The sequence below is a fragment of the Symbiobacterium turbinis genome (assembly GCF_055383075.1).
On record NZ_AP042433.1, the window covers coordinates 1254958 to 1367613 of the forward strand.

The 112656-nt window shown below is 69.4% G+C and carries 109 protein-coding genes, 3 tRNA genes, 1 other RNA gene and 2 riboswitches (1 of these 115 only partly in view); of the genes, 32 read left to right on the forward strand and 81 right to left on the reverse strand.

Going from position 1 to position 112656, the window contains the following annotated elements:
* Positions 1–64: 64 nt before the first annotated feature.
* The 29 genes from ACZ45O_RS06075 to ACZ45O_RS06215 all read right to left on the reverse strand — a co-directional run bounded on the left by ACZ45O_RS06075 (position 65) and on the right by ACZ45O_RS06215 (position 28798).
* A complete protein-coding gene (locus tag ACZ45O_RS06075; RefSeq protein ID WP_464856551.1) occupies positions 65–1417 on the reverse strand; it encodes a hypothetical protein in 1353 nt (450 codons plus the stop codon).
* Between the two features lie 461 nt (positions 1418–1878).
* Positions 1879–3015 (reverse strand): amidohydrolase, encoded by a 1137-nt coding sequence (locus ACZ45O_RS06080; protein WP_464856553.1) that lies wholly within the window; start codon positions 3013–3015, stop codon positions 1879–1881.
* A complete protein-coding gene (locus ACZ45O_RS06085; RefSeq protein ID WP_464856555.1) occupies positions 3015–4208 on the reverse strand; it encodes an amidohydrolase in 1194 nt (397 codons plus the stop codon). The genes ACZ45O_RS06080 and ACZ45O_RS06085 overlap by 1 nt, the downstream gene beginning before the upstream one ends.
* 177 nt (positions 4209–4385) lie before the next feature.
* On the reverse strand, positions 4386–5621 hold the full coding sequence (locus tag ACZ45O_RS06090; RefSeq protein ID WP_464856557.1) for a serine hydroxymethyltransferase: 1236 nt from the start codon (positions 5619–5621) through the stop codon (positions 4386–4388).
* Between the two features lie 19 nt (positions 5622–5640).
* On the reverse strand, positions 5641–6474 hold the full coding sequence (locus ACZ45O_RS06095; RefSeq protein WP_464856559.1) for a lipoate--protein ligase family protein: 834 nt from the start codon (positions 6472–6474) through the stop codon (positions 5641–5643).
* Positions 6475–6558: 84 nt separating this feature from the next.
* Positions 6559–8019, reverse strand: a complete 1461-nt coding sequence (gene gcvPB, locus ACZ45O_RS06100) for an aminomethyl-transferring glycine dehydrogenase subunit GcvPB (protein WP_464856561.1) — start codon at positions 8017–8019, stop codon at positions 6559–6561.
* Between the two features lies 1 nt (position 8020).
* Positions 8021–9376 carry an aminomethyl-transferring glycine dehydrogenase subunit GcvPA gene (gene gcvPA / locus ACZ45O_RS06105; RefSeq protein WP_464856563.1) on the reverse strand — a complete coding sequence of 452 codons (1356 nt, stop codon included), beginning with the start codon at positions 9374–9376 and terminating at the stop codon, positions 8021–8023.
* The gene (gcvH, locus tag ACZ45O_RS06110; RefSeq protein WP_464856565.1) at positions 9377–9763 is read right to left on the reverse strand and encodes a glycine cleavage system protein GcvH; all 387 of its coding nucleotides are present in this window, start codon (positions 9761–9763) and stop codon (positions 9377–9379) included.
* 40 nt (positions 9764–9803) lie between these two features.
* Positions 9804–10931, reverse strand: coding sequence for a glycine cleavage system aminomethyltransferase GcvT (gene gcvT, locus ACZ45O_RS06115; protein ID WP_464856567.1), 1128 nt, complete (start codon positions 10929–10931; stop codon positions 9804–9806).
* Positions 10932–11130: 199 nt separating this feature from the next.
* Positions 11131–11469 (reverse strand): DUF192 domain-containing protein, encoded by a 339-nt coding sequence (locus tag ACZ45O_RS06120; protein WP_464856569.1) that lies wholly within the window; start codon positions 11467–11469, stop codon positions 11131–11133.
* 391 nt (positions 11470–11860) lie between these two features.
* Entirely contained in the window at positions 11861–12445 is a 585-nt protein-coding gene (locus ACZ45O_RS06125; protein ID WP_464856570.1) for a histidine phosphatase family protein, read from the reverse strand.
* Complete coding sequence (cobD, locus tag ACZ45O_RS06130) at positions 12442–13491, reverse strand: threonine-phosphate decarboxylase CobD (RefSeq protein WP_464856572.1); 1050 nt, start codon at positions 13489–13491, stop codon at positions 12442–12444. The genes ACZ45O_RS06125 and cobD overlap by 4 nt, the downstream gene beginning before the upstream one ends.
* On the reverse strand, positions 13488–14300 hold the full coding sequence (gene cobS / locus ACZ45O_RS06135; protein ID WP_464856574.1) for an adenosylcobinamide-GDP ribazoletransferase: 813 nt from the start codon (positions 14298–14300) through the stop codon (positions 13488–13490). The genes cobD and cobS overlap by 4 nt, the downstream gene beginning before the upstream one ends.
* 12 nt (positions 14301–14312) lie before the next feature.
* Positions 14313–15266 (reverse strand): adenosylcobinamide-phosphate synthase CbiB, encoded by a 954-nt coding sequence (gene cbiB / locus ACZ45O_RS06140; RefSeq protein ID WP_464856576.1) that lies wholly within the window; start codon positions 15264–15266, stop codon positions 14313–14315.
* Complete coding sequence (gene cobU / locus ACZ45O_RS06145) at positions 15263–15814, reverse strand: bifunctional adenosylcobinamide kinase/adenosylcobinamide-phosphate guanylyltransferase (RefSeq protein ID WP_011196055.1); 552 nt, start codon at positions 15812–15814, stop codon at positions 15263–15265. The genes cbiB and cobU overlap by 4 nt, the downstream gene beginning before the upstream one ends.
* A gap of 44 nt (positions 15815–15858) precedes the next feature.
* Entirely contained in the window at positions 15859–16875 is a 1017-nt protein-coding gene (locus ACZ45O_RS06150; RefSeq protein ID WP_464856578.1) for an ABC transporter substrate-binding protein, read from the reverse strand.
* An 82-nt stretch (positions 16876–16957) separates the two neighbouring features.
* Positions 16958–17689: an AIR synthase related protein gene (locus ACZ45O_RS06155; protein WP_464856580.1), complete on the reverse strand. Its 732-nt coding sequence runs from the start codon at positions 17687–17689 to the stop codon at positions 16958–16960.
* Positions 17686–18171 carry an ECF transporter S component gene (locus ACZ45O_RS06160; protein WP_464856582.1) on the reverse strand — a complete coding sequence of 162 codons (486 nt, stop codon included), beginning with the start codon at positions 18169–18171 and terminating at the stop codon, positions 17686–17688. Before ACZ45O_RS06160 ends, ACZ45O_RS06155 begins: the two co-directional genes overlap by 4 nt.
* Before the next feature lie 315 nt (positions 18172–18486).
* Positions 18487–18679: riboswitch (cobalamin riboswitch) on the reverse strand.
* A gap of 94 nt (positions 18680–18773) precedes the next feature.
* Positions 18774–19622, reverse strand: coding sequence for a cobyric acid synthase (locus tag ACZ45O_RS06165; RefSeq protein ID WP_464856584.1), 849 nt, complete (start codon positions 19620–19622; stop codon positions 18774–18776).
* A gap of 34 nt (positions 19623–19656) precedes the next feature.
* The gene (locus tag ACZ45O_RS06170) at positions 19657–20481 is read right to left on the reverse strand and encodes a heme ABC transporter ATP-binding protein (RefSeq protein ID WP_464856586.1); all 825 of its coding nucleotides are present in this window, start codon (positions 20479–20481) and stop codon (positions 19657–19659) included.
* 14 nt (positions 20482–20495) lie between these two features.
* Complete coding sequence (locus tag ACZ45O_RS06175; protein ID WP_464856588.1) at positions 20496–21545, reverse strand: FecCD family ABC transporter permease; 1050 nt, start codon at positions 21543–21545, stop codon at positions 20496–20498.
* Positions 21542–22558 carry an ABC transporter substrate-binding protein gene (locus tag ACZ45O_RS06180; protein ID WP_464856590.1) on the reverse strand — a complete coding sequence of 339 codons (1017 nt, stop codon included), beginning with the start codon at positions 22556–22558 and terminating at the stop codon, positions 21542–21544. Before ACZ45O_RS06180 ends, ACZ45O_RS06175 begins: the two co-directional genes overlap by 4 nt.
* Before the next feature lie 144 nt (positions 22559–22702).
* Positions 22703–22896, reverse strand: a riboswitch (cobalamin riboswitch).
* Between the two features lie 73 nt (positions 22897–22969).
* Entirely contained in the window at positions 22970–23713 is a 744-nt protein-coding gene (locus ACZ45O_RS06185; protein ID WP_464856592.1) for a sugar isomerase domain-containing protein, read from the reverse strand.
* 15 nt (positions 23714–23728) lie between these two features.
* The gene (gene nagA, locus ACZ45O_RS06190; RefSeq protein WP_464856594.1) at positions 23729–24934 is read right to left on the reverse strand and encodes an N-acetylglucosamine-6-phosphate deacetylase; all 1206 of its coding nucleotides are present in this window, start codon (positions 24932–24934) and stop codon (positions 23729–23731) included.
* Positions 24934–26208 (reverse strand): neutral/alkaline non-lysosomal ceramidase N-terminal domain-containing protein, encoded by a 1275-nt coding sequence (locus ACZ45O_RS06195; protein WP_464856596.1) that lies wholly within the window; start codon positions 26206–26208, stop codon positions 24934–24936. The genes nagA and ACZ45O_RS06195 overlap by 1 nt, the downstream gene beginning before the upstream one ends.
* Before the next feature lie 13 nt (positions 26209–26221).
* Entirely contained in the window at positions 26222–26713 is a 492-nt protein-coding gene (locus ACZ45O_RS06200; RefSeq protein ID WP_464856598.1) for a PTS sugar transporter subunit IIB, read from the reverse strand.
* A 31-nt stretch (positions 26714–26744) separates the two neighbouring features.
* The gene (locus tag ACZ45O_RS06205; protein WP_464856600.1) at positions 26745–27143 is read right to left on the reverse strand and encodes a PTS sugar transporter subunit IIA; all 399 of its coding nucleotides are present in this window, start codon (positions 27141–27143) and stop codon (positions 26745–26747) included.
* A gap of 64 nt (positions 27144–27207) precedes the next feature.
* Positions 27208–28062 (reverse strand): PTS system mannose/fructose/sorbose family transporter subunit IID, encoded by an 855-nt coding sequence (locus tag ACZ45O_RS06210; protein WP_464856602.1) that lies wholly within the window; start codon positions 28060–28062, stop codon positions 27208–27210.
* Positions 28055–28798: a PTS mannose/fructose/sorbose/N-acetylgalactosamine transporter subunit IIC gene (locus tag ACZ45O_RS06215; RefSeq protein WP_464856604.1), complete on the reverse strand. Its 744-nt coding sequence runs from the start codon at positions 28796–28798 to the stop codon at positions 28055–28057. The genes ACZ45O_RS06210 and ACZ45O_RS06215 overlap by 8 nt, the downstream gene beginning before the upstream one ends.
* A gap of 412 nt (positions 28799–29210) precedes the next feature.
* Between ACZ45O_RS06215 and ACZ45O_RS06220 the strand changes: the two genes are divergently transcribed.
* Positions 29211–29807 carry a DUF3794 domain-containing protein gene (locus ACZ45O_RS06220; protein WP_464856606.1) on the forward strand — a complete coding sequence of 199 codons (597 nt, stop codon included), beginning with the start codon at positions 29211–29213 and terminating at the stop codon, positions 29805–29807.
* Between the two features lie 44 nt (positions 29808–29851).
* Here ACZ45O_RS06220 and ACZ45O_RS06225 read toward each other — a convergent pair whose 3' ends face one another.
* From ACZ45O_RS06225 to ACZ45O_RS06270, 10 genes are all read right to left on the reverse strand, one after another.
* A complete protein-coding gene (locus ACZ45O_RS06225; protein ID WP_464856608.1) occupies positions 29852–30619 on the reverse strand; it encodes a stalk domain-containing protein in 768 nt (255 codons plus the stop codon).
* Positions 30620–30700: 81 nt separating this feature from the next.
* Positions 30701–31162, reverse strand: coding sequence for a hypothetical protein (locus ACZ45O_RS06230; protein ID WP_464856610.1), 462 nt, complete (start codon positions 31160–31162; stop codon positions 30701–30703).
* Between the two features lie 57 nt (positions 31163–31219).
* Positions 31220–32293, reverse strand: a complete 1074-nt coding sequence (locus tag ACZ45O_RS06235; RefSeq protein WP_464856612.1) for an isocitrate/isopropylmalate family dehydrogenase — start codon at positions 32291–32293, stop codon at positions 31220–31222.
* A gap of 174 nt (positions 32294–32467) precedes the next feature.
* Positions 32468–33388, reverse strand: coding sequence for a pseudouridine-5'-phosphate glycosidase (locus tag ACZ45O_RS06240; protein WP_464856613.1), 921 nt, complete (start codon positions 33386–33388; stop codon positions 32468–32470).
* Between the two features lie 7 nt (positions 33389–33395).
* Positions 33396–34487 carry a 3-dehydroquinate synthase gene (gene aroB / locus ACZ45O_RS06245; protein ID WP_464856615.1) on the reverse strand — a complete coding sequence of 364 codons (1092 nt, stop codon included), beginning with the start codon at positions 34485–34487 and terminating at the stop codon, positions 33396–33398.
* Entirely contained in the window at positions 34487–35008 is a 522-nt protein-coding gene (locus tag ACZ45O_RS06250; protein WP_464856617.1) for a shikimate kinase, read from the reverse strand. Before ACZ45O_RS06250 ends, aroB begins: the two co-directional genes overlap by 1 nt.
* A gap of 27 nt (positions 35009–35035) precedes the next feature.
* Complete coding sequence (aroC, locus tag ACZ45O_RS06255; protein ID WP_464856619.1) at positions 35036–36214, reverse strand: chorismate synthase; 1179 nt, start codon at positions 36212–36214, stop codon at positions 35036–35038.
* A gap of 26 nt (positions 36215–36240) precedes the next feature.
* A complete protein-coding gene (locus tag ACZ45O_RS06260; RefSeq protein ID WP_464856621.1) occupies positions 36241–36885 on the reverse strand; it encodes a prepilin peptidase in 645 nt (214 codons plus the stop codon).
* Positions 36882–37766: a shikimate dehydrogenase gene (locus ACZ45O_RS06265; protein ID WP_464856623.1), complete on the reverse strand. Its 885-nt coding sequence runs from the start codon at positions 37764–37766 to the stop codon at positions 36882–36884. The genes ACZ45O_RS06260 and ACZ45O_RS06265 overlap by 4 nt, the downstream gene beginning before the upstream one ends.
* A gap of 117 nt (positions 37767–37883) precedes the next feature.
* Positions 37884–38393, reverse strand: coding sequence for a YqeG family HAD IIIA-type phosphatase (locus tag ACZ45O_RS06270; RefSeq protein WP_464856624.1), 510 nt, complete (start codon positions 38391–38393; stop codon positions 37884–37886).
* 120 nt (positions 38394–38513) lie between these two features.
* Here ACZ45O_RS06270 and ACZ45O_RS06275 point away from each other — a divergent pair, with 120 nt between their 5' ends.
* From ACZ45O_RS06275 to ACZ45O_RS06285, 3 genes are read left to right on the forward strand one after another with little or no spacing between them, the layout of a single operon-like run.
* On the forward strand, positions 38514–38849 hold the full coding sequence (locus ACZ45O_RS06275) for a hypothetical protein (RefSeq protein WP_464856625.1): 336 nt from the start codon (positions 38514–38516) through the stop codon (positions 38847–38849).
* Positions 38783–39826, forward strand: a complete 1044-nt coding sequence (locus ACZ45O_RS06280; RefSeq protein ID WP_464856627.1) for a choice-of-anchor Q domain-containing protein — start codon at positions 38783–38785, stop codon at positions 39824–39826. Before ACZ45O_RS06275 ends, ACZ45O_RS06280 begins: the two co-directional genes overlap by 67 nt.
* A 54-nt stretch (positions 39827–39880) precedes the next feature.
* Positions 39881–40132 (forward strand): hypothetical protein, encoded by a 252-nt coding sequence (locus tag ACZ45O_RS06285; RefSeq protein WP_464856629.1) that lies wholly within the window; start codon positions 39881–39883, stop codon positions 40130–40132.
* 60 nt (positions 40133–40192) lie between these two features.
* Here ACZ45O_RS06285 and sigK read toward each other — a convergent pair whose 3' ends face one another.
* The 3 genes from sigK to ACZ45O_RS06300 all read right to left on the reverse strand — a co-directional run bounded on the left by sigK (position 40193) and on the right by ACZ45O_RS06300 (position 42783).
* A complete protein-coding gene (sigK, locus tag ACZ45O_RS06290; protein ID WP_464857682.1) occupies positions 40193–40900 on the reverse strand; it encodes an RNA polymerase sporulation sigma factor SigK in 708 nt (235 codons plus the stop codon).
* Positions 40901–40966: 66 nt separating this feature from the next.
* Complete coding sequence (locus ACZ45O_RS06295; RefSeq protein ID WP_464856631.1) at positions 40967–41869, reverse strand: hypothetical protein; 903 nt, start codon at positions 41867–41869, stop codon at positions 40967–40969.
* Positions 41866–42783 (reverse strand): ABC transporter ATP-binding protein, encoded by a 918-nt coding sequence (locus tag ACZ45O_RS06300; protein WP_464856632.1) that lies wholly within the window; start codon positions 42781–42783, stop codon positions 41866–41868. Before ACZ45O_RS06300 ends, ACZ45O_RS06295 begins: the two co-directional genes overlap by 4 nt.
* Positions 42784–43073: 290 nt before the next feature.
* Here ACZ45O_RS06300 and ACZ45O_RS06305 point away from each other — a divergent pair, with 290 nt between their 5' ends.
* Complete coding sequence (locus tag ACZ45O_RS06305) at positions 43074–43526, forward strand: GNAT family N-acetyltransferase (RefSeq protein ID WP_464856634.1); 453 nt, start codon at positions 43074–43076, stop codon at positions 43524–43526.
* Positions 43527–43900: 374 nt separating this feature from the next.
* Here ACZ45O_RS06305 and ACZ45O_RS06310 read toward each other — a convergent pair whose 3' ends face one another.
* From ACZ45O_RS06310 to ACZ45O_RS06320, 3 genes are all read right to left on the reverse strand, one after another.
* Positions 43901–44617: a CBS domain-containing protein gene (locus tag ACZ45O_RS06310; protein ID WP_464856636.1), complete on the reverse strand. Its 717-nt coding sequence runs from the start codon at positions 44615–44617 to the stop codon at positions 43901–43903.
* A 676-nt stretch (positions 44618–45293) separates the two neighbouring features.
* The gene (arcC, locus tag ACZ45O_RS06315) at positions 45294–46232 is read right to left on the reverse strand and encodes a carbamate kinase (RefSeq protein ID WP_464856638.1); all 939 of its coding nucleotides are present in this window, start codon (positions 46230–46232) and stop codon (positions 45294–45296) included.
* Between the two features lie 416 nt (positions 46233–46648).
* Complete coding sequence (locus ACZ45O_RS06320; RefSeq protein WP_464856640.1) at positions 46649–47137, reverse strand: PTS sugar transporter subunit IIA; 489 nt, start codon at positions 47135–47137, stop codon at positions 46649–46651.
* Between the two features lie 231 nt (positions 47138–47368).
* Between ACZ45O_RS06320 and ACZ45O_RS06325 the strand changes: the two genes are divergently transcribed.
* From ACZ45O_RS06325 to ACZ45O_RS06345, 5 genes are all read left to right on the forward strand, one after another.
* The gene (locus ACZ45O_RS06325; protein WP_464856642.1) at positions 47369–48400 is read left to right on the forward strand and encodes an ABC transporter substrate-binding protein; all 1032 of its coding nucleotides are present in this window, start codon (positions 47369–47371) and stop codon (positions 48398–48400) included.
* Between the two features lie 16 nt (positions 48401–48416).
* Positions 48417–49211, forward strand: coding sequence for an ABC transporter ATP-binding protein (locus ACZ45O_RS06330; protein WP_464856644.1), 795 nt, complete (start codon positions 48417–48419; stop codon positions 49209–49211).
* Positions 49201–50010, forward strand: coding sequence for an ABC transporter permease (locus ACZ45O_RS06335; protein WP_464856646.1), 810 nt, complete (start codon positions 49201–49203; stop codon positions 50008–50010). The genes ACZ45O_RS06330 and ACZ45O_RS06335 overlap by 11 nt, the downstream gene beginning before the upstream one ends.
* Positions 50011–50139: 129 nt before the next feature.
* Positions 50140–52668 carry a DNA translocase FtsK gene (locus tag ACZ45O_RS06340; protein ID WP_464856648.1) on the forward strand — a complete coding sequence of 843 codons (2529 nt, stop codon included), beginning with the start codon at positions 50140–50142 and terminating at the stop codon, positions 52666–52668.
* Positions 52669–52674: 6 nt separating this feature from the next.
* A complete protein-coding gene (locus tag ACZ45O_RS06345; protein ID WP_464856650.1) occupies positions 52675–53118 on the forward strand; it encodes a GNAT family N-acetyltransferase in 444 nt (147 codons plus the stop codon).
* A gap of 590 nt (positions 53119–53708) precedes the next feature.
* Here ACZ45O_RS06345 and hflC read toward each other — a convergent pair.
* Together hflC and hflK are read right to left on the reverse strand one after the other, a co-directional pair.
* Positions 53709–54623, reverse strand: coding sequence for a protease modulator HflC (hflC, locus tag ACZ45O_RS06350; RefSeq protein ID WP_464856652.1), 915 nt, complete (start codon positions 54621–54623; stop codon positions 53709–53711).
* The gene (gene hflK, locus ACZ45O_RS06355; RefSeq protein ID WP_464856654.1) at positions 54620–55540 is read right to left on the reverse strand and encodes an FtsH protease activity modulator HflK; all 921 of its coding nucleotides are present in this window, start codon (positions 55538–55540) and stop codon (positions 54620–54622) included. The genes hflC and hflK overlap by 4 nt, the downstream gene beginning before the upstream one ends.
* Before the next feature lie 148 nt (positions 55541–55688).
* Here hflK and ACZ45O_RS06360 point away from each other — a divergent pair, with 148 nt between their 5' ends.
* Positions 55689–56219 carry a hypothetical protein gene (locus tag ACZ45O_RS06360; protein WP_464856656.1) on the forward strand — a complete coding sequence of 177 codons (531 nt, stop codon included), beginning with the start codon at positions 55689–55691 and terminating at the stop codon, positions 56217–56219.
* Between the two features lie 7 nt (positions 56220–56226).
* Here ACZ45O_RS06360 and yhfZ read toward each other — a convergent pair whose 3' ends face one another.
* Positions 56227–57129: a GntR family transcriptional regulator YhfZ gene (gene yhfZ, locus ACZ45O_RS06365; RefSeq protein WP_464856658.1), complete on the reverse strand. Its 903-nt coding sequence runs from the start codon at positions 57127–57129 to the stop codon at positions 56227–56229.
* 196 nt (positions 57130–57325) lie between these two features.
* Here yhfZ and ACZ45O_RS06370 point away from each other — a divergent pair, with 196 nt between their 5' ends.
* The 3 genes from ACZ45O_RS06370 (at position 57326) to ACZ45O_RS06380 (ending at position 61208) form a co-directional block, all read left to right on the forward strand.
* On the forward strand, positions 57326–58744 hold the full coding sequence (locus ACZ45O_RS06370; RefSeq protein ID WP_464856660.1) for an FAD-binding oxidoreductase: 1419 nt from the start codon (positions 57326–57328) through the stop codon (positions 58742–58744).
* Positions 58745–58762: 18 nt separating this feature from the next.
* Entirely contained in the window at positions 58763–60466 is a 1704-nt protein-coding gene (locus tag ACZ45O_RS06375) for a glycerol-3-phosphate dehydrogenase/oxidase (protein WP_464856662.1), read from the forward strand.
* A 76-nt stretch (positions 60467–60542) separates the two neighbouring features.
* A complete protein-coding gene (locus tag ACZ45O_RS06380) occupies positions 60543–61208 on the forward strand; it encodes a uracil-DNA glycosylase (protein WP_464856664.1) in 666 nt (221 codons plus the stop codon).
* Here ACZ45O_RS06380 and ACZ45O_RS06385 read toward each other — a convergent pair.
* Positions 61205–61987 carry a ZIP family metal transporter gene (locus tag ACZ45O_RS06385; protein WP_464856666.1) on the reverse strand — a complete coding sequence of 261 codons (783 nt, stop codon included), beginning with the start codon at positions 61985–61987 and terminating at the stop codon, positions 61205–61207. The two genes, ACZ45O_RS06380 and ACZ45O_RS06385, sit on opposite strands and share 4 nt — an antisense overlap.
* Before the next feature lie 204 nt (positions 61988–62191).
* On the opposite strand from ACZ45O_RS06385, the gene ACZ45O_RS06390 reads away from it, so the two are divergent.
* Positions 62192–63466 carry a glycoside hydrolase family 18 protein gene (locus ACZ45O_RS06390; protein WP_464856668.1) on the forward strand — a complete coding sequence of 425 codons (1275 nt, stop codon included), beginning with the start codon at positions 62192–62194 and terminating at the stop codon, positions 63464–63466.
* Positions 63467–64087: 621 nt separating this feature from the next.
* Positions 64088–64945, forward strand: a complete 858-nt coding sequence (locus ACZ45O_RS06395; protein ID WP_464856670.1) for a hypothetical protein — start codon at positions 64088–64090, stop codon at positions 64943–64945.
* A gap of 545 nt (positions 64946–65490) precedes the next feature.
* Here ACZ45O_RS06395 and ACZ45O_RS06400 read toward each other — a convergent pair.
* The 4 genes from ACZ45O_RS06400 to ACZ45O_RS06415 form a co-directional block, all read right to left on the reverse strand.
* A complete protein-coding gene (locus ACZ45O_RS06400) occupies positions 65491–66711 on the reverse strand; it encodes an anaerobic glycerol-3-phosphate dehydrogenase subunit C (RefSeq protein WP_464856672.1) in 1221 nt (406 codons plus the stop codon).
* A complete protein-coding gene (gene glpB / locus ACZ45O_RS06405) occupies positions 66708–68003 on the reverse strand; it encodes an anaerobic glycerol-3-phosphate dehydrogenase subunit GlpB (protein ID WP_464856674.1) in 1296 nt (431 codons plus the stop codon). The genes ACZ45O_RS06400 and glpB overlap by 4 nt, the downstream gene beginning before the upstream one ends.
* A complete protein-coding gene (glpA, locus tag ACZ45O_RS06410; RefSeq protein ID WP_464856676.1) occupies positions 67996–69636 on the reverse strand; it encodes an anaerobic glycerol-3-phosphate dehydrogenase subunit GlpA in 1641 nt (546 codons plus the stop codon). The genes glpB and glpA overlap by 8 nt, the downstream gene beginning before the upstream one ends.
* Positions 69637–69863: 227 nt before the next feature.
* Positions 69864–71663 carry a M3 family oligoendopeptidase gene (locus ACZ45O_RS06415; RefSeq protein WP_464856678.1) on the reverse strand — a complete coding sequence of 600 codons (1800 nt, stop codon included), beginning with the start codon at positions 71661–71663 and terminating at the stop codon, positions 69864–69866.
* Positions 71664–72063: 400 nt separating this feature from the next.
* On the opposite strand from ACZ45O_RS06415, the gene cimA reads away from it, so the two are divergent.
* Positions 72064–73641 carry a citramalate synthase gene (cimA, locus tag ACZ45O_RS06420; RefSeq protein WP_464856680.1) on the forward strand — a complete coding sequence of 526 codons (1578 nt, stop codon included), beginning with the start codon at positions 72064–72066 and terminating at the stop codon, positions 73639–73641.
* A 301-nt stretch (positions 73642–73942) separates the two neighbouring features.
* On the opposite strand, the gene ACZ45O_RS06425 is transcribed toward cimA, so the two are convergent.
* From ACZ45O_RS06425 to ACZ45O_RS06440, 4 genes are all read right to left on the reverse strand, one after another.
* A tRNA-Leu gene (locus tag ACZ45O_RS06425) sits at positions 73943–74033 on the reverse strand.
* An RNA gene (gene ffs / locus ACZ45O_RS06430) (signal recognition particle sRNA small type) lies at positions 74033–74113 on the reverse strand. Before ffs ends, ACZ45O_RS06425 begins: the two co-directional genes overlap by 1 nt.
* A tRNA-Ala gene (locus ACZ45O_RS06435) sits at positions 74111–74186 on the reverse strand. Before ACZ45O_RS06435 ends, ffs begins: the two co-directional genes overlap by 3 nt.
* A 5-nt stretch (positions 74187–74191) precedes the next feature.
* A tRNA-Phe gene (locus ACZ45O_RS06440) sits at positions 74192–74267 on the reverse strand.
* Between the two features lie 386 nt (positions 74268–74653).
* Here ACZ45O_RS06440 and ACZ45O_RS06445 point away from each other — a divergent pair.
* From ACZ45O_RS06445 to ACZ45O_RS06455, 3 genes are all read left to right on the forward strand, one after another.
* Positions 74654–75763: an NAD(P)/FAD-dependent oxidoreductase gene (locus ACZ45O_RS06445; RefSeq protein ID WP_464856682.1), complete on the forward strand. Its 1110-nt coding sequence runs from the start codon at positions 74654–74656 to the stop codon at positions 75761–75763.
* 38 nt (positions 75764–75801) lie between these two features.
* The gene (locus tag ACZ45O_RS06450; RefSeq protein WP_464856684.1) at positions 75802–76125 is read left to right on the forward strand and encodes a hypothetical protein; all 324 of its coding nucleotides are present in this window, start codon (positions 75802–75804) and stop codon (positions 76123–76125) included.
* 77 nt (positions 76126–76202) lie between these two features.
* The gene (locus ACZ45O_RS06455) at positions 76203–76991 is read left to right on the forward strand and encodes an SDR family oxidoreductase (RefSeq protein ID WP_464856686.1); all 789 of its coding nucleotides are present in this window, start codon (positions 76203–76205) and stop codon (positions 76989–76991) included.
* Between the two features lies 1 nt (position 76992).
* On the opposite strand, the gene ACZ45O_RS06460 is transcribed toward ACZ45O_RS06455, so the two are convergent.
* From ACZ45O_RS06460 to ACZ45O_RS06480, 5 genes are all read right to left on the reverse strand, one after another.
* Positions 76993–78669, reverse strand: a complete 1677-nt coding sequence (locus ACZ45O_RS06460; protein WP_464856688.1) for a peptidoglycan D,D-transpeptidase FtsI family protein — start codon at positions 78667–78669, stop codon at positions 76993–76995.
* 114 nt (positions 78670–78783) lie between these two features.
* The gene (mltG, locus tag ACZ45O_RS06465; protein ID WP_464856690.1) at positions 78784–79839 is read right to left on the reverse strand and encodes an endolytic transglycosylase MltG; all 1056 of its coding nucleotides are present in this window, start codon (positions 79837–79839) and stop codon (positions 78784–78786) included.
* A gap of 87 nt (positions 79840–79926) precedes the next feature.
* Complete coding sequence (locus ACZ45O_RS06470) at positions 79927–80226, reverse strand: DUF1292 domain-containing protein (protein WP_464856692.1); 300 nt, start codon at positions 80224–80226, stop codon at positions 79927–79929.
* 63 nt (positions 80227–80289) lie between these two features.
* On the reverse strand, positions 80290–80718 hold the full coding sequence (ruvX, locus tag ACZ45O_RS06475) for a Holliday junction resolvase RuvX (protein ID WP_464856694.1): 429 nt from the start codon (positions 80716–80718) through the stop codon (positions 80290–80292).
* Positions 80718–81419, reverse strand: coding sequence for a rhomboid family intramembrane serine protease (locus ACZ45O_RS06480; RefSeq protein WP_464856696.1), 702 nt, complete (start codon positions 81417–81419; stop codon positions 80718–80720). Before ACZ45O_RS06480 ends, ruvX begins: the two co-directional genes overlap by 1 nt.
* Positions 81420–81527: 108 nt before the next feature.
* On the opposite strand from ACZ45O_RS06480, the gene ACZ45O_RS06485 reads away from it, so the two are divergent.
* A complete protein-coding gene (locus ACZ45O_RS06485) occupies positions 81528–81959 on the forward strand; it encodes a CBS domain-containing protein (RefSeq protein WP_464856698.1) in 432 nt (143 codons plus the stop codon).
* Positions 81960–82108: 149 nt separating this feature from the next.
* Positions 82109–82507, forward strand: a complete 399-nt coding sequence (locus tag ACZ45O_RS06490) for a hypothetical protein (protein ID WP_464856700.1) — start codon at positions 82109–82111, stop codon at positions 82505–82507.
* A gap of 76 nt (positions 82508–82583) precedes the next feature.
* Here ACZ45O_RS06490 and ACZ45O_RS06495 read toward each other — a convergent pair whose 3' ends face one another.
* The 3 genes from ACZ45O_RS06495 to alaS form a co-directional block, all read right to left on the reverse strand.
* Positions 82584–82844, reverse strand: coding sequence for an IreB family regulatory phosphoprotein (locus ACZ45O_RS06495; RefSeq protein WP_464856702.1), 261 nt, complete (start codon positions 82842–82844; stop codon positions 82584–82586).
* 154 nt (positions 82845–82998) lie between these two features.
* The gene (locus ACZ45O_RS06500) at positions 82999–83568 is read right to left on the reverse strand and encodes a GNAT family N-acetyltransferase (protein WP_464856704.1); all 570 of its coding nucleotides are present in this window, start codon (positions 83566–83568) and stop codon (positions 82999–83001) included.
* 25 nt (positions 83569–83593) lie between these two features.
* Positions 83594–86209, reverse strand: a complete 2616-nt coding sequence (gene alaS / locus ACZ45O_RS06505) for an alanine--tRNA ligase (RefSeq protein ID WP_464857684.1) — start codon at positions 86207–86209, stop codon at positions 83594–83596.
* Between the two features lie 888 nt (positions 86210–87097).
* Between alaS and ACZ45O_RS06510 the strand changes: the two genes are divergently transcribed.
* Positions 87098–88135 carry a cell division protein ZapB gene (locus ACZ45O_RS06510; protein ID WP_464856706.1) on the forward strand — a complete coding sequence of 346 codons (1038 nt, stop codon included), beginning with the start codon at positions 87098–87100 and terminating at the stop codon, positions 88133–88135.
* Here ACZ45O_RS06510 and ACZ45O_RS06515 read toward each other — a convergent pair.
* The gene (locus ACZ45O_RS06515; RefSeq protein WP_464856708.1) at positions 88039–88635 is read right to left on the reverse strand and encodes a hypothetical protein; all 597 of its coding nucleotides are present in this window, start codon (positions 88633–88635) and stop codon (positions 88039–88041) included. The genes ACZ45O_RS06510 and ACZ45O_RS06515 overlap by 97 nt on opposite strands.
* 572 nt (positions 88636–89207) lie before the next feature.
* Between ACZ45O_RS06515 and ACZ45O_RS06520 the strand changes: the two genes are divergently transcribed.
* Both ACZ45O_RS06520 and ACZ45O_RS06525 read left to right on the forward strand, forming a co-directional pair.
* Positions 89208–89705 (forward strand): RNA polymerase sigma factor, encoded by a 498-nt coding sequence (locus ACZ45O_RS06520; RefSeq protein ID WP_464856710.1) that lies wholly within the window; start codon positions 89208–89210, stop codon positions 89703–89705.
* Positions 89702–91318 (forward strand): zf-HC2 domain-containing protein, encoded by a 1617-nt coding sequence (locus ACZ45O_RS06525; RefSeq protein ID WP_464856712.1) that lies wholly within the window; start codon positions 89702–89704, stop codon positions 91316–91318. The genes ACZ45O_RS06520 and ACZ45O_RS06525 overlap by 4 nt, the downstream gene beginning before the upstream one ends.
* A gap of 146 nt (positions 91319–91464) precedes the next feature.
* Here the strand turns inward: ACZ45O_RS06525 and ACZ45O_RS06530 are convergent, their stop codons facing one another.
* The 8 genes from ACZ45O_RS06530 to ACZ45O_RS06565 all read right to left on the reverse strand — a co-directional run bounded on the left by ACZ45O_RS06530 (position 91465) and on the right by ACZ45O_RS06565 (position 99615).
* Positions 91465–92949 carry a GerMN domain-containing protein gene (locus tag ACZ45O_RS06530; RefSeq protein ID WP_464856714.1) on the reverse strand — a complete coding sequence of 495 codons (1485 nt, stop codon included), beginning with the start codon at positions 92947–92949 and terminating at the stop codon, positions 91465–91467.
* Positions 92950–93045: 96 nt separating this feature from the next.
* A complete protein-coding gene (locus tag ACZ45O_RS06535) occupies positions 93046–94578 on the reverse strand; it encodes a sensor histidine kinase (RefSeq protein ID WP_464856716.1) in 1533 nt (510 codons plus the stop codon).
* Positions 94542–95231, reverse strand: coding sequence for a response regulator transcription factor (locus tag ACZ45O_RS06540; RefSeq protein WP_464856718.1), 690 nt, complete (start codon positions 95229–95231; stop codon positions 94542–94544). The genes ACZ45O_RS06535 and ACZ45O_RS06540 overlap by 37 nt, the downstream gene beginning before the upstream one ends.
* Before the next feature lie 107 nt (positions 95232–95338).
* Complete coding sequence (locus ACZ45O_RS06545) at positions 95339–96004, reverse strand: MBL fold metallo-hydrolase (protein WP_464856720.1); 666 nt, start codon at positions 96002–96004, stop codon at positions 95339–95341.
* Positions 95994–96653, reverse strand: coding sequence for a TetR/AcrR family transcriptional regulator (locus ACZ45O_RS06550; protein WP_464856722.1), 660 nt, complete (start codon positions 96651–96653; stop codon positions 95994–95996). Before ACZ45O_RS06550 ends, ACZ45O_RS06545 begins: the two co-directional genes overlap by 11 nt.
* Before the next feature lie 98 nt (positions 96654–96751).
* Positions 96752–98032, reverse strand: a complete 1281-nt coding sequence (locus ACZ45O_RS06555; RefSeq protein ID WP_464856723.1) for a hypothetical protein — start codon at positions 98030–98032, stop codon at positions 96752–96754.
* Between the two features lie 37 nt (positions 98033–98069).
* The gene (locus tag ACZ45O_RS06560) at positions 98070–99245 is read right to left on the reverse strand and encodes a PQQ-dependent sugar dehydrogenase (RefSeq protein ID WP_464856724.1); all 1176 of its coding nucleotides are present in this window, start codon (positions 99243–99245) and stop codon (positions 98070–98072) included.
* 67 nt (positions 99246–99312) lie between these two features.
* Complete coding sequence (locus tag ACZ45O_RS06565; protein WP_464856726.1) at positions 99313–99615, reverse strand: DUF1294 domain-containing protein; 303 nt, start codon at positions 99613–99615, stop codon at positions 99313–99315.
* Positions 99616–99808: 193 nt separating this feature from the next.
* On the opposite strand from ACZ45O_RS06565, the gene ACZ45O_RS06570 reads away from it, so the two are divergent.
* Positions 99809–100579, forward strand: a complete 771-nt coding sequence (locus tag ACZ45O_RS06570) for a metallophosphoesterase (protein WP_464856728.1) — start codon at positions 99809–99811, stop codon at positions 100577–100579.
* Between the two features lie 53 nt (positions 100580–100632).
* Positions 100633–101079: a transcriptional regulator MntR gene (gene mntR / locus ACZ45O_RS06575; protein WP_464856730.1), complete on the forward strand. Its 447-nt coding sequence runs from the start codon at positions 100633–100635 to the stop codon at positions 101077–101079.
* Positions 101080–101100: 21 nt separating this feature from the next.
* On the opposite strand, the gene ACZ45O_RS06580 is transcribed toward mntR, so the two are convergent.
* Positions 101101–102306, reverse strand: coding sequence for an MFS transporter (locus ACZ45O_RS06580; RefSeq protein WP_464856732.1), 1206 nt, complete (start codon positions 102304–102306; stop codon positions 101101–101103).
* A 172-nt stretch (positions 102307–102478) separates the two neighbouring features.
* Here ACZ45O_RS06580 and fliN point away from each other — a divergent pair, with 172 nt between their 5' ends.
* Positions 102479–103183, forward strand: a complete 705-nt coding sequence (gene fliN, locus ACZ45O_RS06585; protein ID WP_464856734.1) for a flagellar motor switch protein FliN — start codon at positions 102479–102481, stop codon at positions 103181–103183.
* A 67-nt stretch (positions 103184–103250) separates the two neighbouring features.
* On the opposite strand, the gene ACZ45O_RS06590 is transcribed toward fliN, so the two are convergent.
* The 4 genes from ACZ45O_RS06590 to ACZ45O_RS06605 all read right to left on the reverse strand — a co-directional run bounded on the left by ACZ45O_RS06590 (position 103251) and on the right by ACZ45O_RS06605 (position 107716).
* Positions 103251–105107 (reverse strand): ABC transporter ATP-binding protein, encoded by a 1857-nt coding sequence (locus ACZ45O_RS06590; protein WP_464856735.1) that lies wholly within the window; start codon positions 105105–105107, stop codon positions 103251–103253.
* A complete protein-coding gene (locus ACZ45O_RS06595) occupies positions 105104–106831 on the reverse strand; it encodes an ABC transporter ATP-binding protein (protein WP_464856737.1) in 1728 nt (575 codons plus the stop codon). The genes ACZ45O_RS06590 and ACZ45O_RS06595 overlap by 4 nt, the downstream gene beginning before the upstream one ends.
* Before the next feature lies 1 nt (position 106832).
* On the reverse strand, positions 106833–107297 hold the full coding sequence (locus ACZ45O_RS06600) for a MarR family winged helix-turn-helix transcriptional regulator (protein WP_464856739.1): 465 nt from the start codon (positions 107295–107297) through the stop codon (positions 106833–106835).
* A 137-nt stretch (positions 107298–107434) separates the two neighbouring features.
* A complete protein-coding gene (locus tag ACZ45O_RS06605; protein ID WP_464856741.1) occupies positions 107435–107716 on the reverse strand; it encodes a hypothetical protein in 282 nt (93 codons plus the stop codon).
* Between the two features lie 257 nt (positions 107717–107973).
* Here ACZ45O_RS06605 and ACZ45O_RS06610 point away from each other — a divergent pair, with 257 nt between their 5' ends.
* Positions 107974–108195, forward strand: a complete 222-nt coding sequence (locus tag ACZ45O_RS06610) for a hypothetical protein (protein WP_464856743.1) — start codon at positions 107974–107976, stop codon at positions 108193–108195.
* A gap of 12 nt (positions 108196–108207) precedes the next feature.
* Complete coding sequence (locus ACZ45O_RS06615; RefSeq protein WP_464856745.1) at positions 108208–108507, forward strand: spore coat protein; 300 nt, start codon at positions 108208–108210, stop codon at positions 108505–108507.
* A gap of 37 nt (positions 108508–108544) precedes the next feature.
* On the opposite strand, the gene ACZ45O_RS06620 is transcribed toward ACZ45O_RS06615, so the two are convergent.
* Positions 108545–109021, reverse strand: coding sequence for a GNAT family N-acetyltransferase (locus tag ACZ45O_RS06620; protein WP_464856747.1), 477 nt, complete (start codon positions 109019–109021; stop codon positions 108545–108547).
* Positions 109005–110333: a serine hydrolase domain-containing protein gene (locus ACZ45O_RS06625; protein WP_464856749.1), complete on the reverse strand. Its 1329-nt coding sequence runs from the start codon at positions 110331–110333 to the stop codon at positions 109005–109007. Before ACZ45O_RS06625 ends, ACZ45O_RS06620 begins: the two co-directional genes overlap by 17 nt.
* Positions 110334–110636: 303 nt before the next feature.
* On the opposite strand from ACZ45O_RS06625, the gene ACZ45O_RS06630 reads away from it, so the two are divergent.
* Positions 110637–112238, forward strand: a complete 1602-nt coding sequence (locus ACZ45O_RS06630; RefSeq protein WP_464856751.1) for a peptide chain release factor 3 — start codon at positions 110637–110639, stop codon at positions 112236–112238.
* A protein-coding gene (locus tag ACZ45O_RS06635; RefSeq protein WP_464856753.1) for a hypothetical protein crosses the window boundary here: on the forward strand, positions 112235–112656 show its 5' portion. It continues 112 nt past the right edge of the window; only the first 422 of its 534 coding nucleotides appear in the window; its start codon is at positions 112235–112237; its stop codon lies beyond the right edge, outside the window. Before ACZ45O_RS06630 ends, ACZ45O_RS06635 begins: the two co-directional genes overlap by 4 nt.

The window sequence follows — 112656 nt, forward strand, 5'->3', positions numbered from 1 at the left end:
GCCGTCACCTCCTGTTGGGCTCGTGCCAGATGAACGCAGGGAAGCCGGCGGACACTCCATACCCTCAGGCGCCGGGCCGCCGCCTCACGCGGAGGACGCCGCCGCCCGCCGCCAGGAGCAGGCCGAGACCGATGATCCAGCCCCCGGATTCCCAGGGGCCGGACTCGGGCACCCCCGCTGAAGGAGCCTCACCTGCGCCGGACTCCGGCGTCCGGGGTCCCTCTGTATCCCCCGAGTCCTGGACCCGGGTGAGCGCCTGGTCGACCAATTCGTCGACCTGCCCGGCGGTCAGCACCTCCCCGGCGCTGGTCGCCACCCACTCCCGAGCCTCCGCTTCCGAGCGAAACGAGGCGGGCATCGCAACGGCCAGGAACGAGCCGATCGCATCCTGTGCCTCCCCGGACCACGGGCGACCGGCCAGGCCGGGGAGCAGCCACGGGCGCCAGCCCGACACAAAGACATCTCCCGGGCGCGCCTGCAGGAGCGATGTGCCCGCCCTGAGCAGGGCCGGCATCAGGTCGGCCGCGGCGTCGGCCGGCGCGACCCCGCCGCGCAGGGGCGGACCTGCCGAATTCACGAGATCCATGGTTTTCCACCAGGCCTGGATGATCGTCTCCCGATCGCCGTCTGCGGCCTCCAGCAGCGCCCTGATCTCCTGTGCGGCGTCGAGCCAGTACACGTTCTCCAATACCACGTGCAGGTCGAAGTCCGGCTCCACGTCCTCCCAGACCCAGTGGAGGGCCCCGTCCTCCAGGGCCCAGCCGGGTGTGGTGGCAATCCCCCGGTGTTCCTCCACCCGGATGTCTTCACGCCGGATCGGCCTGTCCAGGGTGAGCACCGCCTCGGCCCGCCCGATCGTCCCGGCCCAGTGGGCGCCGGTGCGCAGCACGTAGGAGATCCAGAAGGGGGCCAGGCCGCTGCTGTCGCCCCAATAGGGGTCAACGGCAATGGTGTAGCTGACTACCATCTCCAGCGGCCGGCCGGCCCGGAACGTCACCGGAAAGACCGCCCAGTTCTGCGCACCGCCCTCGCGGTCCGGCTTCTCGTGTGCGGACGGGCGGTACTCCACATCCACCTCCCGGCCGTCGATCTCCACCCGCAGGTCCTCCAGGCGGGCGCCGTGGACCCTCCCTTCCGGGTCGTAGAACCAGAGCGGGAATCCCACCAGCATCTGCTCATCCGCCTCGGGCTCGAAGCGGAACCAGATGCGGTACCCGCCCCGCCCCGACCTGCTGATACCGGCCCTGGTCTCCTCTGCGCGGCGCACCTGGATCTCGATGCGCTCCTCGGCCAGCCGGACGGTGGTGGAGTCCAGCGGCTGCACGTGCGTCCCGATGGCCGCCACAGGCGCGGTGTCACCCACACAGGTCGCGGCGAGGGTGACAAGGAGCACTGCTGTGATCAGAAGTCGGCGCAACGATCGGAACCTCCTCTTTCAGCTTGCCCGGGCCGGCGCGCCCGTCTGGCGTCTCCGTTTGGTACGTCCACCCATCTTAACGGTGAATCGTCAGAGAGGTTACGCGCAGCGTCGCCGGGTGTGCCCGCTGCCCACCCGACGACGCTGCACCGCACGTGCGCGGACGGTCTGCCCTGACGGTGCACTTGGTTTGGGCATGGCGAGTCTGGCGCAGAATAGAAAGGCCCGGTGTTTGCACACCGGGCCCGGCGGCGCCGTTGGAGGCTACTCTGGCGGGTGAGATCCTCACCCGCTAGAAGTTAGCGGAGAGGAGTTTCGTCAGGAGCGTCAGGAGGAGCACCAGCCAAAAAAGGTACTCTCGCAACTCGCTCATGCGAACACCTCCTCCCTTTCAACGAGGCGCCGCCATAAGCCATAACGTACAGACCAGCGCGCAGGTTCGCTGGTCTGTACTGGTTTCTCTACGACTCCGCCTGGTATACCACGCGCCCCTCGATGTAGGTCGCCAGCACCCGGGCCCGCGCCCGGAAGGGGTGGTCACTCCAGAGCACGAAGTCGGCGTCCTTCCCCGGCTCCAGCGAGCCCACCCGGTCGGCGACGCCAAGCATCTCGGCCGGGTTCAGGGTCATCGCCCGCAGGGCGCCGGCCTCGCTCATGCCCTCCCGGACCGCCAGCGCCCCCTGGATGCGGTGGTGCGCGATGGGCACGAAGGGGTGGTCGGTCATCAGCGAGACGTGGACCCCGGCCTTCTCCAGGATGCCCGGGTTGCGGAAGGTCAGGTTGGCGGTCTCCACCTTGGACCGGCCGCCGAGCATCGGCCCCAGCGTGACCGGGTAGCCTGCCTCGGCCAGGGCATCCACCACCATCCAGCCCTCGGTGCAGTGCTCGATGGAGAGGTCGACGTCGAATTCCCGGGCGATGCGGATGGCGGTCAGGATGTCATCCGCCCGGTGGGCGTGCAGCCGGAGCGGGATCTCCCGGTCCAGCACCCGGCGGGCCAGCTCCAGCCCCAGGTCCCGCCCCTTCTGCGGGTCGTACTCCCGCGCCCGGACCAGGTACTGGCGGATGACCGCCGCCACCCCCATGCGGCTGGCCGGCATCCGCTTGTGGTGCTGGCCGTGCAGCCGCTTGGGGTTCTCGCCCAGGGCGCCCTTCAGGCCCGACGGCTGGCGCAGCACCATCTCGTCGGCCGTGCGGCCCCGGGTCTTGATGACCACCATCTCGCCGCCGATGGGGTTGCCGGATCCGGGCAGGGTCTGCACCGTCGTCACCCCTGCAGCCCGGGCGTCGGCGAAGGAGATGTGGAACGGGTTGACGGCATCCAGCGCCCGGACCTGCGCGGTGGTGCTGCCGGTCCACTCGTTGCCGTCGTAGGCCGGGGGACCGTCGCCCTCGCCCCAGAGGCCCACGTGGGTGTGCGGGTCGACGAAGCCCGGCAGCAAGTGCAGGCCCCGGGCGTCGATGACCTGGGCGTCCGACGGCACCTCCACCCGCCCCACGGCCAGGATCTTCCCGTCCGCCACCAGCAGCGTCGCCCCCTCCATGGGCGGGCTGCTGATGGGATAGACCGTCGCGCCGGTAATCGCAAGCTTGGCCATCAGAACCGCACCTCCCCGTGCCGCCGCCCGTCCTGCGGGCCCGCGTCCCCGCCGTCGTCCCGTCCGTCCACGTAGACCATCCGGCCCTCCACCATCGTCCAGGCCACACGGGTGGTGAGCTCCAGCGGGTCGCCGTCCCAGAGCACCAGGTCGGCGTCCTTGCCGGCGGCGATGCTCCCCACCCGGTCGGCCACGCCCAGAATCTCCGCCGGGGTCAGGGTGACCGCCCGCAGCGCCTCCTCAGTGGTGAAGCCCTCCCGCACCGCCAGGGCAGCGGCGATGTTCAGGTAGGGCTGATCCAGCTGCGGGTGGCCGGTGACGATTGCAGTTGGAACGCCGTGCCGGTGCAGGGTAAGCGGTAGGTGGAAGCCGACGTCCCGGGTCTCCTGCCGGCCCCGGCCCGCCAGCGAGGGCCCCGCCGCCACGGCTGCGCCGGCCTCGGCGATCAGGTCCGCGACCAGGTGGGCCTCGGTGGCTCCCAGCAGCACGACGCGGATGCCGAACTCCCGCCCGATCCGCAGGGCGGTGATGATGTCGTCCGCCCGGTGGGCCTGCACCAGCAGCGGCAGCTCGCCCCGCAGGACCGGCAGCAGCGCCTCGCAGCGCAGGTCCCGCTCCTTCTCGGGCTTGTACTGCTGGGCCTTCACCAGCGACTCCCGCAGGACCGCGGCGATGCCCATGCGGGTGGCGGGCATCCGCTTCTCACCGCCGTAGGTCGCCTTCGGCCGCTCGCCCAGGCTGGCGGCCACACCGGTGGGGTGGCGGAGGATCAGGTCGTCGGCCACGGCCGCCCGGCGCAGCTTGATGGCCAGGGCCTGGCCGGCGAGGACGTTGCTGCCACCCGGAACCACGTGTACCGTGGTGACGCCGCCGGTGCGGGCCTCGGCGATGCCCCGGTCGAAGGGGTAAATGCCGTCCAGCGCCCGCACGTGGGCGGTGTGGGGGTCAGTGGCCTCCTCGGCGTCGTTCCCCGCCCAGCCGAGCCCCTCGTTGATGAGCCCCAGGTGACTGAAAGCGTCCACCAGGCCGGGGGTCAGTGTGCGCCCGCCCGCATCGATGACCTCCGCTTCATCGGGAACGGCTACCTCGGCGCCGACCGCCGCAATCGTGCCGCCGTCGTCGACCAGCACGGTACCGGACTCGATCACGCCGTCGGATACGGTCATGATCCGCGCGTTGGTGATTGCAAGCACCATGGTCCTCCTCTCGCTGGAGTTCATGGTGGAGATAATTCTTCGCGGCGTTAATCATACCTGCCGCGTCGCGGCAGGTGCCGGGGGATGTGCCAGCCAGCCCTCAGCCACAGCGCAGACGAACGGAAAAGTCGCGCCGGAGGGGGAGTCCCCCTCCGGCGCGCCGCACCGCACTGGTTACGCGTACAGCGGGAACCGAGCCGTGAGCTCGTGCACCTCCGCCTTGATCCGCTCGAGGGCCGCCTCGTCGTCCCGGTTGGCGATCGCCCGGTCGATCAGGTCGGCGATCTGGACCATCTCCGCCTCCTTCATGCCCCGGGTGGTCATCGCCGGGGTGCCGATGCGGATGCCGCTGGTCACCATCGGCTTCTCGGGGTCGTTGGGGATGGCGTTCTTGTTCACCGTGATCGCGACCCGATCAAGGAGCTTCTCCGCATCGCGGCCGGTGATCCCCTTGGACCGCAGGTCCACCAGCATCAGGTGGTTGTCGGTGCCGCCGGTGACCAGCCGGTAGCCCCGCTCCACCAGGGCCTCGGCCAGGGCCTTGGCGTTCTTCACCACCTGGCCGCAGTAGGCCGTGTAGTCCGGGTCGGAAAGCTGCTTGAAGGCCACCGCCTTGGCAGCGATGATGTGCATCAGCGGACCGCCCTGCAGGCCGGGGAAGACCGCCTTGTCGATCTCCCTGGCGAACTCCTTCCGGCAGAGGATCGCCCCGCCCCGGGGACCGCGCAGGGTCTTGTGAGTCGTGGTGGTGACCACGTGCGCGTGTTCCACCGGGTTCGGGTAGTGGCCCGTGGCCGCGAGGCCGGCGAAGTGCGCCATGTCTACCATCAGGATCGCCCCGACCTCGTCGGCGATCTCCCGGAACCGCTTGAAGTCCAGCACCCGCGGGTAGGCCGAGTAGCCGGCCACGATCAGCTTCGGCCTGTGCTGCCGCGCCAGCTCCGCCACCGCGTCCATGTTGACCCGCTCGGTCTCAGGATCGAGCCCGTAGGGTACGAAGTTGTAGGTCTTGCCGCTGAAGTTCACAGGCGAGCCGTGGGTCAGGTGGCCGCCCTGGGCCAGGTTCATGCCCAGCACGGTGTCGCCCGGCTTCAGGAAGGCGAAGTAGACCGCCATGTTGGCATTGGCGCCCGAGTGGGGCTGCACGTTCACGTGCTCCGCCCCGAAGGCCGCCTTCAGCCGCTCCCGGGCGATGTTCTCCACCACGTCCACGAACTCGCAGCCACCGTAGTACCGACGGCCCGGGTAGCCCTCCGCGTACTTGTTGGTGAGCACGGTCCCCGCAGCCTCCAGCACCGCCGTCGGCACGAAGTTCTCGGAGGCGATCAGCTCGATGTTCCGCTGCTGCCGCTCCACCTCCTGCTGAATGACCGCAAACACCTCAGGATCATACCGCTTCAACGCATCCATTCCGTGAGCCCGCCCCCTGCTATTTTTTCATGTTCCAATTATCACATCCGTACTTCGTTTCGACAAGCATCTGCACATCTTTTTCTTCAGCCACCGTGAGCTTCCCCGGGGTCAGCGTCAGCCCGAGCCCCCGGGCGAAACCGGCCGCAAAGGCGTCGCGGGCCTCGGCATAGCTCACCTTCCGGCCCAGGGCCTCCGCCAGGGTCGTCGCCTTCGCGCGGAAGCGCGCCATGAGCCGCTCCGCAGGCACGCCCTCGGGTAGCCGCATCAGCCGAAAGAGCAGCGGCACGTCGATGTCCAGCAGGATCGACCCGTGCTGCAGGATCACCCCGTCGCGGCGCGTCTGGGCCGAACCGGCCACCTTGCGGCCGCCGACCTGCAGCTCGTAGGCCGAGGCCGTGTCGAAGCAGGCGGTGTGAAAGCCGCCGGGGTCCGCCCGCCGCGGGTCCCGGTCGCCCCCGGAGAGCTCCGCCCGCACGCCCAGCTCCTCCAGCCCGGCCAGCAGCCCCAGCGAGATCTCCCGGTACGTCTCGACGACGCCTCCCGGCAATAGCTCTTCCTGAATCACCACACTATATGTCAGCTCCATGTGGTGGAAGATCAGCCGGCCGCCGGTGGGCCGCCGCACGTAGCCGTAGCCGCCGGCGCGCACCGCCTCCAGATCGACCTCCTCCCGCATGGACTGGAAGTAGCCGATCGAGACCGCCGCAGGCTCCCAGCCGTAAAAGCGCAGGGTGGGCGGCACCTCGCCCCGCCCGTGGGCCAGGGCGATCGCCTCGTCGATGGCCATGTTCTCCGGCCCCGGGCGGTGCCCGGTGTCCAGAAGCCGCCAGTTCGTCTCCTTCAGCGCCATGCGTCACAACACCGCCGTAAGTTGCCATTTCCTTGCGCAAAGGCGGGTGGGGCGTGCCCTCCGGCACCCCCCACCCTCCTCACGTCAGCACGGGTTTGCCCGGTAGCGCAGGTTCGGCCGTCTGGCCGCCAGCGCTTCGTCCAGCCGCCCCACCGGGGTGGTGTGGGGAGCGGACTTCACGTGCTCCGGATTGGACCTGGCCTCGTCGTGGATGCGGATCATCGCGTCGATGAAGCGATCCAGGGTGGCCTTGTCCTCCGTCTCGGTGGGCTCGATCATCAGGGCCTCCTCCACGATCAGCGGGAAGTAGATCGTGGGCGGATGGATGCCCTCGTCCAGCAGCCGCTTCGCCACATCCAGCGTCTTCACGCCGGTCTCCTGCTTCAGGGTGCGGGCCGACAGCACGCACTCGTGCATGCAGTGCCGGTCTACATAGGGTTCGTAGTACTGCTTCAGGCGCGCCAGCACGTAGTTGGCGTTGAGCACCGCGTACTCGGAGACCTCCTTCAGCGCCGGGCCGTGGGCCAGCACGTAGGCGTAGGCCCGCACCACGACGCCGAAGTTGCCCCAGAAGCCGTGCAGCTTGCCGATGGACTGCGGGCGGTCCCAGTCGAGCACGTACCGGTCGTCCTTCTTCTCCACCACCGGCACCGGCAGGAAGGGCTCGAGGAAGGACTTGATGCCCACCGGGCCGCTGCCGGGCCCGCCGCCGCCGTGCGGGGTCGAGAAGGTCTTGTGCAGGTTCAGGTGGACGACGTCGAACCCCATATCGCCCGGCCGGGCGTAGCCCATGATGGCGTTCAGGTTCGCGCCGTCGTAGTAGCAGAGCCCGCCCGCCTGGTGGACGATCTCCGTGATCTCCTTCACGTGGGGGTCGAAGAGACCCAGGGTGGACGGGTTGGTCATCATGAGCGCGGCCGTCTTCGGCCCGACGACCTCCCGCAGCGACTCCACGTCGATGGAGCCGTCGGGCAGTGACTTCACCGGGACGACCCGGTAGCCCGCCATCGCCGCGGTGGCCGGGTTGGTGCCGTGGGCCGAGTCGGGCACGATGACCTCGTCGCGCTCGCCCTCGCCCCGGGACTCGTGGTAGGCCCGGATCAGGAGGATGCCGGTCAGCTCGCCCTGCGCGCCGGCCGCCGGCTGGAACGTCATCCGGTCCATCCCGGTGACCTCGCAGAGCCAGCCCTCCAGCGTGTGGAGCAGCTCCAGGTTGCCCTGCACCGTCTCATCCGGCTGCAGCGGGTGCGTGAGAGCAAAGCCCGGAATGCGGGCCGCCTCCTCGTTGATCTTCGGGTTGTACTTCATCGTGCAGGAGCCCAGGGGGTAGAAGTCCACGTCCACCCCGTGGTTCAGCCGGCTCAGCTGCGTGAAGTGGCGGACGACCTCGATCTCGGAGAGCTCAGGCAGCGCCGCCGGGGTCTGGCGGATCAGGTCCGCCGGAATCGCCTCGCTGAGCTCGACCGTCGGCACATCCGGCGCGGGGAAGGTGACCGCCCGCTTGCCGGGGGTCGACTTCTCGAAGAGCAGCGGTACGAGGGCCATCCTACTTCACCTCCCCGAGCGCGGACACGAGGCGGTCGATCTCCGCCCGGGTCCGCTGTTCGGTGACCGCGAAGGTCACGGCGCCGGCTGCCCCGTCCAGGATCTCCGGGTAGGCCGCTCCGGCATCCAGGCCGCCCAGGATCTTCTGCGTCAGCAGGTGCCGGCTCACGTCCGCGGCAGAGGCCGGGGCCAGCGCCGTAAACTCCTTGAAGAAGGGCGCGTCGCCGGCCAGCCGCCACCCGGGCAGCTTCGCGATCTGCTGGGCCGCGTAGTGCGCCTTCTGGAGCGACAGGTTCGCGACCTCCCTGAGCCCCTCCTTGCCCACCAGGGCCAGGTACACCGTCGCCGCCAGGGCGATGAGCGCCTGGTTGGTGCAGATGTTGGAGGTGGCCTTTTCCCGCCGGATGTGCTGCTCGCGTGCCTGCATGGTGAGCACGAAGCCCCGCTGGCCGCGGGTGTCCACCGTGGCGCCGGCGATGCGGCCGGGCATCTTGCGGGCGAACCGGTCCCGGGTCGCCAGGATGCCCAGGTACGGCCCCCCGTAGGAGAGGGGCACGCCGAGCCCCTGTCCCTCGGCCACCACGATGTCGGCCCCGTAGTGGCCCGGGGCCTCCAGGATGCCCAGGGAGACCGGATCTACGGCCACCACGAAGAGGCCGTTCTTGGCATGAACCAGGGCCTCGATCTCCCGCACCTCCTCCAGGTAGCCCAGGTAGTTGGGCATCTGGAGCAGGAGGCCGCCGACCTCGTCGGTCATCAGGGCCTCGAGCCGGTTCAGGTCGAGCGTCACGCCGTCCAGCGGCACCTCGATCAACTCGACGCCGATGCCGTGCATGTAGGTCTGCACGACCCGCCGGTACTGCGGGCTCACGGAACGGGCGACCAGGAGCTTGGACCGGCCGGTCTGGTTGACCACCATGCCCGCGGCCTCGGCCAGGGCCGAGGCGCCGTCGTACATGGAGGCGTTGGAGAGGTCCATGCCGGTCAGCTCGCACATCAGCGACTGGTACTCGTAGATGGCCTGCAAAACGCCCTGAGAGATTTCGGGCTGGTACGGAGTATAAGCGGTGAGGAACTCACCCCGGCGCAGCACCGCGTCAACCGCGGCGGGCACGTAATGGTCGTACGCGCCGCCGCCCAGGAAGCAGGCATACTCCGCCGTGTGGACGTTCTGAGCAGCCAGCTCCCGCATGTGAGCGAGCAGTTCCATCTCCGTGAGCGCCGGGGGCAGGTTGAGCGGCCGGTTCAGGCGCACCTCTGCCGGGATGTTGGCAGCGAAAAGCTCCTCGGTGGAACTGACGCCGATCTCCCGCAGCATGGCCGCCTTGTCGGCCTGCGTAATCGGGATGTAGCGCATTTAGCCCTCCTTGGTGAACGCCTCGTAGGCCGCCGCATCGAGCAGGCTGTCCAGCTCCGACGGGTCGGCCAACTCGATCTTCAGAATCCAGCCCTCGCCGTAGGGATCCTGGTTGATCAGCTCCGGCGAGTTCTCCAGCGCGGTGTTGATCTCCACGACCTTGCCCGACACGGGGCAGTACAGATCCGACACGGTCTTGACCGACTCCACCACACCGAATTGCTCGTTCTGCTTCAGCTCACGACCGACCTCGGGCATCTCGACGAAGACCACGTCGCCCAGCTGGTCCTGGGCGAACCAGGTGATGCCCACGACGCCGATGTTGCCATCAACCCTGATCCACTCGTGCTCCTTGGAGTACTTCAGATCCGCCGGTACGTTCGCCATTTTCCGCGTCCTCCCTGTGCGTAGTTCTCGCCTTTGTCGATCAACGCTTATGCGGGGACCGGTAGAAGGGGGTCTCCACGACCCGTGCCTTCAGGGCCCGGCCCCGAATGATGACCTCCACCTCGGTTCCCACGGCGCTGTGGGCGACGGGGACGTAGGCCAGCGCGATGTTCTTCTCCAGCGTCGGAGAGAAGCTGCCGGTCGTCACCTCGCCGACCACCTCGCCCCCCACGGCCACCGGGTAGCCCTGCCGGGGGATGCCCCGGTCGATCATCTCGATCCCCACCAGCTTGCGGGTCAGCCCCTGCTCCTTCAGCCGGGCCAGCGCCTCGCGCCCGATGAAGTCTACGCCCTTCTTCAGCTTCACCGCAAAGCCGAGGCCCGCCTCCAGCGGGTTGTGCTGCTCGCTGATCTCGTGGCCGTAGAGCGGCAGCCTCGCCTCGAAGCGGAGCGTATCCCGGGCGCCCAGGCCGCAGGGCAGAAGCCCCTTCTCCTCGCCCGCCTCCAGCAGCGCCTCCCACAGGCCGGCCACATCTTCGGCCTTCACGTAGATCTCGAAGCCGTCCTCGCCGGTGTACCCGGTGCGAGAGATCACCAGGCTCTGCACCCCGGCCACGGTGACGCCCGTGCTCAGGCTGAACGGGGCCATCTGCGACAGCACCGCCCCCGGCGCCAGCGGCTGCAGGATCTCCTCCGCCAGCGGCCCCTGCAGGGCCAGCAGGGCGATCTCATCCGACCGGTCGATCAGCTCCAGGTTGGTGAGTCCAGCCCGCTCCCTGGCGGCGTTGATCCACTCCCAGTCCTTCCGGGTATTGCCGGCGTTGACCACCAGCCAGTAGCGGTGCTCGCCCAGCCGGTAGATGAGGATGTCGTCGACGACGGTGCCGTTCTCGTAGCACATCAGCGCGTACTGCACCCGCCCGACCGCCAGTTTGGCGGCGTCGTTGGTGCTGATGAGCTGGATCAGGTCCAGCGCCTGGGGACCCCTCACCTCAAACTCGCCCATGTGCGACACGTCGAAGAGGCCGGCCGCCTGCCGCACGGCCCGGTGCTCCTCGATGACGCCGGAGTACTGCACCGGCATCTCCCAGCCGCCGAAGGGCACCATGCGCGCGCCCAGCTTCAGGTGCAACTCGTACAGGGGCGTCCGTTTCAGCGACTCGTTCACTGCCACACCTCGCTTCCGCTTGCTTAGTCTTGCCAACTCGCCGGGGGGGTTACTCCACCCCCGGGCGTGGAAAAGGGGACAGCCCCTGCACCCGGGCCGCCGCCCGCCGTGAGCTCTGTCCCCGGTGGTTCAGAGTCGTCTTGGGGGGTCTATGGGGATTGACGGTAACTGTATTCCCTACCGATATCCAAGACTCCTGCTATGCCATGATCCTCACGACGTCCCCGGGCTGCGTCCCTCCCGCCGCCCCGGCCGGAATTTCGAGCACGGCCCGGGCCCCGGCCACCAGCGGGCTGACGCGCCACGGCGGGAAGGCTCGCAGGACGCGCAGGACACGGCCCTCCGGATCCATGAAGACCAGGTCCAGGGGGAAGCGCATGAAGTGGGTGTGCACCTGGCGGCAGGGCTCCAGCCAGAGCCCCTCGCCCGGCTCCAGCCGGGGGCGGAACATCAGGCCCATGAGCCGCAGGCGGAAGGTATCGGCCCGGCGGATGCGGTCGCCCAGGACGAGGCCGCGGGTGAGGTTGCGGACGATCACAGGCGGTCGACCTCCCGTTTGAGCGGTGAGCAGTGGGCTGTGGGCTGTGGGCAGTGGACGGTGAGCGGTGAGCAGTGGGCTGTGGGCAGTGGACGGTGAGCGGTGGGCGGTTGGGGTCTGGCGGTGGCGTACAGCGAAGTGTTCGGTGAACGTCATTCCATTTCCTGCCATGAGCGTGACTGATCTCAGCACCGCCGGTGCTGGTCCCGGCGACGTGACGACGCTGCGCCTTGACCAGAGCCATGCCGGGCACACCACTGTGCCCGGCATGGCTCATCCAGGTACGCCGTTGTACCCGCAGCGCGGCACCTCGTTGTGCCTCTGGTGCGGCAGGCGCCCCGTTGCGCCGCCGCACCGGTTCACTGTCCGTTCGGGCACGCCGTTGTGCCCGTCATTCCCCCGCTTCCGGCCGCCAGACCCGCGGCTCATCCACGGTCCGCTCGCCGTCCCACCGGAGCAGGACCACGGCGCCGGGAGGAACCCGCCAGTCCCAGAGCCCCCTGCCGGTCAGGTGGGCAAGCACCGTGCGGATCACACCGCCGTGTGTGACCACGACGGCCCCGTCCTGCCGGGGCAGGGCGGCCAGGGCCCGGCTCCGCAGCGACGCCAGGCTCTCCCCGCCCGGGGGCGGCGCGTGCTCCGGGTCGGCCAGCCATGCGGCGAGCTCCTCGGGCCACTGCCGGGCGATCTCCTCGTACGTCAGGCCGGAGAAGCGCCCGAAGTTCAGTTCCCGCAGCCTTGGGTCGGGCGCGGGCGTGAGCCCCGTGGCCCTCCCGATCGGCTCGGCGGTCTGGCGGCACCGCATGAGGTCGCTGGTGCGCACGCCGGTGAGCCGAAACCGGCTCAGGTAACGCGCAGCCGCTTCCGCCTGAGCGAGCCCCTCTGCGCTGAGCGGGTGCTCCTCCCATCCGACGTACCGCCCTTCCGCGTTGGCAGCCGTCGCGCCGTGGCGCACCAGGAAGAGCGTGCAGGTCACGGCGCCTCCTCCTCCAGGATGCTGCGCAGCAGGGCGATCAGCCGCCGGTTCTCTGGCCGGGTGCGCACAGCAAGCCGCATGTGATGCTCCGTCAGCCCGGCAAAGGAGCGGCAGTCGCGTATCAGCACACCCCGGGGTCTCAGCCGCCGCTGGATCTCGTGGGCGGGCAGCGGCGCCCGCACCAGCACGAAGTTGGCAGATGGCGGATAGACGATAAACCCCGGCAGGCTCGCCAGCTGCTCGGCGAGATAGGCCCGTTCCACGGCCACCCAGTGCCGGGTGCGGGCGGCGTAGGCCTCATCGCTCAGGGCCGCGAGCGCTGCGGCCTGCGCCAGGCTGTTCACGCTCCAGGGGTCGCGCGCCGCGTCCAACTCGGCCACCATCCAGCGCGGGGCCACCGCATACCCGACCCGCAGTCCGGGCAGGGCGAAAAACTTCGTGAGCGACCGCACCACGACCAGGTTGCAGCGGTAGGGCACACGGGCGATCACGGAGCCGGCCTCGCCCGCGGCTGTGAGGTCGATGAAGGCCTCGTCGATGAGCAGAGTCGCCTCCGTCCGCTCGGCCGCCCGCAGGAGCTGCTCCGGCGTGAACAGGTGGCCGGTGGGATTGTGGGGGTTGCAGATGATCCACCAGTCCCCCCGCCGCAGCTGGGGCGGCGGATCGGTGCGGTCGTGCGCGACGGGCAGCAGCTCGGCCCCGGCAGCCCGGGCGGCGCGCGCGTACTCCGCAAAGCCGGGTTCGGGCAGTGCCACCCGGAAGCCTGACGCCAGGCGGAGCAGCAGGTACAGCACCTCCGCCGCGCCGTTTCCCACCAGCACCATCGACTCGTCCAACTGATGGCGCCGGGCCAGGGCGGCCCGCAGCCGGCGGGCGAACGGCTCGGGGTAGTGCGCGACTCCGGCGAGGGCCGCCTGCGCCGCGGCCACCGCGCCCGCGGGCGGGCCCAGCGGGTTGATGTTGGCGCTGAAGTCGCAGAAACCCCCGGGCGGCTCGCCCCAGCGGGCCCGCGCCACAGCCAGGTCGCCGCCGTGCAGGGTCATCATCCTGTCCACCTCCCTGTCTGCAGAGCGAAGCAGGCGATCGCCGCCAGTTCCGCCAGCTCGCACAAGGCTCCGTAAGTGTCGCCGGTCAGGCCGCCGAGTCGCCGCGAGAGCCACCGCCCGCCGGCCAGACCGACCCCGAGGGCGGCGAGCCACGCGCCCAGCCCCCGCAGGGCGGAGACCGTCACGGCTGCCGTCAGGCCCGGCGGGGCTGCCGGGCTCTGCCCCCACCACGCCAGGAGCCCCGGCACCCCGACAGCCAGCGTGAGGCCGCCCAGAAGCGCCCCGGCCAGCTGCGCCCCGCCCACGTGCCGGCCGAAGGCAGCGCCCATCCCTTCGGCACGGGCGGGCGGCCAGCGCACCGCCGCCAGGGGGATCACCATCCGCCCCACGGCCGGGGCCACCAGCAGGGCGGCTGCTGCCCGCGGCGGTGTCAGCTCCAGCAGCAGGGCCCACCGCAGCAGCAGGGCCAGGGCTCCCGCCGCTGCGCCCATCACGCCGACCCGGGAATCTTTCATGATCTCCAGCATCCGCTCGCGGCTCCGGGCGGAGAGCAGCCCGTCGGCGGCGTCCATCAGGCCGTCCAGGTGGACCGCACCGGTCGCACCGAGGCCCGCGGCCACGGCCGCGACGCCCGCCACGGCAGGCCCGAAGAGCAGCCTGCCCGCAAGCCAGGCGATCAGGCAGATGGCCCCCACCAGCAGGCCCACCAGGGGGAAGAACCCCGCCGCGCGGCCGAGATCCCGCATGTAGTCCGGGGTCTCAATTCGGCCCATGGGAATCCGGGTCAGAAAGGAGAGCGCGATGCGCACCCGGTCACCCCCTCACGCCAAGAACCAGAGCGTCAGCGCCCCGAGGCCCGTCCCGAGCAGGGTCGCCAGCCACATCCACCGCACCGCCTGCACGATGTGACCCGGCTGCAGCATCTCCAGCGGATCGCCCATGTGGGCCCGCCGCTCCGGCCTCCCGCCGTAGTGGTTGAGGCCGCCCAGCTGCACCCTCAGCAGGGCCGCCATCGCCGCCTCCGGCCAGCCGCTGTTGGGGCTGGGGTGGCGCGGCGCGTCCCGCAGGGCGATGCGGAGGGCCTTCGGGCTCAGGCCGGCCAGGGCCAGCAGCAGGGCGCTGAGCCGGGCAGGCGCCAGGTTGACCAGATCATCCAGCCGGGCGGAGGCCCAGCCGAACTCCAGGTAGCGCTCGTTCCGGTGGCCGACCATCGAATCCAGGGTGTTGGCGGCCTTGTAGGCCATCGCCAGCGGCGCGCCGCCGACCAGCCCCCAGAAGAGCGGCGCGATCACGCCGTCGCAGGTGGACTCGGCCACCGTCTCCACGGTCGCCCGGGTGACCTCGGCGGCGTCCAGCCCGGCCGTGTCCCTGCCGACGATGTGCGCCACCCGGCGCCGCGCCTCGCTGAGGTCCCCGGCCTTCAGCGGGCGGTAGACCGCCAGTGCGTGATCGGCCAGAGAGCGGGCCGCCAGGCAGGTGCTGAGGAGCCAGACCTCGGCGGCCACACCGAGCCAGGGATGCAGAGCCGCGGCCAGCCGGATGAGCCCCCAGGTGAGGCCCCAGGCCGCGGCCGGCAGCAGGAGGGCCAGTAGCATCCCGGCCGCCCGCAGCGGCAGCCGCGTCCGCCGCAGTCGCGGCTCGGCCCACGCAATCACCCGGCCCATGAGCGCCACCGGATGGGGCAGCCGGGCGGGATCGCCCACCGCCGCGTCCACCGCGAGGGCCGCCAGCGGCAGGTACCAGGGCGCCGCGGGAAACATTTCCGCCACGCTCACTCCGGGATCACCGTACCGATCCGCCTCAGATCGACGGCGATACCGGCCACGCAGGCGTAGACCTGGTCCGCCTCCCGCGCCAGCCACTGATTCAGCCGACCCTGGGCGTCGCGGAAGAGCCGCCCGAGCCGGTGCTCGGGCACCAGCCCCGCCCCGACCTCGTTGGACACGGCGATGAGCAGCGCGCCGCGCTCACGGGTCAGGCTGAGCAGCTGCGCCAGCTCCTGCCGGGCCCGGGCTTCGAACCCCTCCTCCCCCTGCAGCAGGTGGTTGGAGATAAGCAGGGTCACGCAGTCCAGCAGCACCGCATCCGCCGGCGCCTCGTGCAGGGCCTGCGCCAGGGCGGCCGCCGGCCTGAGCTCTTCCTCCACCGTGCGCCAGTGGGCCGGACGGCTCGCCCGGTGCCGGGCGATGCGGTCGGCCATCTCCGCATCGCCCGCCCGGCCGGTGGCCAGATAGACCACCCGCCGGAACGGCGAAGCCAAATGCTCCGCCCAGCGGCTCTTGCCGCTCCGCGCGCCGCCCAGCACCAGAATCACACCCGCCATGCGCATCGCCTCGCTCCCTTTGGGAAAGCGCCCCATCGGCCCGGTCACTGCTCGAAGAGCTCCGGGTGGAGATTCCGGGCGAACCACTGGAGCCCCTGAATCAGGCGGGGGCCGGGGCGCACCACGATGTTCTCATCCGGCAGCCCCAGCACCCGGCCTTCCTTCACCGCCGCGATCGATGCCCAGCCAGGCCGCTCCCGGGCCTCCCGGGCCGCGGCCTCCGACGCGGTGACGATGATGTCGGGGTCTGCGGATACCAGTTCCTCCAGCGAGATAACCGGCCAGGGCTCGCCGGCGAAGGATGCGGCGTTGGTGCCGCCGGCGATGCGGATCATGTCGTCGATGAAGGAGCCCGGGCCGGCGGTGGTGATGGGATCGTGCCAGACCTGGTAGAACACCACGGGCCTGTTCTCCGCCAGCGCGGCCTTCCCGGCGATGGCTTCCACCTCACGCTGCATGTCCGCCACGAGCGCCTCCGCGGCCTGCTGGGCGTTCACCACCTGGCCCAGGGCGAGGATCCCCTCGTACAGCTCCTCAAAGTTGGAGGGGTTCAGCACGAAGGTGGTGAGCCCATAATCGTTCTCCAGCTTCTCCCGCGCCTCCACGGAGCCGCTGGTCAGGAGGAGCAGGTCGGGCTCCAGCGAGATGATCTTCTCGTAGTCGGGCGGGTAGAAACCGCCGATGGACTCGATCTCCTGCGCCTCGGGGGGATAGTCGTCCCAGTCGGAGCGCCCGACCAGCAGGTCGCCCTTGCCGAGCGCGAACATCAGCTCCGTGTTGGAGGGGGCGACGGAGATCACCCGCCTCGGCTCGGCGGCGATGGTCACCTGCCGGCCGGCGCCGTCCGTAATCGTGAGGGGATAGGCCGTCTGCCGGGGTTCGGCCTGCCCGGCGCTCCCCGTGCCAGCCTCCCGGTCTGCGGGCTGGTCGCTCGACTCAGCCGCCGGGGCTGCGGGCCGGCTGTCCGGGCTCGCCGCCGTCTGGCGGCCTGCGCAGCCTGTCAGGATGCCGATCACGAGCAGAAGGGAAAGCATGAGGGCTGCCAGCGAACGCTTCTTCACGGGATGTACCTCCATAAGTCCACTGTTCTATTTAAATGAAGATGCCGCTGAGGGCTGGTAAGCAGATCCGCCAACCATCGTCCTATCGAAGCTGCGCGACGACCGCCCATGGCTGGGTGAGCGTGAGGGCCAGCCCCTGCAGGGCCGACGGCGCCGCCGCGGCCAGCAGGCAGGTGACCGGACCCGCCGACTTCCCGAGGGGGAAACCCTCTTCCGCCGGGGCCCACTCCACCTCCAGCCCCGCGCTGGCGGCGAGATCCTCCGCCTCGGCGCGGATGCCGCGGGAGCCCACGGGCAGCAGGTCGTGCACCAGGGGGTCGCCGGCGAGCCGCCGGACCAGGGGAAGATCGGGCAGTTCGGGGTCATCGAGCCGCACCTCGCCCCCGACTTTCGGCCGCCCGACGGCGACGACCAGGTCGCCCGGCCGCGCCGTGCGCAGCGGCCGGTCCGGGGCCAGGTAACCAATGGCGGTCACGCCCAGGCCCGTCTGGACCGTCGGGATGTTCTTCTCGAAGGAGCCGTTGATCTGGTCGGCGGAAAGGCCCGCCAGGGCCGCCTCGTCGCAGATGCCCTGCAGGATCTCCCGCCCGGTGGGATCAGGCTCCACGCAGGTGTTGTTCACCAGGTGGAGCGGCTGCGCGCCGGCCGCGAGCAGCTCCATGAGGGCCACCCGGGCAGTGAACCGCCCGATGACGTACCCGGCCACCCGAATCACGTCGCGCTCCTTCGGCCCGATGCCGCCGGCGGCATCGCAGGCGATGACCAGCCGGCCGCCGCACGGCAGGTCCACCAGGGTCAGGTCCCGCCACCTCATCCGCCGAACCCCGCCCGCCTCAGGCCCAGCACCACCAGCAGCGCGACGGCTGCGTTGGCTCCCGCAGCGACGGTGAGCGGGAGGGCCAGGGCCGCGAACAGACCGAGCCCCAGCGGGTTCGGCAGCAGAGCCAGCAGGGCCGGTGCCAGAATGCCGTTGGCCACCACCAGCGCCGCCGCGCCGGCCACCAGACCGAAGCGCCGGGCTGCAAGCCCGCCCAGGCAGCCCACGCCGGCCATGGCCGCGGCGGTGGCCAGGTGGAACGGCAGGGTGAGCGGAAAGCCGGTGACGGCTGCCACGGCCACATGCCCCAGACCGCAGATCAGGGCGCCGGCCGCGGGGCCCATCAGGAGCGCTGCCACGAAGCCGGCCATCGCGTCGAAGGCGATGGAGCTCGGCCCCAACTTGATGTAGGCGCCCAGCACGCTGAGGGCCAGCAAGATTCCGAGCCTCACCAGGGTGTTTGTCCTCGCCAGCAGCACGAGCAGACCTCCTCTTCCCAGTAGAAATCGGTTGGCGGGCACGCCGTTGTGCCCATCCTCCGCGGCGCCTCGCTGCGCCCTGCTTTCGCCGGTGCCGGTCCGGCAGGCTACTGTGCTCCGATTCTTTGGTGCTCCGATTCCGCTGGTCGTCGTCAGGTGTTCCAGGGGCACGCCGTTGTGCCCGGCCTCTCAGGCACCGCGGTGTGACCGAGAGACCGATAAAGAAAACCCCCGGGCTCAGCCCGAGGGAAAGATATGACAGATCGAACGCATGGACAGCCATGCGAACGCCTCACCCTTTCACCCGAGGGTCGAGCGGCGCCAGCGCGGCAGGCAGGTTTCCTGACTCCGGATCCTCGCCGCCCCTCCGCCTTCCCGGCCTTCGGGCCAGTGGCACATCCTGAGGGGCGACTCCCCGTCACAGTGGCGGGACCGTGCCGGACTTGCACCGGCTTCCCTTTTAACTCCCGACCGCAGGGCCGGGAGCACCTACCGCTGTTTCTCTATGCAGTTGCCATCCCAAACCGGCACGCTGTTGTGCCCAGAACCCGCATGGGTCGTTCCCTGCGTCCGGCACCTCGCCGCACCGGAGCGCCCGCCCGTCACCGTTTACGGGCAAGCAGCTCCAGCACCAGGTCCACCCGGGCGTGCCGGCGCACGTGGTCGGCCAGCCGGTCCAGGGCCCCCTCCCGCGCCGCAGCGGACGGCGCCGGGGCGGTCACATCGGTCAGGCCCGCCCAGTCCTCCTCATCGAGGCCCAGGTCGGCCAGGTAGGGAATCACGCCGATCACCGGCAGGCCGGTGCGCTCCTCCAGCCAGCGCACGCCGTCCTCGAAGAGCGAGGCGTCGCCCCGGAAGCGGTTGATCACCAGCCCCTTCACCCGGGCCCGCTCGGCCGGGGGCAGCAGCTCCAGGGTGCCCACGATCGAGGCGAACACCCCGCCCCGGTCGATGTCGGCCACCAGCAGCACGTCGGCGTCCAGCAGTTCCGCAGTCGTCATGTTGGCCAGGTCACGGTCCCGCAGGTTCACCTCCACCGGCGAACCGGCCCCCTCGGCCACAATCACCTCGAACTCTGCCTCCAGCCGGGCAATTGCCTCCCGCACCGCCTGCAGGGCCACAGTGTGCGGATCGGCCGTGTACTGCTGCCAGGCCATTTCGCCCAGCGACCGGCCGTTGACGATCACCTCGGAGCGGACCTCCGACCGGGGCAGCAGCATCACCGGGTTCATCTCCACCCGGGGGGCCACCCCCGCCGCCTGCGCCTGCATGGCCTGCACCACGCTGATGCGCAGCCCGCCCTCGATCTCCGTCGCGGCGCAGGACATGTTCTGCGCCTTGAACGGCGCCACCCGGAAGCCCTCCTGGCGCAGGATGCGGCAGAAGGCCGCGGCCAGGGTCGACTTGCCCACGCTGGATGCGGTGCCCAGGAACATCAACGAACGTGCCATGACGGTGCCACCTCTTCTGCAAGATCTCCCGGGACTAGTCGCTGCCGGCGCTGACCGGCTCCAGCGGCTGGGCCGGCGCCGCAACCTCCCGCGAGAGCAGCATGACCTGCGGCTGGCCGGCGCTGGGATGGCGGACGATCTTCACCCGGCTGCCGTAGACGGCCAGGATGTTGGCCTCGGTGAGCACCTCGGCGGGCGGGCCCTCGGCCCAGACGCCCCCGTCCTTCAGCATGACCAGCCGGTCGGCATAGAGCGCCGCCAGGTTCAGGTCGTGCAGAATGGCCAGCACCGTGAGCCCGTCGGCACGGTTCAGCCGCCTGACCAGGTCCAGAATCTCCACCTGGTGGGCGATGTCCAGATGGGCCGTGGGCTCGTCCAGAATCAGCAGCCGCGGCTCCTGGGCCAGGGCCCGGGCCACCATCACCCGCTGCCGCTCCCCGCCCGAGAGCGCCGTAATCAGCCGGTCGGCCAGCGGCGCCGTGCCGGTCTGCCGCATGGCCTCCTGCACCGCCGCCCGATCGCGCGGGGTCTCACTCCGCAGCGGGGGCAGGTGCGGGGTACGCCCCAGGGAGACGATCTCCTCCACGGTGAAGTCGAACCCCACCGTCGTATCCTGGGCGACCACCGCCAGCTGCCGGGCCACCTCCCGGGGCCGGAGCCGGCGGAGGTCCTGCCCGCCCAGCAGGATGCGCCCCTCCGCGGGGGTGAGCGCCCCGGTGATGGCCCGTACCAGGGTGGACTTGCCGCTGCCGTTGGGGCCCACCACCACCAGGAACTCGCCCCGGGCCACGGTGAGGTCCAGCCCCTTCAGAATCGGCGCCCCGCCGTAACCCACGGTCACCGACTGGATGCGGAGCATCTGCGTCCACCCCCTCACGACTTCGGCAGGAGCTGCCGCCGGAGAATCAGCAGGAAGACCGGGCCGCCGAGCAGCGACATCACGAGGCCGACGGGCAGTTCGCTGACCCACGGCAGCGACCGGGCCACCGTGTCCGCCGTGACCAGCACCAGGGCCCCCATGGCCGCCGCGATCGGCATGAGCCAGCGGTGGTCAGGCCCCACCAGGAGCCGCACCAGGTGCGGCACGATCAAGCCGACGAAGCTGATGATGCCGCAGAAGGCGACCGAGGCCGCGGTCAGCAGCGACCCGGCGGCCAGAATGCGCCGCTTCAACCGCTCGACGTCTACGCCCATCGAAAGCGCCGCCTCTTCGCCCAGCAGGAAGGCGTTCAGCTCCCGGCCGTTCCCGAACAGGAGCCCCAGACCCACGGCCAGGTAGGGCAGGAGCCAGGCCACCTTCCACCAGTTGGACCCCGACAGGCCGCCCATCAGCCAGAAGACGATGGCGTCGCGGGCCTGGGAGTCGGTGAAGTACATGATCAGCGAGACCAGCGAGGTCGCGATGGTGCTCACCACCATGCCGGCCAGGAGCAGGCTCACGGTGGAGGTCCTGCGCCCGAGCGTGGCCAGCCGGAAAGCCAGGAGCACAGCCACCACCCCGCCGCCGAAGGCGAACAGCGGGATCGGCCCCAGCCGCCAGACACCGGGCAGCAGCGCGAAGCCGTCGAAGAAGGCGATGGCCACGGCGGCGCCCAGCGACGAGCCGGCCGACGCACCGATGACCGACGGGTCGGCCAGCGGGTTGCGGAAGAGTCCCTGGAAGGCCGCGCCGGCCACACTGAGCCCCATGCCCACCAGGGCGCCCATGGCCACCCGGGGGAAGCGGACGTCCCAGAGGATCGCCTCGTAGGTGCGCGGCCAGGACACCGGGAAGTCCGCCCCCAGCCGGTTCAGCAGGATCTTCATCACATCCGCCGGCGGGATCCGCACCGAACCCAGGGTGCCCGCCACGACCACTGCAGCCAGCAGGGCCACGATCACCAGGGAGATGACCCTGCGGCCTCTGGCTGCCCGCCCCGTCATTGCTGGAACAGGTCAGGATGCAGGGTTTCGGCGAACAGGCGCAGCCCCTCGATCAGCCGCGGCCCGGGCCGGACCACGATGTCCTCGTTGGGCACGCCGACGACCCAGCCCTCCCTGACCGCCTTGATCGACTCCCAGCCCGGGCGGGAGAGGACGTCCTGCGCCATCTCCGGCGAACCCGTCACGATGACGTCGGGGTCTGCGGCCAGCAGCTCCTCCACAGAGAAGGGCGGCCAGGCGCTGTCGGCGTCACCGGCTGCGTTGATGCCGCCGGCGATGCGGATCATGTCATCGATGAAGGAGCCGGGGCCGGCGGTCGAAAGCGGATCCGGCCACACCTCGTAGAAGACCACAGGGCGCTCGGTCACCGACGCCGTCTTCGCCTCGATCGCCTCCACCTCGCCCCGGATCTCGGCTACCATCGCCTCGGCCGCCTCCACGGCGCCCAGGGCCCGGCCCAGCGCCACGACCTCGGTGTAGAGCTCCTCGAAGGTGGACGGGGCGAAGACGAAGGTCTTCAGACCGTACTCCTGCTCCAGCTTGTCCCGCACATCCACCGAGCCCTCGATCATGAGCACCAGATCGGGCTCGGTCGCCAGGATCCGCTCATAGTCGGGCGGGAAGAGGCTGCCCACCGCCGGAACATCCAGGGCCTCCGCCGGGAAGTTGCACCAGTCGGTGCGGCCCACCAGCCGGTCGCCGCGCCCCAGGGCGAAGACGGCCTCGGTGGCCGAGGGGCCCAGGGAGAGGATGCGCTGGGGCTCGGCCTCAATGGTGATCTCGCGCCCCGCGCCGTCGATCAACGTAATCGGAAATGCGCCCGCCTCGGTCTCCCCCGCCTGCTCCTCCTCGCCGGCCTGCGTGCTGCCGGGCTGCTCGGTGGCCTCCTGCCGGCCGACCGGCTGCTGCCCTTCCGCGCCGGAGTTGCCGGCCTGCGGCGTGCCGCCGCATCCGGCGAGCAGGGTCACCAGAAGCAGGGATACCACGAGCGATCCGAGCTTGTACCTGTTCATGCGATGTACCTCCTGCAAATGACTACGTGGGACATATAGGATCACTCCGGAAAAGAGAACCCCCTCTGGACTCAACCAGAGGGGGATGCGCGTCAGCACAGGTCACGCTACGCGTTACGTCTCCCCCTTTCACCCGAAGGTTGAGCGACGTAGCAGCGACAGGCAGGTTTCCTGACTTCGGATCATGGCCGTCCCCCAGCCTTCCCGGCCTGCAGGCCAGTGGCGTCTGGGTGGGGGCGACTCCCCGTCACAGTGGCGGGACCGTGCCGGACTTTCACCGGCTTCCCTTTTAACTCCCGACCCGTGGGCACGGGAGCACCTACCGCTGTTCCCATATTCCGTTGTGATTCCAGTATAAGCGATCCTGCAACCCGTGACAATAGGGGATTGTTCACGAGATGCACAAGCGCTTCAGATGCGACCCTCGTAGCGGGCCTTCAGGGCCTCGTTGTGCTCGTCCGCGCCGTCCACGTTGGCGCTGATGAAAACCGGCGGCGTCTGCCCGGCCGCCACCAGCCGGCCGACCACCTCCGCCGTCAGCCCCTGGGCGATCAGCGCGCCGGTGATGGAGGAGACGGCGCACACCTTCACGGGCTGCCCCTCCACCTCCAGCACCGCGTCGCCCAGCGGCCCGCAGTTGTCGATGACCACATCGGCGAACTCGTAGAGCAGCTTGCCGCTGGGATGGCGTGAGGTCACCGACGTGGTGTGCGCCATCGAGGTGACCACAATCAGCTTGTGGCCGCGCCGCTTCACCTCCGCCGCCATCTCCACCGTGGAGCCGTTGCGGCCGGAGTTCGAGACAATGATGAAGATGTCCTCCGGCCGGATGTCGTACTGGGCGAGGATCTGGTGCGCGATCTGGGGTTCCCGCTCGAGGTACGGGTTCTTCCGCTCCTCCACCGGGTAGATCCCGTTGAAGAAGAGGACGTCCTCCAGGATCGCGTTGGCGGGAACCAGCCCGCCGGCCCGCCCGGCCATCTCCATGCCGAACGCGCGGGAGTGGCCGGTGCCGAACACCTGAATGACCCCGCCCTTCATCACGGCCTCCGCCAGGAGCTCGCCCGCCCGCTTGATCTGCGGCAGCTGGGTCGCCTTCAGCCGTGCAATCGCCTCGTCCGCCGCCTGGAAAAACCGTTCCGCCGTAATCGTCATGCCCGTCTCCCCTTTCTAGGTGTATGCTGCCGTGAAGGCGGGATTGTATGCGGGAGGCGGGTCTCCCGGCCGGCGCACCGCCCGGCCCTCCACCACGCCCCAGGCCACCTGCCAGTCCGGACCGATGGCCACCAGGTCGGCGTCCTTGCCCGGCGCCAGGCTGCCCTTCCGGTCGGCGAGCCCGATTGCGCGGGCCGGCACCAGGGCCGCCATCCGGAGCGCATCCGCCCACGGAACCTCCAGCACCTCCACCAGGTGACGCAGGCCGTGCAGCATCAGCATCGTCGAGCCGGCCAGGGTGCCGTCCGCCAGCCTGGAGTAGCCTTCCTCGTCGATGTAGAGATCCCGTCCCCACAGCCGGTAGTGGCCGGGCTTCAGCCCCGCGGCGGGGATGGCGTCGGAGATGAGGGCCACCCGGTCAGGACCCGCCGCCCGCAAGAGCAGCCGGACTGCGGCCGGGTGCACGTGCAGGAGGTCGCAGATGAGCTCGCAGATCACCCGGTCATCGGTGAGGTACGCTCCGAGCGCTCCGGGCTCCCGGTGGTGCAGCCCGCGCATGCCGTTGAACGTGTGGGTGGCCACGGTCACGCCGGCGTCGATGCCGGCGATCGTCTCCGCGTAGGTCGCATCGGTGTGCGCTCCGGCCACCGTCACGCCGTTCTCCGCCAGGTAGCGGATCAGCTCCCGCGCTCCGGGCAGCTCCGGCGCGAGCGAAACCCGCCGCACCGTGCCGCCGCCGGCCGCCAGCAGCCTTGCGGCGTCGCCGACGGACGGCGCCCGGAAGTTCCCGGGGTTCATGGCCCCGGGCCGCGCCGGATTCAGGAAGGGCCCCTCCAGGTGCAGGCCCAGGATCGCCGCGCCGTCGGCCTCCTCCTCCATGGCCTCACGAACGTGGGCGGCCACCGCCTCCAGCTGCTCCATGGGGTAGGCCGAAGCGGTGGGCAGGAAGCCGGTAACGCCGAAGCCGGCCAGGAAGCGGGCCAGCGCCCGCAGCCCGGCCGCGTCGGCCGCCTCCACGGGCCAACCGCCGGCGCCGTGGACGTGTATGTCGATCATCCCGGGGATCAGGTGGCAGTCCGGCAGGTCCACGCGCTCCACGCCCGCGAGCTCCGCAGGGACCGGTCCCGGCTCCACCGCGGCGATGCGCCGGCCCTCCACCAGCACGTAGCCGTCGACCAGCCTGTCCTCGGCGTGAATGCGCGGGCATGTAAACAGCATCATCAGCCTGTCACCTCCGCCTTCAACTCGTTCAGCAGCTCCAGGGCCACCTCCGCCAGCCGCTCGCCGGAGCCGGGCTCGCTGGGGGCGGAGAGCGCCTCGTACCCGCCGCGGGCGAAGGCCTCGCGGTCGGGCAGGTAGCCGCAGTAGCCATTGCCGTAGCCGGCCACCAGGGTCGCCGCGAAGGGCGAGCGGGCCTGAATGGCGAGGCCCAGCGCCGAGAAGGGCTCACCCGCCAGGCTCACCAGGGCGGCGTCTCCGATGGCGAAGGCCTGCACCTCGCAGTCCAGGTCCATGGAGAGGCCCTCGGTGGCGAAGTGCAGCGTGATCTCCGCACCCTGAAGCGCCGTCTGCGCGATGCGAAGCTCAGCCTGTGAAGCGCCGGCGGCCTCCAGTGCGGAAAGCCGCGCCCGGGCCGCCTCCACCTGGCGGGCCGCCTGCTCTGGCGGCGGGAGGCGCCTGGGCGCCAGCCGCACGACCCGGCGCCGCGCCCCCAGGTGCCTGGCGCGGCCGGGCCCTTCCAGCCTGCCCAGGGCCGAGAGCGCCGCACCCGCCAGCAGCCGGCCGTGCCGTTCCACCTCGGCGAACGACTGCCCACGCCGGGTGAAGCGCGCGCTCACGTCGCCGGCGCAGCCCTGGGCGAAGCCCACCCAGACGTCCTCCCCCAGGGCCCGCCGCAGCGCGGCCACCGCGGCCCCGGGCCAGTCGGCCGAGATCAGCCGGTTGTCGGCCCCCATCACCGTCGGGTGGCAGCCGTAGTTGAGCAGCACCGCGCGCGGCTGCCCGCTCGCTATGAAGGCGAGCAGCCGCAGCATGGGGTCGAAGGGCAGGCCGGGGTCTGTGCGGTTCTTGCCCAGCCCCTCCACCTGCGCCGAGCCCCAGGCCACCTCCACCTCCTCCATCCGGCGGGCGGCCTGCAGCACGCTGCCCGCGAGCTGGAGGGGCAGCCATGCCAGGTACTCCGGCGGCGCCGGATCCCCGCGCCACCCTTCGGGCGACGGCCCGGCGTGCGTGTGCGAGGCCAGCAGCATCACCCGCTCAGGCGGGATGCCGGTCAGGTCGGCAACCCGGGCACGCACCGCCTCCGCCAGCGGACGGTCCACGTGCAGAATGTCGCACGTGACGATCGCCAGCCGCCGGCCGCCTTCCTCCAGCACCAGGGTGCGAGCAAAAAGGGGGTCGTGCACCCCCTCGGCCGGCCCGGAGCGGGCCGCGTAGCCCCCCATCCCGCACGGGATGGGCGGCGTGATGATCGCACTATGATATCCGGCCTTCATGCGTCAGGCCCCCTCACAGCCCCTTCCTGGTTAGTACATCAATGAAATTGTTCTTCGGATCGTTCGGCATCATTCGGCCGGTGAGGGCGTAGCCCCGGTTGACGATCTCGCGGTAGATCGCGGCGTCCTCCTTCGTGACGGCGCAGGTGCGGGTGACCATGACGAACTGGGTGCCCGGAACCGGCGCCTGGTTGCCGACGTTGATCTCCTCGGGCTTCAGGCCGCCGTCCAGAAGCGCCAGGGCGTCGGACGGGAACTTGGCGATGATGAAGATGCGCTCCTGCTCCGCCTCGGGCGAGGCGCAGTAGGCCAGGGTATCCGCGACGGAGAGCACCGAGGTCTTCACGCCCCGGGCCGCGGCCGGCAGCATCATCTTCTGAATCGGGTCCTGCGCCACCTTGTCGTTGCACACGATCATGTGGTCGGCGGCGAGGTGGCTGGCCCAGGAGACGGTGACCTGGCCGTGGATCAGTCGGTTGTCGATGCGCATGTGGACAACGGGCATACGATTCTCTCCTCCCGGTCGTGAGATCTGATCAACCCGGGCCGAGCATGTCGGCCAGGCGCAGGGTACCGGCAGCGCCGGCCTGCACGGCCGTCTCCGCCAGTGCCGAAAGCGTCTGGCCCTCACGCATGGCCAGCACTTCGAGGAGCATGGGAAGGCTGGCGCCGCAGACCACGTCGATCCCCGGCCGCAGCAGGTAGGCCGACGTGTTGGCCGGGCTGCCGCCGAACAGGTCGGCCAAGATCAACACGCCCTGGCCGCGGTCCACCCGGGCCGCCGCCTGCTCCATCTCTTCCCGGAACTGGTCCATATCCTGTGCCGGCTGCAGTTCCAGCACGGCCACGGCCTCCTGCGGGCCCACAATCATCTCGGCGGCCTGCAGGAGCCCCGATGCCAGCGGACCATGGCTGATCAGCACGATGCCGATCACCGGCCTCACCCCCCTTGGGTGTGCAGGGCGGGGGCCAGGGGCCCCCGCCCCTCCGTTGCGTGTGTTACAGAATGCCCAGGTAGCTGCAGGCGAAGGCGAGGACGGTCAGCCACAGCAGCGCCTTGATCGGCGACTGGCGGCGGGCCTTCAGCAGCCAGTAGGCGAACCCGACGATGACGATCGGGATCATGTACGGCAGGATCGAGTCGAGCGCCGGCTGCAGTTCGACGACCTTCTCGGTGAGCTGGCCGTCTACGGTGACCTCCCGCACGTACTTGATCGGGGTGGTCACCCTCGCCATGATGGACGGGATGAAGCCGCCCACCACGATCAGGCCCATGATCGTTGCGGCCTCCGTCACCTTGTCCAGCGCGCCCCCGGCCACGGTGGTGACCAGGTTGACGCCCTGCTTGTAGCCCCAGGTGACCTGCGGGAACTTCAGCGCAAACCAGGCCAGGCCGAAGAGGAACATGATCAGCGGGCCGGCCCAGCTGCCCTCCATCGCCAGCGACGCGGCCAGCACCGCGACGATCGGGCGCAGCAGGATGGCCTGAATCGTGTCGCCGATGCCGGCGAACGGGCCCATCAGGGCGATCTTCAGGCTGTCGGCCACCTCGCCCTGCCCCTTCTCCTCCAGGGCGCAGGCCGCGCCGAAGATGATCGGCGAACCCACCGCCGGGTTGGTGTTGTAGAAGTTCATGTGCCGCTGCATGTTGGCGATGAGCTCTTCCTTGGTGCGGGAGATCCGCTGCAGGATCGGCAGGATCGACCACATGAAGCCGAGAGCCTGCATGCGCTCGTAGTTCCAGGACCACTGCAGGGTCAGGTTGTGCCGCCAGGCGGCCCTCCTGATGTCGGCGGGGGTCACCGGGCCGTACTCCGGCAATACCTGGTTCTGGTCTACCTGCGTGTTAGCCACGAGCCCGCACCTCCTTCAGGTTGATGTAGAGGATGCCGACGGCAACGGCGGTGAGCGCGATGCCGATCATGGGAACGTTCAGGTAGGCGAAGAGGATGTAGCCCAGCAGGGCAAACGGCCAGTACTTCTTCAGCGGCATCATGGTCAGCAGCAGGGCAAAGCCCAGGGCCGGCAGAACCGCGCCGGTCACGCGCATGGCCTTCATGATGTGCTCGGGCATCCAGTTGATGAAGTTCTGCACGGGTTCGGCGCCCAGCCAGATCGCGAGGAAGACCGGGAAGAACCGGGTGAGGCCCCAGGGCAGCTGACCCAGCAGGTGCCACCAGGTGACCGCCCGCACGTTGCCCTCGGCGACGGCCTTGTCAGCGCCGTGGATGAACAGGGTCGTGGTCGCCCGTCCGAGCACGTCCAGCTGGGTCATGAGCAGCGCGGCCGGAACGGCGATGGCAAGCCCGCCCTCAACGCCGACGCCGGGCAGTGCGCCGAATGCGGTGCCCAGGATGGCGCCGGTCATGAAGTCCGGGATGGTCGCCCCGCCGTAGGTCCACATGCCGAGCGACATGAGCGTGAGGGTCGCACCAATCATGAGGCCCAGTTCCACATTTCCGACAATCAGACCCGTGACCGCACCGACGATCAGCGCCTCGTGCCAGAAGCAGCTGGCTCCCAGGTTCATCACAACGGCGACGTAAGCGATGATTCCCAGGAGCAATGCGATACCGATGCCATACGTCAACGCAACACACCTCCGGTCTGAGCTTGGTGACGACGGGTGTCCGGATGCCGGGCCGAGGCCCCACTCCCCTCCTTTCCCGGGCGCTGCCCGGCGGGGTGTGTGAGTTGCCACAACTCTCCTCAAGACCTTAGGGGCATCGTTGTATCATTTTATGTGGTCAGTACACTCTTACAACTACGAGGTTCGTGTCTACACAGTAAACTCCTCCGTCCTTTCGCCAGTTTCTTCAAATTCGCTACGAACAGGCCATGCTCGGGCGCGCGGCAGCCCGAAGGGAGCAGTCATCCCGGCTACCTCCACCGAGCACCGGCGTGCCACATCCAGTTGACCGTTTCGGACATTATGTGACCTGGGCCCGCGCCGCCGCATAAGATGAGGTGTACCGGCACGGTCCAAAGGAGGTCGCGACGGGTTGAAGGAGAACGGCTACGTGATTCAGACCCCCGTGGTGGTGAACACCAACACGGCACAGGTGCTGGTTGTGAGCGAGATTCCGCTGACGCCACCGGCCTTCAAGATCGACGAGATTCACAAGCTGATCGAGATCGACGACTGCGCCGCCGTCTGCGATAAGGTGATCATCAACGGCCGCCTCATCAAGAACATCACGTACAAAACGGCGAAGAACTGGGACCGCAAGGGCGGCCTGAACCGCGTCTGTGGCGACGTGCGTCACTGCACGGTCGAGATCCCCTTCCACCTCTTCATCGACGTGCCCGGCAGCCGTGACGGCGATGAGTGCGAGATCGAGGACGCGATCGTCGCCGGCGAGTTTGACAAACTGGTCGACCGCCACCACGACGGCACCTTCTCCAAGCTGCTGGAGAAGTCGGTCATCAAGGTGCGGGCCAAGGTTGTGCGCCGCAAGTGGCTGAAGGTCCACGCCCGCGACGTCACCCCCAAGCGGCTCCGCTGCCCCGAGGATTCCGAGGTCGTCACCGTGCCGGGGCTCGACATCCCGGAGGAGGATAAGCACGATCAGCCCTTCGGTCCCGGCGACGAGTGGTAGTGAAAAAGTTCAGGGCGGGGGTTCATACCCCCGCCCCTCACGCGCTACTCAAACTTCAGTTCAGAAATGCCCAGCTGCGCCATGATCAGCAGGTCGCTCAGCGGCACCCCCTCGTAGGGGTGAAGGGTGACGGCAATGCGCACCCGCTTCACGCCGTCAAGGGACACCTCAAACGGGACCGGATCGGACTTGGTGGTCAGGTCCGGGCTGGTGTAGATCGCCCGGTTCAGCTCGTTGAGCACCACCATCCGCCCCACCCGGCGCTCGCCGGCCAACCCGAAGTACTGTTGCGGCACGTAAAGCGTTCCGCTCATGCGGGTGACCCCTTCGGGCAGGTCGTAGTCCGCCCACACCTGCGCCGTCGTCCCGCGCTTCTCGGCCACGTCATCGCCTCCCGGCGCGACGACGGTGACCACGCTGGCCGCCGGCATCTCGGTGCCCTGCAGGCTCAGGGCGCGCTCCTCGAAGTACTGGATGCTGAAGCTGCCTTCACCCTGCGGGGTCAGGTTGCTCCAGACCTCGGGCACCTGGCCGGGTATGGCCCCGATGTAGATCGTGCCGTTGTCATACTCCACCGGGCGGCCCAGCGACTCGGCCATGAAACGCAGCGGCACGTAGGTGCGGTTGTTGTGAATGAAGCCCGCCTCGCCGGCCGGCGGCGTGCGCTCGATGCCGTCGAAGACGTACCGCAGGGGAACAAAGTGAGCGGTGATCTGCCGCTCATAGGTGGCCGCCCCTGCCGCCAGACCGCCGAAGAGCACGGCGGCGGTCACAAAGCCGGCGACAAAGCCTGTCAAACCCCTTTTCCGCACAGCAACGCCCTCCTCACGGAACCGAAACTCTCATACAGAGATTCGTCCGGAGGAGGGCGTTTCCTGTCGGTCGACCGGTCGTCAGGCACGCTGGATCAGCCGCACTTCTCCCAGGCTCACCTGGGCGCCGCCCCCGGCCTGGAGCGAGACCCGCACCGGCCGCGCCTCTCCGTCGCCGGGAGCGCCGTAGCCGCCGGACCGATCCCGGCCCGCGCGGCGGCTCCCGTCGGCGCGGTACTCGTCGGTCCGGTGCCTCTCGGCGCGGTACCCCTCGGTGCGGTGCCCCTCGATGCGGTGCCCCTCGATCCGGTGCCCCTCGGCCCGTGCGAAGCCCGCCGCCGCATCGAGGGCCCGGGAGAGGCGCGCCTCCAGCCGGCTCATCCGGTCCTCGAGCACCTCGATGCGCTCCCGCAGGGATTCGAGCCGGCGGTCATCCTTTGCGGACTCCCACGCCGCACGGCGCTCCGGCAGCCGCGAGGTGGTGCCGTAACGCTCCTGCCGGTCTGAACGGAACACGATCGTGTCGCCGTGGGTGATGTACATGGCCGCACCCCCCTCGCGCTCACCAGCCTATTCCGGGGGCTGCGGCGGGGTGCGGCCTCAGTGGGCGGAGACGGCCAGCTTCTCCTTCACCCGGCGCATGACCTCTTCGGTGAACTCGGTGGTCCTGGCGGTACCCCCCAGGTCGCCTGTGCGGACGCCCGCGGCCACGGCCTCCAGACAGGCGTCCTGGATGGCTGTTCCGGCCCGCTGGTATTCCTGATCGGGCATCTGCTTCAGGAGCGCGCCGGCCGCCAGCTGCATCGCCAGCGGGTTGGCCACGTTCTTGCCCTGCAGGCTGGGGGCCGTGCCGTGCGGGGCCTCGGCCATGACCACCCGCGGGCGGAAGTCCTCGTCGAAGGAGATGAGCAGCGACTCAGACCCCGCGATGGAGCCGTAGAGCGCCAGCACCAGGTCGGAGAGGATGTCGCCGTCCCGGTTGAGGCACGGAACCACCAGCGGCCGGGTGGCCCGGCCGATGAGCAGGGCGTAGGCCGCGTCGATGAGCTGCGGGTCGTAGGGCACGTCCGGGTGGCGCCTGGCCGCCTCGTCCATGGCCTCCTTCAGGAGCCCCTCGTACGTGGGCGAGACCGTCCACTTCGGGCCGCCGAACACCACCGCCCCCATCTGGCGGGCCAGCCGGAACGCGAACTCGGCCGTGGCGCGGCAATTCCGGGCCGAGATGTAGGTGGTGCGGTACGCCCTGGCCTCGTCGCCCTCGCCCTCACGCCACTCCTTCGCCTCGTACGCGTCCTCCGTCGCCATGCGCACCACCGCGATGGGCGCGGTGATCTGGCCGATGGTCTCCACCCCGGGCAGCGCCCTGCCCGTGCGCAGGATGACCGTGCCGTCGATCTCGCGGCGCAGGATGGCGTTGGGCGACCCCACGTCGTCCCGGCCCTCCGGGGTGATGGTCGCGGCCTTCAGTCCGTAACCGGCCTCACGCATGGCCGCGGCCGCCTCGTACACGACCCGGTTCTGCGTGGCCCGGCGGTTTTCCAGGCTCAGATCGTAACGCACAAGATTCAAAGGCAGACCGATCACATCAGGGCTGAGCAGCCGAACGGCCTCCTCCAGCAGCTCCTGTCCGGTCTGGTCACCCTCCATTACCACGATGGTCGGCTCGTATGCCATCGGTTTCAGCCCCCTTCCGTTACCATCCTAACCGCCCGGGCGGTCCCTGTTAAGCCCCAATCGTTCCACCGTGCAGAACGATGTTCTATTTCTTCCATTCTCGTCGGGAATGGATGCAAGAGAAAACCCCCGCTCGCGTGACTGAACGGGGGCTGCTGCTCTCATTCCGGTCCACTAGGCCTTCAGGGCGACGGCGATCTGCGCGCCGACCAGGGCGTTGTGCTTGACCAGGGCGATGTTCGTGGCCAGGGCGCGGCCCCCCGTGGCCTCCTTCATGTGGGCCAGCAGGTACGGGGTCACCGCCTTGCCGGCCACCCCCTCGGCCTCCATGGCCGACAGGGCTTCCGAGATGTACCGCTCCACCTCGTCCGGATCCATGGCATCGGCCTCGGGCACGGGGTTGACCACCAGCACGCCGCCGGGAAGGCGGGTCTGCTGCCGCGCCTGGATGATCGCCGCGGCCTCGGCCGGCGTGTCCACCCGCGCGTCCACGCCGAAGCCCGCATCGCGGGTGTAGAAGCCGGGGAAGCGGTCTGTCCGGTAGCCCAGCACCGTCACCCCCAAGGTCTCGAGCACCTCCAGCGTGGCGCCGATGTCCAATACGGCCTTGGCCCCGGCGCAGACCACCGTGATGTCGGTGCGGCCCAGCACGGTCAGGTCCGCGGAGACGTCCCACATCTGGGCCGGGTCGCCGGGGTTCTTCCGGTGCACGCCGCCGATTCCGCCGGTGACGAACACCTCGATGCCGGCCGCGGCGGCGATGGTCGCCGTGGACGCGACGGTGGTCGCCCCCAGCGCCTTGCGCGCCAGCACCACCGGCAGGTCCCGCAGCGACACCTTCACCGCCTCCGGCGACGTCGCGAGCAGCTCCAGCTCCTCGTCGGTCAGCCCCACCTTGCACCGGCCGCCAATGATCGCCACGGTGGCCGGGACGGCCCCCTGGCTGCGGACGATCTCCTCCACCTCCCGGGCCATCTGCAGATTCTCCGGATAGGGCATGCCGTGGCTGATGATCGTCGACTCCAGGGCCACCACAGGCCGGTTCTGGTCCAGGGCCTCCCGAACCTCCGCCGTGTAGGAAAGCAGATACTTCATCTGGCCATTACCTCCTCAGGGCTTCCAGTCCCCACCGGATGGCGTCGGGCGCCACTTTCGGGGTGACGATCACCTCGCCGGCCCGCACGGGCATCACCCAGTGGATGATTCCGTCCTTTGCCTTCTTGTCCATGCGCAGATACGGTCCCAGGTCCTTCGGGTCAACGCCCTCGGGCAGCATGGTGGGCAGCCCCAGCCGCTCCAGGACGCGCTTCAGCCTGACCTCCAGCCGGCCGTCCTCCGCGATGCCGCTGTGCCGGGCGATGATCGCCGCCGCCACCATGCCGACCGCGACGCACTCCCCGTGCAGCCACATGTACCCGTAGGCGGCCTCCAGGGCGTGACCCACCGTGTGGCCGAAGTTGAGGATGGCCCGCAGCCCCTTCTCGCGGGGGTCGGCGGCCACCACGTCGGCCTTGATGCGGCAGCTGGTCTGCACCACCCGCTCCAGCGCCGCCGGGTCGTGGGCGAGCAGGTTGCCCACCTGCACCTCCACGTACTTCAGGAACTCCTCGTCGCGGATCACGCCGTACTTGACCACCTCGGCCATGCCGGCGGCCAGCTCGCGCCGGGGCAGGGTCTTCAGCGTCTCCACGTCGGCCACCACCAGCGACGGCTGGTAGAAAGCCCCCACCAGGTTCTTCCCCTGGGGCAGGTCGACGCCGGTCTTGCCGCCCACGGCCGAGTCCACCTGCGCGAGCAGGGTGGTGGGCACCTGCACGTAGGGAATCCCCCGCATGTAGGTGGCCGCCACGAATCCGGAGAGGTCGCCCACGACACCGCCGCCCAGGGCCACGATGGCGCTGGTGCGGTCGAGCTCTGCGCGCACGCAGCTGGTATACAGGCTGAATGCCTGCGAGAGCGACTTGGAGGCCTCGCCGGCCGCCACCGTCACCCGCGAGGTGGCGATGCCCGCCTCCTCCAGGGCTGCGCGGGCCGTCTCGCCGTACAGGGGACCCACGTTGGAGTCGGTCACCAGCAGGGCCCGCCGGGTCTCGGGCAGCCGGTCACGCACCAGGGCGCCCAGCCGGCCCAGCAGCCCGGCGCCGATATATATGGGGTAACTCTGTTCTCCCAGTTCCACCCACACGTCTGCCACTAGGGCAATCCCCTTTCCTCTAGCTTCTCCATGATCTCCTCCACAACATCATGCAGCGTACGACGATCCGTCCGGATCCGCACGTGTGCGGCCGCCTCGTAGGCCGGGCGGCGGGCATCCGCCAGGGCCCTGAGCCGGCCCAGGGGGTCGGCACCGCTGAGCAGCGGCCGGTGCGCGAGCCCCTGCGCGCGCGCCCGCTGGTAGAGCGACTCGGGCTCCGCATCCAGCCAGATAACCAGGCCGCTGCTGCGCAGGGCCTCCCGGTTCCCGGGCCTGAGCACCGCGCCGCCCCCGGTCGCGATGACCTGGTTGTCGCCGGCCGCCGCCCGCGCCACCGCCTCGGCCTCCCGCCGGCGGAAGCCCTCCTCGCCCTCCGCCGCGAAGATCTCGGCGATGGTGCAGCCGGCCGCCTCCTCCACCAGCGCGTCTGTATCAACGAGGGGCCGACCCAGCCTCTCGGCCAGCAGCCGGCCCACCGCAGTCTTACCGGAGCCCATCAGACCCACCAGCACGATGTTCACCGTACAGCCCCCCTGCCGCCGCGCCTCTTACCGCCGGGAGATCTGCTCCATGTACCCGCGGTAGTTGCGCAAGGCTTCGTCCAGCGAGTCTCCACCGAACTTCTCCGCGACGAAGCGGGCGATCTCAAAGGCGGTCACGCACTCCGCAATCACCGCCGCGGCGGGCACGGCGCACACGTCGGACCGCTCGATGCCGGCCACGGCCTCTGCGTGCGTGTCGATCTCCACCGACCGCAGGGGCTTGTAGAGCGTGGCGATCGGCTTGAACGCCACCCGGACCACCAGGTCCATCCCGTTGGTCATGCCGCCCTCGAGCCCGCCGAGCCGGTTGCTGTAGCGGAAGTAGCCCCGGTCGGGGCTCCAGCCGATCTCGTCGTGCACCTGCGAGCCCCTTCGCCGCGCGGCGGCAAAGCCGTCGCCGATCTCCACCCCTTTCGCCGCCTGGATGGAGAGCAGGGCCGCGCCCAGGGCGCCGTCCAGCTTGCGGTCGAAGTGCACGTGGCTGCCCAGGCCCGGCGGCAGGCCCGCCGCCACCACCTCCACCACGCCGCCCAGCGAGTCGCCGTCCCGTTTCGCTGCATCGATCTCGGCGACCATGCGGGCCGAGGCGTCCGCGTCGGGGCAGCGCACCGGGCTCGCCTCCGCCCGGGCGACGATCTCATCCAGATCCGGCCCGTCCGGAACCTGCGCCTCCACCGGGCCGATGGACCGCACATAGCCGGCCACCCGGATGCCGAACGGGGCCAGGTACTGCTTCGCGAGCGACCCCACGGCCACCCGTACGGCCGTCTCCCGGGCCGAGGCCCGTTCCAGCACGTTGCGCAGGTCGGCGTGGCCGTACTTCAGGGCCCCCACCAGATCCGCGTGGCCCGGCCGCGGGCGCGTGCGCACCTTCTGGGCCGCCCGCGGGTCGGTGTAGGCCTCCACCGGCAGAGGCGACATCACCTCGGTCCAGTTCAGCCAGTCCCTGTTCTCCACCAGCAAGGCCACCGGGCTGCCCAGGGTCTTGCCGTGGCGGATGCCCGAGAGCGCCTCCACCCGGTCCCGCTCGATCTTCATGCGGCCGCCGCGCCCATGGCCGGTCTGGCGCCGGGCCAGGTCGCGGTCGATGGCCGCCAGGTCCACCGGCACGCCCGCGGGCAGCCCCTCAACGATGGTCACCAGTGCCCGCCCGTGCGACTCGCCGGCTGTCATGTACCGCAGCATGGGCCGCCTGCCCTCCTCGTTCGTCGTTATCCCGCGTACCAGTTCCAGATCTGACTTCCCCACAGTACGGTGATCAGCCCGCCCAGAGCGAGGAACGGGCCGAAGGGAATATGGCCCCGGCGCCCGATCCTGCGCGTGGCCAGCAGGACGCCCGAGACCAGCCCGCCCAGGATGAAGGAGAGCATGAGCGCCATGGCCACCCACCCTGCGCCCAGGAAGAGCCCCATCACCAGGACCAGCTTCACGTCGCCCATGCCCATGCCGCCGGGAACCAGCACGGCCAGGAGGTAGAAAAACGCAAAGGCCGCCGCCCCGCCGCCCAGCGCAGAGAGCCACGACTTCCCGTCGTAGGGGAAGAGCAGCATCGCCGGCAGCCACGCGGCCAGGCCGAAGAGCACCAGTTCATTGGGGATGATGCGCTCCTGCACGTCGACGAAGGCTGCGAGCAGCAGGATCGCGAGCAGGAGCAGCTGGTGCCAGAAGTAGGGCGTGAGCGGGTGGAGCAGCCCCAGCAGCCCCGCCGCCGTTCCGGTGGCCGCCGCCAGGGACCAGGTGAGCCACGCCGGCACGGGACGGGTGAGCCAGCGGGCGGAAAGCCGGGCGCCCAGGTAGCCGAGTGCCGCGCCCAGGGCCGCGCCCAGCAAGAGCCCGAGCAACGCCTTCCCGCTCATGGCCGCTCCTCCAGCGCTGCCAGGGCGGCCGCCCGCATCACGTCCACCGGGCCCCGCCGGCCGAACCAGTACTCCCAGGCGCAGGCCCCCTGGTGCACCAGCATGGCCACGCCGTTGATGGTGATGAGGCCCCGCCGGCGCGCCTCCCGCAGCAGGCGCGTCTCCAGCGGGCGGTAGATCGTGTCGTAGACCACGGCGTCCGCAGGGAGCAGCCCCACGTCCTCCAGCGGGGTGCTCTCGGTGTCCGGATCCATGCCCAGGGGTGTGCAGTTGACCACAAGCCCCGCCTCGGAGAGCGCCGCGCGCGCCTCCTCGGACCCCGGGTCGGCCACCTCGGCGCGCACCGGGTTCTTGGCCCGCGCGAGGTCGGCGGCCAGGAACTCGGCCCGGGAGCGTGACCGGTTGATGATGGTGAGCCGGCCAGCGCCGGCCATGCCCAGGTGCAGCGCCACCGCGCGGGCGGCCCCGCCGGCCCCGAGCACCACGGCGCTCCTGCCCGCCACGCGCACCCCGCGCTCTTCCAGGCTGAGCAGGAAGCCCCACCCGTCGGTATTGTACCCGATCAGCCGCCCGCCCCGGTTGACGATGGTGTTCACCGCGCCCACCTGCCGGGCGGTGGGGGCGACCTCGTCCAGGTAGGCCATGACCGCCTCCTTGTGGGGAATGGTGACGTTCACGCCCAGGAGCCCCAGCGTGCGGATGCCCGCAATCGCCTTCTCCAGCTGCGGCGGCGGCACGTCAAACGCCCCGTACAGGGCGTGCATCCCCTGCGCGGCAAAGGCCGCATTGTGCATGGCGGGCGAGGCAGAGTGCGCCACCGGGTGCCCGAGAATGCCCAACATCCTTCCCGGCCCCAGCGATGTGCTCCGACGCTGCGTCATCGCAATCCCCCCCTCCACGCGCGCAGGCGGGTCTCACTTCGTCTTACTCCATTCGGCGGGCCTCCTGGCGAAACCTGCCATCTATAGGCAGATCGGCTGGCCTCGGGCCAGCCGCATCTATTTCGGGCTCAGAAGACCCCGGCGGCGAAGGTGGTTCAGCACCCGCCGTTCGATCATGCGCACCAGGCGGGTGCCGATGAACTCCCGCCGGTCGATCGGCACCACCAGAATGGTGTAGGCGCCTGCCCGGTTCCCGCCGAGGATGTCGGTGAAGAGCTGATCGCCCACCACCACCGTTTCGTGGGGCTCCACCCCGAGCTGCTGCATGGCCCGCGCAAACCCCTTCCGCCGGGGCTTGGCGGCGTTGCACACGAACGGCACACCGGCCCTGGAGGCGAACTCGCTCACCCGCGGGCCGCTGTTGTTGGACACGATGCACGGCTTCAGCCCGTGCCCCCGGACGGCCGCCAGCCACTCGAGCAGCGCCGGCGTCGGGGCCGGGTCGTTCCACCGCACCAGGGTGTTGTCCAGGTCAAGGATGATCGCCCGTTTGCCCATCCGCCGGAGCTTCTCCAGGTCGATCTCAAAGATGGAGTTGTGGTACTCCTGAGGTCGCAGGCCGCCCACGGGTCACACCTCCAGGCTCAGGGGAACATTCTACCACAGGTATGACCATACATGAAAGCCCTCATGTGGAACGGGCTTTCACCCAGGCACCATCCCCGCCATAGCGTAGTAGAAGGCCCCATGCCGCGCCAGGAGGAGTGGTATAAACTGGCAACCTACACGGTCACCACCCTTGCAGACAGCGGGCCCGGCTCCCTGCGGCAGGCCATCCTCGAAGCCAACGGCAGCGCGGGCCCGGACCTGATTCGCTTCCGGGTGACCGGAGAGATCCTGCTCAAATCCGCCCTGCCGACCATCGAGGACCACCTGACGATCGACGGACCCGGGGCCGGCAGCCTGACCATCAACGGCAACGGCACCCAGATCCTCAACATCGGCTCCGCCTGGAGGTGCTCATCGAGGGGCTCACCCTGCGGGGGGGCGCGTCCGTCGCGGGCGGGGCCGTGCTCGCTGTGAACAGCCTCGTCACCCTTCGCAACGTAGTCTTTACGGCGAACCAGGCAATCGGGTTCGGTGGCGCCATCGACGCCCTCTCCTGCAACCTGGTCGCCGAAAACTGCACCTTCACCCGGAACAGCGCCGCCACGGAGGGCGGCGCCATCCGCCACACCGCGGGCGTCACCACCCTCCGCAGCTGCCGGTTCGTCATGAACCAGTCGGCGCTGGTCGGGAGCGGGCTCTTCACCCTCACCCGCTGCGCCCTGACCGCAAACCAGGCGGGGAGTTACGGCGGGGCGATTCTGGCCATCGTGCAGGGCGGGCTGGTGCCCATGACCTCGCTGGCGCTGACGGACTGCGACGTGTCCGCCAACGAGTCGGGCGACCTCGGCGGCATCTGCACGCAGGGCGGGACGCGGCTCAGCATCACCGGCTCGGCCATCTCAGGAAACAGCGCGACCGTCGCCGCCGACGTCCGTCTGCTCAACGCCACCGTCTCCGAGAACTTCGCAGGCCAGGGGGCGGCAGTGCTCGCCAGCTCGGGCAGCGTGGTCAAGATGAGTTTCGTCACCCTGAACGAAAACGTGGTGCCGTTCTCACCCAACAGCGCGGCGGTGGAAAACGGGAGCAACAGCTCGATCTACGTGACCAACTCCATCGTGGCGAACACCCACAACGGGGCGGGCATCCCGCGCCGCAACTGCGCCGGCCAGGTCTTCGACCTGGGCGGCAACTATTCCAACGACGATACGTGCCCGTGCTTCACCAAGGTCACGGCGGCCCGGCTGGCGCTGGGGCCGCTGCAGCCGAACCCGCCCGGCCGGACGCCCACGAACGCCCTGGGGCGGAACTCGGCGGCGGTGGATGGCGCGCGCAACTGCCAGGATGCGGCCTCTGAGCCGGTCGGCGTGGACCAGCGGGGGGTGCGGCGCCCGCAGGGCCCACAGTGCGACGCCGGGGCCTATGACCGGCGTCCGACGGGACGAAAGGCGTGAAGCATGTGGCCGCCGCCTGCCACCCGGGGGCGTACGAATGGGGCGAGAACACGCATGCTGGACAATGAGGTGCTCTCCAAGGAGTTTCTGGGCAAGCTGCTGCAGTCGATGCGGGATCTGGGGGCAGGGCAGACCCTGCCCGGGGGGAACGATGAACTGGTGGCGCCTGTGCGGGAGTTCATGGCCTTCCTGGAGGCAGCGGCTGCGGACGATGCGCCCCCGCTGACCCGCAAGGAGCTGCACGAGGCCAAGATGAAGCTGCGGGAGGCGCTCCGGGCGCGTTTCACGGAACAGCCGGGAGTGTGATCGCAGCGCATCAAACCGGGGGAGGGGCTCCGAAGGCGATGCCGGGCCTTCGGGCCCTCCTCACCCCTGCTGGCCGTAGCCCTCCTCGAACAGCTCCTTGCAGAGCTTCATGACCGCCTTCTTCTCAATACGGCTGACGTAGCTGCGGGAGATGCCGAGCATGCGGGCGATCTCCCGCTGCGTCTTGCGCGGCCCGCCGGAGATGCCGTAGCGCAGCTCCAGCACCTGCCGCTCCTTTCCGCCCAGCTTCTTCAGCTTCTCGCGCAGCTTCGACTCGTCCAGCCGCTTGCCCACCAGGTCGGGCACCACGTCCGGATCTGAGCCGAGCACGTCGATCAGGGTGATCTCGTTGCCCTCCCGGTCCACCCCGATGGGGTCGTAGAGCGAGACCTCGCCCCGCACCCGCTTCAGGCTGCGCAGGTGCATCAGGATCTCGTTTTCAATACAGCGTGCCGCATATGTAGCCAGTCTCGTGCCCCTGTCGGGCTTGAACGTCCCGATGGCCTTGATCAGGCCGACGGTGCCAATAGAGATGAGGTCATCTACGTCCTCGCCGGTGTTATCAAACTTCTTCACAATATGGGCGACCAGCCGCAGGTTCCGCTCGATCAGTACGGCCCGGGCCTCCTCGTCACCCTTCTGGAGCCGGGAAAGGTACTTGGCCTCCTCCTCCTCGTTGAGCGGCTGTGGGAATGTGCTGGAGTTGGCGACGAACCCGGCCATGAGCAGCAAGCTGCGCACGATGGCCGCGGCCAGTGGCTCGAACATCGCAAGCACCGCAACCCCTCCCCTCCTGTGGGGGATAAGGTATGCGGCAGCGGCTTGACCGGTTACTCAGCTCAGGATCTGCTGCCGCAGGCTGATGCGCAGGGCCGCCCATCTCGCGAGCAGGATCCACGCGGCGAAGACCGCCCACGAGGCCCACGGCGCCGGCGCAGGCACCAGCGCAATCGGCTCGCCCACCATCCCGCCGGGCAGGTAGACGAACTGGTCCACCATCAGGTTGCCGTAGGCGATGCGGGGCAGGAGCCAGCCCCACGACGGGGTGCCGATGACGAACGCCTCCGCGTAGGGCAACGCGAGTCCCGCCAGGGCGCCGGCCAGGGAGCTGCGGGTGACCAGGGCCGCCAGCAGCCCGGTCAGGCCGGAGAAGAAGAGGCCCATCGCCGCCACCAGAAGCTGCGCGGCCAAAGGCGCCTTCGGCGGCGGCGGAACCACGTCGCCCGCCAGCCCGATCGTCTCCTGCGCCGCCCGCCAGGTCAGCTGCCCGCTTACGGCGCCAATCCCGGCGAAGAGCAGGGCCAGCCCCGCGCTGAGGAGCAGCAGCCAGCAGACCTTCGCCGCCACCACCGGCATCCAGCCGGCGTGCGCCGCCCGCACCTTGGCCGTGCGGTGCCGGAACTCGGCGCCGACCAGCTGCGCGCCCCAGATCGGCAGCGCCATCGTGCCCAGCACGGCGAGGATCGACAGCAGGTAGTTGGAACCCACGGCCGGGTGGAGGAGGGCCAGAGTCGCCTGCAGATCGGCCGTGAGCGCCTCGTCGATGTACTCATCGAAGCCGGCCGCGTACGCCGCGCGCAGCTCCTCCATCCGCTCCACCCCGCGCAGCGCGTAGCGGTAGGTGCCGAATGGGCCTCCCCACACGGCCCAGGCCACCAGCGCCAGCGTCAGGATCGCGACCCAGCGGCCTTTCCACACAAGATGGCCCTCTGTGCGCAAGAGCTGCCAGAACCTCACCGCGCCACCTCCTCCCGGATCGCATCATCGTACAGGCCGAGACCGCGGAAGCTCTCCTCCAGGGTGGCCGCCCGCAGCTCCAGTGACTGCAGGGGGAGCTCGGAGGCGCGGATCCGGGCCAGGAGCTCCTCCCCCTCCGCCTCGCTGGCACAGGGGATCTCGAAACAGGGCACAGGCCTCTCCGGGAGGAGCCGGGCCTCCGGGAAGAGCGCCCGGAGCCGGTCAGCGGCCGGGGTGCACACCCGGACGCAGGGTGGGTGGCGGCGGCGCAGGTCGGCCAGGGTGCCGGCGAAGGCCGCCGCTCCGTCCCGGATGACGACGATCTCGTCCGCGAGGTCTTCCAGGTTCTTCAGGTCCTGCCCTGTGACGAGGACACCGGTCCCCTCCGCCGCAAGCCGCCGCAGCGCGCGGGATACCCGGCCCCACGCTTCAGAGTCGAGCCCGACCGAAGGCTCGTCCAGCAGGAGCCACGCTGGGCGGCGCAGGAGGGCGGCCGCCACGGCCAGCCGCTTCCGCTGGCCAAAGGAAAGCCCGTCGGCCCGGACGGGCAGCAGCGGGTCCAGATCCAGCTCGGACAGGATTGCCCCGGCCTCCCGAGTGCGCGGGGAGCACCCGCCCGAAAGCAGGTAGAGGTTCTCCCCGGCGGTGAGCAACGGGTAGACCGGTGCGTCGTCGAACACCGCCGCCAGCCGCCGCCGGAACTTGGCCGCCGGCTGCCCGCCGAACAGGACCGCGCCGGAGGACGGGCGCGCGAGGCCGGTGGCCACGCGCATCCAGGTGGTCTTGCCGGCGCCGTTTCGGCCCGCCAGCAGGGTGACGACGCCCGGCCTCGCCACGAAGCTGAGACCCTTCAGGGCCCACCGGTCGCCGAACCGCTTAAACAGTTCCCGGGTAACCAGGTCGGGCATGCTCATTTCGGTCAGCGCCCTCCCGTGCCACTGGTGTGATCGGAGCCCCGGGTCCCTGCCCCTCCACCCCGCGGGGAAGCGACAGTGCCACCAGGTCGGCAGCGGCCGTCGTCAATCCGAGTGCCAGACTATACACCAAACAGGCCACCGCCAGCTCCGGGAGACGGTCCCTGATCGCATTCAGGCCGGCCCCGCCGTGCACGGGGCGGGGTGGCCGTCGGGATGAGGATGTCAAACCGGCCCTTGATCGTAAGTTGAAGGGTTTGTATATAGTTTCGTCGCATAATAATTTCGAGATGGTTCTGAACAGAGGGTTGGTGATCGGTTTGGATCAGGTAAACATTCGGTTTGCCACTCCGGAGGATGAAGAGACCTGCAGGCGGATGGACCCGTACCTCCCGGCCGCCATGTTCGCCCATAAGATCGCGCTCGGGGAGCTGCTCCTGGTGGAGGCTGCCGGGCAGGCGATCGGTTACCTGCGGCTGGAGTACATCTGGGGGAAGGTCCCGTACATCGGGCTCATCTGGCTGGTGCCGGAGTACCGGGGGCTGGGCATCGGCACAGCAACTCTGAAGTTCGCGGAGGCGCACCTGCGGGAGCGGGGACACACCTTCCTCCTCTCCTCCTCGCAGGTGAACGAGGCCGAGCCGCAGGCGTGGCACCGGGCCGTCGGCTTCCGCGAGTGCGGCATCATCGCCGGAATCAATGAAGGCGGGATCGGCGAGGTGTTCTTCCGCAAGGAGCTATAGGCGCTCGACCGCCTCCCGGATGAGCACCCAGCGCCCATCCACCTGCCGCCACCGGGACTATGGGCCCCGGTCCCGCGGATGCCCGCGATGGCCTCGGCCGTGTCAAAGCACTCAGCCCGGTCCTGGTCGGGCATCCCGTAGTAGCCGGGTACCCAGGCCCGAGGAGCGGGACGAGGGCATCCGTGTCGCCCGTCGCATAGGCGTTGTGGGCGCCGCCTTTGTACCGATCCCCACAACCTTATGACGTGCTCGCTGCGTCGGAGTTTCGCCAATATTGCCTCCTTTGACGGGGCGATTGGTTGTATCACAACGAAGCGCAGCCCCGCCGCTCCTGTGGCGACGGGGCTGCGCGGATTTCTGACTCCACCGATGCGCTACGCAAGCCCGGCAGGCGGGTTGAGCAGATCCCTCGGGGTGATGATGCCCAGCAGCTCCTCATCCTCCCGGCCGCTCTCGGTGATGAGAATGGCCTCCAGCGACGCCCGGCGCTTCCCCTTCGCCGGGGAGAAGAACTCGACGGCGTCGTACCAGGTGGCCTCCCGGGCAACAAAGGCGACGCGCCGCCCTTCGTAATCGTCGTGCCGCAGCACGTCGCCCACCGTGACACCGTCAAAGTCGACGCCGCCGTTGTGCACGGAATCGGCCAGCCATTGGGCCACGCAGCGGGAGGTGAGCAGCCCGGCGAAGCGGCGGTCCCGGAAGACGGGATACTGCGTGTAGTGGTACTCGCGGATCCACCGGAGCGGCTTTGCGATGGAATCGTCCCACGACAGCCGCCGCACCTCCCGCCGAAACAGCGGGTAGACCCTCGGCGGGTCGAGGATGACGGCCGCCAGCCGTTCGATCGCCTCGACCACCTCGGGCCTGGGGTCGGCGATGATGCGGGACGGGTACTCCTTGTCGTGCACGATGGCGTTGCGCAGTGCGCCGAACTCCTTCAGGTCGTCCGCGTACCGCCGGACCACGCTGTACCGCTTGGCCGCCTGATCCACCACGCTGGCGAAGCCGTAGCGGGAGCGGTCGATGTCCAGCAACCCGCGCAGGTGATCGTCGATCTGGTTGTATGCCCTAATGAATCTTTCAGCCGTCACTGCGCCTCACCTCATGACAGAGGTACGGCACGCTCTGACGGATTTCCTACCCGAAATGGCTTCCTGAGAACCATCTGCTATTGCTGGTCTGCGTACCCGCGGACCTGGGCCAAGAACTCGCTCTCATCCCTCACCGGGAACTTCACCGCGGCTGCTTCCCACTTGCTCTCGACACTCACCTGAGCGTTTCGGAGCCCGAAGCGCCAGGGTACCGCGACGCCTACCCAGCGCCCGGGCCCTTCCGTGGTTTCCTGGAGGAACAAAGGGACCGTGGATTCCGCCTCGCCACCCTGCGCCATCGAACCCCCGGTTCGGTAACCGACATACGCCGTGACCAGCACGGCAACCAGTACTGCAGGCATCACCCACCTTGTCACTGTGCCCACCCCCCACCGTATCAGGCACCTGCCCCGCCCGTGCTCATAACTCACAGTCGCCATCCGTTGTCAGACGATACACAAAACCCGCGCCGATCTATAAACGTTGCACGGGCACCATCCGTTTCACGGCATGAACGCAACGCCCGCCTCCTCGACCGGAGACGGGCGGGGTGCATGGTGAACTTGTGCGATGTGCGGTGGCGTGTGCTGTGCATGATGGACGGGTGTTGCGTACGCTGGGCGGGTGTGGCCCACGAAGGGCGGGTGTCAGGCACGATGGGCAGATGCAACGCGCGCTATGGGATTACCTGCGTTCCCGCCTCGCCGGCCACGGCCGCCGCGGCCTGATTCAAGGCTGCGATGACGGCACGCTTCCCCGTGGCTTTCACGAACTCCAGTGAGGCCTCCACCTTCGGCCCCATGCTGCCGGCGGCGAAGTGGCCCATCTGTGCGTAGGCCTCCAACTGAGCCACGGATACCTGACGCAGGGTGACCTCGTTCGGCTTCCCGTAATTCAGCTTCACGTTCGGCACGTCGGTCAGGATCAGCAGGAGGTCGGCTTCCACCGACCGGGCCAGTACGGCGGCCGCACGGTCCTTGTCGATCACCGCCTCGACGCCGGCCAGCGCGCCGTCCTCCCCGGCCCTGACAGGCACGCCGCCGCCGCCGGCTGCGATCACGACGGCGCCCCCGCCGATCAGCCCGGTGACCACCTCCTGCTCGACGATCCGGAGCGGCCGGGGCGAGGGCACGACCCGCCGCCACCCGCGTCCGGCGTCCTCCCGCATGTCCCAGCCCCGGGCGGCCAGCTCCCGCGCGGTCTCCGCCGTGTAGAAGGGGCCCACGGGCTTGGTCGGGTCCGCGAAGGCCGGATCGGCCGGATCCACCTCCACCTGGGTGACGACGCTGACCACCGGCCGGGGGATTCCCCGGGCGACGAGCGCGCCGGCGATGCTCTGCTGAAGCATGTAGCCGATCATGCCCTGGGTCATGGCCCCCAGCACGTCCAGCGGCATGGGGGCAACCGTCTCCTTGGCCGCCTCGGCCTGCAGGAGCAGGTTCCCCACCTGCGGTCCGTTGCCGTGGGTCAGCACCAGCTGATGCCCGGCTGCCACCAGATCGGCGATCTGCGCCGCCGTCACGTCAACGTTGTGCCGCTGCTCTTCGTAGGTGCCGCGCTGGCCGGGCTGCAGGATGGCGTTTCCGCCCAGCGCCGCGACAATCCGGATGGACAAGGGAACCCCTCCTCTGGTGTTCACGCCGGTTGATCGATCAGTCCTCCCAAATTTTCTCTACCCAAAGGGTTGGCTCCTGCAACCGGTACGAAGAGATGACGACGCCATCGGGATGAGGGTCCCCATCTGCTTCGTCACCATGCAGCCACCCGTTGGCACGCCCTCGTCCGGCGGCGGGCTTCTTCACGCCCCAACCATCCCAAAGGGCACCCGTCGCCGTCCAACTGCGGCGAACTTCCACTTCCCCCCCGACCAACAAGTATCCGCTGCACTTCGTGCCCTGCCGGCGATACTCGTTGCCGCATCCACCGCCGGGGGGCCCGACCCCATCCCCTGCCCGGGCGACAAATGAACAGGTTGGCGACGGAAGCAGAGAAGCGCCGGTCTCCAGCAGAAGATCCGGCGCCCCTTGCGTGCTACTCCACCGTCGCCACCGGGTCGCCAGCCTCCACCGGGCCCTGCCTGTCCAGGCGCCACTTGCGCTTGTCATCCAGGTTCGTCAGCAGCACCGGCGTCGCCAGGGAGGGCACGTCACCCTGAATGGACGCCAGGTCCACCCGCAGCAGCGGCTGGCCGGCCGCGACCCTGTCGCCCTGCGCCACCAGCGCCTCGAAGCCCCGGCCCTGCAGCTTCACCGTGTCGATGCCGACGTGCACCAGCACCTCCAGCCCGTCAGCGGCGCGGATGCCGACCGCGTGCGCCGTGGGAAACAGGTTGATCACCTCGCCCGCCACCGGGCTCACCACCGTCACTCCGTCTGCGACGGCGGGGAAGACACAGAATCCGTCGCCCATCATCTTCTCCGCAAAGACCGGGTCCGGCGTTTCGGTGATGGGCTTCACCTCTCCCGCCAGCGGCGCCGCCACCGTCAGCGGCTTCTTCTTTCTGCCCAACAGGCCCAACACGACTGCGAACCTCCTCCTGCGTCTGCCGGTTCAGCGAAGAATCCTGCCGCCACCCACTTTCTGCAACTGGCGCTCATCTCCCTCCTAGTCTTTCCGACCCGGCCGCTCACTGCGCACGCGCCGCGTACGGCGTCCAGCCGCGTGGACCCATCACCGCCCCCCTGCATACCGTGATGGGGAATCGCCCGCCCATCCCCGCGGTTGGGCGGAGAACACGGGGAGGAACGACAGATGCAGAGCCGCAGATTCCGGATGGCCCGCGCGGGCATCGCGGCGGTGCTGGCCGCAGCGCTCCTGGCTGCCTGTAGCGGGCGGCCCGCGCCTGGGGAAGAAAAGTTCACGGTTCGGTTCACCGAGGTCATCCACTCCATCTTCTATCTGCCGCAGTACGTGGCGCAGGCCAAGGGCTTCTTCGAGGATGAGGGGCTGGAGGTCGTCGCCTCCACCGCCCAGGGCTCCGACCGGGGCGTGGCCGCCCTGCTGGCCGGGACGGCCGACATCGCCATGGTGGGGCCCGAGACCACCGTCTTCGTCTACAACCAGGACTCGCCGGTGAAGGTGAAGCTCTTCGCCCAGCTCACCGCCCGCGACGGCTCCTTCCTGCTGGCCCGGGAAAAGCCGGAGGGCGACTTCTCTTGGGAGGACCTCAGGGGCAAGTCCGTCATCGGCTGGCGGCCGGGTTCCATGCCCCAGTTGGTGGCCGAGGCCCTGATCCGGCAGCACGGCCTGGATCCGGCAGCAGACCTCGACTACATCGACAACCTGGCGGCGCCGGCCATGGTGGGCGCTTTCCTCAGCGGGCAGGGGGACTACATACAGGTTTTCGAGCCTTCCGTCAGCGAGCTGGTGCAGGGGGGCCACGCCTACCTGGTCTCTTACCTCGGGGCCGACTACGGCGAGATGCCCTACACCGGCTTTGTGGCCACCGACAAGTTCATCGCGGAGCACCCCGACGTCATTCAGCGGTACACCAACGCCATCTACCGGGCGCAGAAGTACGTCTTCGCGACCGACCCCGAGGTCGTGGCGCAGGAGGTCGCGCAGTTCTTCGAGGGCACCGACGTGGAGCTTCTGGCCTCCTCCATCCGGCGGTACCGGGACGAGGGCGGCTGGGTGACCACGCCGGTCATGAACCCCGCCGACTATGACAAACTCCAGGATCTTATGATCGCTGGCGGCGTGCTGGAGCCGCACCAGCGGGCCCCGTTCGACGCCATCGCGACCAACCAGTTTGCCGAGGAGGCGGTTAAGCAGGTGAAGTAGAGGAGGAATCGGAGACATGGGCCGTCCCCGCATCGCTCTGGAGGAGGTCTCGCTGACCTACCTCACCCCCCGGGGGGCGACGCAGGCCCTGGCCGGCGTCAGCCTCGCCGTCTACCCGGGGGAGTTCGTCTCCATCGTCGGCCCCAGCGGCTCCGGCAAGTCCACCATCCTGTCGCTCATCGCCGGGATCCTGCAGCCTACCGCCGGCCGGGTGCTCCTCGACGGCGACCCGGTCACCGGCCCGTCGCAGCGGGTGGGCTACATGCTGCAGCGCGACTACCTGTTCGAGTGGCGGACGGTCACCGAGAACTGCCTGATCGGCCCCGAGGTGCAGGGGCAGGACATGGCCCGCGCCAGGGGCCGGGTGGCCCGGCTGCTCCAGAAAACCGGCCTCACCGCCTTCGCCGATGCGTACCCCGGCCAGCTCTCCGGCGGCATGCGGCAGCGGGCGGCCCTGGTGCGCACCCTGGCCATCGACCCCGACATCCTGCTGCTCGACGAGCCGTTTTCCGCCCTGGACTTCCAGACCAAGCTGATGCTGGCCGACGAGATGTGGAGCCTCCTGAGGACCGAGCACAAGACCGTCCTGCTCGTGACGCATGACATTTCTGAGGCGATCTCCCTCTCCGACCGGGTCATCGTCCTGTCCCGGCGGCCGGGAAGGGTGAAGTCCGTACATGAGATCCGCTTCGCCGGGCCCGAGCGGCCCATTCCCTTCAAGGCCCGCGGCGCCCCGGAGTACAGCGGGTACTTCCACCGCATCTGGGCGGAGCTGGACCCCCCGGGGGAGGTGAACCGCAATGTCGGATGAGGCGCTCCTCGCCCGGTACCGGCGGGCGCAGCGGCGCCGCCGCTGGGCGGTGGCCGCGGCCCAGGCCGCGCTGCTGGCCGCCTTCCTCCTCCTCTGGGAGGTGGCGGCGGCCCGCTACTGGGTGAATCCGATGCTCACCAGCCGGCCCAGCGCGGTCTGGCAGACCCTGGTCAGCATGGCCGCCTCGGGCTCCCTCTGGGTCCACGTGGGCGTGACGCTGCAGGAGACCCTGGCCGGCTTCGCCATCGGCATGGCCCTGGGGATGGGGATCGCCGTCGCCCTGTGGTGGTGGCCCGCCCTGGCGGCGGTGCTGGATCCCTACCTGGTGGTGCTGAACGCCCTGCCCAAGATCGCCCTGGGGCCCATCTTCTACATCTGGCTGGGTCACCAGTGGTCGGTGTACGGCATGGCCGTGGCCATCTCGGTGGTCGTCACCATCGTCATGCTGCACGCCGGGTTCAGCGAGGTGGAGGCCAACCAGGTGCTGGTAATGCGCACCTTCGGCGCCACCCGGGGGCAGATCCTGCGGAAGGTGGTCATCCCCGCCTCGCTGCCCACCGTGATGGCCGCCCTGAAGGTGAACATCGGCCTCACGCTGGTCGGCGTGATCGTCGGCGAGTTCCTCTCCGCCCGCGCCGGCCTGGGCTACCTGATCATCTACGGCGGCCAGGTCTTTCAGATGCAGCTGGTGATGACCTCCGTGGTCATCCTGGCCGTCATCTCGGCCCTGCTCTACCTCGCGGTCACCTGGGCGGAGCGGCTGGTCTCCCGTCTGCTGCACCTGCCGGTGCGCAGCTGAGGGGATCGGCTGGCAGGAGAGTCTGGCAGACCCGTGGAATATACCGTGGTACAGCAGCGGATTCGGAACGCGTCCAGGGGGCGGAGCCATGCGGGCTCCGCTCTCTGGTTGAGGACTGGGGGGTCCGCGTTGAGTCGCAGAAACCGTTCGCAACAGATGGGGCGCAGGGCCGCGCTGATCCTCTGCCTCGGGCTCGCCACGTGGCTCCTGCTCTGGTGGACAGGCCGCGCAGGCCCGTGGACGACGGCCGCCGTCGGCGCAGGGGTCGCCCTGCTCCTGCTCGTCAACCTGTGGGCAGCGCCGCGCCGGCCGGGCAGCGCCGGGCCGCACCATCCCGAGGCGGAGGCGCCGCGTGAGCGCGCGGCGTCTGTTCCGGAGTACCTTTCACACCGCCCCAACGCGGTGCGCCCCGACTACAACACGCTTCCCGATGTGTGGCCCCCGCATCCTCCCCGGGTGATCAAACCGGCCCCACAGCCTATCCGGCGGGAGTCGATGCCGGAGCCGGCGCCGCCTCAGGACCCGCCTGCCGCGGAGCCGGCGCCCTCCCGCATGCCGCCCCCGGTTCCGCCGCCCCTGTTCGGCCGGCCCGGCTCCCGGCCCATCGTGGCGGGGATGGAGCACACCGTCGGCGCCAGGTGGCTGCGTGCGGTCAGGGAGGACGAGCCCGGGGCGGCGGGAACGGGTTCGCCGGTTGAGGGGGTTCGGACAGAGGGTGATGCCGAGGGCGGTGCCGGGACCGAAATCGCGATGGCGGCCGATGCTGGAGCAGACGTCGTCGTCCAGCCGGAGGCATCCGACAGTGTCCGCCGGGAGGTTACCGGCGGCGTCCACCCTGAGGCAAGCCGCGGCGCCCTCTTGGAGGCAACCGCCGACACGAACGGAGAGGCGGCTGCCGGCGCCGGCGACGGGGCCGCCGCTCAGGCTGATGATGCGCCCCTCGCAGCAACCGCCGCCGGAGCCGACGAGGAGGTGGCGGCCACGGCGCCCCCTGAGGCGGATGCGGCACCCCCGGAGGCGGTTGCTGCGCCCCCGGAGGCGCCAGCACCCGCTCCGCCCTCGCGGCTCCAGCTGCCTGGGCTCACCGAGGCGGAGCGGGCGGCTCTCGGCCTGCTGGAACCGGAGGCCGGTCCGGAGCCGCGGCCAGACCCCGGCGCCACGCCGGATACGTCCTACCACCTCCCCTCTCTCGACCTGCTTCCTCTGCCCGAGACCGAACGGGGCCTCTCCGACAACGAGATCCTGGAGCGGGCGTCGCTCCTGGAGCGCACCCTCGCCAGCTTCGGCGTGGAGGCCACGGTGGTCGACTTCGCCTTCGGCCCCGCGGTGACCCGGTACGAGCTGCAGCCCGGGCCGGGGGTGCGGGTGAACAAGTTCACCGCCCTGGCCGACGACATCGCGCTGGCCCTGGCGGCGACGGATGTGAGGGTGGAGGCGCCCATCCCCGGCAAGTCGGCCGTGGGCATCGAGGTGCCCAACAAGGAGCGGTTGCCCGTGCCCCTGCGGGAGGTCCTGCAGTCGCCCGAGTTCCTGGCCAGCACCTCGAAGCTGACGGTGGCCCTGGGCAAGGACAACTCCGGCCGCCCCGTGGTGGGCGACCTGGCCCGCATGCCCCACCTGCTCATCGCAGGGGCCACCGGGTCCGGGAAGTCCGTCTGCATGAATACCCTCATCTGTTCGCTGCTCTACAAGGCGAGGCCGGATGAGGTCAAGATGCTCATGATCGACCCCAAGATGGTCGAGCTCTCCATCTACAACGGCATCCCCCACCTGACCGCGCCGGTCATCACCGACGTCCGCAGGGCGGCCGGGTACCTGAAGGGCGCGGTGAAGGAGATGGAGGCCCGCTACGAGTTGTTCGCCGCGCTGGGCGTGCGCAGCATCGAGCAGTACAACCGTCTCGCCGCGGCCGACCCCGGCACCGATCCCGACAACCCCCGCAGGCCGCTGCCCTACATCGTCATCTTCATCGATGAACTGGCCGACCTGATGATGGTGGCCCCGGCCGACGTGGAGGACGCCATCTGCCGCCTGGCCCAGATGGCCCGTGCCTGCGGCATCCACCTGGTCATCGCGACCCAGTCGCCCCGGGTGGACGTGATTACCGGCCTCATCAAGGCCAACATCCCCTCCCGCATCGCCTTCGCCGTCTCGTCGCAGGTCGACTCGCGGGTGATCCTGGACACAGCCGGCGCAGAGCGGCTCCTGGGCCGGGGCGACATGCTCTATCACCCCGCCGGCCTGTCCAAGCCCGTCCGGGCGCAGGGCGCGTATATCAGCGAGGCGTCGGTGGAGAGACTGGTCCAGTTCGTGAAGGCCCAGGGCCGTCCCGAGTACACCGCGCAGGAGGTGCCGCTGGAGAACGGCGGCCGCCGCGGTCGAAACGGCGGACAGAACGCGCAGGATGCCCCGCCGGCTCCCTCCGCGGTCGACGAGGCCCTGCCCGAGGCCGCCCGCATCATCATCGAGCACGGCCACGCCTCGGTCTCCCTGCTGCAGCGCCGCCTCCGGTGCAACTACACCAAGGCCGCCCGCCTGATCGACGAGCTGGAAGCCATGGGGCTCATCGGCCCCCACCAGGGCTCCAAGCCCCGTGAGGTGCTGGCCACCATGGCCACCTGGCAGGAGCTGTTCGGCGGCCGGCGAGAGGAGCAGTGAAAACCGATGCCCATCCGCACCCTGCGGGTGACCACGCCCGCACAGCTCGAAGCCGCCTTCGACATCCGGCGCAAGGTCTTCATCGAGGAGCAGAACGTCCCGCCCGAGGAGGAACTGGACGCCCTCGATCAGACCGCTGTTCACGTGCTCGCCCTGGACGCGGCTGGCCGCCCCGTGGCCACGGGACGCATCATCCCCTACGGTGAGGGGACGGGCAAACTGCAGCGCATCGCCGTTCTGCGGGAGGCCAGAGGCAGAGGCTACGGCCGTGCCGTGGTCGAGGCGCTGGAGGAGATCGGCCGAAGCATGGGCTTCAGCCGATTCGTACTGGGCGCCCAGACCCAAGCCGAGGCGTTCTACCACAAACTCGGGTACCGAACCGTATCGCCGGAAGTCTTTCTGGATGCTGGTATTCCCCACGTGAACATGGAGAAGGTCACTGAGGACTGAGCAAGCGACCTGGCGGAACCCTCTGGGGCCGCCGTGCTCCGTGTTCGCTTGCGGGGGTGTGGGGGGCTATGCGCCGGCCATTCTTCGTGTTCGCCTTCGCTGGTGCTGGAGTCGATACCCCTGCACCCCCGCGTATTCGCTTTGGCCGGTGCCAGGGTCGAGGCCCGCGCCATCCTCCGTGTTCGCTTGCGCTGATGCCAGGGCCCATGCGAGAGGACGAGCACGAGCACTGGCGTAGCACCAGCCAAAGCGAACAGAAGCGACACCCCGCCACACCACCAGCCAAGCCGAACAAGAGGGATACCCCAGAATCGAGTAGGAGGGGGCGGCTAGCCCCCGCCCTCTCGCCGTCCCTTGCGGCTTCACCGCTACCTCCGGCGAGCAGGCCCCGTGCGGGGTCTTCTGCGTTTGTCGCGGGCTGCTCTCCCCGGGTAAGGACGCTGACCTTCGCCCCGCACCCGCCCCATCTACTGCACCGCCCTTTGGCAGCCTCGGGTTTTGCTGTGTCGTGCCAGCTCACCCGAGCGGCACAGCCTCCTATGGGGCGCATAGGGCGGTGCCTCAGCTGGCACCGCCCTTCACATCTAAGACTATTCGCCCATCAGGAGGCGGGCGTACGGCGAATCGATCGGGATGACGATTGTCGGCTTGCCGTTCAGGGTGGTCTTGTAGGACTCAAGCGTCCGGTAGAAGGCGTAGAACTCCGGGTCTGCGCCGTACGCCTCGTTGTAGATGCGTGCGGCCTCCAGCTCGCCCTCAGCCTCGATCTCGGCCGCCTGGCGGGCCGCCTCTGACACGATCAGGGTGGCCTCCTTGTCGGTGCGGGCCCGGATGATGGCCGCCTGCTCGTCGCCCTGCGAGAGATAGTCCTGGGCGATCTTCGACCGCTCCGACTTCATGCGGTTGTACACGGACTCCAGGTTCTGCGGGGGCAGGTCGGTCCGCTTCAGCCGCACATCGTGTACGGTGATCCCGTAGTTGGCCAGGGACTCGTTGACCAGCCGGGTCACCTCGGTGTTCAGGTTCCCCCGGGCCGACTCGCCCTCCGAGATGATCTCGCCGAACCTCAGCCGGCCGAGCACCCCGCGGACGGTGGAGTAGACCGCCGCGTCGATGCGCTGCTCAGCCCGGGCGATCGTCTGGGTGTTCTGCACGAACAGCAGCGGATCGGTGATCTGCCACACGGTGTAGTGGTCCACGATGATGGGCTTCTGGTCAGACGTCAGCACGTCGGCCGGGTTGCTGTCGTGCACCATGCGGTACTTGGGCAGGGTGTGCGCCGACTGCAGCAGCGGGATCTTGTACGTGGGACCCGCCTCGGTCACCACCCACTGCACCACGCCGGTCCACGAGCGGATCACCAGGTACTGGTCCTCCCGGACGAAGATCACCTGGCTCAGGGCGCCGGCGATGAGGGCGATGGCGACGATCCAGGCCAGCAGCCGCTTCACCTCGCCGGGCTTCACGTCGATCTTCAGTTCGATGGGCTCACGCTGCGGGTTCACTGGCTGCCACCCCCTCCCGGCACGATGGGCAGGTACTTGACCGTGCCCTCACTCGAATCCACGATCACGATGTCGGCCCCGGGCAGAATCTGCTCCAGGGTCTCAAGCAGCAGGCGCTCCCGGGTCACGTCCGGGTTGGACTTGTAGGCCTCGTAGATGGCCTTGTACTGGGCCACGTCGCCCAGGGCCTGGTTGATGCGGGCCTGCTTCTGGGCCTCGGCCCGCTCCAGCAGCTGCCGGGCCTCGGCGCGGGCCGCAGGAATCCGCTCGGCCTCGTACCGGCCGGCCTCGTTGATCTTGGTCTGCTGGGCCTCCCGGGCGTCGGTGACCGCCTTGAACTCCGCCTCAACCTCCTTCGGCGGCTCCACGTCCTGCAGCTTCACGTCGATGATCATGATTCCCGCGCCGTACCGGTCCATCAGCTCGACCAGCTGCTCCTCCACCTCTTCCTGGATCTCGAACTTGCCCGTGGTGATGGCAAAGTCCAGGCCCGTGGTGCCCATCACCGAGCGCAGGGCCGCAGCCGTCGCGTTGCGGAGCAGCCGCTCGGGGTCGTCGACGCCGAAGAGGTACCGCTCGATGTCCTGGATGCGCCACTCCACCAGCAGGTCGGCCCACACCAGGTTCTCGTCGCCGGTGATCATCAGGGCCTCGTCCTCCACCAGCACAACCTGGTTGCCCTGCTCACGGAAGCCGAACTGCAGCTCCTGCGTCTGCTTGGTCGGCAGCACCACTGCCGTCTCCAGCGGCCAGGGCAGCTTGGTGTGCACGCCCTTCTCCACCTGCCGGGTGGCACGCCCCATCGTCAGCACGAGGGCCGACTCGTGCTCCTCCACCCGGAACCACGTTGTCAGGGCCAGGTTGACCAGGAGGGCAACCAGCAGCAGCCCCAACAGCGTTCGCCGAATCACTCGCACGCGCTATGACCTCCTTTGTTCACATAGTAACGAGTGCGGAATAAAGCGTCCAGACAAAGGATGCGTCGGGAACCCCAAATGGTTCAGGGAAAGTGGAACCAAAGGCCGCGGCCCCCGGGGGCATACTACGGCGGAGGAGGTGCAGGTGATGCTGCGCGGCGACGTAGACCGCTTCTATCAGGCCATCAGGCGGGAGCACCCCGACCCGCCGCCGGGCCCGATAAAGCGGCTGGACCACGTCAGGGCCATTGCGGACTACTACGCCCGCCTCACCCAGCAGGAGCGGCTCCTCATGCTGGCCTGGGCAAGAAAAGAGGAGAGCGGCATCGGGATCATCCCGCTTGCGCTCTCTGCCATTCCCTTTTTCGGACTGATCGTCAGCTCCCGGCTTCAGGAGCTGCTGAGCCAGTTGCCCATCTGGCAGATCTTCACCATCTGGCTGCTCTTCGGCACCCTGGTCCTGCTGGGCTTCTACATCCACCACCGGCAGAAGGCTTACACGACGCTGCACATCGCGCTGCTGGAGCAGGCCATCAAGCAGGCGGAGGCCGCACACAGCGCCGGGCGGCAGCCGCCTGCGCCCGGCCCCGCCGCTGAAGCAGACCAGGCGGCACAGGAGAAGCCGGCCCCCGCGGATGACCGCAGGCTCACGCTTTCCCCCGAGCCCGACGTGCACTGAGGCCGCGTCAGAACGACGGCAGCTCCTCACCCGCCAGCACCCGGCGCTGGATGGCGACCACCGCCTCCGGCCGGATGCGGGCCCGGAGGATGGCCGCCAGCGACGCGTCCTGCGCCCGCGTAAGCAGCACCGCCTCGGTGTCGGCGGCCGCCTCGCTGGTCCGGCTGCGCAGCGGCAGCCGCTTCAGACCGGGGGCCAACAGCGGGGCGCCGCCGTCCCACACCGTCGCGTCGATCTGGCCGCTGAGCAAGAGGGACATCGCCTGGGCGTAGGAGATCTCCACCATCTCCACCGCCTTGCCCCGGCACTCATCCAGGGCCAGCCGCATGTGGTCGTGGGATGCGGGGTCGACACCGACCCGCATGCCGTCGGCGATGCTATTGGCCTCCTCCCGCACCAGGAGCACGTGCTCCCCCACGCTGGAGCCGGGTCCGAAGGAGAGCACCATCTGCAGGTCGCCGGCCTCCGCCTCGGCCTCCCACGCCATGCGGGAGGCGATCGCGAAGTCGCAGCGCCCCGAGCGCAGAAGCTGGATGCGGCTGCGGCCGCCCCGCACCTGCGCCAGCACCAGGGGCACCCCGGCCCCGGCGAAGATGCGGGTCAGCCCCGTGGCCAGGCCGGCGAAGTGGAGCGAGTAGGCCACGGGCATGACGCCGATCACCGTCTCCAGCCCGCCGAGGGCCATCAGCTTCGGGTAGTCCAGCCGGACGATGTACGAACCCTGGCTGCCGCGCCGCTCCAGTTCCACCGCGCCCTCGTCGGTCAGCAGCTTCATGGCGGCCTGAACCGTGCCGCGGCCCGTCCCGAACTCGGCGGCCAGCTCGCCCACCGAGGCGAGCCGGTCTCCCACGCGGTGGGCCGCCAGCCGCCGCGCCAGCTCCACAGCCACAGATCCGTACCGGTGCAGCACGGGCCTCACCCCCCTCACATAGCATAACACGAAAGGCGCGCCGCCGAATTGCCGTATGTGGAAGGAACTTTCGGATCGCGTAGCGAATAGTTCGAATGCCGGCAATCTCTGCGATCTGTTTGATATACATCTTCGTACAGGTTTCTGTACGGTTTGTGCGACACCCGCCGGAAGTACCGAGGAAGGAAGTGACGCCATGACGCTGGATTCGCAGACCCTCATCCGGGAACTGACGGAGCTCCTTGGCGAAGACCGGGTGATCACGGATCCCGAGAAGCTGGCGGAACGGGCGGTGGACACCTGGCCCCTCCGGCTGGTGCAGCATGTCGTCGGGGCCGACAAGGTCCTCCCCCGCCTCATGCTGCGACCCCGCAGCACCGACGACGTCGCCCGGGCCCTGGCCTACCTCAACGAGCGCCGCATCCCCGTCGTGCCTTACGGCGGCGGTTCCGGGGTGACCGGCGGCGCCGTGCCCGCGGCAGAGAGCGTGGTGGTCGACGTGAGCGACATGAACCAGATCCTCCGCCTGGACGCCGACAACATGACGGTAACGGTCCAGCCCGGCGTCTTCCTGGCCGATCTGGAGGCCTGGGTGAACGAACGGGGCTTCATCACCGGCCACTACCCCCAGTCCATCGACGTCGCGCAGGTGGGCGGCCTGGTGGCCACCTTCAGCGCGGGGCAGTTCTCCACCAAGTACGGCAACATCGAGGACATGGTGGCCGGGCTGGAGGCGGTGCTGCCCTCCGGCGAGGTCATGCGCATCGAATACGTGCCCCGGCGTGCGGTCGGCCCCGACCTGCGGCAGATCTGGGTGGGGTCGGAAGGGGCCTTCGGCGTGATCACCGAGGTCACCCTGAAGCTCTTCCCCAAGCCGGCGGAGCGGTGGATGCAGGGCTACGCGGTGCCCTCGATGCGGGACGGGCTCGCGATCATCCAGCGGTTCATGCAGGCCGGCTGGAAGCCGGCGGTGGTCCGGCTGATCGACTTCGTCGAGGCCGCCCGCCTCCTGCAGGACACCATGCCAGGCGAGGAGGCGCTGCTGATCGTACTCTCCGAGGGGCCCAAGGGCTACGCGCAGGCGGAGGGCGCGGCCGTGGACGAGATCGTCCGGGCCGGCGGCGGCCGCCCCATGGGCGAGCGGCCCGTCGAGCTCTGGCTGGAGCGGCGCAACGACGTACACGAGTTCGACCAGTACATCAACATGGGCATCATCGTCGACACCATCGAGGTGGCCGCCCCCTGGACCCGCATCGCCGACATTTACGAGCAGGTGACCGCCCGGCTGAAGGCGGAGGTGCCGGAGCTCCTGGTGATCATGGGCCACTCGTCCCACAGCTACATCCAGGGCACCAACCTCTACTTCATCTTCGGCGCCCAGCCGCCCCGCGACCCGGCCGAGGTCGAGCGGGTCTACTGGTCTGTCTGGGAGCGTGTCATGGCGATCACCCGGGAGTGCGGCGGAACCATCTGTCACCACCACGGCATCGGCAAGCTGCGGGCCCGCTGGGTGCCGGAGGAGCTGGGCAGCGCCTGGCCCCTCCTCCAGCGGCTGAAGCAGACCCTGGATCCCAACGGCATCATGAACCCCGGAACACTCCTGCCCCGTGCGTAACGGAAGGAGATGGTGACCATGACGCTGCATCCCTTCAGCCCCGAGGGACGGGACGCAGCCCTGAAGCGGCTGGCCGCGGAGACCTTCGACCTGCTGGTGGTGGGCGGCGGCATCACCGGCGCCGGCCTGGCCCGCGACGCCGCGCTGCGGGGCCTGAACGTGGCCCTGGTGGAGAAGGAGGACTTCGGGCACGGCACGTCTGGCCGGTCGTCGAAACTGGTCCACGGCGGGCTGCGCTACCTGGTCCACGGCGAGGTGCGGCTCGTGCGGGAGTCGGCCCGGGAGCGGGCGGCGCTCCGCCGCGTCGCCCCGCACCTGGTCCACCCCCTGCCCTTCCTCTTCCCCCTCTTTCACGGCGACAGCACGTTCTTCTACCGGACCGGCCTCTCGATCTACGACTGGCTCGCCGGCGTGACGCCGGCGGAGCAGCACCGCATGATCGACACCGAGACGGTGAGGCAGTGGGCCCCGGGCCTCCGGGACCCGCTGAAGTGCGGCATCGCCTACGGCGAGTACATCACCGACGACGCACGGCTCACGATGGAGAACGCCCGGTCCGCGGCCGAGTGGGGGGCCGCGGTGGCAAACCACGTGCAGGTCACGGGCTTCCGGTACGAGGGCGAGCGGGTCGTCGGCGTGCACCTACGGGACGAACTGACCGGAGACACATTCCCCGCCTCCGCCCGGGTGGTGGTCAACGCCACGGGCCCCTGGGCCGAGCACACCCTCGCCAGGAGTGCGCTGGAGGGGCCCAAGCAGCTGCTGCTGAGCAAGGGCATCCACCTGCTCTTCCGGGCGGAGCGGTTGCCCGTGTTCGGCGCCGTCACGCTCCGGCTGCCCGACGGCACGATGGGTTTTGCGATCCCGCGCTGGCAGTACGTCTACGTGGGCACCACCGACGTGGAGTACCACGGCGACATCGACCATCCCGGCGCCGATGAGGCGGCGATCGCGCACCTGCTCCGCCTGGTGCAGCACTCTTTCCCCGAGGCCGGCCTGACGCAGGACGACATCGTCAGCACGTGGGCCGGCGTCCGCCCGCTCATCGCCCAGCCGGGCAAGTCGCCCCGCGACACCTCCCGCCACGACGAGGTCTGGCGGATCAGGCCGGGGCTGCTCACCATCGTCGGCGGCAAGCTGACGACCTACCGACAGATGGCGAACCGGGTGATGGCGCAGGTGGCCCGCGAGGTCGGCCAGGCTGTGGGGGACAACCGGCGGACCGCGGAGGTTCCCCTGCCCGGGGCCGACGTGGACACACCGGGCTTCAGCGCCTTCCGCGACCGCATGCTCCGGGAGTACGACGCCGCCGGCGTTCCGGCCGAGATCACCGACCGCATCGCCTGGCTCTACGGCAAGGGCATGAAAACGCTGCTCGAATACGGCCAGGAGGACTCAGCCTGGCTACAGCCCCTGGCCCCCGGCACCCGCGCCCTCCGGGGCGAGGTGCGGCTGGCCGTGGAGCAGGAGATGGCCATGAGCCTGATCGACTTCATGGACCGCCGGTCCGCCCTGCTGCTCTTCAGCGACGATCAGGGCCGGGCCGCGGCGCCGGAGGCCGCGCGGATCATGGCGGACCTGCTCGGCTGGAGCGAGGCGAGGCGCGCGGCCGAGCTGGAGGCCTACCTGGCCCTGGCGGACAAGCACGGCCCAACTGGTGGAAGGGCTGACCGGGCAGCAGGGAGCGCCGCCCCTCCTGTAGAACCTGTGGTGCATGAATAATCGTGAGCAATTGGACCTGTCCTGCGAAAAGAGCCCCGGGCAGTTGAACCTGCCCCGCACGAACAGCCTCAAACAGTTGCACTCGGAAATCATCACCTGTGCGCGCTGCCCCCGCCTTCGCGCCTACTGCGCGGAGGTGGGGCAGAAGCGCGTCCGGCGCTATCGCGATCAGGAGTACTGGGCGCGGCCCGTCCCGGGCTTCGGCGACCCCGAGGCGCGCCTTCTGATTCTCGGGCTGGCCCCGGGCGCGCACGGGGCCAACCGCACGGGCCGCATGTTCACCGGCGACGACTCGGGGCGCTGGCTGTACGGCGCACTGTACCAGGCCGGCTTCGCCAACCAGTCGGAGTCGGTGAGCCGCGACGACAGCCTGCGGCTCACCGGCGCGTACATCAGCAACGTCGTGCGCTGCGCGCCGCCCGACAACAAGCCCGCCGCCGCCGAACTGGCGGCCTGCCGCCCCTACCTGGAGGCCGAACTGGCATTGCTGACCCGGGTCAGGGTGGTGCTGGCGCTGGGCCGAATCGCCTTTGACTCTTACGTGCGGATCCGGCGCGCGCAGGGGTACGACCTGGGCCGGCCGGCCTTCAAGCACGGCGCCGAGTACCACTGGCCCGGCCTGCCCGTGCTGCTGTGCAGCTACCACCCCAGCCGGCAGAACACAAACACCGGGGTATTGACCCCGGCGATGTGGCGGGATGTATTTGTGCGGGCCCGCGCGCTTGTGGACGGACTGGACTAGCCCAGCGTGGTGTCCAGCAGCATCATGACGATGAACCCGATCAGGAGCATGTAGGTCGCGGTGCGCTCGTTGCCGCGCTCGTGGGTCTCGGGGATGATTTCGTCGCTGATGACGAAGAGCATCGCCCCGCCGGCGAACGCCAGCGCCCAGGGCAGGACCGGGCTCGCCAGCGTGACCGCGGCGACGCCCAGCAGGCCGCCCAGCGGCTCGACCAGGCCCGTCAGCAGCGTGATGAGGAACACCTGGCCCAGGCGGTAGTTCTCCGCCAGCAGGGCGAGGGCCACCGCCATGCCCTCGGGAATGTTCTGCAGGCCGATGCCCATGGCCAGGCTGAGGCCGCTCCCCAGGTCGCCGCTGCCGATGCCGACGCCCACGGCCAGCCCCTCGGGGAAGTTGTGGATGCTGATGGCGATGATGAAGAGCCAGATGCGCTGCAGCGAGGAGCTGGCGGCTCCGCCCTCCGGCCCCTTGATGAAGTGCTGGTGCGGGGAGTACTGGTCGATGAGGTCGAGGAAGACCCCGCCCATGAGGAGCCCCAGCCCGGCCACCAGCGCGCCCCGGAGCCCGCCGCCGGCGTGCTCCATCGCCGGAACCAGCAGGCTGAAGATGGTGGCCGCCAGCATCACGCCCGCGGCCATGCCCAGCATGCCGTCCTGGATGCGAGGAGAGATCGATCGGGTGAACAGCGTCGGCAGCGCTCCGATAACCGTCGCGAGCCCGGCCAGAAGGCTGGCCAGCAGACCGAGAACAATGGGATCCATGTTGAGTAGTGCGTCCATAGGTCAACCGACCTCCCGGATGCATCTTACCATGTAAGACGAGCACTCGGGAACCACCGCCCGCCCCCTCGCTCTCTCATGCCGCGCGCCCCTCCGTCTCTCATGCCGCACGCCCTCCCTCCCGCGCGCCGCACGCCCTCCGTCTCCTTCACGCCGTACCCCCTCCGCCCTGCGGGCATAGGATGGGGCGAGGGAGTGAAGCCGATGGAGATTGCCGTTGTCAGGCCGGGCGAGACGCTCTGGCAGATCGCCCGCCGCTATGGCGTCACGGTGGACCAGGTGGCCGCGCTGAACGGCCTGCGCGATCCGAACCGCCTGGTGCCGGGCATGGCCCTGCTGATTCCGACGGAGCGCCGCCACGTGGTGCGCCCCGGCGAGAGTCTGTGGCGCATCGCCGCGCTTTACGGCACCAGCATCGACGCCATCGCCCGGGAGAACCGCCTCACCAACGTCAACCTCATCTATCCGGGCCAGAGCCTGGTGATTCCCCGGGGAACCCGGCCGGTCATCGAGGCCAACGCCTACCAGGCCAACCTGGCCACCGGCGACGTGTCCGCCACCGCGGAGGCGGCCCCCTACTTAACGTACATCGCCATGTTCAGCGCCGCCATCACCGAGGATGGCGACGTTCTGCCCCCCAGGGCGGAATCGTTCATCAGCGCGGCCAATCAGGGTGGGGCCGCCGCTCTGCTCACGCTGACCAACTTCCGCGGGGCCAGCTTCAGCTCCGACCTGGTGAGCGCGTTCCTCAACAACCCGGCCGCGGTGGAGCGGGCCATCGACGAACTGGTGATCATCCTGCGCGTTCAGGGGTATGCGGGCCTCAACGTCGACTTCGAGTACGTCTACCCCTCCGACCGGGAGGCTTACAACAACTTCCTGCGCCGCCTGCGGCCCCGGCTGCACGCGGAGGGGCGCAGCCTCTCCACCGCCGTCGCGCCCAAGGTCTCGGCCGAACAGCCCGGGCTGCTCTACGAGGCCCACGACTACCCCGTGCACGGCGAGGTCTGCGACTTCGTGGTGCTCATGACCTACGAATGGGGCTACGTCACCGGCCCGCCCATGGCCATCGCGCCGCTCAGGCAGGTCCGCCAGGTGCTGGACTACGCGGTGACGGCCATCCCCCGCGAGAAGATCATGATGGGCATCCCCACCTACGGCCGCGACTGGCGCCTGCCCTACCAGCGCGGAGTCACCCGGGCCGAGACCTTCTCCCCCGTGGCCGCCACCAACCGGGCGATTGACGTCGGGGCCTGGATCCAGTTCGACGAGGACGCGCAATCGCCGTTCTACCGGTACTGGGACGCCCAGGGCAACGAGCACATCGTCTGGTTCGAGGACGCCCGCAGCCTGCAGGCCAAGTTCGACACGGTGAAGGAGTACGGGCTGCGCGGGGTCAGCTACTGGGTGCTGGGCAACCCCTTCCCGCAGAACCTGCCGCTCCTGCAGGACAACTTCCGGGTCCGCCGCTTGCTTTGAGATAACACGCCCTGGCCCCTCGCCCAGCGCGGGCGCAGGGGCCTTCCTGTGTCGCGGGGGCACCTCCCCTTCGCATGCTGGTGCTGGCTATGCTGGTGGCGGCCATGCTGGCGCCGGTCTCCCCCAGGGGTGCCGGTCAGCCCCGGGGCCATGGTGGCGTGTTCGCTTTCACTGGGGCTACAGGTCCACCCCGGGGCCATGGTGGCGTGTTCGCTTTGCCTGGAGCTTCGGCTCCGCCCAGGGGGCCGTGCTGGCGTGTTCGCTTTACCTGGTGCTAACGATCAGCGGCTGCGCCGTGGTCCTGGCTCCCGTGTGTTCTGACCGTCGGCTCAACCCTTCGGATCAGCTCGACCGGCCAGAGCGAGATGCCACGAGGGCTGGACGATAACGAACACAAGCTCGATTCGACACTTGGCAAGAGAACGCGGGTTCGAGTAAAATGGCAGCAAACTCCAGCTCAGGGGGTTTTTTCTTGTGGCTGTGGCTGTTCCCATCTGCCGGGTCCAAGAGAACTCCACTAATATATCTCGGCCGCTCCAAGTGCTGCCGCACACTGGCGCGGCCCCCAGGCCGGCCTGCCCTCACTGCGGCCATGAGCGGGTGATTGGCCGGGGTTCCTTTATGCGCAAAGATGGGACCCGCGTTCAGCGCTATGCCTGCAAGGCATGCGGCCGCAGTTTCAACCCGACCACAGGTACGCCCGAGGCGCGCCTGCGGAAGCGGATGGAGTGGGAAGTCCACAAACAGCTCATGACCGCGGCAGCGCCTCTTCGCAAGGTCGCCGCCCGGTTGGGCATCCACCTGACCACTGCGTTCCGCTGGCGCCACCTCTTCATGCAAGCCCTGTGTGCCGAACCACAGCCGCCGGTGCGGGGTTCGGTGGCGCTCGGCCATGCATTCATTCCGTACTCCGAGAAGGGGAGCCGCTCTTCCACGGGTCCCGGAAGCTACTACAGCCGCTGGGGCCGGCTGAAAAGCGGCGACACCAGCGCCTTCGGGGAAGGCCCGGTGAGCCGGGCCCAGCGGGTTCCGGGCGCACCCGTTTTTCGCTATTGCATCGACGGGCGTCCCACGCGGGTGCTGCTTGCGACCGACGGACATGACTTTGTCCTGCGGCCAGTCGGCAACCGCCCACCTACGGCTGAGTCGCTTCAGCCCCACCTGTCGCGGATGATCGTTCCGGGTGCATGCGTGCTGATTGCCGATGACGGTCCCTACGAAGATGCGTGCCGGAACCTTGGACTGGTGCACCGGCACTGCCCCTCGCGCTTCGTTGGCCGAAACCCTGAAGACGCCCGCCTGCTGTCGGCCCTGAACCGCATTCATGGCTACCTGGGCGGGTGGCTCATGGGCTTCCTGGGAATCGCCACGCGTTATGTGGATGGTTACCTGGCGTGGTTCATTTGGATCGTGCGTCGGGAGCGGTCCGCCGCCGGCCAGGAGCGTTCCGACGTCGAGTCCGCGGTTGCGGCTTTGTAGTAGAAAGCGGCTGAGCGCCGAGCATCGGATGCAGTGCCGCGCTCTCGGGCACTTGCGCAGTCGGGTGCCCCAGCGGCGGCGCTGGCGAACAGGGATCAGGTACGCGGCCAGAATCGGAGCCGGATCCCTGCCCCGCGCCCATAAGTAGGTGCGCCTCTGGCAGGCGCGTACCCCTGTGCGGGTGCCCCTGTGCAGGTGCCCCTGTGCAGATGCCCCTGTGCAGGTGCCCCTGTGCGGGCGTCCCTCTCCGGGTCTCCCGGGTCGAAGCGGCCGCCGATGAGCAGACAGGTTGCCCCCGCCGCCCCAGTGGCGGCGGGGGCAACCTGTGGACGCCCAACCTGCGGCGTCCCGCTCCAGCGAAGCCGAACAGGCCCTACCAGTGGGCACAGGGCACTGTACTGTGCGTACCGGTGGGAGAATGCCACTGTACCGCGCCTACCGATGGGAGGACACCGCTGTACCACGCCGGCTCCGTAGTACTTAGCACCAGCGAAACCGAACACGCCATATCGGCTGGCCCACCCCCTGGTACCCCCGCCGGAGCATCAGTCGCTGGCCGAATCGCCCAGGCCGTATGCCTCCCAGAGCACGCTGATGGGGTGTACGGCCTGAACGCCTGCCTGATACTCCATCTGCCAGCGGCAGGTCTCGCAGTCGGAGACGGCCCGTGGAGCGTCTGCGGCGATCAGGGCGTCGCGCATCGGCTCGCCCACCTTCATCGAGACCTCGTACTTCTCCTCCTTGAACCCGTACGTGCCGGAGGAGCCGCAGCAGCCGGCGTCCAGGTTCCACGCCTCCACGCCGGGAATGAGGTTCAGGAGGTGCACCGCCGGCACCCCCAGACCCTGCGCCCGCTGGTGGCACGGCTGGTGGTAGGGCAGCCGCTCCTCCATCCGCCGGAAATCCGTGCGCAGGATCCCCTGCTCGTGGCAGGCCATGAGGAACTCGAACAGGTCATAGACGTGCTCGGCCACCGCGTCGGCGCCGTCGAGGCCGAGCACGTGCTGGTAGTCGTGCTTCAGCGTGAGCGAGCACGAGGTGGAGCTAACCACGATGGGAATGCCCTGCTCGGCCCACTCCCGCAGGTGCTGGATGTTGTAGCGACCGTTCCCGGCCGCCGCCTTCAGGTCGCCATTGGCGATGAGCGGAAGCCCGCAGCACTTCTGCGGCGGCAGCACCACCTCGAAGCCGTTGTGCTCCAGCACCTCCACCACGTGGCGCGCGATGTGGGGCTCCATGTGCTGCGCCGAACAGCCGTGGAAGTAGGCCACCTTCCCGTTGGGGGCCGGACGGCCCTTCCACCGGGAGGGGCGCCGCTCAAACCACGACCGGAACGAGTAGTTGGCAAACCTGGGCATGGGCTTGTGCCGGTCGATGCCCAGCACTTTCTGCATCGTCCAGCGGATGGGCCGGTTCGCCAGGACGCCGTTGGCCAGCCCCGGCATGCGCACCGCCAGCGGCCCGAACAGCGAGGTGTGGGTGAGGATCCAGTCGCGCAGGCTCAGGCCCTCCCGGCTCACCCGCTCGATCTTGGGCGCGGCGATCAGCTCGGACGGTCGGATGGCGGATGGGCAGACGGTGTCGCAGGTGCGGCAGCCCAGGCAGAGGTCCAGATGGTCGAGCTCCGCGACCTCGCCGGCTGCACGCAGGCGCGCCAGCCCCGGCCCGCCGTTCTTGGGCCCGGGGAACTCCGGGGCCACCCGGAGCACGGGGCAGTGCATCTCGCAGACCGTGCACTTCAGACAGGCATCGTACTCATGGATCACCGCGCCTCACCTCCCACGCGGACCGCAAGCCGCGCCGCCTCCCGGCCGGCCACGCCGCCGGTGGCCACGGCGACCCCGCCGCCCGAGCCCTCGGCGTACGGGTCGTACCCCGCAAGCAAACGCCCGCACACGAACAGGTTCTCAAAGCCCGCAGGCCGCAGCCCCTCGTCGACCTTTACCCCGACCCGCACAAAGGCGTGTCCCTCCTGGGGCAGGAAGCGGGGATCGGCCCATTCCCCGTCCGGATATGCCACCGTAAGGCCGAACAGCGGCTCGGCCACCCGGCGGCCCTCGGCGGTCAGCCCGCTGCCCATGAGGCCGCCGGTGGCCAGCACGTAGGCCTCGGCCTCGTAGGCGATCCGCCCGCCGGGCCCGGCGGTGACCACCCGGCGCACGCGCCCGCCCTCCGCCTTCGCCTCCACAGCCCGGGCGCCGAGGGCCAGGTCTACGCCTGCCCGCTGCACGGCGCGCCTCAGGGCCTCCGCCAGCCGCAGGCCCGGCACAGAGGGCGGCGGCAGCAGCGCCTCCACCACCCGGATGCCCAGGGCCTCCCCAAACGCCTGCTGCACCGCCGTGAACGCCGAGAGGCCCAGCACGGCGGGGAACAGGGCCGCCGCAGGGCCGCCCGGCCCGCGGGGGCGGACCTGCGCCACCCGCTCGATCACCTCGTTCCGGTACTGGGCGTCCTCCAGCCGGCGGGCCAGCGCGACGGGGTGCACGTCGTCGGGAGAGCCGGGAAGGTCGATCTCAGACCACGTGACCGCCGCGGCGGGCTCCGCCCGGCGCAGGCCGGCCGCGACCACCGCGGGGTGGAAATCCCGCAGGCCCCGGAAGCCGACCACCCAGAGCGGCTCGCCGGGGGGCGGCGCCGCCATTCCCGGCGCGACGAGATAGGTCCGGCGGCGGGCGCCCAGAGCTGTGATGACGTGCGCGGGGCCTGCACCGCCTCCATCGGCGCCGCCGCCGTCCCCATCGCCGCCCGGTTCCAGGGGCCAGCCCGCCTCCGCCATCGCAGTCCGGAAGGCGGCCAGCTCCGCGTCCACCGCCGCCATCCCCAGGAGCCGATAGGGATGTTCCCGGGACAGCGCATCCACCGGCACCGCCAGGCGGTCGATGCAGCCCGATGCCAGCTCCAGCACGCCCGCTCCCTCCGCCACCAGCGCAACCGAGGCGCCCGCGCGCCGCGCGGCCAGCGCGGCGGTCATGCCGGCCAGCCCGCCGCCAATCACCAGCACCTGCGGTCGGCGCACCCGGCCCCGGAAACGGGGCACACTCACGGTGACCTCAGTCACGGACCGCACCCCCTCTCTCCGTCGTCTCCTCCGGCTGCGCGGCCGGCAGGGGCGCCATGGCCAGCTGCGCCCGGGCCAGGGCGTAGTTCAGCTCCGCCGCCCTCAGCTCCAGGCCCCCCAGGCCGCCCCGCACGCCGCGCCAGCGCTCCGCCTGGAACCGGGCCAGCAGTTCGGGAACCTCCTCCGGCTCCACGATTCCCTCCCGGGCCAGCAGCAGCGCCGCGCGGTAGCCGCAGAAGCCGCCCTGGCAGGTGCCCATCCCAAGCCGGGTCCGACGGCGCAGGTCGCCCAGCGAGGGCATTCCGAGCTGCCGGGCCGTGCCCACCAGTTCGCCGGCCGTCACCTGCTCGCATTCGCAGACGATCTGCCTGCCGCCGGGCTGCGCCACGGCCTCGGCAATCTCCGGCAGCGACGCCGGGTGCCGGTCCGCCATGGCCTCGGCCCGGTCCCGGCCCACCAGGTGGACCAGCCGCTGGACGGCCTGCGGGTCGGGCGGGGGCAGGATGGGCTCCTCCGCCGTGCGGCACGGGGCCGTCACGCCCAGGTGGACGGCAGCCACGTCCGCAGCCTTCTCGGCCATCAGCCGGTAGGTGGTCAGCTTGCCGCCCACCACCGAGACGAGCCCTCCGACCCCGTGCTCCGCCTTGTGATCGATCACCACGAAGCCCCGCGAGATCTCGCGGGTGTTACCGCCCGAGCGGGTGCCGTAGAGCGGCCGCACGCCAGCGAAGGCGCGCAGGATGCGGGCGGTGGCCGCCATCGGCAGCATCTCCGCGCCCAGCCGCTTCAGCTCGGCGACCTCCTCGGGGGGCACGGAGATGTCATCGGGATCCGGCACCGGCGTGGCCGTCGTGCCCAGGAGCGTCACGCTGCCGGTGGGCACGAAGATGTCGCCGTTGCCGGGCTTGCGCAGCCGGTTCACCACGCGGCTGGTGAGCCGGCCGTGGTAGACCAGCAGCACCCCGCGGTCGGCGACCACATCCAGCGAAATCGACGCCATTGCCGCGATCCGCCCGGCCCACGCCCCGGCGGCGTTGATAACCAGCTCCGCCTCCAGCCGCTCCTCCTCGCCCGTGGCCACGTTCTGCAGGCGAACCCCGGCCACCCGGCTGCCGTCCATCAGCAGCCCGGTCACCCGGCGGTAGGTCAGCACGCGGGCGCCCAGGGCTTCGGCGGCGGCCACGTTCCCCTGCACCAGCCGCCAGCCGTCCACCGAGGCGTCCGGCACGGCGTAGGCCTCCCGCACCGATCCGGCCAGCAGGGGCTCCTCCCGGCGGAGCCGGTCCGGGTCCACCTCCTCCACCGGAATGCCCGCCTCCCGGCAGGCGGCCACCCAGCGGCCGGCGTAGGCCGGGTCGTCCTGCTCCAGCCGGACGAACAGACCGCCGCAGGGCTCCACGGCAAACGGGGCAATCCGGCGCACAATCTCGTTCTCCACGGCGCACTCCCGCGCCGATTCCGGGTCCTTTACCGCATAACGGCCGCCGCTGTGGAGGAGCCCGTGGTAGCGGCTCGACGTGCCGTGCACCAGGTCCCCCTGCTCCACCAGGGCCGCCTTCACGCCCCGCAGGGCCAGGTCGCGCAGGATGCCGGCGCCTGTGGCTCCACCGCCGATGACGATGGCTTGCAGCACGGTTCCGTTCCCCCTTTCGCGCAAAGCCCCACCAGGGGCACACCCGGTGGGGCGTGCCCTGGTGGGGCGACTCTCCGCTTCTCAGCGCCCTCGCTCCGGCCTCGCGGCCGGAACCGCTTTGGCTTGATTGCTCCAAGCTCATTGTACGACACCCCGGCCCGGTTCCGTAGGGGGCTTAGGACCTAATCGGGGTAGTCATAACGTGCCAAAGCGGACCCTGCGCGGGCTCAGCGGTTCTCGGTGAGGGCCAGGAACTGCTTCACATCGGCCACCGACACGTCTACGGCATCCTGCCAGAAGTCGGGCTTCGTCAGGTCGACGCCCAGGTGCTTGGCGGCGAGGTCCTCGACGCGCATGCGCCCGGTGTCCCGCAGCAGGTCCACGTACTTCTGGGCGAAGGCCTGCCCTTCTTCCTGCGCCCGGGCGTAGACCCCGGAGCTGAACAGGAAGCCGAAGGTGTAGGGGAAGTTGTAGAAGGGCTGCCCGGTGATGTAGAAGTGCAGCTTCGACGCCCAGAAGTGCGGGTGGTACGTGGACAGGGCGTCACGGAAGGCCTCCTTCTGGGCCTCCACCATCAGCTCGTTCAGCCGGGCCGCAGGGACGAGCCCCTTCTCCCGCTCGGCGTAGAAGCGGGTCTCGAAAAGGAAGCGGGCGTGGATGTTCATGAAGAACGCCACGGCCCGGTCGGCCTTGCCGGCCAGCAGCGGCAGCCGTTCCTCGTCGCTCTTCGCGGCCTGCAGCGCGGCATCGCTGACCAGCAGCTCGGCGAAGGTGGACGCCGTCTCAGCCACGTTCATCGCGTAGCCCTGGGCCAGCTGCGGCAGGTCGTTCATCACCGACTGGTGGTAGGCGTGGCCCAGCTCGTGGGCCAGGGTGGAGACGTTGTCCAGGTTGCCGGCGAAGGTCATGAAGATGCGGGACTGGCGGCTCAGCGGGAACGAGGTGCAGAATCCGCCGGGCCGCTTGCCGGGCCGGTCCTCGGCCTCGATCCAGCGCTCTGCGAAGGCGTTCCGGGCGAAGTCGGCCATGTCCGGCGAGAAGCGGCCGAAGTGCTCCACGATGAAGTCCGCCGCCTCGTCGTAGGAGAACTTCGCGGCCGCGCCGCCCACAGGGGCCTCCACGTCGTACCAGGCCAGCTTCTCCAGACCCAGGACGCGGGCCTTGCGGTTCAGGTACTCGACAAAGATGGTCTTGTTGCGGTCGATGACCTCCCACATGACCTCCAGCGTTTCGGCCTTCATGCGGTTGTTCTCCAGGGGCTCGGTGAGGATCGAGTCCCAGCCCCGGTGCCGGTAAAGCTGAATCCGGAAGCCGGCCAGGTGGTTGAGCGCGGCGGCAAACAGGTCCGCCTGCTCGCCCCAGGCCTTCTCCCACCGGGTGAACAGCTCCGCCCGCACCGCACGGTCGGGGTCGTGCAGCTTGTTGGCCGCCTGGCCCGCCGACAGGTGGACGGTCCGGCCCCCCTCCTCCCAGGGGATCCGGACGCGGGCGACCAGCTCGTTGTAGAGCCGGCCCCACGCGTGGTAGCCGTCCACCGCCAGGTCTCCGGCCAGCGACTCCCGCTCCGGGTCCATGCGCATGCCGGCCCGGGCACGGCGCTCACGCAGCGGGTAGGCGATGTCCGCAAACTCCGGCCGCTCCACCAGCGCGGTGAACACCTCTTCCGGCATCTGGCTGATCTGGTGGTCCAGCAGGGTCGTGGCGCTGCTCAGCGCGGCGCGGATCTGGGTCATGCGGCCCTGCAGGAGCTTGGCCTCCTCATCGGCCATGTCCTGCGCCGTCAGGCAGGAGATGAACGCACCCGCCTGGCGGTTCCGCTGGGCCAGATCCTGAAACTCGCCGAGCAGCGGCGTCCAGCCTTCCAGTTCGGCGACGGTTGCGGGCGCGCTCCCCGCTTCCAGCCGCTGCTTCAGGCTCGCCGCGCCGGCGGCCAGGTCATCCAGGAACCGCCTGAACTCCGGGGACTTGCTGCCACCGGGGAAGAAGACATCGAGATCCCACGTCTGGTTCAGGGGCTTCTGCACCATGTATCGGTCCTCCCTGTGAAACGAAATGAGCCATTGACTCTTAGCGATTCGGACTTGACAGGTCGATTCCCTGCGGCTAAAGTGGTCGATAAATACTTATGATTGGCGCAGGCGATGAGAAGGACGAGTACCCGGGCCCCCGGCCGTCCCAGAGAGCGGGCCGGAAGCTGCGAGGTCCGTACGGCGGATCCGGCGAAAATCCCCTTCGAGCCGCCACCCGAGCCCCGGCAGGGGTAGGCGTGGCCGGGCCTCCCCCGTTACCGGGAGGCGGCATCTGTCATGGTGCCGGCAAAGGCGGCCGCGTTTTGTCGCGGCAAGTCCGGGTGGTACCGCGGTGGCGTCAAGGCCCCCGTCCCGACATAGGGACGGGGGCCTTTCTAGTTTGCCCAGAGGAGGTCGAATGAGGTTGTTGGCTGTCACCCTGTATGACACGACCCTGCGCGACGGGTCCCAGCGGGCTGGCATTTCGTACTCCAGCCAGGACAAGCTCCGGATTGCCCACCGCCTCGCCGGCCTCGGCATCCCGTACATTGAGGGCGGCTGGCCGGGCAGCAACCCGAAGGACGGCGAGTTCTTCCGCCTGCTGCGGGAGCGCCCCCTGCGCGGCGCCAGGGCCGTGGCCTTCGGCTCCACCTGCCGGGCCGGGAACGCGCCCGAGTCGGATGCCACTCTGGGGGCCCTGCTGGAGGCCGGGACGGAGGTGGTCGCGCTCTTCGGCAAGAGCTGGGACTACCACGTGACCCGAGGTCTGGGAACCACCCTGGAAGAGAACCTGCGGATGATCCGGGAGTCGGTGGCCTACCTGAAGGGGCACGGGAAGGAGGTTGTCTACGACGCAGAGCACCTGTTTGACGGGTTCAGGCGCAACCCCGAGTACGCTCTGGCCACCCTGCGCGCGGCGGCAGATGGCGGCGCGGACTGGATCGTGCTCTGCGACACCAACGGCGGCACGCTGCCCGAGACAGCGGCCGAGATCGTCCGCCGTGTGGCGGCCGAGCTTCCCGGCGCCCGGCTGGGCATCCATGCGCATGACGACAGCGGCCTCGGCGTCGCCGTCTCCCTGGCTGCGGTGACGGCCGGCGCGACCATGGTGCAGGGGACGATCAACGGCTACGGCGAGCGCTGTGGCAACGCCAACCTCTGTGCGATCATCCCCAATCTCGAGCTGAAGATGGGCATCCCCTGTCTACCCGAGGGCAAGATGGCCGAGCTGACGGCGACCAGCCACTTCGTCAGCGAGGTCGCCAACCTGCCCCACTGGGACGCGCAGCCCTTCGTGGGCCGCAACGCCTTCGCCCACAAGGCCGGCGTGCACGTGAGCGCCCTGTTGAAGGACCCGGCCATGTACGAACACCTGCCCCCCGAGACGGTAGGCAACGAGCGTCGAGTGCTGGTCTCGGACGTCGGCGGCCGCTCCAACCTGCTGGCGGCCTTCGGCGACCAGCTCACGCCCGCTGAGGCCGCCGAGCTCATCCAGCAGGTGAAGGAGCGGGAGAGCCGCGGCTTCCAGTACGAAGGGGCCGAGGCCTCCGTGGCCCTGCTCACCTACAAGGGGCAGCCGCCCTTTGAGGTGCTGGGCGTGAAGCTCATGGTCACCGGCGCCGCCGACGGCCCGGCCGAGAGCGAGGTGGCCGTGAAGCTGCGGGTGGGCGACCAGGTGGTGCACACCGCGGCCGAAGGCAACGGCCCGGTGCACGCCCTGGACCGCGCCCTGCGGAAAGCGCTCACCGAGGTCTACCCCGAAGTGGCCAGGATGGAACTGCTGGACTACAAGGTGCGCGTCCTGGAGGGGTCCCAGGGCACAGGCGCGGTCGTGCGGGTCCTGATCGAATCCGGCGACGGCGAGGAGCGCTGGTCCACGGTCGGCGCCTCGACCAACATCCTGGAGGCGTCGTGGCAGGCCCTGACCGACAGCTTCGCCTACTTCCTCCTGTTCCGCATCGGGGTGCCCGCCCCTGAGGCTGCGGTGCAGGGGTGATCTCGGGATAAGGCGCGGCCCCCTGGGGGGTGCCGCGCCCGGGCTATACCCCGTGTTCGCATTCGCTGGTGCTCCGCAGCAACTGGCTGGCCGGGACCCCTGCTCCCCGTGGGGCTTGCTTGTGGGCCCGGTAAGAAGGGCTGTGTCCAAGCAGCACCAGCCAAGCCGAACAGAAGGGATGCCCACGGCACAGCACCAGCCAAACCGAACAGACGGGATGGGCTCGGTGCAGCACCCGCCAGGCCGGTCGCAAAATGGAACCGACCCCGCCACAATCGACGGGGTCGGTTCCTGTTCATAATGGTGCAGATGGGGAGACTCGAACTCCCACCGGGAGTGGTTACCCGACACGGTCCTGAGCCGTGCGCGTCTGCCAATTCCGCCACATCTGCAGGTTGTCCACCTAGCGACCCGGCGGTGCGCTGCTGCCTTCCGGCCCTGACGCGTTTCCGCAGGGTCGCTAGCGGACTGGTGGAGCCAAGGGGAGTCGAACCCCTGACCTCTTGAATGCCATTCAAGCGCTCTCCCAACTGAGCTATGGCCCCGTGTATGGTGGCCCAGGCCGGAATCGAACCGGCGACACCGCGATTTTCAGTCGCGTGCTCTACCAACTGAGCTACCGGGCCGTGCCGCAGGATTACTGCCTGGCAAGGATATATGTTATCGTATTTGCCCGCGCGAGCGCAAGTCCGACTTTCTGCCAACAATGGGCGCCTCGTGGGGCGCGACGGCACAAGCTCGGCAAGCGTCGGCGAGCGTCGGCATGCGCCGCCAAGCGTTGGCCAGCGTCGGTAAGCGTCGGCAAGCGCAGGCATGCGCCGCCAAGCGTCGGAATGCGCCGCGCCGCCGACCGCACATCCAGCCTCGATTGTCGCACACCGCCGCGGGCGCGTCAACGCGCCGTGCCGACCATTTCCTTTTACATTTGCAGCTTTTATGTTGACAAAGCATCCTCCGCTGGCGTACTCTGGTTGTGAAGAGGTTCACAATCCTGGCGCAGGAGGAATGCCCCATGCAGCAGAACCGCTCCATTCTCGTGGTGGGCGGCGGATACGCCGGCCTCGCCTTCATCAGCCAGTTGCGCCAGTACGATCAGACGACTCCCGTCACGTTGATCGATAAGAACCCCTACCACACCATGCTGGTCGAGAGCCACCAGGTGGCCGCGGGCAGCCGCAGCCCTGCCTCGATCCTGCTCCCCTTCGACCACATCCGCAACCTCCGCTTCCTGCGGGCCGAGGTGCTGGGCGGCGACTTTCGGGCCAAGCACCTCGAAACCACCGCCGGCCGCGTCAGCTACGACCGCCTGGTGCTGGCCGTGGGCAGCGTGGACCACGATTTCGGCGTACCCGGCGTGCGGGAGCACTGCCAGACGCTCCGGGGCCTTGACGATGCTGTGGCCATCCGGGACCGCCTGGCGGCCCTTCCGGCCGACGCGCCGCTGGTGATCGCGGGCGGCGGCCTCACCGGCGTGGAACTCGCCGCCCACATCGCCCTGCACCGCGCATCCTGCCGCTCGCTGACGCTCGTGGAGGCGGCTCCCTCGCTCCTGCCCGGGCTCCCGGACCACCTCGCCCGCGCTGCCCGGCGGCGGCTGGGCCAGCTGGGGGTGAACGTGATCACCGGCACCCCGGTCGCCCGCGTGGAGCCGGGGCTGGCCCACCTGCAGGACGGCACGGCGCTGCCCTACGGCCTCATGGTGTGGGCGTGCGGCGTAAAGGCGCATCCGCTGGTCGCCGCCCTTGGCCTGCCGACCGACCGGGCCGGCCGTGCGCTCGTCGGCCCCGACTTCCGCACGCGGGTCCCCGACGTGTACGTCATCGGCGACAGCGCCGCCGGACACACCCCCTCGGCGCAGCTGGCCCTGCAGCAGGGCCGGGCCCTGGCCGCACGGCTCTCTGGCCGGGCGCACGCGCCGCTGCGCAACAAGGGCGTGCTCGTCGGCGTGGGCCAGGGCAGAGCCGTGGGCCTCGTCGGGAGACTCATGCTGCGGGGGCTCGTGCCCGGGTGGCTGAAGCGGGTGACCGAGATCGCGTGGATCGCCCGGGTTCTGGGCTGGAGAGCGGCCATCGGCCACCTGCGGGGCGCGGGGACGGTAGACGGGGTTCGTCTCCCGGTGTAAAATGGAGGAACAGCCTATGACAACACCGGGAGGGGACTATGCCAGATATTCCATTCTTCGATGCGGTCGGCTTCTTTGACCATAAGATTGAAGAGGTAGAGCAGCAGCTGATCGCCAAGAAGGCCGAGCGTGAGATCTTGCTGGCGAACCAGGCCAGCCTGGAACGAACCCTGGCGACGCTGGCGCTCCTCTCACCGGATCACCAGAAGGCGATTCAGCAGGAGGTCGCCTCGCTGAAGGAAGTGCTGCACTCCACCGAGCGGGCGCTGGCATCGCTGGAAAGCGACATCGAGATGCTGACGGCCAAGCTCGCCGCACTGCAGATCGCCCAGGAGATGCTCCATGTAGAAGGAAGCTCATAGCCTCGGGAGCACGCTGCCTGTGAGCAGGTTGCGCGCTCCCGCTCTGTATTTCGCAGTGGTCGAAAGGAGTGGCTTGAATGGAGTTTGGGTTGAGAGACAGGGTAGCCTGGGTGACGGCCGCCAGCAAGGGGCTGGGCTTTGCCTCAGCCATGGCCCTCGCCCGGGAAGGATGCGACCTCGCGATTTGCAGCCGCAGCGATGATGCCATAGCCGCCGCGGCCGAACGCATTCGCCGGGAGACCGGCCGGAAGGTGCTCGCGCTGGCGGCCGACGTCACGCGCAAGGAGGACCTGGACCGGTTCGTGGCAGCCGCCCTGAACGAGTACCAGCGGGTCGACGTCGTCGTCTCCAACACGGGCGGGCCGCCCGCCGGCGGCTTCCTCGACTTCGACGACGACGCCTGGGAGGGCGCCTTCCACTCGCTGCTCATGCCGGCCGTGCGACTCAGCAGGGCTGCCATTCCGTCCATGCGGGAGCGGGGCTACGGCCGCCTGATCTACATCACCTCCAGCGGCGTCAAGGAGCCCATTCCGAACCTCATCCTCTCCAACTCGCTGCGGGCTGCCGTCACCAACATGATGAAGAGCCTCGCCCGGGAAGTCGCCCCGTTCGGGATCACGGTGAACACCGTGGCCCCGGGCCGCATTCACACCGACCGGGTCGACTCCCTGGACGAGGGGATGGCCGCCCGGACCGGCAAGACGATCGAGGAAGTGCGCCGCGAGCATTTCGGCCGCATCCCCGCCGGCCGCTACGGCAGGCCGGAGGAGTTCGGCCAGATCGTCGCCTTCCTGGCCAGCGAGGCGGCCGGGTACATCACCGGCTCCGCCATTCAGGTGGACGGGGGCATGAACGCCAGCGTGTAGACTAGTCCAGGCCCAGGATCGCCTCGGCAATGCGCCGGAACAGCGGCGCCGCGTGGGCGCCGCCGGCGCGCCCGTCCTCGATGAAGACCACCACCACGTACTGCGGCTGCCTGGCGGGGAACCAGCCGGCGAACCAGGCATGGGTGACCGGACGGCCGTCCAGCACCGTGTCCGCGGAACCCGACTTGCCGGCCGCACCCACATCCTCCAGCCAGGCCGCCTCGCCCGTCCCGCCGCCGCCGGGAACCACCGCCGCCAGCAGCGCCGCGTGCAGCTCGGCGGCGGTTTCGCGGCTCATCACCCGGCGCGAAGCCTCGGCCCGCGGCCGGAAGATGACCTCGCCGTCGCTCTTCCTCACGCTGGAGACGAGCCTGACGGGATGCAGCGTGCCGCCGTTGGCGATGGCGGTGTAGGCCCTCGCCACCTGCAGAGGGCTGGCCATCAGGCCGCCCTGGCCGAAGCTCAGCTGGGCCACGTCCCCGCCGTAGCGCAGCTCCGGCAGGGGCGCCACCGGCTCATATCCGGGCGGCAGGGCGCCGGTGGGCTCCCCCAGCCCGAAGCGGCGGGCCGCCTCCAGCAGCCGGTCCGCGCCCAGCCGCTCGTACCCGATGCGGATGAACGCGGTGTTGCAAGACCGGGCGATGGCCTCCCGCAGGGTAACCGGCCCCTGCACCGTTCCGGCGACGTTGCGGAAGGTGCGGTCCCCCAGCCGGTAGGCGCCGCTGCACTCGATGACTTCGCCGGGCACGATGGCCCCGGCCTCCAGCGCGGCTGCCGCCACGATGGGCTTGAAGACCGAGCCGGTCTCATACGGCGTGATCGCGCGGTTGCGCAGCTCATCCTCGGTGGCGAAGCGCGCCTGGTCGAAGTTGGGGCGGGAGGCGATGGCCAGGGGCTCGCCCGTGGCCACGTCCATCACCACCACCGCGGCCCGCAGGGGCCCTCCGGAGGGATGGGCCGTCCGGTCCAGTTCCAGCTCCACGGCCGCCTGGATGCGGGCGTCCAGGCTGGTGTGCACGTCGTGCGGCTCCTTTCCGCCCGGGTCGCGGGGCTGTACCACCTGCACCGGAACGTCGAACAGCGGGCCGCCCCGCCCATGGTAGCTGGCCACCAGGTACGGCACGTTCTCTCCCCGCAGGGCCTCGTCGTAGGCCAGCTCAAGGCCCGTCCACCCGCCCGAGGCGTTGGCGAAGCCCACCAGGTGACGGGCGAGTGACCCGGGGCCGTAGCGCCACCCCGTGGGGCCCACCGCGACGCCTGGCAGGCGCCCGTCCGCCGCGTGCTGCTGCGCCCGGGCCGCTGCCGCGGCCGAGAGCCCCTCGATCACCCAGGCCGCCTCGTGGTGCCGCTGCACGTACTCCAGCACCGCGGCGGCCTGCTCTTCGCCCAGGGCCTCGGCCAGCACCGGGGCCACCGCAGCCGGGTCGCCGAACAGCCGGGGAAAGACCGCGAGCCCCCAGGTGGACTGCGGATCGGTGAGCGGCTCGCCGTAGCGGTCGTAGATCATCCCGCGCCGCATCTGCAGCGGCAGCCGCTCGGTGCGCTGGCTGAACACCTGGCGGGTCAGGGCCGGCCCCTGCAGGATCTGCAGCTGGAAGAGCCGCACGCCCAGGGCCGCGAGGCAGAGCAGGGCGCCCACGCTGAGCGCGAAGATCCGCCGAACCATTCGAATACGCACGAAAGAACACCTCGTCTGGAGATGATCTCCCGAGGTGTTCTTCGCTATACATTATGTTCGCACGAGTGCAGGGCCGCCCCCTGCGGCCCGGTGCACGGGGCGCCTCACCGGCCCCTACGGCCCCTGTGCCGCCAGGTTGGCCTCTGCCCGGTCGATGTTCTCCAGATGCTCCTCGTAGGTGGTGGCGAAGTAGTGCTCGCCCGAGCCGTCGTACTTGGCGACGAAGTAGTAGTAATCGTGGGTTTCCGGGTAGAGCACGGCCCGGATGGCCCCCTCGCCCGGCGCGGCGATGGGCCCCGGCGGCAGGCCGGGATACCGGTACGTGTTGTAGGGGGAGTCCACATCCAGGTGCTCGTCCAGCAGGGTCTCGGTCCGGGGCAGCCCCACCGCGTAGTAGACGGTGGGGTCGGCCTGCAGCGGCATGCCCACGGCCAGCCGGTTCAGGAAAACGCCGGCGATGACCGGCTGCTCCGCGGCCACCCGCGCCTCTGTCTCGACGATGGAGGCCAGGGTGATCACCTCGTGCACCGAGAGCCCCAGTTCATCGGCCCGGGCCAGCAGGTCGGCGGTCCAGACGGCCTCGAACCGCTCCGTGAGCATCGCCACCACCTCCTCGGCGGTGATGCCCGCGTGGTACTGGTACGTGGCGGGGAACAGGTACCCTTCCATCGGCTGCTCCAGCGAGGCGTCCTCAGGCAGGTAGGGGTTCTCCCCGGCTGCGGCCGCGACGGCGTCCAGGAAGGCCTGCCGCCCGACCACCTGCGCCTCGTCGAGCAGGTCAGCCATCATCGCCACCGTCAGCCCCTCGGGAATCGTGAAGCGGCGCACGACCACCTCGCCGTTGACCAGCTTCGTCAGGATCTCGTCAGCGGACATGGCGGCCGAAAGCTCGTATCGGCCTGAGAGGATCTGGCCGTCCAGCTCCCGGTAGCGCACGTAGTAGCGGAAGACGGTCGGGTCCTGAATGAGGCCGTGCTCCGCCAGGATTTCCGCGACATCGGTGGTGGTGGCCCCGGCCGGAATCTCCACCTCGACGGCCGCCGCCGCCGGGTCGGCCGGCTCCAGGCGAGCCAGGGCCCAGCGCAGGCCGCCGTAGGCGGCGCCCGCGAGGACGGCGGCCAGTGCAACCAGGGTGAGGACCGCTTGGGCTACCTTCGCTGCATTCGACAAGCGCGTTCATCCTTCCGGCGATAGACTGCATCGCTTGCACTATTCGCCACAAGAAAGAGCCCTCCTGTTCGGAGGGCTCGATGGTGGCTACTTTCCGGACATCTCCTCGAACTCCTCGTCGTCCAGCATTTCCTCCCACGCATCGGCGACCCGGTCGAACTCCTCCTCGGATTCGATCTCGACCAGGACGTCCTCGCCGTCCTCCTCGTCGATGCGCATGATGACCGCCTCGTCCCCCTCCTCGCCGTCTTCGATGGGCAGAAGGATGGCGTAGTCCTTGTCATCGACGGTGATGACCTGAACGATGGAAAACTCGTGCTCGTTGCCTTCCTCGTCCGTCAGAACGATGATCTCGTCTTCGTGCTCATGCCCATGGTCATGGCTCATGGCAATCACTCCGATCCCCAAGATATTCCTCATTCTAATGGAGCCCAGTTACCCTGTCAAACCTTAAGATCCAGAGGAGCGGGATGTCCGGGAATCCAGATATCCCTGCAGGATGACGGCGGCGGCCATCTTGTCGATGACCTTGCGCCGCCGGGCCCGGCTGACGTCGGCCTCCAGCAGCACCCGCTCCGCCGCCACGGTGGAGAGCCGCTCGTCCCAGGCCTCCACCGGCAGGCCGCTGTGCTCGGCGAGGCGCTGCATAAACTCCCGGGTCAGCTCGGAGCGCGGCCCGTAGCTGCCGTTCATGTTCCGGGGCATGCCCACCACCCACCGGGCGACGTCGTACTGGCGTGCGATCTCGCCCAGGCGGGCGAGGTCCTCCTCCGGCGACCGGCGTCGGATGACCTCCAGCCCCTGCGCCGTGAGGCCCAGTTCATCGGACACGGCGACACCGATGGTCCTGTCGCCGACATCCAGCCCGCCGATGCGCATCACTCTTCACCTCGGTTCTTCAGCTCCGCTCCCCTGCGCGGCGCGAGCAACTGCGCCAGGGCCACACCGCTCAGGAAGCCGTTGATGTGCGCCCAGAAGGCGACCGTCTGGGTCAGGTCGTGCAGCCAGATCGGCGCCAGGCCGCTGGCCAGCTGGACCAGGAACCAGAGGCCCAGGAAGACCCAGGCCGGCACCCGGACGGCCGGGACGAGGGCCCCGATGGGCACCAGGGCCAGCACCCGCGCCCGCGGGAAGCTGAGGATGTAGCCGCCCAGCACGCCGGCCACGGCGCCCGAGGCGCCGATCGTCGGGATCGGCGAGGTCGGGTTGGCCACCGCGTGCGCAATGTTCGCCAGGGCGACGCACAGCATGTAGAACAGCAGGTAGCGCCCGTGGCCCAGGCGGTCCTCCATGTTGTCGCCGAAGATCCAGAGGTAGAGCATGTTGCCCAGCACGTGCCCCCAGGAGCCGTGCAGGAAGGCCGAGGTGAACAGGGTCACCAGCGGCCAGCCCCCGGTGGCCGCCCAGGCAGCCGGGCTGAGCAGGGCCGTCGGCCGCAGGGCGAAGTTGCCGACCAGCCACTGCCCCGTCGCGGGGCTTCCCACCTCCAGGAGGAAGATGGCCAGATTCAGGGCGATGAGCGCCCAGTTGACCCACGGACGGCTGCGGACCGCGGGACTGTCACGCAGTGGCAGGACCAAGACCAATTCCCCCCGGAGTGTACCGCGCTGGAGCCGACTTGGCAATAGCATATCTCATCCGCCGGTGAATCACTCTAAGGGCAGTCAGAAATCCCGGAGGTGTATCCGTTGCGTCTGCGCGACCTGATGACGACCGACGTGCGCACCTGCACGCCGGACACGCCCCTGTCTGAAGTGGCCCGCATCATGGAGGAGGTGGACTGCGGCTTCGTGCCCGTCGTCGACGGCGGCCGGCTGGCCGGGGTGATCACCGACCGCGACATCGTCCTGCGGGCCGTGGCCAAGAACCGCGATATTCGCACCACCACCGCGCGGGACTGCATGACCAGCCCCGCCATCACCGCCGGCCCGGAGACAGACGCCCACGAGGCGGCCGACATGATGGCGGAGAAGCAGATTCGCCGGCTCTGCGTGGTCGACAGCGGCCGCCTGGTGGGCGTGGTGGCCCTGGGGGATATGGCCACAGAGCAGATCCACGTCAACGAAGCCGGAGAGGCCCTCTCCTCCATTTCCGAACCGACGCCGCCCCGCGCGCACTAGGGCTGGAGCGGCACAGGCGCCCGGGACGCCCCCGCCGTTTTCGGGGGCGCCCTGCCGCGTTATGTCACCTGCCGCCTCCCGGAGACATACCATAGCCTGGGGCCGGGTCTGACCCGGGTCCCACTTGAAACGCGGGGAGGCAGGCCTCGATGGGCTTCTGGCACAGCCACTGTCACTGCAAGGATGACCACCACGACCGGAAGCGCCGCCGTCATCACTGCGATTGCGGCCACGACTGGGACTGGGACTGGGACGACGACTGCGACCACAGGAAGCGCCGTCACGACTGCGACAGAAAGCACCGGTGCGACTGGGACGATGACTGGGATTGGGTTTTGGACTGCGACCGCGGCCGCAGGAAGCGCCGGCGCAGGTGCTGCGACGACTTCGACGACCACGACTGCTGCCACCGGTGCCACCGCTGCCGGCGCCACTGCCGCTGCCGGCACGACGACAGGCATCACGACGACTGCAAGAAGCGCTCCAAGAGCGTCCATCCCATCATCGTACACGGGCACTGCGGCGCGAAGCGGTTCATCTTCGCGTAGAACCAGACCCATCTCCGCGCACCGAACGCGGGGCGCCCACGTGGGCGCCCCGCGCTGTCTCTACGAAAAGATAGACTTATTCCTCCAGCTTCTCCAGGTAGCTGCGTACCAGTTCCTCCAGAAGTTCGTCGCGCTCGATGCGACGGATCAGGTTTCGTGCACCCATATGACTGGTAATGTAGGTCGGATCCCCGGAAAGCAGGTAGCCGACGATCTGGTCGATGGGGCTGTAGCCCTTCTCTTTCAGTGCCGCGTACACCTTTTGCAGCACCTCACCCGGGTTCCGGTCTTCCGGCCTGTTCCGCCAGTATACGGTCTTGTCGCTGGTTCCTGGCATGGGAACACCGCCTTCCTACAGGATGGACCCGCGCCGAATGCCTGTGCTTTAGATGCGTATTCTCTCTCGGAGGACCTGAATCCTCTTGCGGCCGGGGGGCAGGGCTTCCGCTGCGGTCCGGGGCTTGCGCTAGTCTCCTCCGTCCGGTCGCTGCCTATTCGCGGGCCGTCGCCGCCCGCTCCTGCTCCCGGGCGAAGAACTCCCGCCGGGTGATGCCCATCACGAGGATGTCGTGGCAGCGGCTGCCCCGGCGCAGGGCCTGGCGCCGGACCCCCTCGTGCACGAACCCCGCCTTCTCGTAGCTGCGGATGGCACGCTTGTTGAAGTCGAACACGTGCAGTTCGACCCGGTGCAGGTCCATGGGACCGAAGGCTTCCCGCAACACGAGCCGCAGGGCGTCCGTGCCGTAGCCCCGGCCCCAGCAGCTCCGGTCGCCGATGAAGATGGTCAGCATGGCCGACCGGTTCCGCTCGCTGACCCGCCAGAGCCGCACCACGCCGATGAAGCGTTCACGCTCATCCACGATGGCCCACTCCGGGCGGGGCACGAGTTGGTTGAGCCACAAGTTCAGGGCCAGGAGCGCGGGGCCGGGAACCGGCCCCGACTTCTCCTCGTACAGCAGGTGGGCGACCTCTGGGTCGGTCATGAACCGGTACAGCGTACCGGCGTCCCGGGGACGAAGGGGACGGATTCCCGCCTTCTCGCCCCAGATCACACCCGCCATGCTCCTTCCTCCTCGCGGGGCCGCGTTAGAGGCCGAGCTGCCCGCCCAGCAGGCGAGGAACGGCATTCAGGGCCTCGCCCAGCCGCTCCGGGTTCTTGCCGCCGGCGGTCGCCATATCCGGCCGGCCGCCGCCGCCACCGCCGCAGATCTGGGCAACCTCCTTGATCAGCTTGCCCGCATGCACCCGGCCCGCCAGGTCCTTCGTCACGGCGGCGACCAGGTTCACCTTGCCCTCGCCGGTGACCGCCCCGAGGACGACCACCCCCGAGCCCAGCCTGGCGCGGATCGTATCTGTCATGTTCCGCAGGTCATCCATGGTGGCCACCGGCGCGGTGCCGGCGACGACCTTGATGCCGCCGACCTCCTGTGCCCGCTCCACCAGGCTGTCGACCTCGCCGGCGGCGAGCTTCGCCCGGAGCCGCTCCAGTTCCTTCTCCAGCTCCTTCACGCGGCTCCTGAGTTGCTCCTGCACCTCAACCGCCCTGACCCGCTCCTCCTCCAGGTGCCGGATCACGCCGGCGCCCGTGGCCGCCTCGATGCGGCGCACGCCGCCGCCGATGCCCGACTCCGAGAGGATCCTGAAGTACTGAACCTCGCTGGTATTACTGACGTGGCAGCCGCCGCAGAGTTCCCGGGACCAGCCGTCCCCCACCGAAACGACCCGCACCACGTCGCCGTACTTCTCGCCGAACAGGGCCATCGCGCCGAGGGCCTTCGCCTCGTCGAGGGGCATCTCGGTCCAGGTGACCGCCTCCGCGGCCTCGATCTCGGCGTTCACCATCTCTTCCACCGCGGCGATCTCCTCGGGCGTCATCGGGCCGGTGTGGGTGAAGTCGAAGCGCAGCCGGTCCGGCGCGACCAGCGACCCCGCCTGCTGCACGTGGGCCCCCAGCACTTCACGCAGGGCCTTGTGGAGCAGGTGCGTGGCGGTGTGGTTCTTCTGCGTGTCCTTCCGCTTCCGGGCATCCACCCGGGCGGTGACCTGCTGGCCCACCTCCAGGAAGCCCTGCTGCACGGTGCCGTAGTGCAGGTGGTGGCCGGAGGGCAGCTTGCGGCAGTCCTCCACCTCCACCAGCAGCCCCTGGGCCGCGATCTGCCCCGTGTCGCCCACCTGACCGCCGCCCTCGGCGTAGAACGGGGTACGGTCGAGCACGATCACCACGGACGAGCCCTCGCCCGCCCCGGTGGGGTTCCCCTCTTCGTCGAACACGGCCAGCACCCGGCCCCTGGCCGCCAGCTCGGTGTAGCCCAGGAACTCCGTGGGCGCCACGCCCTCCAGGTGCCCCGCGATGCGGGTCTGGGCCTCGGTCACGTACGAGACGTCGCGGGCCGCCCGGGCCCTGGCCTTCTGCTCGGCCATGGCGGCGTTGTAGCCCTCCTCGTCGACCGTGAAGCCCTGCTCACGGGCGACGTCCCGCACAATGTCCAGCGGGAAGCCGTAGGTGTCGTACAGCACGAAGGCATCCTGCCCGGAGATAACGGTCTCGCCCTTCTGGCGCATCTGGCGCAGGATCTCCTCCAGCCTGGCCATGCCCTGCTCCAGGGTGCGCAGGAACCGCTCCTCCTCCCGGCGCAGCTCGTCCTGTATCGCGGGCAGCTGGTCCCGCACCTCGGGATAGGCGTCGCCCATCACGCCGGCCACCGCTTCGGCCACCTTCCAGATGAAGGGCTCGGTGAAGCCGAGACTGCGGCCGAACCGCACCGCCCGGCGGAGGATGCGGCGCATCACATAACCGCGGCCCTCGTTGCTGAAGCGCACCCCGTCCGCGATGAGGAAGGTGCAGCAGCGGGCGTGGTCGGCGATCACCCGGAAGGGCACCGCTTCGGGCCCGTCGCCGTACGTCTTGCCGGACAGCTCGCTGATGCGGGCGAAAATGGGCTTCCAGAGGTCGATCTCCCAGTTGGACCAGACCTCCTGCATGATCGTGGCCATCCGCTCCAGGCCGAGGCCGGTATCCACGCCGGTCCGCTCCAGCGGCTCCAGCCCCTCCGCGGTCTGATTGTACTGCATGAAAACGCAGTTCCAGAACTCACGCCACCGGTCGCAGCCGCAGGTGTCGATGGCGCAGCCGTCGGGGTGGTCGCAGGCGTACTCGGGCCCCATGTCCCAGAAGATCTCCGAGCAGGGGCCGCAGGGGCCGGTGTCGCCCATGCGCCAGAAGTTGTCCTCCTCCCCCATGCGCACGATGCGGTCGGCCGGCACGCCCACCGTCTTATGCCAGGCGTCGAATGCCTCTTCGTCGTCCTTGTAGATGGTGACCCAGAGCCGGTCGGTCGGCAGGCCCAGCCACTCGGGGCTGGTGATGAACTCCCAGGCGTAGGCCAGAGCCTCCTTCTTGAAGTAGTCGCCGAAGCTGAAGTTGCCCATCATCTCGAAGAAGGTGTGGTGTCGGGCCGTGAAGCCGACCTCCTCCAGGTCGTTGTGCTTCCCGCCGGCGCGCACGCACTTCTGCGCGGTGACCGCCCGGGTGTAGTCGCGCTTCTCCAGGCCCAGGAAGGTGTCCTTGAACTGGTTCATCCCGGCGTTGGTGAAGAGGAGCGTGGGATCGTTGTGCGGCACCAGGGACGAGCTGGGAACGTGGGTGTGTCCCTTGGACTTGAAGAACTCGATGAATGCCGTGCGGATCTCGCTGCCCGTCATGTACTTGGGCATGGTGTGGAAAACCCCCCTTGAAAACTGAGAACCCCCGCCCCCGACGCTGAGGAAGCGTCAGGGGCGAGGGCTTTCTGCCGTCGCGGTACCACCCTGCTTGACCGCCGAAGGCGCGGCGGCCATCTCTCTCCAGTGATATCGGCATGGCGGCCGTCCCAGCCTACCGCGGATGCTCCGCCTCGGTGGGCCCCTCAGGGGTGGCTGCGGAATCCCGCCTGCGCAGGCGCCCTTTCAGCCGGCGGGGCGCCCTCTCTGAAGCGTGGCTGCTGGGACCCGTCTTCCCCGTCCTCGGGTTGGACTACCAGGGATTATACAGACGTGCGTAGGGGGCTGTCAAGGCGGCTGGGGGCGCTGCTGCCCTGAGCGGATACCGGCTGTTCGCAGTCGCTGGTGCCGCCCGGGCGGGTACAGGCTGTTCGCACTGGCTGGTGCCGGTGGAGCGGCAGCCGGGGCCGGGGGTCATGTGGTGGACTAGTCGGTCACCACCAGTCAAACCGAACACGAGCAAGTGCTGGGACGAGGTGGGTGGGTCCTGCGCCTCCCACGCCGGTGCCTCTCACGCCGGATGATGACTCCGTAACCTGAGAGGCAGTTCCGCCGTTGGGATAGGTGAAGGCGCCCAGGTCAGGCGGGAAGGGTACCCGTCCTGGGCGGGAGGATGCACGGCAGCCTCCGGTGAGCGGTCACATTCGCTGGGAGGAGGTTCGAACGATGTTCCGTCGTCTGAGGGTACTGATTCCGCTGATTCTGGTGGCAGCAGTTGGATGTTCCGCTTCGCCGGGATCCTCGTCGGCTCCTGAGGGCCCGACACCCGTCCCGGGCGGATCGCAGCCCTTTGCAGGTGAGCTCGCGGGCATCAGCTTCAAGAACGGTCCGATGGAGGCGGCAGATTTCCAGTGCCCGCCCGATCTGCCTGTGCACGAGATCGCGCCGGCGGAGACGGACACACCGCTGGTCTTCGAGCCGGCATTTCTCGAACCCGAGTTCCAGGTGGAGCGGACCTCCGGCGTGGCGGTCTGCGGCGACCGCCCGATCTCGTTTGCCATCACGGCGGTCAGGAACGGCGAGGATCGGCCGGCCACACTCACCATATCCCGGTACGCCTCGTTCGTCGCCAGCAGCCAGGGTGAACCTCCCGACGCATTCCAGGAGGTGACGGTGGGCGGCAGAACGGCCGTGCTGATCAGGCAGACGCATCACGCCTCCGCCGCGCCGGACGGGGAGCACCTCGTCTGGCGGCTCGTCATCCCCGAGGATTTCGGCATGACGGTGATCCAGGCCGAGGGGCTCAACCGCGAGGAACTGCTCGACGTGGCCGCCCGACTGGCGGAGGAAGAAGTCACATCGGCAGCGGAACAACTCGAACGGCTCAGGGCCCGGAACCGGGAGCTGGAAACCCTGGTCGCGGAACTCGACGCCAAGGTGAAGGAACTGGAATTCCGCAACCGATATCTGGCGGAGCGGCTCTCCCCCGAGGATCGCGTGGTTGATCTGATCAACCCCAACTACCCGCCTGCCGTGGGTGGCGAGCCGGGGTGGGAGTACCACCAGACGCTGACCGCCGATCTGGACGGCGACGGCGTCGACGAGCGGGTCTCGGTGACCACCAACGCCTTCTGGATGCCGGACGAGAAGGAGTTCGGCTGGGACGACGGGCACCCGTGGCACGTCTACGTGGAGGAACCCGACGGCACGCGGACCTATCTCTTCTCCAACTGGGTGCAGCTGGGGCGGCTGGACGTGATCCTGGACCGGGAGGGCCCGGGACTGTTCATCGTCTACTGGCGGGCCGGCGGTCTGGTCATCTATCGTGCGACTTACCAGGGACCGGACCAGTTCAGGACGGTGCTGAGCTTCGAGATCCCGCTCAGCGACTTCGCCACGTGGGCGGACATCACGATGTTCTTCGACTGAGGGGGATACGTGGATACAGGCAGGCCCATGCACCCCACCGGACATCTCACTAGAAACGACAAGAGGGAGACGCGATGATGGAGTCTCCCTCTTCTCGTGCCCGGTTCGCCGCTCGCCGTGCCGCCGTCAAGCCCCCGCACCGAGGCGACCCGCCCTTCGAACAGGCGTGCCGCGTAGGGATGCCGGACGTCCACGAGGAAGGTGTCGCCGAGGACCCACTCGTCGTCGATGTGTATGCATTCCGTCAGGACCCAGTGGTCGCCTTCGCGGCCGCTCACGAAGCCCACAACGCCCAGTTCGTAAGGCCCGTCATCGAGAACAGGTTCGATCACGATCTCTTCCTGCGTCACCGGGGGAGCCCACAGTTCCAAGGGGATGGCGTAATCGTTCCGCCGGGGCGCCGCGGTCGCCTGATCCGCCGCCCCCGCCTCGTCCGCCGCCGGCCAGGTCTGCGCGTCCTGTGGCTGCGGAGTTAACCGCTGCCCCTCCCGGTCCGGCACGTCCGAAGCCAGCGCAGACTTGCCCGACCGGGAGAGGCTGGTAATGCAGGCGTATTCGTGGCGCAGTGTCCAATTATCCGTAATAAGCCGGTTTTCTGTGCTATACTTGGACCTGTGCTGCCGGCCGTCTGCGGAGGTGGCTGGCTCTATGCAGTCTATCCTGACTGCCTGAGGGGGTCTATCCAGTCAAACGCTACCGAGGGGCAGCGGCCCGCCCCTTCGCCGGGTGGTTCAGCCGATTCGTGTACGTTGGACTGACTGTGGCACTTGTCCTGCTGATCGCTGCGAGCCTCGTCAGCGCCATCCTGGACGAAAGGGGCTCCGCAACCGGGCAGCCTGTCTGTCAGGTGGGGGCACATGAAATACCTTGCCGGATCGTTCCAGAAGTCGGAACGGCTCCTGATTCGCCACATGGAACCCACGGCCACTCTGGTGCTAAATGAGACGTGGACGCTGCCCGTGGGGAACTGAGCCTTCCCTTTCCTCGGCGCCTTCGCAGAAGAAGGCGCCGAATTCTGTAACGAACTGCCCCGCTGCGGTACTAACTTCACGGACGGAGGTGAGCGGCGGCAGTGGCAGAACGGCTGGAGGACCTGTACACAGAGCTGCACGGCCCCATCTATCGCTTCCTGGCCGCCCTCACCGGCGATGCGGACCTGGCGGAGGAGCTGACCCAGGAGACGTTTCTGCAGGCCATCCTCTCTCTCCCCCGGTTCCGCCGGGAGAGCAGCGCAGCCACCTGGCTCTACGCGATCGCCCGGAACCAGTACCGCAAGCGCCTGGCCCAAGAGAGCCGAAGGCCGCCGCCGGAGCCACCCGGCGCCCCGTTTCCGACCCCCGACGAGGTCGCGGTGGCGAGCGACGAGCGCAGCCGCCTGGCCCGGGCCCTGGCGGCCCTGCCCGAGGCGTACCGGGAAGCTCTGGTGCTGCGGGAGTATCAGGAGCTGAGTTACGCCCAGGTCGGCCAGGTGCTGGGCCGGTCGGAGACCTGGGCCCGGGTCACCTGCTTCCGGGCGCGCCGGATGCTGAAGGAAGCCTACCTGACGCTGGAAGGGGGGCATGCCCGTTGAGGATCGATCTCTGTGCGTTGACCGAGGACCTGCTCCCGCTCTACGCCGACGACCTGCTCTCGCCGGCCACGCGGCTGCTGCTGGAGCAGCACGCCCAAGCCTGCCCCACCTGCCGGGCACGGCTGCGTGAGGCGGCGGCGCCGCAGCCCCCGCCCGCCCCGCCGGAAGAGTCCAGGCTGGAGCAGCCCGCCCGCGCGTTCTTCGGGCGGCTTCAGCGCATCCTGTTTGCCGGGCTGTCCGCGGTCGTGGCGCTGCTGGTCGTCACGGGCAGTCTGAGCTACGTCCTGGGCCGCCGGACCACTGCGGACCAGAAGCGGATTCCGGCACGGGTGTCAAGCGCCGAAGAGGTCGCCGGGCGGGCCATTCCGGGCTGGGAGCGGGCCGTCGCCCACGGGCTCGTTGTGGACGTCGGGGTCACGGAGCGGATCCCGCGCACAGACGCCACGCTCACTGTGGAGAAGGCCTGGTACAGCGGGCAGCAGGTCTACGTCCTTTACACCGTCTCCACCCCCCACAACGAATACTGGATCCCGATCGAGGCGTTTCTCCGCAACGAAAGTGCGGACCGAATCCTGAGGCATGGCGGCACGAACTGGAGCCACCTCGCCACATGGGGCGGTCTCTCGCCAGAGGGCTTCCACTCCGTGCTGATCTTCAACCCGATCGAGCCGGAGCCCGACCTGCACCACCTGGAGCTGGTCCTCCGGCAGTGGTTGCGGGTCGATCCCAAATCCGGCCCGCAGTCGACGGGCGCTGGAGCGACTTTCTGGGAAGACCTCCGGATCCGCCTCCCCTGGGATGAAAGTTACCTCACCGAACCTGCGCCCGAGGTCATCCCGTGGCCGCAGCAGCACACCTGGCTCGGGCGCACCCTCGCCCTGGACTCGCTGGAGGTGGGCATCGGCCAAGCAAGGCTGACAGGCGTGATCACGCTCCCGGAGGGAGAACGGGACCCTGTGCTGACGGCCGCCCTCGTCATCGGCGGTCAGGAACTGACCGGAGGCTGGCAGGCGACGGAGCCCACAGAGGAACCTGGGCGCTACCGCTTCACCATCACCTACGACGGCCCGAACCAGTGGCCGGCCCCGGTGGAGCTGCGGCTGCAGGGGATCACGTTCCTGACGGATCAGGCGCTGGAGTGGCCGGTGAACTGGGCCAAGTACCGGGAGCGGACGTCCTCCCGGGACGGGGAGATGGATCCCGAGCACCAGGTGAGCCTACCGTTTTACGACAGCGAACTGGTGGCGCGATTCGCCACCGACAGCGGCATCGGCATTGAGCAGCGCACGCCCAGGCGGGAGCCGCCGTACGTGCAGTCCGCCCTCCGGATGGGCGGACGCCTGCCGCTGGAGACGGCTGAGCCCGGCGAACCGCCGGCTCTGGGCCCGGGGTTCGAGATCGAAAACGACGCCCGCGAGGTGATGACCAACCTCGGCGGGGCCGCGGGCCCCGACGACATCCGGGCGAACGAGGTGCGGACCCGGGTCTGGGCCATGTGGTGGAACGAACTGCCTGAGTCCTTCCGCCAGTCCGAGCGGCTGATCGTCCGGTATGTGGAGCCATCGGCCTTTCTGGTGCTCGACGAGACGTGGACGCTGTCCGCGGGGCAGTAACCGGGCTCTTCTGTGGCGACTCCAACTGCTTCCCGGGGGCTGTTGCGGAACGCATTACCAAATAAAGACAGAGCCCTCCCGGCCAGGCCGGGAGGGCTCTGCTTGTCAGGTGCCCGGTTTCCGGGCCACTTCATGCACAGCCTGACTCAGCGGACGGTCACATACTCCACGGCCCGCGGCTGCCAGGCGCCGTCCCGCATGCTGTAGTCGCCCACCTCCACCCGGTACTCGCCAGGCGGCAGGTCGTGCTCCAGCACGATGGTGAACTCGCCCCAGTTCCACATCGACGCCGCGGCGGTGGTGAAACCGACCGCCACCTCCTGCCCCTGCCCGTCCAGCAGGCGGGCCACAACGTTGGCCTCGAACAGGTGCCGGGCGTAGCCGTTCACCGTGAGGCGCCCGGGCTCGCTGACGGCGGAGGCGATGACTGCGTCACCCGTCAGCTTGGTGCTCGCCTGGCCGGCCCCGTCCAGCGTATACAGGCGGGGCAGGATCTCGGGATCGGTGTACCGGGCGGCAGGCCCCTTCGGCGGAGACGCCCAGCGGAAGACCGGCTCCAGCTCGGTTCCGGGCAGCGGGACGGAGGCGATGGAGATCCGCTTTCCGCCCTCCTCCGCCAGCGAGACCACGAACTGCTCATCCTCCGCCCCCGCAGACGTGATGCGCACCTCGCCCTCCTCCACGGAGGCCAGCAGGTACAGCCGATCGAGTTCGGCCCTGGCCACGCCGATCGTCGTCTCGGCGTAGCGGTCCGCCCACGCCCGCAGATCAGTGGGAAGCGAATCGTAGGCGTGCCACTGCATGGGGCTCAGGCTCTCGACGGTCCACACCCCGTTCTCACCGGCGGCCGGGTTGCGGACCAGGGTGAAGGCGTAGGTCGTGCCGTTGCGGGTCACGTAAGCCTCGGCCACGCCGCCGTCTTGCCTGATGGCCGCCTGCTCCAGCTCCGCGGCCGTGAAGCCGAACATGCGGCCCTCAAACCGCGCCACCTTCGCCGGATCCAGCCGCCAGGTATCGAGCCCCTGGTCGGCCCGGGCCTGCAGGTACTGCGTCCGCTCCGGGTTCGGCAGCACCGGGTAGAGGTAAAGCCCCCGGTCCATCGTCTCCAGCACCATGCCGCCCAGGTCGCCGTCGGAGCGGCCGTTCACCTGCAGCTGAACCCGCTCGATGCCCGGGATCTCGCTCAGGCTCAGGCGGAGCGAGTTGATCAGGGCCATCACGGCCGCCGAGCCCTGCACCTGGCTGACCTCCTCGCTCAGGTTCACCGTCGCCACCCGGTCGGCCACCTTCACAGGCTCCAGGAGCCGCACCCCTTCCGGGAAGGGCCGCTTCAGGTGCGGGTCGGCGGGCCCGGCCAGCAGTTCCTCCACCACCCGGGTGGCGAGCTCGGCGGCGCTGCCCTCGGACACCTGCCGCTGCTCGGGAATCAGGTGCTGCACCTGCCAGTCGGGGTAAAACACGGTCACCGTCTGCGTCTTCACCGGAGGCTCCACCTGAGCAGACGGGGAGATGGGCGCCTCGCCCTCGGGGGCCTGCTGCGGGCTCACACCGGCGCAGCCGGATGCGGCGAGGGCGACCGCCAGCATCAGAGGCAACGCCCGCTTCAGGGCCATTCGACCGGTCTGCTTCATACCTATCTGCTCCTTTCGGGTTCGTTTCCACTGCCGAGTCTACCGGTCAAGTATGACCCGCGAATGACAGGTTGTTACGAAAGTATGACGCACCTGTTAAACCGGCAGGATGAACGTAAACCGGCTGCCCCTGCCCACCTCGGATTCCACGTGGATTCGGCCGCCCAGCTGCGCCGCCGCCTCGGCCGCGATGGCCAGCCCCAGCCCTGCGCCGCCGGTGGCGCGTGAGCGGGCCTTGTCCACCCGATAGAAGCGTTCAAAGATGTGCGCCTGGTGCTCCGGCGGTATGCCGATTCCGGTGTCGGTCACCGTCACCCAGGCCACGGCCGCTGAGTCCGCGGCTTCTCCGCGCGCGGCTCCGGCACGGTCCGCGCCGCCGCTTTCCAGTGCCTCTCGCAGTGCAGGCACCGGGCCGACGCCCGCGGCTACCTGCACGGACCCGCCCCGGGGGGTGTACTTGATGCCGTTCTCCACCAGGTTGCCGACGACGCTCTCCACCAGCCGGGCAACGGCCGGCGCGAGCACAGGCGGCCCGGGCAGGACATCCAGCCGCACGCCCCGCTCCGCCGCCAGCGGCTCCAGGGCGTGCGCCACCTCCTCCGCGATCTGGCGCAGATCGACGGGCTCCGCCCCCTCCCCGGCCTGGCTGCGCGCCTCGGCCCGCATGTCGAGGCGCGCCAGCTCCAGCAGCGAGTTGACCAGCCTGCCGGCCCGGTCGCACTCGTGCACGATGTCCTGCAGATGCTCCTTGTAGACCGCCACGTCCACGGGGCGGTCGGTGAGCAACGGCTCCGCGAGCGCCCGGATGGCGGCGATGGGCGTGCGCAACTCGTGGGAGGCGTCCGCGACGAAGGCCCGGCGCTGCCGGTCCAGCCGGCCCAGCTCCGCGGCCATCCGGTTGAAGCCGTGCCCCAGGTCCCGCAGCTCGCTGCTGCCGCCGGGCGTCACCCGGGTGTCGAGCCGGCCGCGGGCGAGGCGCGAGACGGCCTCGCGCAGCCGCACCAGCGGGCGGGTGAGATACCGGGCCAGCAGCACGCCGAGCAGGACCGCCAGAAGCGCCATGGCGCCGGCCACCCAGGCCAGCTGCCGGAGCAGGTCCTGCTGCGCATCCCGCACGGCGCCGATGTCAGCCGCCAGCAAGACGGCGCCGACCTGTGCCTCGCCGACCACCACCGGAACGCCGGCGTACATGACCCACTCGCCGGTGGGCAGCCGCCGGGCCCCAGTGGTGGGCTTCCCGGCCAGGGCCCCATGCACCTCGGGGTGCGTCAGGCGCTGTCCCAGAAGCGGCGTGCCCGTCGTGATGTCGGCGATCACGACGCCCCGGCCGTCCACGGCCACCGGCCGGATGCCGCTCTGCTGGTGGAAGCGGTACAGGGCCAGCGTCATGCCTTCCTGCGGCTCGGCCCAGTACTCTGCCGCAAGCCCCGCCGCGGCCTGCCCCCAGGCCAGGACGGACTCGGCGCGCTCCTCCATCAGCCGGTCGCTGGTCTGGTAGAGCAGGAGGGCGCCGCTCCCGCCCAGGGCGAGGACGGTCACCAGCGCGAAGGCCAGGGCGAGCTGAACCCCGAGCGGCCAGTGGCCCGGCCGCCTCATGGCTCGGCCTCCAGATAGTAGCCCACGCCCCATTTGGTGCGCAGGTAGCGGGGCCGGGAGGGCTCCTCCTCCAGCTTCTCACGGATGCGCCGGACGTGAACGTCCACGGTGCGGTCGTCGCCGGCGAAGTCGTAGCCCCAGACCAGGTCCAGCAGCTCCTGGCGGGTGTAGACCACCCCGGGGTGGCGGGCCAGGAGCTCCAGGAGATCGTATTCCCGGGCCGTCAGCTCCAGGGGACGGCCCGCCACCTCCGCCCGCCGCTGCCGGGTATGCAGCACCAGGTCGCCCACCGCCACCCGGCCCTCCTGCTCCTGCCGCGAAGGCGCCTCGGCCCTGCGCAGGACCGCCCTGATGCGGGCGATCAGCTCCCGGGTGTTGAAGGGCTTGGTGAGGTAGTCGTCTGCCCCCATCTCCAGGCCGAGGATCTTGTCGATATCGTCTGCCTTGGCCGTGAGCATGATGATCGGCGTCATGCCGGCGGCGCGCACCTCCCGGCACACGGTGAGTCCGTCCACCTCCGGCAGCATCAGGTCCAGCACGATCAGGTCGAAGTCGCCTGCCCGAAACTTCTCCAGCGCCTCCCGCCCGTCGGACGCGGTGGTCACCTGGAAGCCTTCCTGCTCCAGGCTCAGCCGCAGCCCCTTGACGAGGCCGGGCTCGTCGTCCACGACGAGGATGTGCGGCATCGAGCGTCACCTCCTGCCCATGCCAATCCTGCCAGTGCCAGCATATCGTACGGCTCTGCGCCGGTCCACCCGTGCCGGGACGCCGCGCTCGCCGGCAGCAGCGAGCGCTACCCGGCAGCCGCGAGGTACTGGCTGATCTGGGCCGCCGGGTTCAGCACGGGGCCGCCGTGGCAGATCTCCAGCCGCTCCGGCTGCAGGGTCGCGACGATGGCCCCGGAACGCACCGCTTCCTCCATGTCTGCCGTGAAGATGGCCATCGGCCGGCCGAGCCGCCCCTGCCGCGACGTGAACAGGTCGCCGGCCAGCAGCACCCGGTCCCGTTCGTGGTAGTAGGCCACATGCCCGGGCGAGTGGCCCGGGGTCAGGTAGGGCCGGAGCCCGGCCACGCGGGCCAGGACGCCGCGGCCTTCCTCAGCCAGCGGCTCCGCCACCCCCGGCGCCAGGCCGGCGGCAGGCCGCCGCCGGCGGGGATAGGGAAGCTGCCCCGTCATGTACGGGATCTCCCGCTCGTGGGCGTACACCGGCACGGGGCGCCGGCGCAGGATCGGCGCGATCGCCCCGGTGTGGTCGCTGTGGCCGTGCGTCAGCAGGATGCGCCGCAGGGGGCCCGCCCCTAGGCGGTCGATTGCACGCAGAATCCCCTCCGCCATGAAGGAGAGGCCCGCGTCCACCAGGGTGACGCCGTCGTCCCCCGCGACGAGCCAGACCCGAATCGGGATGAGGACCCACACGGAGACGGCCCAGATGTGCGCAGACACCCGCTCAACCCTCACGGCGGCTGCCCCCCCTCTGCGCCTCCGCCGCAGCGGTCCGTTCAATGCCTGCAAGCAGCACATCCAGGCTCAGCTCGAAGGTGGAACCCAGCCGGGCCAGGAGCGCCGGCACGGCCTCCTCCGAGAGACGGTAGGTCTCCACGATGCCGTGCACGTGGAAGAAGACCACCCTGCTGTAGGCGAGCACCCGCTCATCAGGGGTGCCGTCGGGCAGCATGGCCGCGATCCCGCGCCGGAGCAGGGCGAAGAGCCGGTTCCTGAGTGCGTTGACGGCCAGATCCGGCTCCTCCTCATCCACCCGTCCGGCCCGGGCCATCATGAGCACGTGGTAGCTGTTCCGATGGGTGAGTCCAAAGCGGATGAACCGCCGGCCCATCGCCCGCACCCGCTCCGCCGGGGTCAGGCCGACATCGCCCAGGGCGGCCGCCAGCTCGGCCTCCAGGGCCGTGAGCGGCCCCACGGCCAGCTCGTGCAGCAGGGCCTCCTTGTCCTTGAAGTACAGGTAGATGGCGGTGTGCGAGCAGCCCGCAGCCCGGGCGATCTCCCGCATGGTCACCCCGTCGTAGCCCCGCTCCGCGAACAGCTCCCCTGCCGCCGACAGGATGGCCTGCCGGGTCTCCGCGCTGCGGGATCGCTGTCGGTTTGCCACGCCCGTCCTCCCCCTCTTGTAACCATCGGTTACTAACCACCGGTTACAATATAACCGGTGGTTAGTAACCCGTCAAGAGGAAGCTGCCCCGGGCAGGCTCACAGTTCAGGAAGCTGAATCTGAACGCGCAGTCCGTCTGCTCCGTCTTCCACCCGCCCGCCGGGCGCGTCAACGTCGAGCCCCTCACCCTCCACCCGCAGCCGTGCGCCCTGGTCGATGGACGGCCGCGCGGGCACCCGCAGCCTGAACCGCCTGCCCGTCTCGCCCCACTCCTCCAGGCAGAGCGCGTGGATGGTCACCCGCAGGCCGTCCGGTCCCACGGCGCCGCAGAACCGGGTGTGAAGCCTCCGGCCGGGGGAGATGTTCAGCAGGTTGGTCGGGTCCCACATGCCGCCCTTCACCGCAGGCGGCAGCGCGATCTCCACCAGGACGCCGGGGCCCTCCTCCAGTTCCCGCAGAAGCCCGGCGATCCGATCCTGACGCTGTGCCTCGGCCTCCTCCTCCGCCTCCAGCACGGCCGCCAGCCCTTCGGCCACCACCACCTGGCCCACGGGCGGCAGAGGCTCGTTGAGGCTCTCCCGGAGCAGCTCCTGCAGGCTGGCGCCGCCACTCTCCGCCAGCCGTGCCTGCCAGCCGGGCGCAAACCGGTCCAGCAGCACCGCCTGCGCCGCGCCGGTGTCGTAGAGGCGCCGGTAGGCGGCATGGCGGCCGCCCCGGTTGTAGGTCCCGAGCCGCCCGATCAGGTCGTCCAGCGGCGCCCCGGCCCGCAGCTCCACGTAGGTGGGGGTTCCCTCCACCCATTCCACGGTCTCTTCGTAGACGGGCACGTCGCTCTGATCCAGCCGGACCAGCCGCCTGTGCCGGTGCCGGCGCATGGACAGGAATGCAGGCACGGCCTCGTGCTCCCCTGCGAGGGCGCGGGCCAGAAGCCGGTTCTCCACGATGGCCATGGCGTTGTTTCCCGGGTCGTTTTCGGGGTAGCTCGCCATGACCTGCAGCTTCTCCATGTCCATGCGGGGCATGGCCGGAAGGGCCACCTGCTGGAAGACGTGGAACGCCTCGTGCAGGATCAGCCGCGCCAGGGCCGCCTCATCGGAGGGGGGCCGGTCCGACAGGTTGATCAGGGCGGTCAGGTATCCGCCGACGCGCGCGGCGGTGTTGGCGATCATCTCGGGCCGCACGGGGCTCCGGTACACGGGCCGGCCGGCCACCTCCCCGGAAGGCCGGTAGCCCTCCGGCGGGGCCGGGTGCCCGACAAGCCACGCCTCGCGGTCGTCATAGAGCAGAATCGGGACGGCCGCAAGAGCGAACCCCGGCCAGAGCGCCCCTTCTCCACTGAGCCGGTGCGCTTCCTCAACGACGGTACGGATCCGTTCCACGGGAACCACCTCCTCCGCGCCGCCTGCACGGCTGCGCTCAGTCGGCTGCAACAATGCGATAGACCGCTCCCCGGCGATGGACCACGTAGACTTCACCCGCCTCGTCCTCGCCGAACGAGGTGATGTTCAGCTCCGAATCCAGGAGGCGGGCGGTCTCCCACTGGCCGTCCTGCTTCCGGAGTCCCCAGATGTAGCCCGTGCAGTAGTCGCCGTAGAGATAGGTGCCAGTCAGTTCGGGAATGGCCTCTCCGCGGTAAACGTAGCCGCCCGTAATCGAGCACCCGCCCTCGGCGTGGGTGTACTCGGCCACGGGAAAGACCGCTCCCGGCGCCTCGCCCTGTGCAAACCGCCGCGAGCCCTCCCACACGCGCCAGCCGTAGTTCTCGCCGCCGGGGCTGTCTGCGGGCTGGAAGTTGACCTCCTCTACGGTGTTCTGGCCCACGTCGGCGATGTACAGGTCGCCGGTGGCCCGGTCGAAGCTGATCCGCCAGGGGTTCCGCAGGCCGTAGGCCCAGATCTCCTCCCGGCCCGGCCCGCCGGCGAAGGGATTGTCGGGCGGGATGCGGTAGGGCCCCGGCTGCGAGACGTCCAGCCGCAGAATCTTGCCCAGCAGGCTCCCCAGGTCCTGCGCATGGTTCCCGGGGTCGCCGGCCGAGCCGCCGTCGCCCAGGGCCAGGTAGAGGTACCCGTCGGGCCCGAAGAGCAGCGCGCCGCCGTTGTGGTTGGCGTAGGGCTGCTCGACGGTGAGCAGCACCTCCTCAGAGCCCGCATCGCCCCGGCGGGGGTTGCCGTCCTGCAGCCGGTACCGGGCGAGCACCGTACGCCCGTCGGGACGGCCCGTGTAGTGGACGTAGAAGACACCGCTCTCCGGGAAATCAGGCGCGAAGGCCAGTCCCAGGAGCCCCTGCTCGTCTCCCCGGCTCAGCACCCGGTCGGTCAGGTCGAGGAAGGGCTCTGGCAGCAGGCTGCCCTCCTCCAGGACCCGCACCCGGCCGGGCTGCTCCACGATATACAGCCTGCCGCTTCCGTCTCCGGCATGGGCGATGTAGAGCGGCTGTTCCAGCCCGTCGACCACCTTCTCCAGCCCGATCCGCGCCTCACCCGGCGCAGGCCCCCAGGCCGGGCTGCACCCCAGCAGCACCAGCAGGAGCACGGCGACCGCACTGCGCACATACGCCCCCACGTCGAACCCTCCCATCGGCCACTCTTCCACAGGTCCCGCCTCCCCTCCTGTCAGCCAAAGGAAGCCCGCTCATACGCCCGGCTGCGCCCACCGGGGCTCAGCCCAGGCGATGCGCCAACCAGACCGCCAGCCCGACCTGGGCGGCCAGCAGGGCGGGCACGCCCATGGCGAACCGGGGCTTCCGGGTCTTGTGCCGGATCAGGTAGATCCCCAGCATGGCGCCCGCGCCCCCGCCCAGGGCCGCCAGCCAGAGCAGCCTCCGCTCCGGCACCCGCCGCCCCCCGCGGCCGGCCCGGAGCTTGTCCCAGGCGTAAGTCAGAAATACCATCAGGTTGTAGAACAGGAGCGCCGCCCCCAGCAGCTCCGCCCAGGTCAGGGTCCATCCCTTGACGGCAGTCACCCCCTCCGCTACGTTAAAACTCAGCCAGCCCCTTACGTGTTATGCGCATAAATGTCCGCATCTGGCATGCAACGGGCGGTTCCGGAGCATGGCAACCGCACTTCGAGCCCTGGGCCGACTCCTGAACGGCTCACTGCCACCTCCGGCTCACCCCTCACGACCCACCGCCCACCGCTAAGAAGGAGGTTCCCCCGTGGCCATTTACGCAATCGGAGACCCCCACCTCAGCCTGGCCGTCAACAAGCCCATGGACATCTTCGGCCCCCGCTGGGCCGACCATGCCGTGCGTTTCCTCCAGAACTGGGAGGCCACGGTGGGACCGGATGACTACGTGCTGGTCCCCGGCGACATCTCCTGGGGCATGACCCTCGCCGAGGCCCTGCCCGACCTGCAGGAGATCGACAGGCTGCCCGGGCGCAAACTCCTCATCCCTGGAAACCACGACTACTGGTGGCAGTCGCTGAAGAAGCTCCGGGAACTGCCGCTCAGCACCATCTCCTTCATCCAGAATGACGCCGTGCTGCTGCCCGAAGGTTCCGTGCCCTGCGTAGATGTGCCCGTTGCGGTCTGCGGCACCCGGGGCTGGATCACCCCCGGCGACCGGTCGTGGGAAGAAGACCCCGCCCATAACGAAAAGATCTACCGGCGCGAGGTGGGCCGTCTGCAGCTCTCGCTGGAGGCCGGCCGGAAGCTGGGAGCGGAAGCGTACATCGTCATGCTCCACTACCCGCCGGTGGCCGATGACCACCAGCCGACGGAGTTCACCCGGCTGCTGGAGGAGTGGGGCGGCGTCCTGCTCTGCGTCTACGGCCACCTGCACGGGCCCAACGCCCCGTACCGCGCGTATCAGGGTCTTCAGGGCACCATCCGCTACCGCCTGGTGTCCTGCGACGCCATCGACTTCACCCCCCTCAACCTCTTCCCGGAAGGCAGGGACATGGCCGCAGGGGACGGTCTATGCTAAGATAAAGACACAATCGGTTCCAAGAAATGAGGATGGCCATGGCAACCCCGAGCATGGAAGATTACGTCGAGAAGATCTACGAACTCATCCAGACGAAGGGCTATGCCCGGGTCAGCGACATCGCCATCGAGCTCAACCTTCAGCCGTCTTCGGTCACGAAGATGGTCCAGAAGCTGGCTGAGGCGGGTTATATCCATTATGAGCGCTACCGCGGGCTGGTCCTCACACCTGCGGGCGAAATGCTGGGTGAGGAGATGAAAGACCGGCACGCCATGCTGTCGGAGTTCCTCCGAACGATCGGCGTGCCGGAAGAGGCCATTGAGGTGGACGTGGAGGGCATTGAGCACCACGTCAGCCCGTCGACCGTGCGCTGTATCCAGGACCTGACGACCTTCCTGCAGGAGAATGAGGACGTGCGTGAGGCCCTGGCCGCCCACCGGCAGCGCCGGCGGGAGCAGGAGGAGGCGGAGAAGGCCGCGCAGGAGCAGGCCGAGGCCTGACCCGGCGGCGGGAAGGTCCGGCTACGCCGGCCGCTCTTCCTTGGTCTGGCGCGGGATGCGGGCCCGCACGAAGGTCCAGCACCAGGCGGCCGCGACCAGGAGCAGGACGGCGGTGGCAGGGAAGACCCAGCGAATGCCCAGCCGATCGCCCATCACGCCTCCGAGGAGCGGCCCCAGCATGGCGCCGACGTTGAACGCCGACTGGTTGAGCCCGAACGCCTTGCCCCGCTGCTCCCGCGGGACCGACATCGCGATGAGGGCGGAGAGGCCAGGCGTGACGGCGGCAAGCGCGAGGCCCGCCGTCAGCCGGAAGAAGCCCATTCCCAGCCCGCCCTGCACGACGGCCTGCGGCACCGTGAACAGCGCGCCGCCCAGGAGGCCGAGGGTGACGGTTGTGGCGTAACCCCACCGCTCGCCGAGCCGCGCCCACGACGGGGCGGCGAGCACAAAGGCGATGCCCGGCACCGAGTAGATCACACCGGCCAGCCAGTTGGGCTTGTCCGGTCCCAGCAGCTCACGGATGTAGGGGATCAGGATCGGCTCCATCGCCGCCTGGGAGGCCATCATCAGGACCGTGGTGGCCAGGATCAGGAGCAGCGGCCCGCCCTGCACGAGGTGGCGCATGTCGCCCAAGAGGCGCGCCTGCTGCTGTGCCGGCCGCTGGAACTGCTCCCGCACCGCCACCAGCACCAGCAGTGTGGCTGCGAATACGGCGACGCCGCTCAGGGCCATGGTGTAGCGAATGCCGACCAGATCGGCGAGGAAGCCCCCCAGCGCCGGTCCCAGAATCGACCCCGCCTGGTTGCCGGTGGCCACCACCGAGAGGGCTCGGCCCACGTGGCGCTCAGGGGTCGTGGTGGCCACCAGCGCCGTCGCGGTGGGAATGAACCCGGTCAGGGAGCCGATCATCATGCGGACGCCGAGCAGCTCGTAAGGGTTGCGGACGAAGGCCATCAGCACGTAGGCGACTCCCAGGAAGAGGCCCGCGCGGATCATCATCGCCTTGCGGCCCCAGCGGTCGCCCAGGGCGCCCCAGATCGGGGCGGTGATCGCCATGCAGCCGGAGTTGACCGCGCCGAGCACCCCGGCCCAGACGGTGACGCCGCTCCCAACGCCCAGGTCCTCGCTCAGGAAGACCGGCATGAAGGGCATCACCATCGTCCAGCAGGCTGCTGCCACAAAGACCGCGGCCCACAGGACCGCCACGTTCTTCTGCCACGATTCCATATCCGACGGCGCCTTCTTTCGTAGGTAGTACACACGTATAATACTTAACTATAGGCCCGTCTCCCCGGTATGTCCACCCGCAGCGGGGAAATGTCCGCTGCCCAGGCAGGGAAGCGACCCAGAACGATCGAAGTATAGAAACGTCTCAATGTTTGAAGAGGAGAGAGCCGCCTTGCCCAAGAAGCTGTCGCAGAGCGAGATCGACGCGCTGGTGGCCAGCCTGCTGGCCGCCGACAGCGCCGGGAAGGAAGCTTCAGATGCGGAAGCTGCCGAAGGTTCGCCCGAAACCGCCTCCACACCGGCCGCGAGCGCCGGCGACGCCGCCCGGAAGGACCCGGCAGACTTCGAGTCGGTCGTCGATCTGGGCCCGGTGACCCAGGCCGAGCTTGACGCTGCGCTGGCCGCCTCCCGTGCCGCCAGGCGGTCGGAAAGCCGGCACGAAGCGCCGCCCGCCCCGGCAACTCCGTCCGTCCAGGCCACCGCAGCCACCGAGTCTGCGGCAGCCGCACCCGCCGCCGCTACAGGGGTGCCGGCCGCCGCGCCTTCCGCCACAGCCGGGGCGCCTGCAGCCGCCCGTGCGCAGGCCGCCGGGGCCGGAGGGGCGCTGGCAGCGAGGATCCCGCCCGGGCTGCGCGGGGTGCTGCTGGACATCGAGCTCACCCTGAGCGTGGAGCTGGGCAGGGCCCGGCTGCCCCTGGGCGACATCCTGGCCATGGGCCCCGGCTCGGTCATCACCCTCGACCGACTGGCCAGCGAGCCTCTGGACGTCAAAGTGAACGGGCTGCCGGCCATGAAGGCGGAGGTCATCGCCATCGGCGAGAAGTACGGCATCCGCATCGTCGAGTCTCAGTTGCCCAACCAGGCGGCAGCATCGTAACAACGGAAGATGTCCAGATCGGGCGGTGCCACCGCGGGCGCCGCCCGATCTCGCGTTGCACCGTCCGTCATCCGGCCAGGCTCTGACCGCCGGCGAACTGGCTGTAATACAGGTCCGCGTAGTGGCCGCCCGCCGCCAGCAACTCCTCGTGCGTGCCCTGCTCCACGATCCGGCCGTGGTCCATGACCAGGATGAGGTCGGCGTCCCGGATCGTCGAGAGCCGGTGCGCGATCACGAAGCTGGTCCGCCCCTTCATCAGGGACTGCATGGCCTGCTGGATCTGCAGCTCCGTCCGGGTGTCCACCGAAGAGGTCGCCTCGTCCAGGATCAGCATGGCCGGGTCCGCCAGGAAGGCCCGGGCGATGGTGAGCAGCTGCTTCTGGCCCTGCGAGAGGTTCGAGGCCTCCTCGTTCAGCACGGTGTCGTACCCGTCGGGCAGGGCGCGGATGAAACCGTCCGCGTGCGCCAGGCGGGCCGCCTCCACGATCTCCTCCTCGGTGGCCCCCTCCCGGCCGTAGGCGATGTTCTCCCGGATGGTGCCGTGGAAGAGCCACGTGTCCTGCAGCACCATCCCGAAGAGGGAGCGCAGTTCGCCGCGCCGCAGCCGGCGGATGTCCACGCCGTCCACGGTGATCCGCCCGCCGTCCAGCTCGTAGAACCGCATCAGCAGGTTGACCAGTGTGGTCTTGCCGGCGCCGGTGGGCCCCACGACGGCGATCACCTGGCCGGGCCGGGCCGCGAGGCTGAGCCCCTCGATCAACGGCTTGTCCGGCTTGTAGCTGAACCGGACGTCCTCGAAACGGATCTCGCCCCGGGGCCGCTCCAGGCGCACGGGATCAGCCGGGTCGGGCACGGCCTCCTCCTCGTCCAGCAGCTCAAAGACCCGCTCGGCGGCGGCGATGGTGGACTGGATGATGTTCGCGATGTTGGCCGTCTGCGTGATCGGCTGGCTGAACTGCCGGGCGTACTGGATGAAGGCCTGGATGTCGCCGATCTCCACCGCCCGGCGGGTGACGAAGATGCCGCCGACCACCGCGACGATCACGTAGCCGATGTTGTTCACCAGGCCCATCAGCGGCATGATGATGCCCGAGACGAACTGCGCCTTCCAGCCCGCCTCGTACAGGCGGTGGTTGATGCGGTCGAACTCGGCCACCGCTTCGGCCTCCTGCCCGAAGGCCTTCACCACCTGATGGCCGGTGAAGGTCTCCTCCACGTGCCCGTTGAGCTCGCCCAGCGCGGCCTGCTGGGCCCGGAAGTAGCGCTGGGACCGCCTGGCCACCCCGATTGTGACGATGGCCGACAGCGGCAGCGAGACCAGGGTGACCAGCGTGAGCACCGGGCTGATGGCCAGCATCATGACGACCACGCCCACCAGCGTGACGATGGCGGTGATCAGTTGCGTCAGGCTCTGCTGAAGCGTGGTGGCAATGGTGTCGATGTCGTTGGTCACGCGGCTCAGGATCTCGCCGTGGGTGTGCCGGTCGTAGAAGCTCAGGGGCAGGCGGGCGAGCTTCTCGTTCACCCGGTTCCGCAGGTCGTACACCGTGCGCTGGGAGATGCCGGCCATGACGTACTGCTGCAGCACGCCGAAGCCGGCGCTGATGAGGTAGAGGAAGCCCAGCAGCGCCAGGATGCGGGCGATCTGGGCGAAGTCGATCCCCGCGCCGGGAATGCCGGCGTTCCTCGCCAGCAGCCCATCGAAAAGGACGGTGGTCGCCTTGCCCATGATCCGCGGGCTGACGATGCTGAACAGGGTGCTGAGGACGGTGAGCAGGAAGACCATGCCGATTTGCCAGAGCCGGGGCCGCAGGTAACGAAGCAGCCGCCGGAGGGTGCCCCGGAAGTCGCGGGGCTTCTCGCCCGCCCTCGCCATCGCCGGGCCCATGCCGTGACCATGACCGTGTCCGCGCCGGGCGCTCATGCCAGTTCCTCCTCGGCGAGCTGGGAGGCCACAATCTCCCGGTAGACCTCACAGCTCTGCAGTAGTTCGCGATGGGTGCCCATGCCGGCCACGCGGCCCTGGTCCAGCACGATGATGCGGTCGGCGTCCATGACCGTGCTGACCCGCTGCGCAACGATGAAGACCGTCGACCGGGCGATCTCCGGCTTCAGCGCGGCCCGCAGCCGGGCGTCGGTGCGGAAGTCGAGGGCGGAGAAGTTGTCATCGAAGATGTAGATCGCCGGCCGGCGCACCAGGGCCCGGGCGATGGTCAGCCGCTGCTTCTGACCGCCGGAGACGTTGGTGCCGCCCTGGGCGATCTCGCTGGCGTAGCCGTCCTTCATCTCGGCGATGAAGCCGTCAGCCTGGGCGATGGCGGCGGCCCGGGCGATCTCTTCCTCCGTGGCGTCGGCCTTGCCGAAGCGGATGTTTTCCGCGATGGTGCCGCTGAAGAGCATGGCCCGCTGCGGCACGTAGCCGATGCCGGCCCGGAGGTCGGCCTGGCGCCACTCACGCACATCGACGCCGTCCACCAGCACGGCGCCTTCCTGCACGTCGTAGTAGCGGGGGATCAGATTGACCAGGGTGGTCTTCCCGGCGCCGGTGCCGCCGATGATGGCGGTGACCTCGCCGGGGCGCGCCCGGAAGGAGATCGACTCCAGGGCCGGGCGCTCGGCGCCGGGGTACCGGAAGGTCACGTTTCGGAACTCCACCTCCCCGCGCACAGGGCCAGACGCGCGGGGTTCGGGCGGGTCGGCGATGGCCGGCACGACGTCCAGCACCTCGTTGATGCGCGCGGCGGAGGCCGAGGCGCGGGGCAGCAGGACGAACATCATCGAAAGCAGCATCATCGAGAACATGATGTGCATCACGTACTGGATGAAGGCCATCAGGTCGCCGACCTCCATGTGGCCGGCGTCGATGCGGATGCCGCCGAACCAGACCACCGCGATGGCCGTGAGGTTCATCAGCAGCATCATCACGGGCATGAGCGCGCCCATCAGCCGGTTGACCGTGATGGCCGTTTCGGTGAGGTCGCGGTTGGCGTCGGCGAACCGCTCCTGCTCGTAGGCCACGCGGTTGAATGCCCGGATGACCCGGATGCCGGTCAGCCCCTCCCGCACGACCCGGTTGAGCCGGTCGATCTTCTGCTGCATCGCCCGGAAGAGCGGAAGCGCCTTCGCCGCCACCGCGCCGATGGTGGCGCCCAGCACCGGCAGCACGAAGACGATGACCAGCGACAGGGTGGGGTCCTTGGAGAGCGCCATGATCACGCCGCCGATCGCCATCATGGGCGCGAAGAGCAGCATGCGGAGCATGACCATGACCACGTTCTGCACCTGGGTGATGTCATTGGTGGTGCGGGTGATGAGCGTGGCGGCGCCGAAGCGGTCTACCTCGTGCAGGGAGAACCCCTGGACCCGGCTGAAGACCGCCTTGCGCAGGTCGCGGCCGAGGCCCATCGAGACCCGGCTGGAGAAGTAGCTCGCCAGCACGGCCACCGCCGTGCCGCCCAGGGCCACCAAGAGCATCAGCGCGCCGACGCGCAGGATGTAGCCGGTGTCGCCGCTTACGATGCCGACGTCGACGATGTCCGCCATCAGGGTCGGCAGATACAGTTCGGACACGGCCTGCAGGAAGACCAGGAGAAAGGTAGCCGCCACCATGGCGGCATACGGCTTCAGAAAGCGTAGCAGTTTGATCACGTCAGACCTTCCCTCTCCGGCGATGTGCCGAGTTTCGCTGTAGTGTTTGCAGCAGGATGCGCAGCCCCTGTTCCACGGTGGCCAGGTCCTCCTCGGGCAGGCCCGCCACCACGTCCTCCCAGGCCGAACACAGCTTCCGGTCGGTGCGGCGCACCGCGGGCCCGGCCGCGGGCGTGGCGTACAGCCGGATCAGCCGCTGATCCAGGGGGTCCGGCTCCTTGCGGACGTACCCCCGGTGCACCAGGAGGTCGACGGAGCGGGAGACGTAGCTCTTCACCAGGGCCACCCGCCGGGCCAGTTCGGAGACGGTGATGCCCGGCTCCCGCACGATCTCCCGGAGCATGAAAAAGACCGGCGGCGGCACGGCCGACTCCCGGAACACGTCGCTCAGCAGGCTGCGCATCTCCTGGTTGACCCGATGCCACAGCAGGCTGATCTCCTTCCGCAGCGACGGCAAGTCCTTCACCTCGTTCCCCAGAGAACGTTCTGTACAGAACAAAATCATACGGCGGGCGGACATGGATTGCAAGCCTCTGGCGGACGCAACCGACGCGAAAAGCGGTCACGCCTGCGGTGACCGCTTCGCCAGTGACGGGCAGGTGGTTACGACTCCGGCGGCGCGAGCCGGGCGCCGCAGTGCGGGCACACCCTCGGCCGGAACTCGACCCCGAGGCCCTTCCGGCACGCCGGGCAGCGCCAGTCGCGCCAGATGAAGACCAGCGCACCGATGAGCACCACCAGCAGGGTGATCATCCCGTACCGGTCGCCGAAGATCTGTCCGATCGCCGAAGCGCCCACGAACATCAGCACGGCCGCCGCCACCAGGGTCCCCACAAACCGCCGCCGCCTGCGCTCCACCACCTGCCACATCTCTTCCGGGCTCACTGGGTAGGCCTCCCTTCTCCGCCGCTGCCGAATCGTATGCCTCTTGTCCCGGTCGTGAAGCTTTGCACATGAATACTATAACCTATGCGACTCCCGCTGCACAATTCACAAGTCGAACATCCGCCCCCCAATGGGACCACACACGGACGCGGCACCCGTCGCGGGCTGCCCTGCAACCGCAGCCGGCGGCTGATCCGGGGACGCTCCCGGCATACTAGCCTCAGGCCCGGAAAGAGAACGCGGAAGGAGTGGACAGGTTGAGTACGCTCACGCAGACCCAGGGCTTGACGACCCACGAAATGCTCATCCTCAACGAGCTGATCCGGCTGGAGTCCGGCGACGTGCAGAAGACCAAGTCCATGCTGGCCATGGTCAGCGACCCCGACCTGCGGCAGCAGCTCACCGCCTGCCTGCAGACCGGCCAGGCCCACGTGCGGGCCCTGCACGACTTCTGCCGGACCCGGGGAATTGGGGAATAGGAGGGACGCACGGTGTCGACGGTGATCAGCGCGCTCGGCGAGGCCATGGGCATGAAGCCCGAGGACAGGGTGATCGCGGAAGGGCTGCTCACGGCGGCCAAGCTGAAGTCAACGGCCTACTGCACGGCCATTCTGGAGACCACGAACCCCGATCTCCGCCGCCTGCTCACCACCCATCTCACAGATGCCCTGGCCGAGCACGAGCGCTGCACGCGGCTGGCCATCGAGCGCGGCTGGTACAAGGCATACGCCAGTCCCGACGAGCTGGTCGGCCAGGCGCTGAAGGACGCCCGCGAAGTGCTGGAGGGATAAACCGGAAGAAGCCGCCCTGCAGGGGGCGGCTTCGCCGTCACAACGGGTAGCGCATCAGGGGCAGCATGCGCCCGGGCACGGCGGTGGACTCCGCCTCCCCCGCCTGCACGGCGCCCATTCTGCGGTAGAACGCCTCGGCGTGGGGGTCGGCCTCGATGCAGAGGGCCCGGTAACCCCGCTGTGCGGCCTGCTGCACAGCGTGCTCCCACAGCCGCCGGCCGATCCCCCGGCCGATGTACGGCGGGTCGATGAACATGAAGTCGAGCACGCCCTCGCCGCCGGGGCCGGGTTTCAAGACGTAAAACCCGCAGAGCCGCCCCTCGGCTTCCGCCACGAACACGTCGTGCGCTGTGATCATCTCGGCGGTCACGCGAAGGGAACTGCGACACCTTTCGATAAAGCCGGGGCTATAGCCCCAGTAGGCCTTCGAACGCAGCGCCAGGGCCGAGAGCGCCCCCGCTTCATCGGCCCTCGCCCGCCTGATCAAGCTGCGGCGCCTATCTGGCCGTCCCACCAGGCCACCTCCCCCCGGCCTCGCGACGCCCGCTGCCGCTCCACGCAAACGCAGCGGAATAGGGCCGCTCGTGTGTGCGGGCCACCGTCTGCGGGAGGGACTCCCGGGCGGACGGCGGGTCCGCCGCGGCCAGCACGGCGTGCACGGCCTCCACCACCTCGGTGACCTCGGCCATGGAGAGGTTGGAGAGCACCGCGATGGCGTGGCCGTGGGCCGGGGAGTACAGCGCGACGTTGCTGTACCCGGGGAAGGTGCCGGTGTGGCCGACCATCTCGTCGCCGCCGATGACCAGCCGCCTCACCCCCAGGCCGTAGCCGGTCTGCGCCGGAACGTCTTCATCGGGGGCCTCCACAAAGGTCAGCATGGACTGCAGGCTGCCCCCGGCCAGCAACCCGCCGCCGAAGAGGCTGTAGGTGAACCGGGCCACGTCGGCGGCGCTGGCGGAGACGGTGCCCGCGGCGAAGGCCGAGGTCTCCAGCGGCGCCCGGAACCGCTCCATGTCCAGCTTGATCCCCAGCCGCCCGGTCCCCAGCACCGTCACGTCGTACCCCCGCACGGTGCTCAGGGAGCGCTCGTCCCCGGCGGCCAGGAAGGTGTTGGTCAGCCCCAGCGGGCGGAGCAGTTCGTCGCTCAGCACGTCTGCGAAGGGCCTCCCTGCAGCCACCTCGGCGATGCGGCCGAGAAGCACGTAGTTGCTGTTGGAGTAGTAGTGGCCGGCCCCGGGCGCCGAGCGGGGCGCCTGCTCACGGATGACGTCCAGCACCTCGTCGACGCTCCACATCCGGCCCAGCACGACGGTCTGCAGGTTGAAGGCCATGTTCTCGGTGTAGTTCGGGAGCCCGCTGGTGTGGCTGAGCAGTTGCCGCACGGTGATCTGCTCCCCGTTGGGAATGTCGGGAATGAACCGGCTCACCGGGTCGTCCAGCGAGAGCCGGCCCTCCTCGGCCAGCCTCAGGACGACGGCGGCCGTGTAGAGCTTGCTCACGCTCCCGACGTGGTACCGGTCATCGACCGTGACCGTCCGCCTCGCCGGGGGATCCGCCCAGCCCACGCCGGCGGTCCAGACCACCTCGCCCTCCTTCACCACCGCGACCTGCAGCGCGGGCACGTCCAGCCGCTCCCGCGCCTCCGCAACCACCTGAAGGAGCCGGTCGGAGGTCGCGGGATCCAGCGTGGTGGCCACGGCGTGGGAGCCGGCAGGCACCGCCGCCGTCACCACCGCCCGGGAATGCCAGCGGAAGTAGCCGATGAGGGCTGCGCCGCACACGAACACCAGGAGCACCAACCATGACCAGCGCGGTACCTTTCGCATACGTCCTCCTTAACCAAGACGTCGAAATCGGGCCGCCGACCTGCGGCCACCCATTCCCTTAGACGCCGTGTTCCCCTTCTCTTCCTCATGCAAAGAATTCAGAAGGCTATACACGTGCTGCATGGCGGACCACGCCTGTCAGCGGGCACCTTGCGGCTCGGTTCGACGCGAGAGCCCGGCCATCCGTGACCTTGACGCTCCCCCGGCGCCAAAGTACAATATTGGAGTTCTCAAACGTTCACACCGCCGTGCCGCACCGGTTGCGCACGGCAGTTTGCTGTTCGAAAGGGCGGATCAGCACACATGCTTGCGACCAGGACGGACCCGTTTGCATCCCAGATCCGCCGCCGGCGGACCTTCGCCATCATCTCGCACCCCGACGCGGGCAAGACCACCCTCACCGAGAAGCTCCTGCTCTACGGCGGCGCCATCCGCCTCGCCGGCTCGGTGAAGGGCCGGAAGGCCGCCCGGGCCGCCACTTCGGACTGGATGGAGATCGAGCGGCAGCGCGGCATCTCGGTCACCTCATCCGTCCTCCAGTTCGAGTACGACGGCTGCATGGTCAACATCCTGGACACACCGGGACACCAGGACTTCTCCGAGGACACCTACCGCACCCTGGAGGCGGCCGACTCTGCGGTGATGCTCATCGACGCCGCCAAGGGCGTCGAGCCGCAGACGATCAAGCTCTTCCAAGTGTGCAAGATGCGGGGCATCCCCATCTTCACCTTCGTGAACAAGCTGGACCGGGAGGGCAAGGACCCCTTCGCCCTCATGCAGGAGATCGAGGACGTGCTGGGCATGCGCACCTGCCCCATGAACTGGCCGGTGGGCATGGGCTCCACGTTCCGGGGCGTCTACGACCGGGAAAAGGGCCGCGTGGAGCTGTTCCAGAGCCGCGACCACGGCCAATCCAAGGCCCTCACGGAGACCAGCGGCGTCGACGACCCGCGGCTCTCCGCCATCCTCGGCGAAGACCTGCACAAGACGCTGATGGAAGAGATCGAGCTGCTGGACGTCGCCGGCGATCCCTGGGACTTCGACCGGTTCCGACGCGGCGACCTCTCCCCCCTCTTCTGGGGCTCGGCGCTCACCAACTTCGGCGTGCAGTCCTTCCTGGAGTACTTCCTGAAGCTCGCGCCCTCGCCGGCCCCGCGGCTTGCGGGCGACCGGCTGATCGACCCGGAGGAGCCCCGCTTCTCCGCGTTCGTATTCAAGATCCAGGCCAACATGAACCCCGCGCACCGCGACCGCATCGCCTTCATGCGGATCGTCTCGGGCAAGTTCGAGCGGGGCATGGAGGTCCACCACGTGCGCCTGGGCAAGAAGGTGCGGCTCTCCCAGCCCCAGCAGTTCCTGGCGCAGGACCGGCAGATCGTGGAGGAGGCCTGGGCGGGCGACATCATCGGCGTCTTCGACCCCGGCATCTTCCGCATCGGCGACACCCTGTGCACCGGCGAGCCTTTCGCGTTCGAGGGCATTCCCTCCTTCTCCCCCGAGCACTTCGCCAGGGTCCGCTTCAAGGACGCCATGAAGTCCAAGCATTTCCGCAAAGGGCTGGAGGAGCTGACGGAGGAGGGCGCGATACAGGTCTTCTACGCCACCCAGCCCGGCAACCCTGATCCCATCCTGGGCGCGGTGGGCGAACTGCAGTTCGAGGTCTTCCAGCACCGCATGAAGCACGAGTACGGCGTGGAGGTCACCCTGGAGCGGCTGCCCTACGAGGTGGCCCGCTGGGTGGAGGGCGAGGGTTACCAGCCCCGCCGCTTCTGGGCCACGGACAACCTGGCCGTCACCGACCGGGAGGGGCGGAACGTGCTGCTCTTCCGCAACGAGTGGTCCATGCGCTACGTCATCCAGCAGAACGAGAACCTCACCTTCCGGGCCACGGCCGACGCCCGGTGACCATGGTTACTGACGAAACGACGGTCTTCGGCACGGGCCAGGTGCGCTCCGTGCAGACGCTGGCGCTGCCGGGCGTCCGGTTTGCGCCCGACCGACAGAGGGTGGCAGAGGCCGGTTTCGCCTACTTCGCCTACCTGAACCGCCTCGCCCGGCCATTCCTCCGCGTAAGCTTCGGCTCCGACGGCGGCGTCGCGGTGCGCCTCGTCGGCGTCACTCTCCTCTCCTTCCGGAGGCCGGAGATCCGGGAGGAGCCGGGCCGCGCGGCCATCCGCTTCCCCATCGCCGCCGGCGTGCTGGTACAGCGGCGCATGCGCGGAAACGGCGAGCTGCGGCTGGAACTGCACACCGACCGGCTGGTGATGGCCGTGGAGGGCTACTACGCCGCCCTGGCGGGCCAGGGCGGAAGCGACCTCCGGCG

Excerpts from the sequence above, each read along its gene's own strand:
- ACZ45O_RS06080 (WP_464856553.1), bottom strand. The coding sequence starts at position 3,015 with ATGGCCAAGCTTGCGATTACCGGCGCGACGGTCTATCCCATCAGCAGC.
- ACZ45O_RS06090 (WP_464856557.1), bottom strand. The coding sequence starts at position 5,621 with ATGGATGCGTTGAAGCGGTATGATCCTGAGGTGTTTGCGGTCATTCAG.
- ACZ45O_RS06095 (WP_464856559.1), bottom strand. The coding sequence starts at position 6,474 with ATGGCGCTGAAGGAGACGAACTGGCGGCTTCTGGACACCGGGCACCGC.
- gcvPB (WP_464856561.1), bottom strand. The coding sequence starts at position 8,019 with ATGGCCCTCGTACCGCTGCTCTTCGAGAAGTCGACCCCCGGCAAGCGG.
- gcvPA (WP_464856563.1), bottom strand. The coding sequence starts at position 9,376 with ATGCGCTACATCCCGATTACGCAGGCCGACAAGGCGGCCATGCTGCGG.
- gcvH (WP_464856565.1), bottom strand. The coding sequence starts at position 9,763 with ATGGCGAACGTACCGGCGGATCTGAAGTACTCCAAGGAGCACGAGTGG.
- cobD (WP_464856572.1), bottom strand. The coding sequence starts at position 13,491 with ATGATGACCCTGCACGGCGGCGACCTGGCTGTGGCGCGGGCCCGCTGG.
- cobU (WP_011196055.1), bottom strand. The coding sequence starts at position 15,814 with ATGGCGGGTGTGATTCTGGTGCTGGGCGGCGCGCGGAGCGGCAAGAGC.
- ACZ45O_RS06155 (WP_464856580.1), bottom strand. The coding sequence starts at position 17,689 with ATGAGGTGGCGGGACCTGACCCTGGTGGACCTGCCGTGCGGCGGCCGG.
- ACZ45O_RS06165 (WP_464856584.1), bottom strand. The coding sequence starts at position 19,622 with ATGGCACGTTCGTTGATGTTCCTGGGCACCGCATCCAGCGTGGGCAAG.
- ACZ45O_RS06170 (WP_464856586.1), bottom strand. The coding sequence starts at position 20,481 with ATGCTCCGCATCCAGTCGGTGACCGTGGGTTACGGCGGGGCGCCGATT.
- ACZ45O_RS06175 (WP_464856588.1), bottom strand. The coding sequence starts at position 21,545 with ATGACGGGGCGGGCAGCCAGAGGCCGCAGGGTCATCTCCCTGGTGATC.
- ACZ45O_RS06180 (WP_464856590.1), bottom strand. The coding sequence starts at position 22,558 with ATGAACAGGTACAAGCTCGGATCGCTCGTGGTATCCCTGCTTCTGGTG.
- ACZ45O_RS06185 (WP_464856592.1), bottom strand. The coding sequence starts at position 23,713 with ATGACGATTACGGCGGAACGGTTTTTCCAGGCGGCGGACGAGGCGATT.
- nagA (WP_464856594.1), bottom strand. The coding sequence starts at position 24,934 with ATGATGCTGTTTACATGCCCGCGCATTCACGCCGAGGACAGGCTGGTC.
- ACZ45O_RS06195 (WP_464856596.1), bottom strand. The coding sequence starts at position 26,208 with ATGAAGGCCGGATATCATAGTGCGATCATCACGCCGCCCATCCCGTGC.
- ACZ45O_RS06200 (WP_464856598.1), bottom strand. The coding sequence starts at position 26,713 with ATGCCCGTTGTCCACATGCGCATCGACAACCGACTGATCCACGGCCAG.
- ACZ45O_RS06230 (WP_464856610.1), bottom strand. The coding sequence starts at position 31,162 with ATGTACATCACCCACGGCGACACGATCGTGTTCCGTTCAGACCGGCAG.
- ACZ45O_RS06235 (WP_464856612.1), bottom strand. The coding sequence starts at position 32,293 with ATGGCATACGAGCCGACCATCGTGGTAATGGAGGGTGACCAGACCGGA.
- ACZ45O_RS06240 (WP_464856613.1), bottom strand. The coding sequence starts at position 33,388 with ATGAAGTATCTGCTTTCCTACACGGCGGAGGTTCGGGAGGCCCTGGAC.
- aroC (WP_464856619.1), bottom strand. The coding sequence starts at position 36,214 with ATGCTGCGGTACATGACAGCCGGCGAGTCGCACGGGCGGGCACTGGTG.
- ACZ45O_RS06260 (WP_464856621.1), bottom strand. The coding sequence starts at position 36,885 with ATGAGCGGGAAGGCGTTGCTCGGGCTCTTGCTGGGCGCGGCCCTGGGC.
- ACZ45O_RS06265 (WP_464856623.1), bottom strand. The coding sequence starts at position 37,766 with ATGACGCAGCGTCGGAGCACATCGCTGGGGCCGGGAAGGATGTTGGGC.
- ACZ45O_RS06275 (WP_464856625.1), top strand. The coding sequence starts at position 38,514 with ATGCCGCGCCAGGAGGAGTGGTATAAACTGGCAACCTACACGGTCACC.
- ACZ45O_RS06285 (WP_464856629.1), top strand. The coding sequence starts at position 39,881 with ATGCTGGACAATGAGGTGCTCTCCAAGGAGTTTCTGGGCAAGCTGCTG.
- sigK (WP_464857682.1), bottom strand. The coding sequence starts at position 40,900 with ATGTTCGAGCCACTGGCCGCGGCCATCGTGCGCAGCTTGCTGCTCATG.
- ACZ45O_RS06300 (WP_464856632.1), bottom strand. The coding sequence starts at position 42,783 with ATGAGCATGCCCGACCTGGTTACCCGGGAACTGTTTAAGCGGTTCGGC.
- ACZ45O_RS06305 (WP_464856634.1), top strand. The coding sequence starts at position 43,074 with ATGGTTCTGAACAGAGGGTTGGTGATCGGTTTGGATCAGGTAAACATT.
- ACZ45O_RS06325 (WP_464856642.1), top strand. The coding sequence starts at position 47,369 with ATGCAGAGCCGCAGATTCCGGATGGCCCGCGCGGGCATCGCGGCGGTG.
- ACZ45O_RS06330 (WP_464856644.1), top strand. The coding sequence starts at position 48,417 with ATGGGCCGTCCCCGCATCGCTCTGGAGGAGGTCTCGCTGACCTACCTC.
- ACZ45O_RS06335 (WP_464856646.1), top strand. The coding sequence starts at position 49,201 with ATGTCGGATGAGGCGCTCCTCGCCCGGTACCGGCGGGCGCAGCGGCGC.
- ACZ45O_RS06345 (WP_464856650.1), top strand. The coding sequence starts at position 52,675 with ATGCCCATCCGCACCCTGCGGGTGACCACGCCCGCACAGCTCGAAGCC.
- ACZ45O_RS06360 (WP_464856656.1), top strand. The coding sequence starts at position 55,689 with ATGCTGCGCGGCGACGTAGACCGCTTCTATCAGGCCATCAGGCGGGAG.
- ACZ45O_RS06370 (WP_464856660.1), top strand. The coding sequence starts at position 57,326 with ATGACGCTGGATTCGCAGACCCTCATCCGGGAACTGACGGAGCTCCTT.
- ACZ45O_RS06375 (WP_464856662.1), top strand. The coding sequence starts at position 58,763 with ATGACGCTGCATCCCTTCAGCCCCGAGGGACGGGACGCAGCCCTGAAG.
- ACZ45O_RS06385 (WP_464856666.1), bottom strand. The coding sequence starts at position 61,987 with ATGGACGCACTACTCAACATGGATCCCATTGTTCTCGGTCTGCTGGCC.
- ACZ45O_RS06390 (WP_464856668.1), top strand. The coding sequence starts at position 62,192 with ATGGAGATTGCCGTTGTCAGGCCGGGCGAGACGCTCTGGCAGATCGCC.
- ACZ45O_RS06395 (WP_464856670.1), top strand. The coding sequence starts at position 64,088 with ATGCGCAAAGATGGGACCCGCGTTCAGCGCTATGCCTGCAAGGCATGC.
- ACZ45O_RS06415 (WP_464856678.1), bottom strand. The coding sequence starts at position 71,663 with ATGGTGCAGAAGCCCCTGAACCAGACGTGGGATCTCGATGTCTTCTTC.
- cimA (WP_464856680.1), top strand. The coding sequence starts at position 72,064 with ATGAGGTTGTTGGCTGTCACCCTGTATGACACGACCCTGCGCGACGGG.
- ACZ45O_RS06445 (WP_464856682.1), top strand. The coding sequence starts at position 74,654 with ATGCAGCAGAACCGCTCCATTCTCGTGGTGGGCGGCGGATACGCCGGC.
- ACZ45O_RS06450 (WP_464856684.1), top strand. The coding sequence starts at position 75,802 with ATGCCAGATATTCCATTCTTCGATGCGGTCGGCTTCTTTGACCATAAG.
- ACZ45O_RS06455 (WP_464856686.1), top strand. The coding sequence starts at position 76,203 with ATGGAGTTTGGGTTGAGAGACAGGGTAGCCTGGGTGACGGCCGCCAGC.
- ACZ45O_RS06470 (WP_464856692.1), bottom strand. The coding sequence starts at position 80,226 with ATGAGCCATGACCATGGGCATGAGCACGAAGACGAGATCATCGTTCTG.
- ruvX (WP_464856694.1), bottom strand. The coding sequence starts at position 80,718 with ATGCGCATCGGCGGGCTGGATGTCGGCGACAGGACCATCGGTGTCGCC.
- ACZ45O_RS06490 (WP_464856700.1), top strand. The coding sequence starts at position 82,109 with ATGGGCTTCTGGCACAGCCACTGTCACTGCAAGGATGACCACCACGAC.
- ACZ45O_RS06495 (WP_464856702.1), bottom strand. The coding sequence starts at position 82,844 with ATGCCAGGAACCAGCGACAAGACCGTATACTGGCGGAACAGGCCGGAA.
- ACZ45O_RS06500 (WP_464856704.1), bottom strand. The coding sequence starts at position 83,568 with ATGGCGGGTGTGATCTGGGGCGAGAAGGCGGGAATCCGTCCCCTTCGT.
- alaS (WP_464857684.1), bottom strand. The coding sequence starts at position 86,209 with ATGACGGGCAGCGAGATCCGCACGGCATTCATCGAGTTCTTCAAGTCC.
- ACZ45O_RS06510 (WP_464856706.1), top strand. The coding sequence starts at position 87,098 with ATGGAGGCGGCAGATTTCCAGTGCCCGCCCGATCTGCCTGTGCACGAG.
- ACZ45O_RS06530 (WP_464856714.1), bottom strand. The coding sequence starts at position 92,949 with ATGAAGCAGACCGGTCGAATGGCCCTGAAGCGGGCGTTGCCTCTGATG.
- ACZ45O_RS06535 (WP_464856716.1), bottom strand. The coding sequence starts at position 94,578 with ATGGGGCGTGGGCTACTATCTGGAGGCCGAGCCATGAGGCGGCCGGGC.
- ACZ45O_RS06540 (WP_464856718.1), bottom strand. The coding sequence starts at position 95,231 with ATGCCGCACATCCTCGTCGTGGACGACGAGCCCGGCCTCGTCAAGGGG.
- mntR (WP_464856730.1), top strand. The coding sequence starts at position 100,633 with ATGGAAGATTACGTCGAGAAGATCTACGAACTCATCCAGACGAAGGGC.
- ACZ45O_RS06580 (WP_464856732.1), bottom strand. The coding sequence starts at position 102,306 with ATGGAATCGTGGCAGAAGAACGTGGCGGTCCTGTGGGCCGCGGTCTTT.
- ACZ45O_RS06590 (WP_464856735.1), bottom strand. The coding sequence starts at position 105,107 with ATGAGCGCCCGGCGCGGACACGGTCATGGTCACGGCATGGGCCCGGCG.
- ACZ45O_RS06625 (WP_464856749.1), bottom strand. The coding sequence starts at position 110,333 with ATGCGAAAGGTACCGCGCTGGTCATGGTTGGTGCTCCTGGTGTTCGTG.
- ACZ45O_RS06630 (WP_464856751.1), top strand. The coding sequence starts at position 110,637 with ATGCTTGCGACCAGGACGGACCCGTTTGCATCCCAGATCCGCCGCCGG.